Origin of the sequence: Mycobacterium sp. E1386 (assembly GCF_001672745.1) — a bacterium.
Taxonomy (GTDB): domain Bacteria; phylum Actinomycetota; class Actinomycetes; order Mycobacteriales; family Mycobacteriaceae; genus Mycobacterium.
The window spans coordinates 1-93,650 of sequence record NZ_LZKH01000078.1 but is presented as its reverse complement, the minus strand read 5'-3'; the positions used below and the strand labels follow the sequence as shown (position 1 = coordinate 93,650).

General features: G+C 67.5%; 82 protein-coding genes, 2 tRNA genes and 2 pseudogenes. 43 read left to right on the top strand and 43 right to left on the bottom strand.

What is annotated here, in order from left to right; genetic code table 11:
• A pseudogene (locus A5709_RS27955) lies at window positions 1-197 on the bottom strand (cell division protein FtsW); the annotation flags it as partial.
• On the opposite strand from A5709_RS27955, the pseudogene A5709_RS08715 reads away from it, so the two are divergent.
• From A5709_RS08715 to pknB, 4 genes and pseudogenes are all read left to right on the top strand, one after another.
• Window positions 198-1,454, top strand: a pseudogene (locus A5709_RS08715) (FtsW/RodA/SpoVE family cell cycle protein); the annotation flags it as partial.
• Window positions 1,451-2,929: a D,D-transpeptidase PbpA gene (gene pbpA, locus A5709_RS08710; RefSeq protein ID WP_067944723.1), complete on the top strand. Its 1,479-nt coding sequence runs from the start codon at window positions 1,451-1,453 to the stop codon at window positions 2,927-2,929. The pseudogene A5709_RS08715 and the gene pbpA, both read left to right, overlap by 4 nt.
• Window positions 2,926-4,242 (top strand): serine/threonine-protein kinase, encoded by a 1,317-nt coding sequence (locus A5709_RS08705; protein WP_067944724.1) that lies wholly within the window; start codon window positions 2,926-2,928, stop codon window positions 4,240-4,242. Before pbpA ends, A5709_RS08705 begins: the two co-directional genes overlap by 4 nt.
• On the top strand, window positions 4,239-6,113 hold the full coding sequence (pknB, locus tag A5709_RS08700; RefSeq protein WP_068119422.1) for a Stk1 family PASTA domain-containing Ser/Thr kinase: 1,875 nt from the start codon (window positions 4,239-4,241) through the stop codon (window positions 6,111-6,113). Before A5709_RS08705 ends, pknB begins: the two co-directional genes overlap by 4 nt.
• Here pknB and A5709_RS08695 read toward each other — a convergent pair.
• A complete protein-coding gene (locus A5709_RS08695; RefSeq protein ID WP_068119419.1) occupies window positions 6,091-6,777 on the bottom strand; it encodes an aminodeoxychorismate/anthranilate synthase component II in 687 nt (228 codons plus the stop codon). The two genes, pknB and A5709_RS08695, sit on opposite strands and share 23 nt — an antisense overlap.
• A gap of 26 nt (window positions 6,778-6,803) precedes the next feature.
• The gene (locus tag A5709_RS08690) at window positions 6,804-7,547 is read right to left on the bottom strand and encodes a DUF881 domain-containing protein (RefSeq protein WP_067944727.1); all 744 of its coding nucleotides are present in this window, start codon (window positions 7,545-7,547) and stop codon (window positions 6,804-6,806) included.
• 116 nt (window positions 7,548-7,663) lie between these two features.
• Here A5709_RS08690 and crgA point away from each other — a divergent pair, with 116 nt between their 5' ends.
• Window positions 7,664-7,945, top strand: a complete 282-nt coding sequence (gene crgA, locus A5709_RS08685) for a cell division protein CrgA (RefSeq protein WP_067208633.1) — start codon at window positions 7,664-7,666, stop codon at window positions 7,943-7,945.
• A gap of 155 nt (window positions 7,946-8,100) precedes the next feature.
• Entirely contained in the window at window positions 8,101-8,526 is a 426-nt protein-coding gene (locus tag A5709_RS08680; RefSeq protein WP_067944731.1) for a PH domain-containing protein, read from the top strand.
• Window positions 8,527-8,548: 22 nt separating this feature from the next.
• Here the strand turns inward: A5709_RS08680 and A5709_RS08675 are convergent, their stop codons facing one another.
• Window positions 8,549-9,097, bottom strand: coding sequence for a peptidylprolyl isomerase (locus tag A5709_RS08675; RefSeq protein WP_067208637.1), 549 nt, complete (start codon window positions 9,095-9,097; stop codon window positions 8,549-8,551).
• A 128-nt stretch (window positions 9,098-9,225) separates the two neighbouring features.
• On the opposite strand from A5709_RS08675, the gene cwsA reads away from it, so the two are divergent.
• The gene (cwsA, locus tag A5709_RS08670) at window positions 9,226-9,660 is read left to right on the top strand and encodes a cell wall synthesis protein CwsA (RefSeq protein ID WP_068119415.1); all 435 of its coding nucleotides are present in this window, start codon (window positions 9,226-9,228) and stop codon (window positions 9,658-9,660) included.
• A gap of 3 nt (window positions 9,661-9,663) precedes the next feature.
• On the opposite strand, the gene A5709_RS08665 is transcribed toward cwsA, so the two are convergent.
• The 11 genes from A5709_RS08665 to dnaA all read right to left on the bottom strand — a co-directional run bounded on the left by A5709_RS08665 (window position 9,664) and on the right by dnaA (window position 22,168).
• A complete protein-coding gene (locus A5709_RS08665; RefSeq protein WP_068119411.1) occupies window positions 9,664-10,053 on the bottom strand; it encodes a VOC family protein in 390 nt (129 codons plus the stop codon).
• Complete coding sequence (locus A5709_RS08660) at window positions 10,007-10,852, bottom strand: helix-turn-helix domain-containing protein (protein ID WP_068119434.1); 846 nt, start codon at window positions 10,850-10,852, stop codon at window positions 10,007-10,009. Before A5709_RS08660 ends, A5709_RS08665 begins: the two co-directional genes overlap by 47 nt.
• Window positions 10,853-10,974: 122 nt before the next feature.
• Window positions 10,975-11,047 (bottom strand) — tRNA-Ala (locus A5709_RS08655).
• A gap of 154 nt (window positions 11,048-11,201) precedes the next feature.
• A tRNA-Ile gene (locus tag A5709_RS08650) sits at window positions 11,202-11,275 on the bottom strand.
• Window positions 11,276-11,333: 58 nt separating this feature from the next.
• Window positions 11,334-12,227, bottom strand: coding sequence for a DUF3566 domain-containing protein (locus tag A5709_RS08645; RefSeq protein WP_068119408.1), 894 nt, complete (start codon window positions 12,225-12,227; stop codon window positions 11,334-11,336).
• A gap of 113 nt (window positions 12,228-12,340) precedes the next feature.
• A complete protein-coding gene (gyrA, locus tag A5709_RS08640; RefSeq protein WP_067948135.1) occupies window positions 12,341-14,857 on the bottom strand; it encodes a DNA gyrase subunit A in 2,517 nt (838 codons plus the stop codon).
• A gap of 47 nt (window positions 14,858-14,904) precedes the next feature.
• Window positions 14,905-16,938, bottom strand: coding sequence for a DNA topoisomerase (ATP-hydrolyzing) subunit B (gene gyrB, locus A5709_RS08635; protein ID WP_067948133.1), 2,034 nt, complete (start codon window positions 16,936-16,938; stop codon window positions 14,905-14,907).
• 254 nt (window positions 16,939-17,192) lie between these two features.
• The gene (locus A5709_RS08630) at window positions 17,193-17,750 is read right to left on the bottom strand and encodes a DUF721 family protein (RefSeq protein ID WP_067948131.1); all 558 of its coding nucleotides are present in this window, start codon (window positions 17,748-17,750) and stop codon (window positions 17,193-17,195) included.
• Window positions 17,747-18,898 (bottom strand): DNA replication/repair protein RecF, encoded by a 1,152-nt coding sequence (gene recF / locus A5709_RS08625; RefSeq protein WP_068008634.1) that lies wholly within the window; start codon window positions 18,896-18,898, stop codon window positions 17,747-17,749. The genes A5709_RS08630 and recF overlap by 4 nt, the downstream gene beginning before the upstream one ends.
• On the bottom strand, window positions 18,899-20,098 hold the full coding sequence (gene dnaN, locus A5709_RS08620; protein ID WP_067948127.1) for a DNA polymerase III subunit beta: 1,200 nt from the start codon (window positions 20,096-20,098) through the stop codon (window positions 18,899-18,901).
• Between the two features lie 537 nt (window positions 20,099-20,635).
• Entirely contained in the window at window positions 20,636-22,168 is a 1,533-nt protein-coding gene (gene dnaA, locus A5709_RS08615) for a chromosomal replication initiator protein DnaA (protein ID WP_067948139.1), read from the bottom strand.
• Window positions 22,169-22,718: 550 nt separating this feature from the next.
• Here dnaA and rpmH point away from each other — a divergent pair.
• The 9 genes from rpmH (at window position 22,719) to A5709_RS08580 (ending at window position 29,100) form a co-directional block, all read left to right on the top strand.
• Window positions 22,719-22,862 carry a 50S ribosomal protein L34 gene (gene rpmH / locus A5709_RS27325; protein WP_073880743.1) on the top strand — a complete coding sequence of 48 codons (144 nt, stop codon included), beginning with the start codon at window positions 22,719-22,721 and terminating at the stop codon, window positions 22,860-22,862.
• A 23-nt stretch (window positions 22,863-22,885) separates the two neighbouring features.
• The gene (rnpA, locus tag A5709_RS08610) at window positions 22,886-23,248 is read left to right on the top strand and encodes a ribonuclease P protein component (protein ID WP_067948125.1); all 363 of its coding nucleotides are present in this window, start codon (window positions 22,886-22,888) and stop codon (window positions 23,246-23,248) included.
• Window positions 23,245-23,586: a membrane protein insertion efficiency factor YidD gene (gene yidD / locus A5709_RS27320; RefSeq protein ID WP_082973822.1), complete on the top strand. Its 342-nt coding sequence runs from the start codon at window positions 23,245-23,247 to the stop codon at window positions 23,584-23,586. Before rnpA ends, yidD begins: the two co-directional genes overlap by 4 nt.
• Window positions 23,570-24,676, top strand: coding sequence for a membrane protein insertase YidC (yidC, locus tag A5709_RS08605; RefSeq protein WP_156673169.1), 1,107 nt, complete (start codon window positions 23,570-23,572; stop codon window positions 24,674-24,676). The genes yidD and yidC overlap by 17 nt, the downstream gene beginning before the upstream one ends.
• Before the next feature lie 81 nt (window positions 24,677-24,757).
• Entirely contained in the window at window positions 24,758-25,315 is a 558-nt protein-coding gene (locus A5709_RS08600; RefSeq protein ID WP_067948121.1) for a R3H domain-containing nucleic acid-binding protein, read from the top strand.
• A gap of 57 nt (window positions 25,316-25,372) precedes the next feature.
• Window positions 25,373-26,098 (top strand): 16S rRNA (guanine(527)-N(7))-methyltransferase RsmG, encoded by a 726-nt coding sequence (rsmG, locus tag A5709_RS08595; protein WP_068008636.1) that lies wholly within the window; start codon window positions 25,373-25,375, stop codon window positions 26,096-26,098.
• Window positions 26,095-27,075: a ParA family protein gene (locus A5709_RS08590; RefSeq protein WP_082953248.1), complete on the top strand. Its 981-nt coding sequence runs from the start codon at window positions 26,095-26,097 to the stop codon at window positions 27,073-27,075. Before rsmG ends, A5709_RS08590 begins: the two co-directional genes overlap by 4 nt.
• Before the next feature lie 23 nt (window positions 27,076-27,098).
• Complete coding sequence (locus A5709_RS08585) at window positions 27,099-28,082, top strand: ParB/RepB/Spo0J family partition protein (protein WP_067948117.1); 984 nt, start codon at window positions 27,099-27,101, stop codon at window positions 28,080-28,082.
• A gap of 265 nt (window positions 28,083-28,347) precedes the next feature.
• Window positions 28,348-29,100 carry an acetyltransferase gene (locus A5709_RS08580; RefSeq protein WP_067948115.1) on the top strand — a complete coding sequence of 251 codons (753 nt, stop codon included), beginning with the start codon at window positions 28,348-28,350 and terminating at the stop codon, window positions 29,098-29,100.
• On the opposite strand, the gene A5709_RS08575 is transcribed toward A5709_RS08580, so the two are convergent.
• The 10 genes from A5709_RS08575 to A5709_RS08530 all read right to left on the bottom strand — a co-directional run bounded on the left by A5709_RS08575 (window position 29,097) and on the right by A5709_RS08530 (window position 40,660).
• Window positions 29,097-30,317 (bottom strand): N-acetylmuramoyl-L-alanine amidase, encoded by a 1,221-nt coding sequence (locus A5709_RS08575; protein WP_068008639.1) that lies wholly within the window; start codon window positions 30,315-30,317, stop codon window positions 29,097-29,099. The two genes, A5709_RS08580 and A5709_RS08575, sit on opposite strands and share 4 nt — an antisense overlap.
• A gap of 135 nt (window positions 30,318-30,452) precedes the next feature.
• Window positions 30,453-30,806 (bottom strand): thioredoxin, encoded by a 354-nt coding sequence (trxA, locus tag A5709_RS08570; protein WP_067948111.1) that lies wholly within the window; start codon window positions 30,804-30,806, stop codon window positions 30,453-30,455.
• Complete coding sequence (gene trxB / locus A5709_RS08565; RefSeq protein ID WP_067948109.1) at window positions 30,803-31,810, bottom strand: thioredoxin-disulfide reductase; 1,008 nt, start codon at window positions 31,808-31,810, stop codon at window positions 30,803-30,805. Before trxB ends, trxA begins: the two co-directional genes overlap by 4 nt.
• A gap of 90 nt (window positions 31,811-31,900) precedes the next feature.
• A complete protein-coding gene (locus A5709_RS08560; protein WP_068119405.1) occupies window positions 31,901-32,629 on the bottom strand; it encodes a hypothetical protein in 729 nt (242 codons plus the stop codon).
• On the bottom strand, window positions 32,622-33,233 hold the full coding sequence (sigM, locus tag A5709_RS08555) for an RNA polymerase sigma factor SigM (RefSeq protein ID WP_067948106.1): 612 nt from the start codon (window positions 33,231-33,233) through the stop codon (window positions 32,622-32,624). Before sigM ends, A5709_RS08560 begins: the two co-directional genes overlap by 8 nt.
• Before the next feature lie 65 nt (window positions 33,234-33,298).
• Complete coding sequence (locus tag A5709_RS08550) at window positions 33,299-36,919, bottom strand: murein biosynthesis integral membrane protein MurJ (RefSeq protein ID WP_068119402.1); 3,621 nt, start codon at window positions 36,917-36,919, stop codon at window positions 33,299-33,301.
• On the bottom strand, window positions 36,916-39,297 hold the full coding sequence (locus tag A5709_RS08545) for a hypothetical protein (protein ID WP_068119398.1): 2,382 nt from the start codon (window positions 39,295-39,297) through the stop codon (window positions 36,916-36,918). Before A5709_RS08545 ends, A5709_RS08550 begins: the two co-directional genes overlap by 4 nt.
• On the bottom strand, window positions 39,294-40,028 hold the full coding sequence (locus A5709_RS08540; RefSeq protein ID WP_068119395.1) for an NUDIX hydrolase: 735 nt from the start codon (window positions 40,026-40,028) through the stop codon (window positions 39,294-39,296). Before A5709_RS08540 ends, A5709_RS08545 begins: the two co-directional genes overlap by 4 nt.
• 89 nt (window positions 40,029-40,117) lie before the next feature.
• A complete protein-coding gene (locus A5709_RS27315) occupies window positions 40,118-40,309 on the bottom strand; it encodes a hypothetical protein (protein WP_082973825.1) in 192 nt (63 codons plus the stop codon).
• A 123-nt stretch (window positions 40,310-40,432) separates the two neighbouring features.
• A complete protein-coding gene (locus tag A5709_RS08530) occupies window positions 40,433-40,660 on the bottom strand; it encodes a hypothetical protein (RefSeq protein WP_068008714.1) in 228 nt (75 codons plus the stop codon).
• 270 nt (window positions 40,661-40,930) lie between these two features.
• Between A5709_RS08530 and A5709_RS08525 the strand changes: the two genes are divergently transcribed.
• The 10 genes from A5709_RS08525 (at window position 40,931) to eccCa (ending at window position 54,879) form a co-directional block, all read left to right on the top strand.
• Window positions 40,931-42,367 carry a CCA tRNA nucleotidyltransferase gene (locus A5709_RS08525; RefSeq protein ID WP_068119390.1) on the top strand — a complete coding sequence of 479 codons (1,437 nt, stop codon included), beginning with the start codon at window positions 40,931-40,933 and terminating at the stop codon, window positions 42,365-42,367.
• 24 nt (window positions 42,368-42,391) lie between these two features.
• Window positions 42,392-42,901, top strand: coding sequence for a pullulanase (locus A5709_RS08520; RefSeq protein WP_067945036.1), 510 nt, complete (start codon window positions 42,392-42,394; stop codon window positions 42,899-42,901).
• Between the two features lie 111 nt (window positions 42,902-43,012).
• Window positions 43,013-43,342 carry a DUF2563 family protein gene (locus A5709_RS08515; RefSeq protein ID WP_068008659.1) on the top strand — a complete coding sequence of 110 codons (330 nt, stop codon included), beginning with the start codon at window positions 43,013-43,015 and terminating at the stop codon, window positions 43,340-43,342.
• A 136-nt stretch (window positions 43,343-43,478) separates the two neighbouring features.
• Entirely contained in the window at window positions 43,479-44,042 is a 564-nt protein-coding gene (locus A5709_RS08510; protein WP_068119387.1) for a hypothetical protein, read from the top strand.
• 319 nt (window positions 44,043-44,361) lie between these two features.
• Window positions 44,362-44,910 carry a hypothetical protein gene (locus tag A5709_RS28755; protein ID WP_082973820.1) on the top strand — a complete coding sequence of 183 codons (549 nt, stop codon included), beginning with the start codon at window positions 44,362-44,364 and terminating at the stop codon, window positions 44,908-44,910.
• Window positions 44,900-47,095 carry a DUF5631 domain-containing protein gene (locus A5709_RS27310; RefSeq protein WP_082973824.1) on the top strand — a complete coding sequence of 732 codons (2,196 nt, stop codon included), beginning with the start codon at window positions 44,900-44,902 and terminating at the stop codon, window positions 47,093-47,095. Before A5709_RS28755 ends, A5709_RS27310 begins: the two co-directional genes overlap by 11 nt.
• Window positions 47,096-47,220: 125 nt before the next feature.
• Entirely contained in the window at window positions 47,221-48,159 is a 939-nt protein-coding gene (locus A5709_RS08490) for a hypothetical protein (protein WP_369827288.1), read from the top strand.
• A 199-nt stretch (window positions 48,160-48,358) separates the two neighbouring features.
• Window positions 48,359-49,186 (top strand): transglycosylase, encoded by an 828-nt coding sequence (locus A5709_RS08485; protein ID WP_068008720.1) that lies wholly within the window; start codon window positions 48,359-48,361, stop codon window positions 49,184-49,186.
• Between the two features lie 2 nt (window positions 49,187-49,188).
• Window positions 49,189-50,673, top strand: coding sequence for a type VII secretion protein EccB (gene eccB, locus A5709_RS08480; protein ID WP_068008666.1), 1,485 nt, complete (start codon window positions 49,189-49,191; stop codon window positions 50,671-50,673).
• A gap of 3 nt (window positions 50,674-50,676) precedes the next feature.
• Complete coding sequence (gene eccCa, locus A5709_RS08475) at window positions 50,677-54,879, top strand: type VII secretion protein EccCa (RefSeq protein ID WP_068008669.1); 4,203 nt, start codon at window positions 50,677-50,679, stop codon at window positions 54,877-54,879.
• Here the strand turns inward: eccCa and A5709_RS08470 are convergent.
• Window positions 54,857-57,721: an RND family transporter gene (locus A5709_RS08470; protein ID WP_068119384.1), complete on the bottom strand. Its 2,865-nt coding sequence runs from the start codon at window positions 57,719-57,721 to the stop codon at window positions 54,857-54,859. The two genes, eccCa and A5709_RS08470, sit on opposite strands and share 23 nt — an antisense overlap.
• Window positions 57,714-58,094 carry a hypothetical protein gene (locus tag A5709_RS08465; protein ID WP_067945052.1) on the bottom strand — a complete coding sequence of 127 codons (381 nt, stop codon included), beginning with the start codon at window positions 58,092-58,094 and terminating at the stop codon, window positions 57,714-57,716. Before A5709_RS08465 ends, A5709_RS08470 begins: the two co-directional genes overlap by 8 nt.
• A 134-nt stretch (window positions 58,095-58,228) precedes the next feature.
• Between A5709_RS08465 and A5709_RS08460 the strand changes: the two genes are divergently transcribed.
• Together A5709_RS08460 and A5709_RS08455 are read left to right on the top strand one after the other, a co-directional pair.
• On the top strand, window positions 58,229-59,446 hold the full coding sequence (locus A5709_RS08460) for a sensor histidine kinase (RefSeq protein ID WP_067945054.1): 1,218 nt from the start codon (window positions 58,229-58,231) through the stop codon (window positions 59,444-59,446).
• Window positions 59,446-60,108 (top strand): response regulator transcription factor, encoded by a 663-nt coding sequence (locus A5709_RS08455; RefSeq protein WP_067945105.1) that lies wholly within the window; start codon window positions 59,446-59,448, stop codon window positions 60,106-60,108. The genes A5709_RS08460 and A5709_RS08455 overlap by 1 nt, the downstream gene beginning before the upstream one ends.
• 5 nt (window positions 60,109-60,113) lie before the next feature.
• Here the strand turns inward: A5709_RS08455 and A5709_RS08450 are convergent, their stop codons facing one another.
• The 7 genes from A5709_RS08450 to A5709_RS08420 all read right to left on the bottom strand — a co-directional run bounded on the left by A5709_RS08450 (window position 60,114) and on the right by A5709_RS08420 (window position 66,606).
• Window positions 60,114-60,395 (bottom strand): hypothetical protein, encoded by a 282-nt coding sequence (locus tag A5709_RS08450; protein ID WP_156673170.1) that lies wholly within the window; start codon window positions 60,393-60,395, stop codon window positions 60,114-60,116.
• A gap of 148 nt (window positions 60,396-60,543) precedes the next feature.
• The gene (locus tag A5709_RS08445; protein WP_067945056.1) at window positions 60,544-61,887 is read right to left on the bottom strand and encodes an SRPBCC family protein; all 1,344 of its coding nucleotides are present in this window, start codon (window positions 61,885-61,887) and stop codon (window positions 60,544-60,546) included.
• A 10-nt stretch (window positions 61,888-61,897) separates the two neighbouring features.
• On the bottom strand, window positions 61,898-63,658 hold the full coding sequence (locus tag A5709_RS08440; protein ID WP_068119380.1) for an amidohydrolase family protein: 1,761 nt from the start codon (window positions 63,656-63,658) through the stop codon (window positions 61,898-61,900).
• 116 nt (window positions 63,659-63,774) lie between these two features.
• A complete protein-coding gene (locus A5709_RS08435) occupies window positions 63,775-64,911 on the bottom strand; it encodes a phosphotransferase (RefSeq protein WP_068119378.1) in 1,137 nt (378 codons plus the stop codon).
• A gap of 110 nt (window positions 64,912-65,021) precedes the next feature.
• Entirely contained in the window at window positions 65,022-65,642 is a 621-nt protein-coding gene (locus A5709_RS08430) for a TetR/AcrR family transcriptional regulator (RefSeq protein ID WP_067945062.1), read from the bottom strand.
• An 86-nt stretch (window positions 65,643-65,728) separates the two neighbouring features.
• Complete coding sequence (locus A5709_RS08425) at window positions 65,729-66,169, bottom strand: ATP-binding protein (RefSeq protein ID WP_082953252.1); 441 nt, start codon at window positions 66,167-66,169, stop codon at window positions 65,729-65,731.
• Between the two features lie 59 nt (window positions 66,170-66,228).
• Window positions 66,229-66,606: an STAS domain-containing protein gene (locus A5709_RS08420; RefSeq protein WP_067945065.1), complete on the bottom strand. Its 378-nt coding sequence runs from the start codon at window positions 66,604-66,606 to the stop codon at window positions 66,229-66,231.
• A gap of 359 nt (window positions 66,607-66,965) precedes the next feature.
• On the opposite strand from A5709_RS08420, the gene A5709_RS08415 reads away from it, so the two are divergent.
• From A5709_RS08415 to A5709_RS08405, 3 genes are all read left to right on the top strand, one after another.
• Window positions 66,966-68,081 carry a catalase family peroxidase gene (locus tag A5709_RS08415; RefSeq protein ID WP_369827287.1) on the top strand — a complete coding sequence of 372 codons (1,116 nt, stop codon included), beginning with the start codon at window positions 66,966-66,968 and terminating at the stop codon, window positions 68,079-68,081.
• Window positions 68,078-68,656: a cytochrome b gene (locus A5709_RS08410; protein ID WP_082953253.1), complete on the top strand. Its 579-nt coding sequence runs from the start codon at window positions 68,078-68,080 to the stop codon at window positions 68,654-68,656. The genes A5709_RS08415 and A5709_RS08410 overlap by 4 nt, the downstream gene beginning before the upstream one ends.
• A gap of 115 nt (window positions 68,657-68,771) precedes the next feature.
• Window positions 68,772-69,665: a fructose bisphosphate aldolase gene (locus tag A5709_RS08405; RefSeq protein WP_067945067.1), complete on the top strand. Its 894-nt coding sequence runs from the start codon at window positions 68,772-68,774 to the stop codon at window positions 69,663-69,665.
• 56 nt (window positions 69,666-69,721) lie between these two features.
• Here A5709_RS08405 and A5709_RS08400 read toward each other — a convergent pair whose 3' ends face one another.
• From A5709_RS08400 to A5709_RS08390, 3 genes are all read right to left on the bottom strand, one after another.
• Window positions 69,722-70,798 carry a DUF190 domain-containing protein gene (locus tag A5709_RS08400; RefSeq protein ID WP_067945070.1) on the bottom strand — a complete coding sequence of 359 codons (1,077 nt, stop codon included), beginning with the start codon at window positions 70,796-70,798 and terminating at the stop codon, window positions 69,722-69,724.
• A 77-nt stretch (window positions 70,799-70,875) separates the two neighbouring features.
• Window positions 70,876-72,048, bottom strand: coding sequence for a sulfotransferase (locus A5709_RS08395; protein ID WP_067945072.1), 1,173 nt, complete (start codon window positions 72,046-72,048; stop codon window positions 70,876-70,878).
• On the bottom strand, window positions 72,045-73,133 hold the full coding sequence (locus tag A5709_RS08390) for a DUF1214 domain-containing protein (RefSeq protein WP_068119375.1): 1,089 nt from the start codon (window positions 73,131-73,133) through the stop codon (window positions 72,045-72,047). The genes A5709_RS08395 and A5709_RS08390 overlap by 4 nt, the downstream gene beginning before the upstream one ends.
• Before the next feature lie 60 nt (window positions 73,134-73,193).
• Here A5709_RS08390 and A5709_RS08385 point away from each other — a divergent pair, with 60 nt between their 5' ends.
• Window positions 73,194-73,778, top strand: a complete 585-nt coding sequence (locus A5709_RS08385) for a TetR family transcriptional regulator (RefSeq protein ID WP_068119372.1) — start codon at window positions 73,194-73,196, stop codon at window positions 73,776-73,778.
• Here A5709_RS08385 and A5709_RS08380 read toward each other — a convergent pair whose 3' ends face one another.
• Complete coding sequence (locus A5709_RS08380; RefSeq protein ID WP_068119371.1) at window positions 73,779-74,360, bottom strand: TetR/AcrR family transcriptional regulator; 582 nt, start codon at window positions 74,358-74,360, stop codon at window positions 73,779-73,781. It lies immediately after the preceding gene.
• A 143-nt stretch (window positions 74,361-74,503) separates the two neighbouring features.
• On the opposite strand from A5709_RS08380, the gene A5709_RS08375 reads away from it, so the two are divergent.
• The 9 genes from A5709_RS08375 (at window position 74,504) to A5709_RS08335 (ending at window position 84,846) form a co-directional block, all read left to right on the top strand.
• Complete coding sequence (locus A5709_RS08375) at window positions 74,504-76,729, top strand: acyl-CoA dehydrogenase (RefSeq protein ID WP_068119368.1); 2,226 nt, start codon at window positions 74,504-74,506, stop codon at window positions 76,727-76,729.
• 8 nt (window positions 76,730-76,737) lie between these two features.
• Window positions 76,738-77,946, top strand: coding sequence for a thiolase family protein (locus A5709_RS08370; protein WP_068119365.1), 1,209 nt, complete (start codon window positions 76,738-76,740; stop codon window positions 77,944-77,946).
• Between the two features lie 6 nt (window positions 77,947-77,952).
• Window positions 77,953-78,366, top strand: coding sequence for a Zn-ribbon domain-containing OB-fold protein (locus tag A5709_RS08365; protein ID WP_066951239.1), 414 nt, complete (start codon window positions 77,953-77,955; stop codon window positions 78,364-78,366).
• Between the two features lie 207 nt (window positions 78,367-78,573).
• Window positions 78,574-79,911 carry an amidohydrolase family protein gene (locus A5709_RS08360; protein ID WP_068119361.1) on the top strand — a complete coding sequence of 446 codons (1,338 nt, stop codon included), beginning with the start codon at window positions 78,574-78,576 and terminating at the stop codon, window positions 79,909-79,911.
• Between the two features lie 2 nt (window positions 79,912-79,913).
• Window positions 79,914-82,247: a CoA transferase gene (locus A5709_RS08355; protein ID WP_068119357.1), complete on the top strand. Its 2,334-nt coding sequence runs from the start codon at window positions 79,914-79,916 to the stop codon at window positions 82,245-82,247.
• Between the two features lies 1 nt (window position 82,248).
• A complete protein-coding gene (locus A5709_RS08350; protein ID WP_067945086.1) occupies window positions 82,249-82,578 on the top strand; it encodes a hypothetical protein in 330 nt (109 codons plus the stop codon).
• A gap of 18 nt (window positions 82,579-82,596) precedes the next feature.
• Window positions 82,597-83,766, top strand: a complete 1,170-nt coding sequence (locus A5709_RS08345; protein WP_067945090.1) for a thiolase family protein — start codon at window positions 82,597-82,599, stop codon at window positions 83,764-83,766.
• The gene (locus A5709_RS08340) at window positions 83,763-84,185 is read left to right on the top strand and encodes a Zn-ribbon domain-containing OB-fold protein (protein ID WP_067945091.1); all 423 of its coding nucleotides are present in this window, start codon (window positions 83,763-83,765) and stop codon (window positions 84,183-84,185) included. Before A5709_RS08345 ends, A5709_RS08340 begins: the two co-directional genes overlap by 4 nt.
• Window positions 84,186-84,192: 7 nt before the next feature.
• A complete protein-coding gene (locus A5709_RS08335; protein ID WP_067945094.1) occupies window positions 84,193-84,846 on the top strand; it encodes a PadR family transcriptional regulator in 654 nt (217 codons plus the stop codon).
• Here the strand turns inward: A5709_RS08335 and fadD1 are convergent.
• From fadD1 to A5709_RS08320, 3 genes are all read right to left on the bottom strand, one after another.
• The gene (gene fadD1, locus A5709_RS08330; RefSeq protein WP_068119352.1) at window positions 84,785-86,428 is read right to left on the bottom strand and encodes a fatty-acid--CoA ligase FadD1; all 1,644 of its coding nucleotides are present in this window, start codon (window positions 86,426-86,428) and stop codon (window positions 84,785-84,787) included. The genes A5709_RS08335 and fadD1 overlap by 62 nt on opposite strands.
• 82 nt (window positions 86,429-86,510) lie before the next feature.
• Entirely contained in the window at window positions 86,511-87,281 is a 771-nt protein-coding gene (locus A5709_RS08325) for an SDR family NAD(P)-dependent oxidoreductase (RefSeq protein WP_068119350.1), read from the bottom strand.
• Window positions 87,282-87,313: 32 nt separating this feature from the next.
• The gene (locus tag A5709_RS08320; RefSeq protein ID WP_068119347.1) at window positions 87,314-88,144 is read right to left on the bottom strand and encodes an alpha/beta fold hydrolase; all 831 of its coding nucleotides are present in this window, start codon (window positions 88,142-88,144) and stop codon (window positions 87,314-87,316) included.
• 66 nt (window positions 88,145-88,210) lie between these two features.
• Between A5709_RS08320 and A5709_RS08315 the strand changes: the two genes are divergently transcribed.
• Window positions 88,211-88,819, top strand: coding sequence for a TetR/AcrR family transcriptional regulator (locus A5709_RS08315; protein WP_067946982.1), 609 nt, complete (start codon window positions 88,211-88,213; stop codon window positions 88,817-88,819).
• Here A5709_RS08315 and A5709_RS08310 read toward each other — a convergent pair.
• Complete coding sequence (locus A5709_RS08310) at window positions 88,814-91,828, bottom strand: RND family transporter (protein WP_082973823.1); 3,015 nt, start codon at window positions 91,826-91,828, stop codon at window positions 88,814-88,816. The two genes, A5709_RS08315 and A5709_RS08310, sit on opposite strands and share 6 nt — an antisense overlap.
• A gap of 147 nt (window positions 91,829-91,975) precedes the next feature.
• Between A5709_RS08310 and A5709_RS08305 the strand changes: the two genes are divergently transcribed.
• A complete protein-coding gene (locus A5709_RS08305) occupies window positions 91,976-92,620 on the top strand; it encodes a TetR/AcrR family transcriptional regulator (protein WP_068119342.1) in 645 nt (214 codons plus the stop codon).
• A 14-nt stretch (window positions 92,621-92,634) separates the two neighbouring features.
• On the opposite strand, the gene A5709_RS08300 is transcribed toward A5709_RS08305, so the two are convergent.
• Complete coding sequence (locus A5709_RS08300; RefSeq protein ID WP_068119338.1) at window positions 92,635-93,579, bottom strand: PHB depolymerase family esterase; 945 nt, start codon at window positions 93,577-93,579, stop codon at window positions 92,635-92,637.
• Between the last annotated feature and the right edge of the window lie 71 nt (window positions 93,580-93,650).

The window sequence follows — 93,650 nt, the reverse complement described above, 5'->3', positions numbered from 1 at the left end:
ATCACCAGGTGCGCCGACCCGAACACGAGCATGAACACCAGCCCGTAACTGATGACATTCCAACGCAATTCGCGGTCTTGGTTCGCCTCCACAATCAGCAACGCGGCGACGGTGATCACTGCGGCGAAGCACAGCAGCAGCAGCTCGGCGTTGCGACGGGTGGGCAGCGGAGGTGTGACCGCGAATTGCGTTGGAATGTCATCAGTTACGGGCTGGTGTTCATGCTCGTGTTCGGGTCGGCGCACCTGGCCATCCGGCGTTTCGCCCCCTACACCGATCCGCTGCTGTTACCAATTGTGGCGCTGCTCAACGGACTTGGCCTGGTGATGATCCATCGGCTCGACCTGGTCGACAACCAGCTCAGCGGCCGCCATCATCCCAGCGCAACCCAGCAGATGATGTGGACCCTCGTTGGGGTGGTCACGTTCGCGCTGGTGGTCACATTCCTCAAAGACCATCGGCAGCTGGCGCGGTACGGCTACATCTGCGGGATCACCGGCCTGGTGCTGTTGGTGATTCCCGCACTGCTACCGGCATCGCTGTCCGAGCAGAACGGCGCGAAAATCTGGATTCGCTTCCCCGGCTTCTCGATTCAGCCCGCAGAATTCTCGAAGATCTTATTGCTGATCTTCTTCTCCGCCGTGCTGATCGCCAAGCGGGGCCTGTTCACCAGCGTCGGCAAGCATTTCATGGGGCTGACCCTGCCGCGCCCGCGCGACCTCGCACCCCTGCTGGCCGCCTGGGTCATCTCGATCGGCGTGATGGTCTTCGAAAAGGACCTCGGTACCTCGCTGCTGCTGTACGCGTCGTTCCTGGTGGTGGTTTACCTTGCGACACAACGGTTCAGCTGGGTGGTGATCGGCCTTGTGCTGTTCGCGGTCGGCAGCGTCATCGCATATTTCGTCTTCGCGCACGTGCGAGTCCGGGTGCAGATGTGGTGGGATCCGTTCTCCGACCCCGACGGCAGCGGCTACCAGATCGTCCAGTCCCTGTTCAGTTTCGCCACCGGCGGCATATTCGGCACCGGGCTGGGAAACGGGCAACCCGATACCGTGCCGGCCGCGTCGACCGACTTCATCATCGCCGCGTTCGGTGAGGAACTCGGGCTAGTCGGGCTCGCCAGCATCTTGATGCTCTACACGATCGTCATCGTCCGCGGCATGCGCACGGCGATCGCGACGCGCGACAGCTTCGGCAAGCTGCTGGCCGCGGGCCTGGCCTCCACCCTGGCCATCCAGCTGTTCATCGTCGTCGGCGGCGTTACGCAACTCATCCCGCTGACCGGTCTCACCACCCCGTGGATGTCCTACGGTGGATCGTCGTTGCTGGCGAACTATGTGTTGCTGGCCATCCTCGCTCGCATCTCCAACAGCGCTCGGCATCCCCTACGCGGCCGTGAGCGCAAGGATTCGCCGATCGCGGCGGCCAAGACCGAGGTAATCGAGAAGGTATGAACACCTCTCTGCGCCGCATCTCGATCACCGTCATGGCGCTGATCGTGCTGCTCCTGCTCAACGCCACTATGACGCAGGTGTTCGCCGCCGACTCACTGCGCGCCGATCCGCGCAATCAGCGCGTCCTGCTCGACGAGTATTCGCGCCAGCGCGGCCAGATCATCGCCGGCGGACAATTGCTGGCCTATTCGGTGGCCACCGACAGCCGCTTCCGCTTTCTGCGGGTCTACCCGAACCCGGCCGTCTACGCGCCGCTCACCGGCTTCTACTCGCTGCGCTATTCCAGCAGCGGCCTGGAGCGCGCCGAGGACCCCCTGTTGAACGGCTCCGACGAGCGGCTGTTCGGGCGCCGGCTGGCCGATTTCTTCACCGGCCGCGATCCGCGCGGCGGCAACGTCGACACCACCATCAGACCGCGGGTCCAGCAGGCCGGGTGGGACGCGATGCAGCAGGGGTGCGGTGGGCCGCCGTGCAAGGGCGCCGTCGTCGCCCTCGAGCCGTCCACCGGCAAGATCTTGGCCATGGTGTCATCGCCGTCCTATGACCCGAATCTGCTCGCGTCACACGATCCCCAGGTGCAGGCGCAAGCATGGCAGCGGCTTCGCGACGACCCCGACAATCCGCTGACCAACCGCGCCATCTCGGAGACCTACCCGCCCGGATCCACGTTCAAGGTGATCACCACCGCGGCCGCGCTGCAGGCGGGTGCGACCGACGCCGAGCAGTTGACCGCGGCGTCCTCCATCGTGCTGCCCGACAGCACCGCGAAGTTGGAGAACTACGGCGGCCAGCCCTGTGGCAACGAGCCCACGGTGTCGCTCAAGCAGGCGTTCGCCCTGTCCTGCAACACCGCATTCGTCCAGCTCGGCATGCACACCGGATCCGATGCGCTGCGCAGCATGGCACGCTCGTTCGGCCTGGACACCACCCCGAGCGTCATCCCGCTACAGGTCGCCGAATCAACGGTCGGGATCATCCCCGACGCCGCCGCGCTGGGCATGACCAGCATCGGCCAGAAGGACGTTGCGCTGACACCGCTGGAGAACGCCCAGGTCGCGGCGACCATCGCGAACGACGGCGTCACGATGCAGCCCTACCTGATCGACAGCCTCAAGGGCCCGGACCTGGCCAACATCAGCACCACCGTCCCCTATCAGCAGCGCCGCGCGGTGTCGCCCCAGGTCGCCGCTAAGCTAACAGAGCTGATGGTCGGCGCCGAGAAGGTCGCGCAGCAGAAAGGGGCCATTCCCGGCGTGCAGATCGCATCCAAGACGGGTACCGCAGAGCATGGCACCGATCCGCGTAATACGCCGCCGCACGCGTGGTACATCGCCTTCGCGCCCGCGCAGACGCCGAGAGTCGCCGTGGCAGTGTTGGTAGAGAATGGCGGCGACCGCCTGTCCGCGACGGGAGGTGCACTCGCCGCGCCGATCGGACGGGCTGTGATCCAAGCCGCGCTACAGGGAGGACCATGAGCCCGCGAGTTGGTGTGACGCTGTCTGGCAGATACCGCCTGCAGCGCCTGATCGCCACCGGCGGCATGGGCCAGGTCTGGGAGGCGGTGGACAGTCGGCTGGGCCGGCGCGTCGCGGTCAAGGTGCTCAAACAGGAGTTCTCCCAGGATCCGGAGTTCATTGAGCGGTTCCGCGCCGAGGCGCGCACCACCGCGATGCTCAATCACCCCGGCATCGCCCAGGTCCACGACTACGGCGAGAGCCAGCTGGACGGGGAAGGCCGCACCGCCTACCTGGTGATGGAGTTGGTGAACGGCGAGCCGCTGAACTCGGTCCTCAAGCGCACGGGCCGGCTGTCGCTGCGGCACGCCCTCGACATGCTCGAGCAGACCGGCCGGGCCCTGCAGGTCGCGCACGCCGCCGGCTTGGTGCACCGCGACGTCAAGCCGGGCAACATCCTGATCACCCCGACCGGCCAGGTGAAGATCACCGACTTCGGTATCGCCAAGGCCGTCGACGCCGCGCCCGTCACCCAGACGGGGATGGTGATGGGTACCGCCCAGTACATCGCCCCCGAACAGGCCCTCGGCCACGACGCAACGCCCTCCAGCGACGTGTACTCCCTGGGCGTGGTCGGCTACGAGGTGGTGTCGGGCAAGCGGCCGTTCACCGGTGACGGCGCCCTGACGGTCGCGATGAAGCACATCAAAGAGCCCCCGCCGCCGCTGCCCGCGGAGCTGCCGCCCAATGTGCGGGAGCTCATCGAGATCACGCTGGTCAAGAACCCCGCGATGCGCTACCGCAGCGGCGGGCCGTTCGCCGACGCCGTGGCGGCGGTACGGGCGGGCCGCCGTCCGCCCCGGCCCAGCCAGTCACCGCCTCCCGGGCGGGCATCGCCGGCGGCCATTCCGTCCAGCCCCACGACCAGGGCGGCCGCCGTGACCAGCACCCGCAGCGCGGCGCCGCGCCGATCCCGGCCGGCCACCGGCGGTCATCGCCCGCCCCCGGCGCGCCGGACCTTCTCGTCCGGTCAGCGCGCGCTGCTGTGGGCCGCCGGGGTGCTCGGAGCGCTGGCCATCATCATCGCGGTGCTGATCGTCATCAACTCCCGCGCAGACACCCAGCAGCAGTCCCCGCCCCCGACGGTCACCGACACCGGGAGCCCGCCCGCGCCGCCGCCGAGCAATACCCCGAGCGGCTCCGCGCCACGGCTCAATTGGACGAATCGCGGGACGATAAGTAATTCTGGACTGCAACGAGGGCCGGCCGAGCACGGGTGGGGTGAACCACTGACGCTCAGCGCATCACCGGCCCGACACGAGATGCCAAGATGACCACCCCTCAGCACCTGTCTGACCGTTATGAACTGGGCGAAATCCTCGGATTCGGGGGTATGTCCGAGGTTCACCTGGCCCGCGACGTCCGGCTGCACCGCGATGTCGCGGTCAAAGTGTTGCGCGCCGACCTGGCCCGCGATCCCAGCTTCTATCTGCGGTTCCGTCGCGAGGCGCAAAACGCGGCTGCGCTCAACCACCCGTCGATCGTCGCGGTCTACGACACCGGCGAGGCGGAGACACCGACGGGCCCGCTGCCGTACATCGTCATGGAGTACGTCGACGGCGTCACGCTGCGCGACATCGTGCACACCGACGGCCCGCTACCCCCGCGGCGGGCCATCGAGATCATTGCCGACGCGTGCCAGGCGCTGAACTTCAGTCACCAGAACGGCATCATCCACCGCGACGTCAAACCGGCGAACATCATGATCAGCAGCACCAACGCGGTCAAGGTGATGGACTTCGGCATCGCGCGCGCGATCGCCGACAGCGGCAACAGCGTCACCCAAACCGCGGCGGTGATCGGGACGGCCCAGTATCTGTCTCCCGAGCAGGCTCGCGGCGACACCGTGGACGCCCGGTCCGACGTCTACTCGCTGGGTTGTGTGCTCTACGAAATCCTCACGGGCGAGCCGCCTTTCACCGGCGACTCGCCGGTCGCCGTCGCCTACCAGCACGTGCGCGAGGACCCGATTCCGCCGTCGCACCGCCACGAGGGCATCTCCGCCGACCTCGACGCCGTCGTGCTCAAGGCGCTGGCCAAAAACCCGGACAACCGCTACCAGACCGCCGCGGAGATGCGCGCCGATCTGGTGCGGGTGCACAACGGCGAACCGCCCGAGGCGCCCAAGGTCCTCACCGACGCCGACCGCAGCTCGCTGCTCGCGGCGGGCGGGAATTCGCCCGGGCCGCGCACCGACGCGCTGCCCCGGCAACCCTTGCGCCGCATGGACGAAAGCAACGGCGGTTCGGTCGGTCGCTGGATCGTCGCGGTCGCCGCGTTGGCGGTGCTGACGATCGTCGTCGTCATCGCCTTCAACACCCTCGGCGGCACCACGCGCGATGTGCAGGTGCCTGACGTGCGGGGCCAAGTCTCCGCCGATGCCATTGCCGCGCTGCAGAACCGCGGCTTCAAGACGCGCACCCTGCAAAAGCCCGATTCGGCGATCCCGCCCGACCACGTCATCAGTACCGACCCCGGGGCCAACGCCTCGGTGAGCGCGGGCGATGAGGTCACCATCAACGTCTCGACCGGTCCCGAACAGCGCGAGGTGCCCGACGTTTCCTCGCTGGGGTACTCCGACGCGGTCAGCAAGCTCAAGGCCGCCGGCTTCAGCAAGTTCAAGCAGGCCAATTCGCCGTCGAGCCCAGAGTTGCTAGGCAAGGTGATCGGCACCAACCCGCCGGCCAACCAGACGTCGGCGATCACCAACGTCATCACCGTCATCGTCGGGTCGGGGCCGGAGACCAAGCAGGTGCCAGACGTAGCGGGCCAGACCGTCGACGTCGCGCAGAAGAATCTCACCGTCTACGGCTTCACCAAGGTCACCCAGGCACAGGTGGACAGCAACCGGCCGGCCGGTGAGGTGATCGGCACCAATCCGCCTAAGGGCCAGATGGTTCCGGTGGATTCGGTGATCGAGCTCCAGGTGTCGAAGGGCAACCAGTTCGTGATGCCCGACCTGAGCGGCATGTTCTGGACGGACGCCGAGCCGCGATTGCGGGCGCTGGGTTGGACCGGGGTGCTGGACAAGGGGCCCGACGTGGACGCGGGCGGCTCGCAATCCCACCGGGTGGTGTATCAGAACCCGCCGGCCGGCACCGGGTGCAACCGGGACGGGATCATCACGCTGAAGTTCGGCCAGTAGCCGCCGGTTCGGCCGGGATATAGGGCTGCACCGCGGCCCGCACCTCGTTTTCCAGCCGGCGGACCAGCGTGTCGTTGCGCGCCCACCCGCAATAGGTGAGCCAGTTCGCCAGCATCCGGTGCCCGCCCTCGGTCAGGATCGACTCCGGGTGGAACTGGACACCGTGAATCGGCAACTCGCTGTGCCGCACTCCCATGATGACGCCGCCGCGGGTGCGCGCCGTCACCTCCAGCACGGGGGGCAGCGACTCCGGCAGTATGGTCAGTGAGTGGTAGCGGGTCGCCGTGAACGGATCCGGAAGCCCTTGCAGCACACCGGTGTTGGTGTGGAAGACGTTGCTCGTCTTGCCGTGCAGCAGTTCGGGCGCGCGGTCCACGGTGGCGCCGAAGGCGACGCCGATGGCTTGGTGTCCGAGGCAGACCCCGAGCAGCGGGGTGCGCTCAGCGGCACACGCGCCGACCAGACCGATCGATGCGCCCGCACGTTCCGGGGTACCCGGACCGGGGCTGAGCAGCACACCGTCGAACCGCTTGGCGACGGCGGACGCGTCGGAAAGCCTGGCGTCGTCGTTGCGCCACACCTCGGCCTCGACGCCCAACTGGCCGAGGTACTGCACCAGGTTGAACACGAAGCTGTCGTAGTTGTCGACGACCAGGATCCGCACCGTGCCAGGTTACCGTCCGCCGGAAATCAGTAGCCGATGGTTCCCATGGGCTGCGCGAAATGCAGCCGGTCGGGCTCGGTGTGGCCGACGATCTGCACGTCGGGCTTGACCTCTTCGCGGTAGCCGAGCCCGAAGCGGACCACGTACTGGCGGTACAGGGTGACCAGGGGAGCGGCGGCCAGGGCGGCTTGCATGGCGGCTGCGTTGCCGACCGCAGTGATCGTGTAGGGCGGGCTGTAAGTGCGCCCGTTGAGTAGCAGCGTGTTGCCGACACAGCGGGGCACCGACGTGGCGATGATTCGCTGGTCCTGCATCTGAATCGCCTCCGCGCCGGCGCTCCACAACGCGTTGAGGACGGCCTCGATGTCCTGCTGGTGCACCACCAGGTCGTCGGGGGACGCATCCCGCGGGAAACGGCCATTGGCGTCGCGTGGCGCGTCGTCCAAGGTGACAGCGAGGCCCGGCCCGTGCACCGGGTTCATGTCCGCCTCGGTGGCCAGCTCGGCCGAGCGGCGCAGCATTGCCGCCAGCGCCAGATCCGAGGACCGTCCGTGCGCGGCGTCGATCTTGCCGGCCAGCGCGTCGCGTTGGGCGTTGAGGTGGTTCACCGACGCTTGGGCCTCGCGAACCAGATCGACCAGCCGCGGGGCGTCGCTGCGACGGATCTCCGCGCCGCCGGACACCCCGTGAGTGGCGGCAAGGAGCAAACCGGCCGACAGGCAAACCACCGGGACGCCGAAGCGCCATGGTGACCGGCGTCCGTCGCTCATTCGGCTCTCCAATTTCCTGGTGGGCGTGCCGGGTGAGTTAGTCTCGTAGCCAAGCTGTGCGTGCAGCTGCCTCTTATCGTTGCACCCGTCCCACTCACCGTCTTGCTGAGGTAATCATGCCCAAGTCCAAGGTCCGCAAGAAGAACGACTTCGCCGTCAGCGCGGTCAGCCGCACGCCGGTGAAGGTGAAGGTGGGACCGTCGAGCGTGTGGTTCGTTGCCTTGTTCGTCGGCCTCATGTTGATCGGGCTGGTCTGGCTGATGGTGTTTCAGCTGGCCGCCGTCGGCAGCCAGGCGCCGACCGCCCTCAACTGGATGGCGCAACTCGGGCCGTGGAACTATGCCATCGCCTTCGCTTTCATGATCACCGGATTGTTGCTGACGATGCGCTGGCACTGAGCGACGTCAGCTGCGGAATGAATTCATTTTTGGCTTGCTCCGTTACTGTGCCAGCAACATTCCCACCCCCCAATCACACGCGTGTGATTTATCCCCACTGTTGATAGCGTCTGTGGATAACTCCATAGGCAGTGGTGGGAGGGGCTGAGCGGCGCATGCAGCAAACACGTTGGGAGCCCAGCACGCCAGGAATCGCTGGTTGTGGGGTCGCCGGTGTTCTGATGGCTATCGTCAGTGTGACCGTGGTCACAGACGCGCCGGGGCGGATTCTCGCGGGGATTGCCGCGGTGGGTCTGCTCTTGTTTGCGGGCGCGACGTGGCGCGCGCGTCCAAAGCTGGCAATTACCGCCGACGGCTTGCTGCTCCGGGGATGGTTCCGGACGCAGGTATTACAACCCCCCGACATCAAGATCATCCGGATCATCGAGTTCCGCCGCTACGGACGCAAAGTCCGGCTCCTCGAGGTGGAGACGGCCGACGACGACCTGATTCTGTTCTCTCGCTGGGACCTCGGGACGGACCCGCTCGAGGTGCTCGACGCGCTGACCGCCAGCGGTTACGCGGGGCGTCACCCGCACTGATCGGGACGGCCGGCGGCCCGGCTTAGGAGATGGTGATCGACTCGATGACCACCGGCTCGGTCGGGCGGTCGTTGGCGTCGGTGGACGTCGTCGCGATCGCCTCGACCACTCGCTGCGATTCGGGGTCCGTCACTTCGCCGAAGATCGTGTGCCGCCGGTTCAGGTGGGGCGTCTTGCCGACCGTGATGAAGAATTGCGAACCGTTGGTGCCCGGGCCCGCGTTCGCCATCGCCAGCAGGTACGGCTTGTCGAATTGCAGTTCGGGGTGGAACTCGTCGGCGAACTTGTAACCCGGGCCGCCGCGACCGGTGCCGGTCGGGTCGCCGCCCTGGATCATGAAGCCCTGGATCACCCGGTGGAAGACCGCCCCATCGTAGAACGGACCGGAGGACCCGCCCGATGCGTTCTGGGTCGAGTACTCCTTGGTGCCCTGCGCCAGGCCAACGAAGTTGGCGACGGTCTTGGGCGCGTGGTTTCCGAACAGTGCGACTTTGATGTCGCCGCGGTTGGTGTGGAGCGTGGCAGTAGCAGTCTGATGGGGGCTGTTGGTCACGGCATGAGAGTCTGCCACTACCCGTGGGCATGCCCGCACCCGGTGTCGCTCAAGCCGAGCGGCGGCCGAAACTGCGTCGCGCGCATACCGGTTCCGCCGGCGTCCCTATGCTGGCAGTCTGTTCAGGACGCACAGAAAGGCGGCAGATGAGCGCTAAGGCGGAATCCCGGCTGACCCCGCGAGAGCGACTGGCTCGGGGGCTGACTTACTCGACACTGGGTCCGGTCGACGTCACCCGCGGAGTCGTCGGCCTCAGTGTCCAGTCGGCGCAGTCGACCGCATCGCAGATCCGTCGCAAATACCAAGAGGGGCGCCTGGCCAAGGAACTCGCCGCGGCACAAGAGGCGCTCGCCCAGGAGCTGGCCGCCGCGCAGGAAGTGGTCGCGGGCCTGCCTCAGGCGCTTCAGGACGCGCGACGGGCGCAGCGCCGGAATAGGCGTCCGTGGGTGATCGCCGGGGTCGCTGTCGTTGTCCTCGCCGGCGGCGCCGTCGCCTTCAGCATTGTGCGGCGCCAGGTGCGGGAGAAGCCTCAGGAGCCCCAGTCGCGGCCGCCGAGCGTCGACGTGCAGCCGCGCCCGTAGGCATCACTCCCCGGGGTAGTCACCGAAGGACCACAAGTTGCCCTCCGGGTCTCGAACAGAGAATTCCCTTGCGCCATAATCCGTTTCGGCTAACGGTCGAATGATGTCGCCCTCGCGCTCACGGATGCGCTCGTATAGCGCTGCGGGGTCGCTGGTGACGACATAGCCACCGGAGGTGCCCGGTTCACGACACCATTCGGCGCCGGGCTTGTGGCTGCCGAGCATGATGCCGCCGGTTCCCTCCGGCCAGTTCAGTTGGGCGTGGTCGACGCGCGAACCCTCGCCATAGCGCGCGGCGAGGACGAAGCCGAAGGTGTGCACGTAGTAGTCGATCAACGCGGGTGCGTCATGGGCCTGCAATGTCAACCACACGCTCGGATTGGAACCAGTCATAGTCGCAGTCTGGGGTGAGCTGATGGCCGCCGTCTTGAATGTTTCGGAACTCTTCAGCCAGCCAGCGCCGCGGGGACGTGCCCGCAAATCTGGTGAACTCGCGGCTCAGGTGCGCCTGATCGCTATACCCGGTCTCGACGGCGACGGCCGCCAGGTCGACCCGGCCGCCGCGGCGCCGCACCGATTCGGAAATCAGGCCGGTCGCGTGCTCGAAGCGCATCAACATCGCCACCGTCTTCGGCGACCGGCCGACTTCCCGCCGGAACAGCGTCGTCAGGTGCCGTGGGCTCAATCCGACGGCCTCGGCGGCCGCGGCCACTGAGGCCCGCCCGCCGCTGCGCTCCAACAGCTGCCAGGCGAAGACCACCTCGGGACGCACTCTCGCACGTTCATGTCGCCGCGACGCGTCGACCAGGTAGTTGGTGATCACGGTGAACGCTTCCCGCCAATTCCGGGCGTCGGCGACGCGCTCGTGCAATTCGACGCCACGCGGGCCCATGACAAGGGTGGCGTCGAGGTCGACCGATTCCAACTCCGCGGCGGGCATATCGAAGAGAGCTCGGGCGGCCAGCGGATGCACCGCCAACTGCACACCGGCCTGGCCGCGTTGCTGCCGGATATGCGCGGCGGTGACGTGCAAACCACCCACCAGCAGTGGCTTTGGCTGGGCAGCGGGAACGGCCTCCGGGGTTGCGGCCGCCGACACGCCATCGTCGCGACTGACGATGAGGGTCAGCTTTGCCGAAGGCATTCCGCGGTGCACGCCGGTGGGAGCCGCCAATGCGCGGTAGCCGACCATTGCCGCGACACCTGGCGCGCACCCGGCCGGCCCATTGACGAATTCCGAGACGCGCATCGGCTCGCCGGCGACCACAGTCCCACGTTAACCGTGCGGCCGCTCCCCACGCAGACTTCGACTTGTGGAGCCTAGGGGAATCGAACCCCTGACACCCGCCTTGCAAAGGCGGTGCTCTACCAACTGAGCTAAGGCCCCTCGACGTGATCGGGTGGCTGACCGGATGGGTCGTCCACCGCCACGTGCCAGACCTCGACCCCGCGTCGGGAGCGCACCACCACCGCCGCCACCACAGCGATCAGTGTGATTGGCAGGGCAAGTCTTACGCAACGTCTTGACGGGCACATGGTTGTGGGCCTAGGAGGACTCGAACCTCCGACCTCTTCGTTATCAGCGAAGCGCTCTAACCGCCTGAGCTATAGGCCCGTACACGGGTACGGCCGAGCGACGAGATTACCGCAATCGCCGCCCCACCCCCAAAACGCTAGTCGCGGTCGGCCAGCGTTACTTCGATACCGCCGATCAGATCGGTGGTCAGGTTGTAGACGAACGCGGCGATCGTGGCCATCGCGGTCAACAGGACGATGTTCACCAAGCCGATCAACACGGCGCCGCCGAAGATGGTGCCGCTGGAGACGAGCTCGCCGCTGCTGCCGCTGGTGTTGTTCAGCAGGTCGCCGACGTTGCTGTTCAGCTTCGACCACACGCCCATTCCGCCGAGCACCAGGTACAGGAATGCGACCGCGATCATCCAGACGAAGAACAGCGCGACCGAGAGCAGCAGGGAGACCTTGAGCGTGCTCCACGGATCGATCCGGCGAATCTGCATGCTGGCCCGCACCGGCCCGCGCGGTCGCCGCGTCACCTGGGTGTGGCTTTCGCGGCCCTCCCGGGTCTCGGACGCCGACGAACGGCCGGATCCCGGCGGGCTCGCCGGCTCCGCCGTGCGGTCGGGCGGAGTCTTGCGCTGCGGTCCACGCGGCGTCGGGCCGGACAGGTCCGGCAACTCGCTGGCGTAGGCCTCCGCCGGCGGCCCGTCAGCGCGCCCCTGCGGGGCATCACTCTCGTGCGGCGGGTTCTTCGCGTGCGGGGGCGCGCCGGCGCCCGGCGCCGCGGTGCCGGAGATGAACCGGTTCAGCCGGGCCTCGACGCCGGTGGGCGGGCCCGACGGCCGCGCCTCGGTCGGGGGCTCGTTCTGGCGCGGCGCCTGCGGGGGCCTGGGGCCGCCGCGCTGCCGCGGTGGCGACTCTCCGGCGTCGGGAGCACGTCCGGGATGTGCGGGCGGCGTCGCGCGGTGTACGCCGGCGCGCTCGGCCGAGCCGTCCCCATTGAGGCCATCGCCCATTTTGGGGGCGCCCGGCTCGTTCGGTGAGCTCACCCCGACTCCTTTGATCTCCTGCCACGCCCCGCGGGACGACGGCAGTCACATTTTGTCTGGTCGGGCCGAGTCTAATTGCCCGGCTGTTCGCCGGACCCCCGGGATTGCACCGACTAGCCGTCGGACTCCGCGGCGCCTTCCGCTTCCTCGACGACCTCATCCGCGTTTTCCTCGGCGTTGCGGGCGATGGCCAGCAGCGTGTTGTCGTCGCCCAGGTTCATCAGCCGAACGCCCTTGGTCTGTCGTCCAGCCTTGCGGACCTGCCGCGCCGCAGTGCGGATGACCCCGCCCCCGGAGGTGATCGCGTACAGCTCGCTGTCGTCGTCGACGATCAGCGCGCCCACCAGCTTGCCGCGCCGCCGGTCGAACATCACCGTCAGCACGCCCTTCCCGCCGCGACCCTGCACCGGGTACTCCTCGATCGCGGTGCGCTTGGCGTAACCGCCGGACGTCGCGACCAAGAGGTAGGTGCCCTCGCGAACCACGTTGAGCGACAACAGGTAATCGTCGGTGTTGAACCGCATGCCCTGCACGCCGGAGGTGGCGCGTCCCATCGGCCGCAGCGCCTCGTCGGTCGCCGAGAACCGGATGGACTGGCCGTTGGCCGACACCAGCAGCAGGTCGTCCTCCGACGAGCACAAGACCGCGCCCACCAACTCGTCGTTGTCGCGCAGGTTGATCGCCACGATCCCACCGGAGCGGTTGGAGTCGAAGTCGGTCAGCTTGGTCTTCTTCACCAGGCCGTTGCGGGTGGCCAGCACCAGGTATGGGGCGTCCTCATAGCCACGGATCTGAATGACCTGGGCGATGCGCTCCTCGGGCTGGAAGGCCAGCAGGTTGGCGACGTGCTGGCCGCGAGCGGTCCGGGACGCCTCGGGCAGTTCGTAGGCCTTGGCGCGATAGACCCGGCCCTGCGTGGTGAAGAACAGGATCCAGTCGTGCGTCGAGCTGACGAAGAAGTGCTTGACGATGTCGTCTTGCTTGAGGCCGGCGCCCTGCACGCCCTTGCCGCCGCGCTTCTGACTGCGGTACAGGTCGGTCTTGGTGCGTTTCGCGTAACCGGTCTCGGTGATGGTGACGACGACGTCCTCGCGGGCGATCAGGTCCTCGTCGCTGACCTCGCCGTCGGCCGCGACGATCCGGGTGCGGCGGTCGTCGCCGTGCTTCTCGACGATCTCGGCGAGCTCGTCGCGCACGATGCCGCGCTGGCGCTCCGGCTTGGCCAAAATGTCTTCCAGGTCGGCGATCTCGGCCTCGATCTTGGCCAGGTCGTCGATGATGCGCTGGCGCTCCAGGGCGGCGAGGCGACGCAGCTGCATGTCCAGGATCGCCTGGGCCTGGATCTCGTCGATGTCGAGCAACTCGATCAGCCCGGCCCGGGCGATGTCGACCGTTTCGGACGCCCGGATCAGCGCGATGACTTCGTCCAGGGCGTCGAGCGCCTTGACCAGACCGCGCAGGATGTGGGCGCGTTCGTTGGCCTTGCGCAGCCGGTAGGTGGTGCGGCGGACGATCACGTCGAGCTGGTGCGCCACGTAATGGCGGATCATCTGGTCGAGCCGCAGGGTGCGCGGGACCCCGTCGACGATGGACAACATGTTGGCGCCGAAGCTGGTCTGCAGCTGGGTGTGCTTGTAGAGGTTGTTCAGCACCACCTTGGCCACGGCGTCGCGCTTGATCTCGACGACGATGCGCACACCGACGCGGTCGCTGCCCTGGTCCTCGACGTTGGAGATGCCGGCCAGCCTGCCGTCGCGCACCTGTTCGGCGATCGAGGTGATGAAGTTGTCGTGGTTGACCTGATAGGGCAGCTCGGTGATCACCAAAGACGTTCGGCCTCTGGTCTCTTCGACCTCCACCACGCCGCGCATCCGGATCGAGCCGCGCCCGGTCTTGTAGGCATCGGCGATGCCCGTCGTGCCGACGATCAGGCCGGCGGTGGGGAAGTCGGGGCCCTTGACGCGCTCGCACACCGCGGCCAGGGTGGCCTCCTCGTCGGCCTCGTGGTTCTCCAGGCACCAGAAAACGGCCTCGGCGAGCTCGCGCAGGTTGTGCGGCGGGATGTTGGTCGCCATGCCGACCGCGATGCCGCCGGAGCCGTTGGCCAACAGGTTGGGGAACCGGCTGGGCAGCACCGTCGGTTCCTGCACGCGGCCGTCGTAGTTCGGGATGAAATCGACTGTCTCCTCGTCGATTTCACGCAGCATCTCCATGGCCAGCGGGGTGAGCCGCGCTTCGGTGTAACGCATCGCCGCAGGCGGGTCGTTGCCGGGTGAGCCGAAGTTGCCCTGCCCGTCGACGAGCGGGTACCGCAGCGACCAGGGCTGCGCCATGCGCACCAGGGTGTCGTAGATCGACGCGTCACCGTGGGGGTGGTAGTTACCCATCGTCTCGGCGACCGACCGCGCCGACTTGGCGTGGCTGCGGTCCGGGCGGAACCCCGAGTCGTACATCGCATACAGCACCCGGCGGTGCACCGGCTTGAGGCCGTCGCGCACCTCCGGCAGGGCGCGGCCCACGATCACGCTCATCGCGTAATCGATGTAGCTGCGCTGCATCTCCTGCTGAATGTCGACCGGTTCGATGCGGTCGCCGGCCTCGTCGCCCGGTGGCAGCGTGGTGTCAGTCATCTATTCCCCTTTGTGGGTTGGCGTGCCTGACTCGGCAGCTGGGAAGGTCAGACATCCAGGAAGCGAACGTCTTTGGCGTTGCGGGTGATAAAGCTGCGGCGCGCGTCGACGTCTTCGCCCATCAGGATCGAGAACAGCTCGTCGGCGGCCGCGGCGTCGTCCAGGGTGACCTGACGCAGCACCCGCACCGACGGGTCCATCGTGGTTTCCCACAACTCCTTCGCGTCCATTTCACCCAGACCCTTGTACCGCTGGATGCCGTCCTCTTTGTTGATCTTCTTGCCGGCCTTCAGTCCGGCCTCCAGCAGGCCGTCGCGCTCACGGTCGGAGTAGGCGAACTCGGGATCGGTGCGTTGCCACTTCAACTTGTACAGCGGTGGCTGCGCCAAGAACACGTGCCCGTTCTCGATGAGTGGTCGCATGAACCGGAACAACAGCGTCAGCAGCAGGGTCGAGATGTGCTGGCCATCCACGTCGGCGTCGGCCATCAGCACGATCTTGTGGTAACGCAGCTTGGTCAGGTCGAATTCGTCGTGAATCCCGGTACCCAGCGCGGTGATGATCGCCTGGACTTCGGTGTTCTTCAGCACCCGGTCGATGCGTGCCTTTTCGACGTTGATGATCTTGCCGCGCAACGGAAGGATCGCCTGGAACATCGAGTCGCGACCGCTCTTCGCCGAGCCGCCAGCCGAATCACCCTCCACCACATACAGTTCCGACTTGCGCGGGTCGGTGGAGCGGCAGTCGGCGAGCTTGCCGGGCAGCCCGCCGAGGTCGGTGGCGCTCTTGCGGCGCACCAGCTCTCGTGCCTTGCGTGCCGCGATACGGGCCTGCGCCGACGAAACCGCCTTGTTCACTACGGTTTTGGCTTCCGAGGGGTTGGCCTCGAACCAGTGGGTAAGCTGTTCGTTGCACACCCTCTGCACGAACGACTTGACCTCGGTGTTGCCCAGTTTCGTCTTGGTCTGGCCCTCGAACTGGGGCTCGGCCACCTTGACCGAGATGACCGCCGCCAGGCCTTCCCGGATGTCGTCGCCGGTGAGGTTGGGGTCCTTGTCCTTGAGCAGCTTCTTGTCTTTCGCGTACTTGTTCACCACCGAGGTCAACGCGCTGCGGAAGCCCTCTTCGTGCGTTCCGCCTTCGTGAGTGTTGATGGTGTTCGCGAAGGTGTGCACCGACTCCGAGTAACCACCGTTCCACTGCATGGCGATTTCGACCTCGTGACCGGGGCCTTTTCCGTCGAAGTCGATAACGCTCTGCTGGATCGGACTCTTGGTGCGGTTGATGTGCTTGACGAAGTCGACCAGGCCGCCGGGGTAATGGAACGTGCGGTGCTTGACCTTGTGCGGCGCAGTCGATTCCGCCGCCTTCTCCTCGGCGGACTTGGGCGCCTCGGCGGTGTCGCTTACCACCTCGTCGACGACCTCGTCCTGCTCGACTCGTTCGTCGGTGAGATTGATCGTGAGACCTTTGTTGAGGAAGGCCATCTCCTGGAGCCGCCGCGCGACCGTCTCGAAGTCGTACTGGGTGGTCTCGAAGATCTCGGGATCGGCCCAGAACCTGATCGTGGTGCCGGTCTTCTTGGTGGCCTCGCCTTGCTTGAGGGTGCCGGGCACGGCGCGGTCGTAGTACTGAAACCACTCGTGGCCATCGCGTTTGATGTTGACTTCCAGGCGGGTGGACAGCGCGTTGACCACCGAGACGCCGACACCGTGCAACCCACCGCTGACGGTGTAACCACTGTTCTCGCCACCGAACTTGCCGCCGGCGTGCAGCTGCGTCATCACCACGTCGACGGTGGGGGCTCCGGTGGCGTGCATGGCGACCGGAATGCCGCGCCCGTCGTCGGTGACCTCCACGCTGCCGTCATCGAGCAGCCGCACATCGACCTTGGTCGCGTAACCCGCCATCGCCTCGTCGACCGAGTTGTCGACCACCTCCCAGATGAGATGGTGCAGCCCGCGCTCACCGGTGGACCCGATGTACATGCCGGGGCGTTTGCGGACGGCCTCAAGCCCTTCGAGCACGGTGATCGCTGAAGCGCCGTATTCGTCTTGCGCCTTCTTCTTCTGGGCAGCCACGGTCGGAATGCTCTCCTTGGGGTTTCATGCGGGCGGTTCCAGTCACCGCAGCAGTCGCATGCCGCCAGTCTACCGTGATGAGCCGTCCGCACCGATTCTCTGGGCGCGTTTCTGCCCAGCTAACCGCGCCGTGCGGACGATTTCTCTATTCCCGCCGCGTCCCGACGTGCGTCAAGGCACTTCACGTCGTCCTGGCGGCTTTGAGCGGCCTGTTGATAAAGGGGTGTCTGGGGATCGTGGGCGCCGATCGAGGCCTAGCCGTAGGTGTCGCGCGGACCCCTCCCGGCGATGTGCCGCGGCCCCTTGCGCCACGACGGCGCGGCGGGGCCGGTGATTTTCAGCGACGTCACGACCCCGTTGCCAACCGCCGCCGCGATCTTCGCCAACAGCTGCGACTGGATCATCCGCAGCTGGGTGGCCCATGCGGTGGATTCGGCGGCCACGCTGAGCACCCCGTCATTCAACGCCGTCGCGGTGGCGTGGTCGGCGATCTGCTGGCCCACCACCGACGACCAGTTGCCGAGCACGGTGCCCTCGGCGACCTGCGTCGACCAACCGCGCTTCTTCGCCAGGTCGCGCGCCAACCGCCCCAGCGGTTGCGGGTCGCGGACGTCGGGTCCCGGTCCCGACCAGCTTCTTCGCTGCCCCGCGACGCGTCGGGTGGCCGGCGGCGTCGACCGTCCCCGCCCGGCGTCCTTGCCTTGCGCGCGAGCCGCGGCGCGGGCTTCCTCCAGGGTGCGCCTGACCAGGTCGATGCCCTGCAGCCGACCCGGTTGTGCGGCGGCGGAATCCTGTTGGTCGCCGCCGGTCATGACCGCACCACCGAGACCCGACCGAGGTCGTCGTCGCGCAAATCGATGTGCACCTGCGTGGCGTCCCAGTCCGCCGGAATATCTTCCAGCACCGCGGCCGTCACCAGTACCTGCTCCGCCGATTCCGCCACCGTCGCCAACGCTCGGCGGCGGGCCGCGTCGAGTTCGGCGAACACATCATCGAGCAGCAACACCGGTTCACTCCCGTCGGCTCGCAGCAGTTCGTACGACGCCAACCGCAGCGCCACCGCGAAAGACCACGATTCCCCATGACTGGCAAAGCCTTTCGCGGGTTGATCGCCCAGCCACAGCTCCAGATCGTCGCGATGCGGGCCCACCAAACACATACCGCGATCCAACTCCGCGTCGCGGCGTTCGGCCAACGCGGCCAACAGGGCGGCCTCCAGGAACTCGCGGTCGCCCCCGCCGTCCGCCGTATGTGCGCCGATGCTGGTCCGATACGCGATCGCCGCCGGCCGCGACGCCGGGGCCAGCAACTGATAGGCCTTCTCCACCTCCGGCGCCAACTCGTTGACCAGGTCGATGCGCGCCGCCATCAACTCGGCGCCGTGCTCCGCCAACCGGCTGTCCCAGACGTCGAGGGTGTCCAGCGCGCCGCGGTCGCCCCGGTGCCGAATTCCGGCGGCGGACTTCAACAACGCGGTGCGCTGGCGCAGCACCTTTTCGTAATCCGCGCGCACGCCGGCGACCGCCGGCCGCCGCACCGTCGCCAGATCATCCAGGTAGCGACGCCGCTCCGCGGGATCCCCACGCACCAACGCCAAGTCTTCGGGAGCAAAGAGCACGGCGCGCAGAACTCCGATCACCTCGCGTGTGCTGCGCACCGGTGACCTGTTCAATCGCGCCTTATTGGCCCGGCCCGCCGCGATCTCCAGGTCGATCGCGCATTCCCTGCCCTCGTTCACCACGATCGTCGACACCACTGCGCGGTCGGCCCCAGCCCGGATCAGCGGTGTATCGGTACCTACTCGATGTGAGCCCAAGGTTGTCGAAAACCACAGTGCTTCAATGAGATTCGTTTTACCGAAACCGTTGGAACCGATGAACACCGTCCGGCCCGGCTGCAGTTCGAGGTCGGCCTGCGCCCAGGACCGGAAATCGCGCAGTCCCAAATGCCGGACGTACACCTATCCGGGTAACCGAACTGGCATCAACAGGTAGACATAATCCGTCGGCAACGCCCCGAAGGGGCCGTTCCCGCTGGGCGGACTGTCGTCGGCCGAGGCCGGCCGCAGCAACGCCGGCTTACCCGGCGTCGTGAAGCCGAACGACACCCGCTCCGAATGGACCGCTGCCAAGCCGTCGGTGAGGTAAGTGGGGTTGAACGCAATCGTCAACGGCTCGCCCACGAAATCGACGGCGAGGTCCTCCTCGGCCCGGCCGACATCGTCGGCGCCCGCGGACAGCCGCAGCGAGCCCTCGGAGAATTCCATCCGCACCTGGGCACCCCGATCGGCGACCAACGCGACCAGCTTGATCGCCTCGGTCAGCTCGGCCACGTTGATGGTGGCGACCGCCGTGTGCTCGGCCGGCAACAGCTGGCGGAACTTCGGGAACTCCGCATCCAGCAGCCGCGTCGTACTGCGCTTGCCGTTCCCGCTGATGCCCAGCAGCCCGTCTTTGCCGACACCGCTGCCGGCGCCCAGCGACAAACGGACCTCGGAGCCGTCGGCTCCCGCCCTCGCCGCCTCGGCCAACGTCTTCGCGGGCACCAGCACGGCGGCCTCGATGTCGGGGGAGGACGCGGACCACGTCAGTTCGCGCACCGCGAGGCGGAACCGATCGGTGGCCGCCAAAACCACCGTGTTTCCTGAGATCTCGACCCTGATCCCGGTCAGCATCGGCAGCGTGTCGTCGCGGCCGGCCGCAATGGCCACCTGGCTGATCGCCTCCGCGAAGAGCTCAGCGGGCAGTGTCCCGGTCTCTTCGGGCAAGCCCGGCAGCGTCGGGTAATCCTCGACCGCCATCGTCGGCAGCGAGAATCGGGCGCTGCCGCAGTTCAGCGCGACGCGATTACCGTCGACGTAGAAGTCGACGGGCTTGTTCGGCAATGCCCGGGTGATGTCTGACAACAACCGTCCGGACACCAAAACGCTTCCGGGAGAAGCGATTTCCGCTGCAACCTGCGCTTCGGCGGAAACTTCGTAGTCGAATCCGGAGATGGTCAAGCCCTCATCGGAGCCGGATAACAACACTCCCGAGAGCACCGGCACCGCCGGCCGGGTCGGCAGGTTCTTCGCCACCCACGACACCGCGTCGGCGAAAGACTCCCGCACCAAACGAAACTTCAAGTCGCTGAGGCCAGCTCTCGTCGTCGCCGCGTCCATAGCGTCCCTTCACCTGCCGAGCGTTTAGAAGTCAGTGGCTAGCCTTACCCCGCTAGCGTGGGGCTCCGCCACGAACGCCACTGACATGTCATGCCACCGGCGACCGCAACGGCAGTCGAAGAACAACCGTAGATCGTCTGGGGCCATCTTGAAAGCTAATCGCGAAGCCCGACAAGCCGGGTTACCGGCGGATCCGCGACGGGCATTCCACCGCGCGTCCCCAACGCTGTATTTCAAAGAAGAAACGACGAAGAGATCTCAGTACTAGTAATAAGGCCTGTGCAGACTGGGGATAGCGACGGCTTGACGCAGCTGGGGCGGGGTGTCGGGCTGTGGATCACCGCGTGGGCAACTGTGGGTCGCGTGTTGGGCCGCTGGGGAGGAAGGACGCCTGTGCACGCGGCGCCGCTTAGTACACGGGTGTTTGATTGCGTTGTGCACAGTCCTGCGCACAACCTTTTGGTGTGGCTCGTGTGACAGACGTGCGAGAAGTTTTTTGGAATCAATTACGCGGCCGGGGCGCCGAGAGGCCCGGAGTCAGCGCTTCGAGCGTTGCCGGATGCGAGTGGTGAGCTCTTTGACGTGATCGAAGACCTCACGCCGCTCGGCCATCTCGGACAAGATCTTGCGCTGCGCGTACATCACCGTGGTGTGGTCACGGCCGAATGCCTGGCCGATCTTGGGCAGCGACAGGTCGGTCAGCTCGCGGCACAGGTACATCGCGATCTGGCGTGACTGCGCCAGCGCGCGGGTCTTGCCGGGGCCGCGTAGTTCTTCGACGGTGGTGTCGAAGTATTCGGCCGTCGCGGCCATGATGGTCGCCGCGCTGATCTGCATGGTGCTGGCATCGGCGATGAGGTCGCGCAGGACGATCTCGGCCAGCGCCTTATCGATGGGCGTCTTGTTCAACGAGGCGAACGCGGTGACGCGGATGAGGGCGCCCTCGAGTTCGCGGATGTTGCGCTCGATGCTGCTGGCGATCAGCTCCAGGACGTCGTCGGGCACCGCGAGCCGCTCCATCTGTGCCTTCTTACGCAAGATGGCGATGCGGGTCTCGAGTTCGGGCGGCTGGACGTCGGTGATCAAGCCCCACTCGAACCGGGTGCGGAGGCGGTCTTCGAGGGTGGCGAGCTGTTTGGGCGGCCGGTCCGAGGAGATGACGATCTGCTTGTTGGCGTTATGCAGCGTGTTGAAGGTGTGGAAGAACTCTTCCTGGATACCTTCCTTGCCTTCGATGAACTGAATGTCATCGACGAGCAGGACGTCGACGTCGCGGTAGCTGCGCTTGAACGCGACCTTGCGGTCGTCGCGGAGCGAGTTGATGAAGTCGTTGGTGAATTCCTCGGTGGAGACGTACTTGACGCGCATCCCGGGGAACAACCGCTGGGCGTAGTTGCCTGCGGCATGTAGTAGGTGGGTCTTACCCAGACCCGATTCACCCCAGATGAAGAGCGGGTTGTAAGCGCGCGCCGGTGCTTCGGCGATCGCCAGGGCCGCGGCGTGCGCAAAGCGATTGGAGGCGCCGATGACGAACGTGTCGAAGGTGTAGCGGCGGTTCAGGCTGGTACCGCCGGCTACCGCCGGATCGGCGGGGTGCGGACGCTCGGTGAAGTAGTTCGGCCAACTCTGCGGCGCACCGTCGGCCCCTTCGCCGTTCTCCTCGGCCTCATCGGTGTCGATGTCGTCGTCCTCGGCGAACGACGCTTCGGGTTGGGGAAAGGGTTCGCCTTGCGGGATCACAACGTCGTTGGCGTCGTCGTCGGGCGGCGCTATGCGCACCCCCAGCTGGATCTGCTGTCCGAGCCGGCGGCTGAGGGCGTCGGTGATGGGGGCGCGGAGATGACGTTCGATTTCGTTCTGGACGAAACTGCTCGGTACCGACAGCAGCGCGAATCCCTCGACAATGGTCAACGGCTGCACCAGATTCAGCCACGCCCGTTGCTGTGGCGTCAGGGGAGCGATGAGCGTGGTGCGGTTGGCGGCGACCCCGTCGGGGGTGGATTCGCCGTTCAGTTCGGAAACAACCGCGTTCCACACGGTCGTGAAACCTGAACCGGGGTCATCGGTCAACGACGCATCCCCCTGGTTCTCGAGCATCCCGGGTCGAGGTACAACCACGCTTGGTGACAAAGCGACTGTCCACATAGTTATACACAGGTGTGGACAGGATGGGCGTATGCGAACCAGAACCTGCCGGCGACGGCTCGCGATCTCCGTGCTGGAAGAAAACCGTTGAAGGCTGTCTAGGCAGCTAGTCGACCCACCATCCTCGCTTCGTTGTGGAGCGCCGTTGCAGTCTAAAACGACACTGGCAGAAGCTAACAGTTTTCCGTGCGGCTGCCAACCGTTCTGCTGCATTCCAATCGCGTTGTTTAGGGTTCCTTGGGCCCGGTTCGGCTCGAGACCGGGGTGTGCGTTGGGGCAGGCCAGGTTTGACCAGGCGAAGCGTGGTCAGTACCCTCAAACAGTCGCCCGAAAGTCGGCGATGCGGCTGCGACCCAGGTCTGCCTGGGGACCGCGCCGGCCAGCAGCAAGATTACCTCCGACCGACCCGCAGACGAACCTGAGCAAGACGTCTGGCCGGCCGGATGGAAATGCGAGATACAACGAGGAGAACGTCGTGGCCAAGGGCAAGCGGACCTTCCAGCCGAACAACCGGCGCCGAGCCCGCGTGCATGGCTTCCGGTTGCGCATGCGAACCCGCGCCGGACGCTCGATTGTGTCGAGCCGGCGCCGTAAGGGGCGCCGCGCGCTATCTGCCTGATCGCAACGTCGGGTTTTTCGGCGGTGCTTTCCGCACGCAACCGTATGAGGCGGTCCACGGAGTTTGACGCGACCGTGAAGCACGGCGTCCGCGTCTCGCAGCGCGACATCGTGGTCCACGTCCGGCGGGCGGGAGATCACGATACGGCGACGGCTCCGCGGGTCGGATTGATCGTCGGGAAATCGGTGGGCTCGGCCGTGGAACGGCACCGGGTCTCACGCCGGCTGCGACATGTGGCGCGCTCCGTTCTGGGCGACCTCCACGATTCCGATCAGCTGGTCATCCGGGCGCTGCCCGGCAGCCGGACCGCGTCGTCGGAGCGGTTGGCCCACGAGTTGCGCCGAGGGTTGCGCCGGGCGTTCGAGTCGGCGGGACGGCAAGGGTGACCGCGCCGGAGCGTGCCGCCGTCCATACGCTGGGTGCGGCGACCGCACGGGGCCTGATTTTTCTGATCCAGCTGTACCGGCACATGGTTTCGCCCCTGCGGCCGGCGACATGTCGCTTCGTGCCGACCTGCAGCCAGTACGCGGTCGACGCACTGAACGAGTACGGCTTGCTGCGGGGGAGTTGGTTGGCTGTGGTCAGGCTTGCCAAGTGCGGACCATGGCATCGGGGTGGATGGGATCCGATACCGGAGCGCCCGGGATGTCACGTGAACTTCGAAGATGCCAGCGACGTTTGGGCCCGCCCGGCGGCGCGAGGGGAGAGTGGAACTCTTGTTTGATTTCTTTAGCCTCGACTTCGTCTACTACCCGGTGTCGTGGATCATGTGGGCCTGGTACAAGCTGTTCGCCTCGATGCTGGGACCGTCGAACTTCTTCGCGTGGGCGCTGTCGGTGATGTTCCTGGTATTCACTCTGCGGGCGCTGCTGTACAAGCCCTTCGTGCGGCAGATCCGCACCACGCGTCAGATGCAGGAACTGCAGCCGCAGATCAAGGCGCTGCAGAAGAAGTACGGGAAAGACCGCCAGCGGATGGCGCTGGAGATGCAGAAGCTCCAACGCGAGCATGGGTTCAACCCCATCCTCGGGTGCTTGCCGATGCTCGCCCAGATCCCGGTGTTCATCGGCCTGTATCACGTGTTGCGGTCGTTCAACCGGACCACCGGGGGCTTCGGCCAGCCGCACCTGTCGGTGGCGCAGAACCGCCTCACCGGAAACTACGTCTTCACCCCGACGGACGTCGGGCACTTCCTGGATGCCAACTTGTTCGGCGCACCGATTGGCGCGTTCATGACGCAGCGGACGGGGTTGGACGCGTTCACCTTCTTCAGCCGGCCGGCGGTCATCGCGGTTGGCGCGCCGGTGATGATCCTGGCCGGCATCGCGACCTACTTCAACAGTCGGGCATCGGTGGCGCGGCAGAGCCCGGAAGCAGCGGCCAATCCGCAGACGGCGATGATGAACAAGCTTGCGCTGTACGTCTTTCCGCTCGGCGTGGTCGTCGGTGGTCCTTTCCTGCCGCTCGCGATCATCCTGTACTGGTTCGCGAACAACATCTGGACGTTCGGTCAGCAGCACTACGTGTTCGGCATGATCGAAAAAGAGGACGAGGCCAAGAAGCAAGAAGCGCTGCAACGCCGGGCGGCCAACGCGCCGGCGCCTGGGGCCAAACCGAAGCGCAACCCCAAGGCGGGACAGCCGGGGGGTAACGGGTCTTCGACCGCCGAATCGGCGGCGGACTCCGAGGCCGCCGATGGCGAAGCCCCGCCGGCGGAGCGCGGGGCGGACAAGCCGAATCCGAGTGCACAAAACGGTGGCACGCCCAACCGCACTCCGCGGCCGGGCGCGCGACCCAAAAAACGCAAACGCTGACAAGGGAGACATCGCCGTACCGGGCTGCCCTGGGAGGGTGACCCCGATTGGCAGGGACCCGTGGATGAGGGAGAGAAAGACATGACCGACGCAGACACCACCACCGAACGCGACGCGGATACCGAACTCGAAGCCGAGCGGCCGACTGAGGAAGGCGCCGAGGACTTCGACGACCAAGAGGAGCGGTTGGTCGCCGAGGGCGAGATAGCCGGCGACTACTTGGAGGAGTTGTTGGACCTGTTGGACTTCGACGGTGACATCGATCTGGACGTCGAAGGCAACCGGGCGGTCGTGAGCATCGACGGTAGCGATGACTTGAACAAGTTGGTGGGCCGCGGCGGCGAGGTGCTGGACGCGCTGCAGGAGCTCACCCGATTGGCCGTGCACCAGAAGACGGGCGTCCGCAGCCGGTTGATGCTCGACATCGCCAGTTGGCGCCGGCGGCGCCGCGAAGAGTTGGCGGCCCTTGGCGACAAGGTGGCGCGGCGCGTGCTGCAATCCGGTGAACGCGAGGAGCTGGCACCCATGACGCCGTTCGAGCGCAAGATCGTTCACGATGCTGTCGCGGCGGTGCCGGGCGTGCACAGCGAAAGCGAGGGCGTGGAGCCCGCGCGACGAGTTGTGGTCCTGCACGACTAGCGAGTTACAGCTGTGTAGTTCCGGCGGCCGCCCGGTCTCGCGCAGGCAAAGCAGAGGATGTTTCACGTGAAACATGTCGGCTCGGTCGAACCCGACGGGGACCAGCCCGCCTCGCCGGAGCCGGAAGCCGCGGCGTCGATCTTCGGTCCGCGCCTCGGCCTGGCGCGACGGTACGCGGAGCTGTTGGCTGGCCCCGGCGTGCAACGAGGACTACTCGGCCCGCGCGAAGTGGAGCGCATCTGGGACCGCCATCTGCTCAACAGCGCTGCGCTCGCGGAGTTGCTCGAGCCGGGGGAGCGGGTCATCGACATCGGCAGCGGCGCGGGACTGCCCGGCATCCCGCTGGCACTTGCACGTCCGGATCTCGACGTGGTGCTGCTCGAGCCGTTGTTGCGCCGCAGCGAATTTCTCAGCGAGGTCGTCGACCAACTAGGGTTAGCCGTCGAAGTAGTCCGCGGCCGTGCCGAGGAACTGTGGGTACGTCACCAGTTCGGGGAAAGGGATGCGGCGGTGTCACGAGCGGTTGCGTCTTTGGACAAGTTGGCGAAGTGGAGCACACCGTTGCTGCGGCCGGGCGGTCGGATGCTCGCGATCAAGGGCGAGCGCGGACGCGACGAACTTGAACAGTACCGGCGTGTGATGGCAGCATCGGGCGCCGTTGATGCCAGGGTGGTGACATGTGGCGCGACCTATTTGCGTCCCCCCGCGACCGTAGTGATCGCCCGACGCGGAAGGCAGCCGCGCCAGCAGCCGGCACGGATGGGGAAGGCCGGAAACCGATGAGCAATCCGGGAGAATCGCCGAGCGCCGCGCACGTCCAGGCACCCGCGACCGTTGCGCCGGAGCACCGGCCGACGGAGGCGATCGGGGACCCCGCGGCGAATGTTTCACGTGAAACAGCGGACGAATTCGATACGCCGATAGGCGCCGCCGCCGAGCGGGCGATGCGGATCCTGCACACCACTTATCCGCCGCTGCGCCGACCGAGTCATCGCCGAATCCTGACCGTCGCGAATCAGAAGGGCGGCGTCGGCAAGACCACCACAGCGGTCAACTTGGCCGCGGCCCTGGCGCTGCAGGGGCTCAAGACGTTGGTCATCGATCTCGACCCGCAGGGCAATGCGAGCACAGCCCTCGGTATCACCGATCGGCAGTCGGGCACGCCTTCGTCATACGAGGTACTCATCGGCGAGGTTGCCGTCAAGGACGCGCTGCGGCGCAGCCCGCACAATGAGCGACTCTTCTGCGTTCCCGCCACCATCGACTTGGCGGGCGCCGAGATCGAATTGGTCAGCATGGTGGCGCGAGAGAACCGGCTGCGGACCGCCCTGGCGGAACTGGACGACCTCGACTTCGACTACGTCTTCATCGATTGCCCACCGTCGCTGGGACTGCTGACCATCAATGCGCTCGTCGCCGCGCCCGAGGTGATGATCCCGATCCAGTGCGAGTACTACGCGCTCGAGGGTGTGTCACAGCTGATGCGCAACATCGAGATGGTGAAGGCCCACCTGAACCCGCAGCTCGACGTGAGCACCGTGGTGCTCACCATGTACGACGGCCGGACCAAGCTCGCCGACCAGGTCGCCGAAGAGGTGCGCCGGTACTTCGGAACCAAGGTGCTGCGCACGGTGATCCCGCGCAGCGTCAAAGTCTCCGAGGCGCCCGGCTACAGCATGACCATCATCGACTACGACCCCGGTTCGCGCGGGGCGATGAGCTATCTCGACGCGAGCCGCGAACTCGCCGAACGCGATTGACCACCATCCGTGAAGGGACGACCATGACGCAGCCGTTACGCAAGAAGGGTGGCCTCGGCCGGGGACTGGCTTCGCTGATCCCGACCGGTCCGGCCGAAGGCGACTCGGGCCCCGCGACCCTCGGTCCGCGGATGGGGGACGCGGCGGCGGACGTGTTGATCGGCGGACCGGGCCCGGAGCTGGCGCCGGCGGGCGCGGTGTATCGCGAAATCGCACCGGCCGACATCGAGCCCAATCCCCGCCAGCCGCGGCAGGTGTTCGACGACGAGGCGCTCTCCGAGCTGGTGCACTCCATCCGCGAGTTCGGTCTGCTGCAGCCGATCGTGGTGCGGGCCGTGCCCGGAGCGAAGACGGGCCCGCGGTATCAGATCGTGATGGGGGAGCGGCGCTGGCGGGCCGCCCAAGAGGCAGGGCTCGCCACCATCCCCACCATCGTGCGCGAGACGGGCGATGACAACCTGCTCCGCGACGCCCTCCTGGAGAACATCCACCGGGTGCAGCTCAACCCCTTGGAAGAGGCGGCGGCTTACCAGCAGCTGCTCGACGAATTCGGCGTCACCCACGATGAACTCGCCTCGCGCATCGGCCGTTCGCGCCCGTTGATCACCAACATGATTCGGTTGCTCAAGCTGCCGATTCCGGTGCAGCGGCGGGTGGCCGCAGGCGTGCTGTCGGCCGGTCACGCCCGCGCTCTGCTATCGCTGGAAGGCGGGCCCGAGGCGCAGGAGGAGCTGGCCAGCCGGATCGTCGCGGAGGGATTGTCGGTGCGGGCGACCGAGGAGGCCGTGACGCTGGCCAATCGCAGCGGCGCGAGCACGCCCGCCCCGCAGCGGCGGAAGCCGATCCAGATGCCGGGACTCCAGGAAGTGGCCGATCGGCTGTCGAACGCCTTCGACACCCGGGTGACGGTCAGCCTGGGCAAACGCAAGGGCAAGATCGTCGTGGAATTCGGCTCCGTGGACGATTTGCAGCGAATCATCGACATGATGACCACCGCCAAGGCGTGACCGGTCATACCCTGTAATTACGTCACTGTGACACCGGATCGGTTACGGATGAGCAACACCGGGCCGTCGGGCGCACCGAGTTACGAAAGCACATGCGTTTCAACGATTTTCGGTAACAAATCGGTCTGGACGGTAACGCACTGAGCGTTCCGGGGCCGTGATCGGTGCCTCGACGACAAAGCTGGCCGGATTGCGACCTCCTCTCTTATCCTGGAGGGGTTGCCGGTGCCATTGGCTGCAGTACCGCACAGGAGCCAGGAGGCTAGTGTCCGCTCGAATCACCCCGCTGCGCCTCGAGGCCTTCGAACAGCTTCCCAAGCATGCGCGCCGCTGCGTGTACTGGGAGGTCGACCCAGCGACCCTCGGTAATCAGGACCACCTCGCCGATCCGGAGTTCGAGAAGGAAGCTTGGCTGTCGATGGTCATGCTGGAGTGGGGGTCATGCGGTCAAGTCGCGACCGCGGCCGTCGACGACCGAAGCCAAAGCGAACCGCCGTGCTTGGGCTACGTCTTCTACGCGCCGCCGCGTGCGGTGCCGCGGGCGCAGCGGTTCCCCACCGCGCCGGTCTCCGCGGACGCGGTGCTGCTGACTTCGATGGGCATCGAGCCGGGGCAGGCCGCCGACGATGTGCTGCACGGGCTGCTCGCCCGGGTGATCGACGAATTGGTTCGGCGCGGAGTGCGGGCGCTGGAAGCCTTCGGCCGCACGCCGGCGGCGTCGGAGTTGCAGGACCCGCTGACGGCTGGCCCTGATGTGCGGCCGGTGCTGGAGGCCGTCGGTGACTGCTCGGTGGACCACTGCGTGATTGACGCGGAGTTTCTGCAGGACGCGGGTTTCGTTGTGGTGGCGCCGCACACCTACTTTCCGCGGCTGCGCCTCGAACTGGACAAGGGCCTCGGGTGGAAGGCCGAAGTCGAGGCGGCCCTGGAGCGCCTGCTGGAAAACGCACAACTGCAAGAGCCGGTAGGGGCCGGGTCCGCGTCGGGAAATGCGTTGCAGGGCGCCGAAATCGGCTAGGAGCCGCCGAGCCGGCTGGCGCGGTCCACGGACAGTTCGTGGGCCAGTAGTTCGGCGAAGGTGAAAGTGCCGGTGGGCCGGTCATTCTTGCCCAGGAGGTAGAGCCGTTTGACCGCGGCGAGGATGCCTTCGGCGATGGCGTCGCGGGTCTGCGTCGAGATCAGCATTGCGCGATCCTGTGGATTGGTGATGTAGCCGACGTCCACCTGCACCGTGGGCATCCGCGTCAGACGCAGCAGATCCCATGTCCGGCCGTGGGTTCGGCAATCCCGTAACCCGGTGCGGGCCACCACTTCTCGTTGAATGAAATCCGCCAGATTGCGCCCGATGGTGGACACCGAGCCGTGCGAGTTTCCGAAATGAAAGGAAGCCACGCCGTTGGCCGCGGGGCTGGGCTGGCTTTCACAGCGCAGGCTGATCATCAGGTCCGCCCCGACGTTGTTGGCCGTGGCGGCGCGTTCGGCGTCGGAGGGACTGCGGTTGACCGGCCGTGACAAGAAGGTTTCCATGCCGATGGCGGTCATCCGCCCCTCGAGGCGGCTTGACAAGTCCCACAACACATCCGCTTCGCTGACCGGGCCTGACGGACCCTGCATGAGCGCGCCGTGATCCGTGCCGCCGCGACCCGGATCGATGATGATCCGCTTGCCCGACAGCTTGGGTCCTGATCTCCGGACCAGCTCCTCCTCGCGAATGGCGTGCGGTGAACCGCCCGTGACGCGAGAACTCAGAAAGTACAAGGAGCGCAATGTTTCTGGACCGCAGATGCCGTCGGCGGCGAGCCCATACTCACGCTGGTAGGACATCAGCGCGTTGTGCGTCTGCAGCCCGAAGTGGCCGTCGACCAGGCCGGTGTAGAAACCGAGGTCCTGGAGCCGGGCCTGCAGGGTGGCGACGTCGTCGCCGTAGAGCGGGGCACCGAATTGGTGATAGAGCGTGCGCGCGCCGAGCCGGTAGGACGCCTCTTTCAGCGCCCGATAGGTGGCCTCGCCGACGATGCCGTCCACCAGCAGGCCGCGGTGCTGCTGAAAAGCGCGTACCGCCTGGTCGAGTTCGATATCGAAGAGCTCGGGGGGCACGTGCCGGCCGGTGGTGAGATCATCTTCGGCGCCGTCCAGCAGCCCTAGCGCTGCCAACGTAGCCCGGATCTCGGTCACAGCTGCGCTACGGTCACCACAGCGCAGCGCATCGCCGTATTCACGGCGCGGACTCGACATACCAAAGGCCCTCCGGGACACACTGACAGGCTCGGATCTGAGCAACAGCTAACAGCAATTGTCGCAGATGCTTCGCATATTCGGGAAAACCCCAGGCTGAACGTCGGGGTGTGGTGCGGCGAACTCAGATCAGGATCAGCTGAGGTTGGGAACCGCGTCCGCGAGCTCCCGCAGCAGCGCCGCCTTGCCTTTGGCGCCGACGATCCGCTTCACCGGCTGGCCGTCTTTGAACAGAATCATGGTGGGGATGGAGACGACTTGGAAGTCGCGCGCGGTCTCCGGATTGGCATCCACATCGAGCTTGGCGATCGTGAGCTGCTCGGCGCGTTCGCTCGCGATTTCCTCCAGCACCGGTGCGACCATCTTGCACGGCCCGCACCAGGTCGCCCAAAAGTCAACCAGCACAGGCTTATTGCTGGACAACACCTCCGTGGAGAATGACGCGTCAGAGACTTCGATTGTGGCCCCGGCTTTTTCGGAGTCGGTCATTGAGGTGCTCCAATCATCTCGGTACTGCCAGGAAATTCGGTTGCGTCGCTTTGAGCCGCAGAGCTCGATTCGACATGGTCGGCCAGCCAGCGTTCGGCGTCGATGGCCGCTGAGCAGCCGCTGCCGGCGGCGGTGATCGCCTGGCGGTATGTGCGATCCACCAAGTCCCCGGCGGCGAACACCCCCTCGATCGAGGTGGCCGTCGTGCGGCCTTGGACCAGCACGTAACCCTCTGGATCGGTGTCGAGGACATCGCGCACCAACTCCGAGCGCGGATCGTGACCGATCGCCACGAACACACCGGTCACGGGCAGGGTCGACTCCTCACCGGTCAGCGTGTCGCGCACCCGCAAACCCGTCACCGTCTGATCGCCTTCGACGCTCAGCACGGCCTTATTGGTCGCGAAGGTGATCTTGTCGTTGGCCCGGGCGCGTTCGAGCATGATGCGCGAGGCGCGGAATTCGTCGCGGCGGTGCACCAGGGTGACGCTGCGCGCGAACCGGGTCAAGAACGTGGCCTCCTCCATCGCGGAGTCCCCGCCACCGATCACCGCGATGTCTTGGTCTCTGAAGAAGAACCCGTCACAGGTCGCGCAGGAACTCACCCCGCGGCCCAGCAGCTCCTGCTCACCGGGGACCCCCAGATACCGCGCCGCCGCGCCCATGGCCAAGATGACCGCCCGCGCGCGGACGGTCTCGCCTTCGGCGGTCGTCACCGACTTGACCGGACCGTCCAGCGAAACCGATTCGACGTCTTCCATCCGCAGATCGGCCCCGAAACGGAGGGCCTGTTCGCGCATCTGGTCCATCAACTCGGGACCGGTGATGCCGTCACGAAAGCCCGGGAAATTCTCCACCTCGGTGGTGGTCATCAACGCGCCACCAAACGACGTCCCCTCGAACACCACCGGTGCCAACTGCGCCCGCGCCGTATACAACGCCGCGGTGTACCCAGCAGGACCCGAACCAATGATGATCACGTCGTGCACAGTGTCGGCGGTCATGGAACCCTTTCAAACGATCGTCCCTGGACTCGTACAAACGCCAGCGTAGGCACGGCTGTTCCCGGGTGTCGGACAACCCACCGCACCACACTAAGGGCGGGGAACTTCGGTGTTGGCCAACAAACCGGTGTCAGCGGCGCTGCAGTTCAGCGCGACCGCATAGACCGCCAGGCTGTGGGGAGTGTCGCCCGCTACCACCAGCACGACGCCGGGGCGGGCGTTGATCTCGACCCGGCGTGCGCCGAGCACCTGTGTGGACGCCGGATAGCCGAGGCCGGTGAGGCAGGAGGCGCGCCGGGCCGGGTCACCGAGGGGGCCGTAATCCGGGCTCTGGTCGAGCAGGGCCAGTATTTCCTCCCGCGACAGCGGCACCACCATCGGCGGGGTCGACACCGTGATGTGCTCGGCGGTGACCGGGGTGCTCGGCGCGGGCTCCGGCGCGGTGATCAGAGCCGCGGAGCCCACGCCGATCGCCGCGAGCAGCGCGCCCACGCCCGCCACCACGGCGACCACCCGCGCGGGCCGGATCCGGGGCCGCGCGGAGTGCGCGACCGGCTGGTCGGCCTCAGCCGAGGCCAGCGCCGCCGAGATCCGGGCGGTGACCTCGGGCGGAACATCGGGTGCCGGGTCGCCTCCCAGCGTCGCGACGTCACAGCGCGCCCGGTTGAGGGCGCGCAGAACCTGCTCGGCCTGCGGGTCATCGCGGACCCGTCGACGCACGCGGGCCGCGGCTTCGTCGTCCAGAAGACCGGCCTGCAGGTCGGCGAGAAGCTCGACCGTCAGGGGCGGCTCGTCGGCTTCGTCGTCGGCTTCACTCATCCGCCCCAGTGTCCGTCATGCGCTGCCTGACGGCCATGGGTGGGCCCAGGTCGGGCGCGGCTTTGAGATAGCCGAGAAGCTCGGCGAGGCGCATCCGCGCCCGTGCGCACCGGCTCTTGACGGTGCCCTCGGGGACGCCGAGCAGGGCGGCGGTGTCGGCCACCGAGTACCCCTGCATGTCGACGGCGACCACCGCGGCCCGCTGCTCGACGGGAAGCCGCATCAGGGCGCGCTGCACCACCATTGCGGTCTCGACCTGAGCCGTTCGATCGGCCACCGGGTAGGTGTCTTCGAGCGGGACGGTCGGGTGGGCCTTGGTGCGCCGCAGCCGGTCGAGGCATGCGTTGACGACGATGCGGTGCAGCCAGCTGCCGACAGCGGCGTCATGCCGAAACGCGCCGGCGCCGCGGTGCGCCGAGAGCATGGCCTCTTGCAGGGCGTCCTCGGCGTCCTCGGCAGTGCGCGTGGTCAGCCGGGCCAGCCGGTGCAGCTGTCGCTGGTGGCGCAGGAACAACTCGCCGAAGGCGTGCCGGTCGCCGGCGACGTGGGCTGCCAGCAGCTCGGCATCACTGCGGTCGCGCTGAATGTCTCCCCGGGAGCCCACGGCCGGACAGTAACCAATCGGTTGCGGGGCGGCACTTCACCACGGCAAGGCGTTGTGAGCGCGAATCAGGAAGCGGCCTGGACCGTGATCTCGAAGAAGCCGGCTTGACTCTTGCCGTTGGTGGTCCCCAGCGTGGAGATCCACACCAACAGGTTCGACGTCGGCGAACCCGCTCGGACCGGGATGACGTTGTGACCCGGCTTGAGCGTGAAGGCGGGCGCCAGCACGGTGGTGTCGTTCAGTGACGCCGGGGAGGCCGTCGCCGACGAGCGAATCTCGACCTTCGTCCCGCTGCTCGGCGTGTCGATGGTGACCTGCCCGACAACGGTGGCGCTGGGCAACTGCAGCATCAGGCCTTCACCCTGTTTGAAGCTGGGGAACGGAACCGCATCGGTGTAGACCTCGGTCGCCCAGGCGGTCGAGGGGTCGCCGTCGATCGCCTGCCCCGCCGTGCCGGCGTTGTCGGCATCGCCGTCGGGGGAGTAGACCGTCGCCTTGGTCGGCTTGACCACGCTGCCGGCGGCCGCGGAGCTGGGGGCCGACGACGAGGTGGATGAGGAGGGGTTGTTCAGCCCGAGCTCGTCCTTGTTGAGGCCGCCGCCGACGTTGCCGAAGATCTTGCTCACCACCGACGCCAGGACCAGCAGGGCCACCACGATGACGACGAGGCCCGCGCCCACGCCGATCAACAGATTGCGACGCCTACGTGCCAGGGTCGCGTCGTCCTGATCCGCGGACGCACGCGCGGCCGCGGGCGCCGGCGAATCATCGATCGGGCCCAGCACCTCGGTGCGGTCGGCTACCGCAGTTGCCTGTTGCAGCAGGTTCAAAAGCGTTGAGGCGCTGCGTATTCCGCCATCCTCCTGAACCGCGCGGACCGCGACGGCCGAAATTTGGAAGGGAATGCCGCGGTCGATCACCATGGGCTCCACGGGCTGGCCCGTCGAATCGCGTTCGGCAGGCGCGAGCCCGCTGCGCACGCTGGACTCCGCGAGCGGCCACCGATTGACGAGCAGGGCGTACAGCGCTGCGCCGATACCGCGGATGTCGCCCTGCGGGTTGGCGTCGGGCATGGTCGCCGGGTACGCCAGCACGACGTCGCCCTCGATGCTGACGCGCACCCGGCTCGGGTGGTCGATCGACAACGCGACACCGGCGCGGTGGGCCGCGTCGGCGGCCGCGGCCAGCGATTGCATGGCCCGGACGGCGCCGACGGGCGACGGCGCGGTGTCGGCCACCTCCTGCAGCGAACCGCCCCGCAGCCACTCCGAGACGACCAGGCCGCCGTGGCCGGTGTGGACCACGTCGAGCACCCGGGCGATGCCGGGCTTGTCGATGCGGCTGAGCCGAAGCGTGCGGGACAGGATTTCCTGCAGCACCTCGTCGGGCAACGCGCCGTCGGGGTCGACGAAGGTCAGCGCCACCTGCCGATCCAGCGCGGTGTCGAGCGCCTGCCAGAACTGCAGGGGCGGCGCGCCGCCGTGGAAGACCAGCAGGCGATAGCGGCCGCCGGCGATGCGAGCGCCGGGAACCAAATGGACGTCGTCTCCGGCCGGGTCCCCGCCACGGTCGCGGGGCGCGTCAAACGGGGCCGGGCCGCCACGCGACTCCGGCGCAACGTCGCCGTTGCGCTGGTCGGACGCGCGCGGCGGCGCTGGCTCGGACGGGCGGTCGGCGGGAATGTCGGGTTGGAAGTCGTCGGCAACCGGTCGTGGCAGCTCGGCACCCGACGCGGCACTCTCGACAGGGCGGTCGGTCACCTCCGGTCCTTTCGCTATCCGGGCTGGGATTGCCCGCTCCGGAGGTCTGCGCCGGATCGGCTCCTGGACCGCATTTACCCCAGGCGGGGACGAATTCCTCTGCTCAGGGTACGTGACCGGGGACCGGCCGGACGATCGATCCTGTGTCATCGGTTTGCGGGGAAGCGCCGCACGGCCCCCGAAGCGGCGTCTGACGGCGTCCAGCGCGGCCTGCGCCTCCGGGACGCGCGCGCGCAGCATCACCGTCGCCATGATCGGCAGCATGATGACGGCCAGGATGAGCAGGCGCAGCAACGAGCCCGCGGCGCCGCCGTGCGCGGTCAGCTGGTCCAGTCCCCCCAGCCGGTCGGCCACGTGGGCCACCAGACCGGCGAGCATAGAGGCCGTGATCGTGACCAGGATGGTGCGCAGCTCACCGCTGCCGATCAGGTGGCCGCCCGTCGGCAGCAGGGTGTGCCGGAGCAAGAGGTAACCGATGACGGCGCCGGCCAAAAACCCGATGCCGTTTGCCAGCCCCAGATAACCGGCCACCAGCTTGGGGTCGTCGGTCAGGTGGGGCGCCAGGACGGATCCGACGATCTTGACGGCCGTGATGACGAGGATGATGACGATCGGCGTCCAGGGCTGCTCGCGCGCGTAGAAGACGCGTAGCTGCAGCAGCACCAGGCCGTAGGGGATCAGGGTGAACGCCGAGAGGGCGATCGCGGCGCCCAGGTATCCGGCGTCGACTCCGCCGAAGTGGCCGTAGGCGAACAACGCGCTGCCGATCGCGGGACCGCCGACGGTCATGACCGCGACGATCGGGATCAGCGTGATTAGCGTCAGGCGGGTGGCCAGCGACAGGTCGGCGAGCACGGCCTTGGTGTCGTCGGCGGCGGCGTTGCGGCTCAGTCGTGGCATCACCACGGTCAGCACTGTCACGCCGATCATGCCGAACGGCAGCATCAAGACCAGCCAGGTGTAGTTGTAGATCGCGGGACCCGAGGCGGCCGCGGTGCTGGCGATCTGGTTGCCAACCACCAGCCCGAGCTGGCTGATCAGCACGTAGAGCACCATCGCCGCGGCCATCGTGCCGAAGCGCTTGAGGCGCTCGTCGATTCCCCACAGGGGCCGCAGATCGACCCGCTCGCGCCGCAGCGCCACCAGCAGCACCGCGGTCTGCGCGAAGACGCCCAGCGTGGTGCCGATGCCGAGGACCAACAGCTTGGTGTTGCCCATCCGGACGGGGTCGACCGACAGTTCGCCCGGGACGACCGCGTACACCGCCAGGGTCGCGAGGGCGACGATGTTGTTGACCACCGGCGCCCATGCGGTCGGCCCGAACACGTTGCGGGTGTTGAGGATCGCCATGAACACCGACGTCAGGCCGTAGGCGAGCACCTGGGGGAGCAGCAGGTAGGCGAACGCGGTGGTCAGCGGCTCATTGACCTGCGGTGCGCGGCCGAGCATGAGCCGCACCAGCAGCGGCGCGGCGAGCACCGACAGCGCGGTCGCGAATACCAGGAGCGCGGTCGTCAACGTGACCAGGCGCCGCACGAACGCGGCGCCGCCGTCGGGGTCGCTCTGTTCGGCGCGGGCCAGCACCGGCACGAAAATGGCGGTGAAGGTCGCCTCGAGCACCAGCGCGGCCACCAGGTTCGGTAGCTGGTTGGCCACCGAGAACGCGCTGGACAACGCGGCCCCCAGGATGGCCGCGAGAAGCACGATCCTGCCAAAGCCGGTCAGCCGGCTGACCAGCGTGGCGAAGGCCATCGCCCACGACCGCGATACCAGCGCCGCGTCGGACAGTTCGGGTCGCCGGCGATCGATCCCCGCCGGGACGGGCGGCAGCGGGCCCGTGGGCGGCGAGCCCGAGGTCCGGGGTCGCCGCGGCGGCTGTGGCGGGCGCGGGTGTTGCGGTGCGGCCTGCCGGTGAGCGGGTTTCATACTCGGTGCTCTTGCTCGACCCGATCGTCGGTCTGGTCGTCCGCGTGCGCGGACCTGGCCTCCGGCGGGTCCGGCCGGTCCAGGTCGGCGCGGTCGGGCTGGCCGCGGAAGCGGTGCCACAGGCGTCGGCCGGCCAGCAATATCAGCACGGCCGCAGCGGTCATGGTGATGGCGAACAGCACCTTGCCGTAGGCGTTGGAATGCACCGACAGGCGGACGGGCTCACCGAGCCGCAGGCCCTCCGGGGTCCGCAGCGTCACGTCGATGGCGACCCGTTGGGTGAAGTTCACTTCGATCGGCACCCGCAGCGGGAGGTATCCCGGCGGCAATTCGATCTGGCCCACGTCGGTGACCGTCATCCCCGGCGGGGCGTCCACCTGCAGCCGCACCCGGATGGGGACGGAGAGGCCGTTGTGCAGCGCCAGCGGCAAGGGGCTGTGCTCGGTGGCCAGGGTGTAGGAGCCGCCCGGGTTGACGATGGTGACCGCGCCGAACAGGTCGTTGATCGTCTTGCCGACGACGGCCAGGCGCTGCTGGGCCATTCCGTTGCGGGTGTCGGGCGGTTCGGATTGGCTCAGCGCGCGCAGCATGTCTTCGCGCAGCGGCGCCGTGTACTGGATGCCGGTCAGCCCGGTGCGCTCGTCGGTGCTCAGCGCCGAGGTCAGGCCCCACAGCCTGCCGACCTGGCCGGCCACCGCGGCGGTCACGTCGTCGCCGAATCGGCCGCGCGCCGAGGTGTAGGCCCCGGCCTGCTCGGACTGCTCGGCGCGGGTCGAGGCCTCGGCGATTACCGCCGGCAGCGGTCGCGGTACCGCAAGACCGGACCGAATGGTGGTGGTGAGCGCGGTCAAGATCACGTGTGCGTCGTCGGCCTGCAAGTTCCACGTCGCGGGCGGGACCAGGATCTGGGTGCGGGGCGCGTCGTCGTGGCGCAAGGCGTGCCAGAACATGGAGCCCAAGGCGTCCTGGCGGCGTGCGGTCACCGAGTCATGCGCGAGCCGGACCGTCAGCGACGAGTCCAGGTAGGTGGGGACGGCGGGGGAGCTTCCCGCCCCCGCCAGCGCGGCGCCCACCGCCGGGTCGAACGGCGCGACCACGACTTGTGGGGACAGCCGCCGCGGCGCGGTGTCGACGGTGGCCTCGGCGGAGCCCTGCGCGTCCGCGGCGGACAAGTCGGCGGCGGCGATGGCGACGGAGCTTTGGTTGGCGCCGATCAGGTTGACCGCGCGGTTGGTCAGCGGGCCATCGGGCAGCAGCGTGGCGCCGCGGACGGAGGCCACGTCCAGGATGCGGTCGACGATGCTGTTGACATCGGTGGTGGCGGTGGCGCTCAGGCCTCGGTCGTTGACGCGTTGCAGGGCGTCCAGGTCGGCTTGCGCGTAGGGAAGCGGCGCCACGCAGGTGCGGTGCGCGAGGGCGCGCAGCCGGTTGAGCCACTCGGCGGCGGCGGCCTGTCCGGCGCCCGGATGGGTCGGGGTGCCCGGGAGTTGGGCGGGGCCCTCGGGCGAATCGGACACCACGTAGCCCGCGGTCATCGCGTTGACGGTGACGAGCAGGTCGGGGTCGACGGCCAGGCATAAGGCCCGGCCGACCGCGCCGTCCGGGTCGACGTCGTGGCTGGTGGCGACCTCGGCCGCGGACAGCAAGATGTCGAGCCGGCCACCGCTGGCCAGGGAGGTGGCCAGGTCGTCGTCGACCAGGCGCACGGGAATGGTGCCGCCGGGCACGCCGGGGGCCAGCCGGGGCCGATCGGCCAGCGGCCACAACATGGTGATCCACACGGGTTTGGAGGTGTCGGGCGCGACGGCGGAGCCCAGGTCGCCGGCCTGGTCGGGGGGCACGCCGACCACGGGCAGTAGGAACCGCGCGTTGTCGAGGCGGGCGGGGGCGCCGTAGTCGGGTGTGCCGTTGACGTTGACCAGTACCGGGTAGATGCCGGGCTTGTCGATCCCCAAGGACTGTTTGGTCAACGAGCGCAGCGGCGCCGACAGGGTGAAGCCGGCTTCTTGGCCGCGTTGCAGTTCGGGAGCGACCGTGAGGAAATCGGCGGCCGGTTGGTATCCGTCGGTGTCGCCGTCCAGCGTGGTCCGCAAGCCCGTGGACGCGGTGATCGCGCCCGCGTGTTCGAGGCGGACCATGACGTCGCGGACGGGGCGGTCGCCGATGTTGGTCACCATGCCGCTGACGGTGACGACGGGTTGGCTGGACGTGGTGACCACGTCTGGGGTGACTTGGTCGATGCGGACGCGCACGAACGGCGTCACGCCCGGCTCGCCGGCAGCCGCGCGCGGCATGACGGGTGCGGCGAGCATCGCGAACCCGGCCACGATGCCGATCACCGCCGCGAGGCGTAACAAGCAGAGTCGCGGCGCCGTCACGGCCCTGGCCCGTGGCCGTTCTTCCGGCTGGTCGCCGGCTTGTCGGCATGCCGGGTGCGCGAGTGCGTCTGCGGGCGGCGCCGGGGCGAGGTGGGTGGCAGCGGTGGCAGGGCGGCGGGGCCGTGGTTCTGCAGTTTGTCGATCAGCTCGTGGGCCACTCGGGCCAGCCGACGCTCGTCGGCGTAGGCCAGCTTCGACGGCAGCTCGTGCATCGGCACCCAGGCCACTTCGGCCACTTCGAGGTCCTCGTCGGACAACTCGCCGCCGGAGAAGCGCATCAAATAGTGGTGCACGGTCTTATGGACCCGGCGGCCGTCGGTGACGAACCAGTAGTCGATGCGCCCGAGCGCGGCCAGCACGCTGCCGCGGATGCCGGTCTCCTCGGCGACTTCTCTTATAGCGGTCTGCTCTGCGGTCTCACCGAGCTCGATGTGCCCCTTGGGCAACGACCAGAGCATCCGCCCCCGGCGATCGACGCGGCCGATGAGCGCCGCGACCTGAGAGTCACGGGGCCCGTCGAGGCCGTCGATGACCAGTCCTCCGGCGGAGGTTTCGTGCACGGTCCGCAGCCGGTCCGGTCCGCGGCGAGGCGACCGGGATCGGCGCGATTTCGTCGGCGTCGAGTCGGCGGGGGCTTGGCCGTTAGTCTGGTTCTCGGTCGAACTCGCAGCGCCACGACCGCGCCGCCGCCCCCGGCGCCTGCGTGGCTTGCCTTGTTCGCCGTCCGACACCCAAGCGATAGTAGCTGGCACGGCATCCGCTCCCAGGACATACTCGCCGCTAGCGGGGCGCGCGATGGCTCAGGACCGAGTGTGTGTGGTCAGAGTGGGCCGATTGCGTGGGCGATAACAAAAGCGGCACCAAAGATAAGCAGTGAAAGTGGTCCGGACAGGCTGCCGATTAGCATGCCACGTCCGACCTGACCGCATCTGCCCGATGCCCGTGCGATGAGGGCGCTGACGCCGATGTATGCCAGCGTCACCGGCAGAACGATAATCACCAAGGGCCACATGGGCAGAACGAACAGCCACGTGACCAGGTCCACGACGAAGATGTGGGCTATGGCTACCGCGAAAGTCAACGGCCCATAGTGAGTGGATGCGCCGACTCGACGTTGCTCTGTCATCGGCGGCCTTCAGCGCAGGACCAAGTATGCGAAAACCGTTCCGCCGGCAAGCACGACGGCCGAACAGCTCAGAACGCTGATGCCGAGGCCGCGACTACGAGGTGAAGTCGACCTCAGCAACGCGGCGCCAATCAGCAGCGACGCCAACGTCGTCAGGACGGTGGCGGTCAGCATCCATGCGCGCTCACCGGCGTATGCGCTGTGGGTTTCGAACGGCCACTTACCCAGCAGCCACATCGCGATGAGCAGCGCGGCCAGAATCAGTTGAACGACGAGTGGCGCCGACCATGTCGCCGTCCGCCAAGCGCGGGCATCGAAGAAATTCACTTGCTCAGGACTCGACATACTGTTCGCCGACCGCTTTGCAATGTGCCGCATTGCCCCAACGTTCCACCCTTCCCGTGGCGCGTAACGCTACTAGCGCCGGCCGGCCGGTCAATTCACCTCGGATGCGTGCGAGGCTCCTCACACGGGCTTTGGGGCCCCGGCCGACTACGCTGATCGAACGTGTCCGAAGCCGATGTCGAGCTGCTTGCCGCCGCCGCGGTCGCCCTGAACCAACACGCGCCCATGCTGCGCGAGCTGGGCTCGGCATTCGAGGCCGCGGGCCACGAGTTGTACCTCGTCGGCGGCTCCGTGCGAGATGCCGTGCTGGGCAGGCTCAGTCCCGACCTGGACTTCACCACCAACGCCCGCCCCGAGCAGATTCAGCAGATCCTGCGGCGCTGGGCCGACAACTTGTGGGACACCGGCATCGACTTCGGCACCGTCGGTGTGGGCAAGGGCGACCACCGCCTGGAAATCACCACATTCCGCGCCGACGCCTACGACCAGGTCTCGCGCAAACCCGCGGTGCAGTACGGCGAACGCCTTGAAGACGATTTGGTGCGCCGCGATTTCACGGCCAACGCGATGGCCGTGCGCATCACGCCCGACGGGCCGGGTGAATTCCTCGATCCCCTCGGCGGTTTGGCGGCGCTGCGCGACCGGGTGCTCGATACCCCGGCGGCGCCGTCGGTGTCCTTCGGCGATGACCCGCTGCGGATGCTGCGCGCGGCGCGGTTCGTCTCGCAGCTCGGCTTCGCCGTCGCCCCGCGGGTGCACGACGCGATCGAGGAGATGGCCCCCGAGCTGGCCCGGATCAGCGCCGAGCGGGTGGCCGCCGAGTTGGACAAGCTGCTTCTCGGCGACGACCCGGTGTCCGGCATCGACCTGCTGGTGCAGACCGGCATGGGCGACGTGGTGTTGCCCGAGGTCGGTGGCATGCAGATGGCCATCGACGAACACCACCAGCACAAGGACGTCTACCAGCATTCGCTGACCGTGCTGCGGCAGGCGATCGCCCTGGAGGATGACGGCCCGGATCTGGTGCTGCGCTGGGCCGCGCTGCTCCACGACATCGGCAAGCCGGCCACTAGGCGGCACGAAGCCAACGGCGGCGTGAGTTTCCACCACCACGAAGTGGTCGGCGCCAAGATGGCCCGAAAGCGGTTGCGGGCGTTGAAGTATTCCAAGCAGATGGTCGACGACGTCTCCCAGTTGGTGTATCTGCACCTGCGGTTCCACGGGTACGGCGAGGGGAAGTGGACCGATTCCGCGGTGCGCCGCTACGTCACCGATGCCGGGCCGCTGCTGCCGCGGCTGCACAAGCTGGTGCGCGCCGACTGCACGACCCGCAACAAGCGCCGGGCCGCGCGGCTACAGGCCAGCTATGACCGGCTGGAGGCGCGGATCGTCGAGCTGGCGGCCCAAGAAGATCTGGCCCGCGTGCGTCCCGACCTCGACGGCAACCAGATCATGAAGCTGCTCGACATCCCGGCCGGCCCGCAGGTCGGCGAGGCGTGGCGCTTTCTCAAAGAGCTGCGCCTGGAGCGCGGGCCGTTGACCGCCGACGAGGCGACCGCGGAACTGCTGAGCTGGTGGCAATCACGGGGGAACCCGTAGCGGCGGTCTCGCGTCCCATCTTTCGTGGACTACTGCATGAGTGGTGACGACGGCACGGCGGACATGTGGCACCGCGACCTCGACCTTGACCTGGACGGCGATGGTCGGCTGGATGCCTTCGGGCTGGACCTCGACGGCGATGGATTGCGCGACGATGCGCTCGCGGATCTCGATGGCGACGGCATCGCCGATCACGCGGTGCTCGACCTCGACAACGACGGCACCCCCGAGGCGTACTTCACCGACGACGGGTCCGGGACGTGGGGGATACCCACGGACCAGGGACGCCAGCTCCGGTGGTTCGGGCTCGATGGCGTCGAGCACACCGGCGGACCATTGGTCGATTTCGACGGCCATGGCCGCGCCGACGACCAGCTCTTCGACATCGACGGCGACGGACTGGCCGACCGGGTGTTGTGCGCCGACGAAGGCGGCGTCACCGGATACGTCGACACCGACGGCGACGGCAAGTGGAATGTGCGGCTGAGTGACAGCGATGGGGACGGCTTGGCCGACGGTGCTAGCGCGCTTTAAGGGCGACCGGGCCAGCGGTGAATTGACCAGTTCCGCTGGGCTATTTAGCCTGGTCAATAGCGGCGTGACATGCGATTGCGTGTCGCCGAATCGGATTCGAGAGGGGTGGCAATGTTCGTCGACACAGCGCTATTGCACTCCGGAGGCAACGATTCGCATCGTGCGGGCGGACACGCGCAAGAGGGAGCCGACCAGCTCGCGCGGGGACCGCTGGGGGCGGGGATGTTCGGCGACTTCGCCGCGGCCGATTCGTTCCATTCGGCGGTCAGCGCCGCGCACACGCAGCACGTGCAGACCCTGCAGGGGCACAAGCAGACGCTGACCGATGTCGGCGCGAAGGCCCATCACGCGGCCAAGGGGTTCACGAGCATGGACGAGCAGAATGCCGACGAAATGCAGGCGGTGCGCCCGGGGGCCGGTACTTCAGCACCGCGCATTTGATTGCTTCAGCCTCGTCGCTCCGGTTGCGGGGTACAGCGCGCTACCACATGGAGATCGTGTTAGAGCGGCTTCTTTTTGAGTTGATGCGCAGTGCACGTGGATAATTCAACGGGACGACTCGTACAGGGAGGGCTGCATGGCGGATCTGCCTCCGAACTTCGGCGGGGAACCGCCAATTGCCCCGCCGCCGGGTCAGTGGCAGCCGCCCTATCCGCCTCAACCTTCGAAGCGTCCACGTATATGGCCGGCGATTGCATTGGCATCTGTCGCCGTTCTGCTTAGTGTCGGCGCGTCGATCGTCGTCATGACACGGCCCACAAGCGGCTCATCCGCCGCACCCTCCACCACGACAACGACATCCGCATACACCGCGGAGCAAACTGCCACTGCACACCAGAAGTTGTGTGACGCCTACAGGCTGGCAGGTCGCGCTGTCCAAGTCGACACGAACGGCAAAAATCCGGAGCGCGCGGGTATATCGACTGTGAACGGGGCGGTGATGCTCGAAGAGGCGGTGAACGCCAACCCTGCGATCGGATCCGCCGATCGCAGTGCTGCCCTTGCGTTGGCTGAGTCGTACAGCAATGTTGCCGCAGTATCGAGTTTGGCGACGGGAAGCGACGACCCGGCTTGGCAAGCAGCGCTCAGCGACGCCAACGCGAAGGACGCCGCGATGCAGAAGCTTTGCGGTGGCCAATGAGTACCAGGCAAAATATGTGCAGTGGCACCATCACTCTGCGATTGCGGTCCAACGGGTCCGGCACTTGATCCTTAAGCAAACGGTTGAGGGTTGGTGCTGAAAAGCGCTCAACACTCGCTGTGGAGAAGTGCACAGCTTTCGAGGGCCACCATCAATCGATGTCCGGAAGTACGACTGGGCGGCCAGGTACTGCAACTAGGTCATGAACGACTACTGAATTGCCGCCAGGCAGTTGCCTGCCCCACTATGGAGCGGGGATGTGTGGGCAAATCTTGACCGATTGTCTCGCCAGACTCGTTGACTGTGAGGAGGACGCAGGGTGGGGAACCAGCAGCCTTGGGGGCATGGCGTGGGGCCAGCCGCCCAGCCGCCTGTCGGAAATTGGTTACCAAATTATCCCGGACACCAAGCACCACGGCCACGTCCTTGGCAGGCGATCGCTCTGGCAGTCACGGCTGCGATCGCTATCGCCGCTCTGATCACTGCGCTGGTAGAGCCGACGGAATCGCGTTCCTCGGTCACCAGTTCTCCACCAGCTCACACAGGTGCGGAGGTTGCGGCTGCTCAGCAACAACTCTGTGACACATACAAACTGGCCGCGCGGGCGGTACAGGTCGACACCAACGGGAGCGACAAAGCATTCGCGCGGATTGCACTGACTAATTCTGCTGTCATGCTTAGCAACGCGGCCTCTGATCCGGCTCTCGACGCCGAGCACCGTGATGCTGCGCGAGCTCTCGCGATGGCATATTTGGCGGACACCGCAAAGAGCAGCGAGGGCGCCGCCACAGAGGCCGAGTTTCGGGCAGCGGTCGACGACGTGAACGCTAAGGACGCCCAGATGAAAAAGGTATGTGGTGGGGGTTGACCTTCCACCTGGTAAGTGGACGGCGGCGCTGATTGGGCCCTGGTGGCCAGGACCGTCGACGACTCTCAGAGCCGGCGCTCAACATTGGAGCCAAGCCTGTGCGGAGCAGCAGCTATTTTCGGAAGATCTACGCAATCAGTGGGCAACGATTGCGGCCCATAACCAGGGACACACGGCGGATGACCTGATCTCCAGGTACCAGCAGGGCGAGAAGTTTCATCTAGATCTAGCTGAGAAGTACCAGGCTAAGGCGTCGGCTTTTAATTCAGGCGCTGATGCCATCGACTATCTGCGAAGCCGGTTATCAGAGATAGCGAATGCGGGCAATCAAGAAATCGATCAAATCCTCGCATCAAAAAGACCGCTTCCGGAAAAAGTGGCAGAAGTACAGGCTGTTCAGTTGCGTTGCAACGGTGATGCGGCTAACGCAAGTTTGACAGCGATTGACAAGCTCATGGCCGCGACCCAAAAAATTCTTGATGCTGAAGGTGTTGGCGGTGATGCTCGGACTTGGGCGCGTCAGAACGGCTTGAATCCGGATAATCCTCTGTCGCCACGTCCGCTCACCACAGAGGACCTCAACCAGTCGTCCCCTGGTGCGGGTGGCTCGAATTGGAGTGGCAGCGGCGGAGGTGCCGGCGGGAGTGCTAGTGGACATGGCGCGGGAGCGCAGGCATCACCGCCAGCGACGGCAGGTACTTCGAATTGGGCAGGTGGGGGAAACGGGTCAGCGACCGTCCATGGCGGCCCACAGGTAACCACCCCGGCCGCCGGTAACGCAAGTTGGAGCGGTAGCGGTGGGCCATTGCCCACTACACCACCCGGTGCGCCATCGCCTGGAATCCACGTACCCGGCGGGGGTGGATCGATCTCACCCGGGGTCTCGGGCGCACCAGGCAGCCCCATGACGATGTCGCCCGCAGGACTTGGGCAAGGCGGCTCACCCAACCTGGCGCAATCGTTCGCATCCGGAATGGCCTCGGGGCAGCCGGCCGGGGCCGGCGCGCAAGGGATTTCGTCGGGCGCAATAAACGCGATGGAATCCGGAGCGGGTACGCCTCCACAGACCGGACCACCGGCAGGGACGCCGCCGGTGGCGCCGACCGCACCTAGCGCCGGTGTCTTCGTTCCGACGGGCACTCCGGTTGACGCCCCCCCGCCAGCCGCTCCCGCACCGCCGACCACTGGGGGTGCCACCCCGGTAACCCCAGTAATGACGGGGGGATCTTGGTCGGGATCGGCAGCGCCGGTCGCTGGCGGCCCAAGCGTCCCCGCTGGACCGCTGCCCGCCTACGGCTCCGATTTGCGCCCATCAGTCGCGGCCCCCTCTGCAATGCCGTCAGCCCCGACGGGACCCGTCTCGGGCGCGCCGGTCGCACCGTCCCCGGCGTCGTCCCCGTCCGCGGGCGGACCGGTGGTTTCACCGGTGGAACGCGCGGCTTCAGGAGCCGCCGCCGGGCAGGCGGGCGCGAACTCGTCGGGCATGGTCAGCGCGTCAGCAATGTCCGCGGCAACCGGCGCGACCGCCGGCGCGGTATCCAGTAGAGCGGCCGAGCAGCAGCGGCTGCAGCGGATCGTCGATGCGGTGGCCCGCCAGGAGCCGCGACTTTCGTGGGGGGCCGGACTGCGTGACGACGGCACCACCAGCCTGTTGGTGACTGACCTCGCCGGCGGGTGGATCCCGCCTCACGTCCGGCTTCCCGCCCACGTGACCCTGCTCGAGCCGGCCGCGCGCCGCCGCGATGCGACCGTGGTGGACTTATTGGGGGCCGTAGTCGTCGCTGCCGCTCACGAGCACAACACCTACGTCGCCGAATCGGACCCCGAGGCTCCCACGCTCAGCGGTGATCGACCGGCCCGATCAGCCGCCCCGCGGGTAGACGAACTCGGACCAGCCCTGGTGGAAGCCGTGCGTCGTCGTGATGGCCTACCGCGAATTGCGCAAGCCATTGCCGCGCCGGCCGTACGGAAGACCGGCGTACTTGAAAAGGAAACCGAACTCCTGCGCAACTGCATGGTCGAGATTCAGAATTCGGTGCTCACGGCGTACCCGGATTACGCCCCGGCCGCTGTCGGGGATTGGATGCTGCTTGCGGCAATCGAGGCTCTGATCGACGGGCATGAATACCTCGCGAATTACCACATGGCGTGGTTCGAGGTAATCAGCCATCAGGCTGGCGCATAGGGCACCGAGGGGCATCCGGCCTCCGACGTGAATACCGATCCGAGCGCGGTGTGCCAAAATGGTGCAATAGCCAAGGTGCGGCAGTTGGCACCAGGCGGTTCTACACGGGGCGGAGGTGACAGGCAATGACCGGCGATGGCACCGTCAAAAATGCTCCAGCCGTAGTGGGGGGCTTAGTCGGCATGCCTGAAGCGCCAACGCCGATGCCGTTTCCCCAGTCAGTCGGTGGAACCAGCCCGACCGATGGTTGGCGGGGAATCGTTGAATCCGCCGCGAACGCCGGTGTTCCGAAAGACGCGGCAGACGCCGCGGCCGCGGACGCTGATCGCCGCGCCCACGCCGCCGATGCGGCCGCGAAATTCCCTGCGAACGAAGCTGAATCACAGCAGCAGATGCAGAACATCGGTCAGCAAGCCCCGCAGATGATGCAGCAGATGCTGCAGAGCATCACGGGTGCCCTCGGCGGCGCGGTCGGTGGCATCATGCAGCCGCTGACCCAGCTGCCCCAGCAGGCGATGCAGGCCGGCCAGAGCGCCATCCAGCCGCTAATGAGCGCCGTGCAGGGCGGCGCTCACGGAGCCGGGCTCGCGAGCGACGCGCATCTCGTCGACAGCGTCGGCCCGGGCTCCGGGGCCGGCGGCGGCGCAGGCCTGGGCGGTGGTGGCGGAGGCCTCGGCGGTGGTGGCACCACCCCCGCCAGCTCTCTGGGTCCGCCACCCGTACCGACGTCGTCCCCGCCGACGACCCCCGCAGGGGCGGCCAAGCCGGTCATGACCCCGCCGGTCAGCGGCGCCCCGACCGCTGGGGGCCCGACCGGCATGGGCGGCATGGGAATGATGCCGCCCGGCGCGATGGGTGCCCACGGCGAAGGCAGCAAAGAGAAGCCGCCGGAGAAGCGGATCTCCGCGCCGGGCGTGCCCAACGGCCAGCCCGTCAAGGGTCGCCTGACGATGCCGCCGACCCCGCCCGGCCCCAAACCCGGTGAGGACAAACCCACCGTCGTCACCAACCGGCCGAATCGCCGAATCGTGATCATGCCAAGCGAGGACGAGGCAAAGGAATAGGCGGCACCACAAGCCATTCCCACTCGGGCGAAAGGTGAGTGGTCGGCCTACGCGCCCGGCAGTAGGGTCGCTACGTAATCGCTCGTTATTGACAGCGCGACTGCCTATTCGTGCATGCTATTGAGTACGGATTTCGCCGGGCAGAGGGTGTGGGAAAAAGGGGACCAGGGTGGGGCAGTCGTCGACTGATCCGCTGACGATGCACGCGGTGGCGGTCTTGGCCCGTGGCCATGGCCTGTTCGCCGGTGACACCATCGCCGCTCCGGTCCACCCCCCGCGGGAGCACGCCCGGGTCAGAACCGAGGGCCTCCCGAGACCTGCGGCGACGAGGTCGGCGAACACCCTGGACGAAGCCCGCCGCTCCGGCGACACCGACCGGGAGCTGGCACAGATCCTGGCGACCGCGCGGGCCGACCACGCGCAGGCAAGCACGGCGACCCGCGCGGTCTTGGAAGACGCGAAGGCCGACGCCACGCCCGCCGATACCCCGATGGCCCGCCGCGAGGCGATGGCGCGGATGGCCGCGAGGTTGCGGACCCAGCACCGGCACATCGCCGGCTCGCGCCGGCGGGCACGACTCCTGGCGCTGCGGCTAAGGCGGCTGCGCTACCGACAAAGGCGGGCGGCGATGCGAGGGGACCAGGGCAGCGGGCGGGCGGCGGTCCTGGCGGCGATCCGTAAAGCCTTGGATATCAAGGGCATTCACGACCCAGCGGCGCGTGCCCGGTGGGAACGCGGCATGGATCTGGTGGCGCGCCGCGAGTCTAACTACAACGCCGACGCTGTCAACGACTGGGACTCCAACGCGGCGCGCGGGACGCCGAGCAAGGGCGCCTGGCAGTTCATCGGCCCCACCTTCGCGGCGTATCACCAGCCGGGAACGTCCCGCGACATCCACAATCTGGTGGCGCAGGCGTGCGCGTTCATCAACTATGCGATGGGCCGCTATCACGTCGCCGCGGACGCGTCGAACTTGGCCGATCGGATTCAGCAGGCCGATCCACGCCGATCACCTAAGGGGTATTGAGCATGCCGCTGAGTTTGTCGAACCGCGACCAGAACTCCGGTCACCTGTTCTACAACCGACGGCTGCGCGCGGCGACCACCCGGTTCTCGGTGCGGATGAAACATGACGACCGCAAGCAGACCGCCGCGCTGGTGTTGTCGATCTTGTTGGTGGCGATCGGCGCCGGTTGGATGATGCTGCTGAACGTGCTCAAACCGACTGGCGCAGTGGGTGAATCGGCGATCATCGGGGACCGCGATTCCGGCGCGATCTACGCCCGCATCGACGGCCGGCTCTATCCCGCCCTGAACCTGACGTCGGCCCGGCTGGCCACTGGAACGGCGAACCCGCCGACGTGGGTCAAGCGCAGCGAGATCGCCAAGTATCCGACCGGCCCGCTGATCGGCATCCCGGGTGCGCCGGCGGCGATGCCGGTGAATCGCGGCGGGATTTCGGCGTGGGCCGTCTGCGATACGGCGGGGCGCCCGCGCAGCGGTGACAAGCCGGTCGTCACGTCAATCGCGGGCACACTCGACGGCGGCGGCCGCGCGGCCCCGCTGGCCGACGATGCCGGCGTGCTCGTGACGTTCGAGGGCAACACGTATGTGATCTGGGGCGGCAAACGCTCGCAGGTCGATCCGGCCAGCCGGGCGATCACCCTCAGCCTGGGCCTGGACCCCGGAGTGACGTCGCCAGTGGAGATTTCGCGCGCGCTCTACGACGGACTCCCCGCGACCGAGCCGCTGCGTGTCCCGGATGTGCCGCAGGCGGGCGCACCGTCGACGTGGGTCTCGGGGTCGCAGGTGGGCGCGGTGTTGCAGGCTCAGACCGCCGGCGGCGGCAAGCAGTTCTACGTACTCCTGCCCGACGGGGTGCAGAAGATCACGAGCTTTGTCGCCGATCTGCTTCGCAGCGCGAACTCCTACGGGTCGACGGCGCCCCGCGTGGTAACCCCCGACGTCTTGGTCAACATCCCCCAGGTCAATTCGCTGGCCGTGGACTACTACCCAACAAAGCGGCTGAATTTCGTTGACACGGCGGCGAATCCGACCACCTGCGTCGGGTGGGAGAAGGGCTCCACGGATCCACAGGCCCGCGTCGTGATCTATAACGGGCGGGGTCTTCCGGTGTACTCGTATCTGGATGACCGGATCGTGCACCTGGTGCGCGACGACCGCGACCCGGCATCGGTGGTCGCCAACCAGGTGCTGGTGCTGCCGGGGGCGGCCAACTTCGTCACCTCGACCAGCGGGGTCGTCACGTCCGATTCCCGCGAATCGTTGTTCTGGGTCTCCGATAACGGCGTGCGGTTCGGCATCGCCGCCAACGACGACACGATGCGGGCGCTCGGGCTCGATCCGGCTTCCGCGGTGCAGGCGCCGTGGCCATTGCTGCGGACTTTCGCTGCGGGCCCGGCCTTGTCGCGCGAAGCGGCGCTCGTGGCGCGTGACACGGTGCCGGCGCTGGGCAAGGCGGCCGTGGTGACGACATCGAAGGCGGGAGGCTAGGGGATGTCCAAGAAAGCGTTTCCCATCAACCGGGTCAAGCTCGAGCCGCCGAAACCCGTTCGGGTAGCACCGAATGCGCCGATCGCTCTGCCCGAGCGCGAGCCCCGCAACATCTGGGTGATGATCGGGGTGCCGGCGCTCATCGTGGCACTCATCGGCACCATCGTCATGCTCTACGTGTCAGGCGTCCGCAGCCTTTCCACGGGGTTCTTTCCCTTGATGGGTATCGGCGCGTTCAGCATGCTGGCGTTCTCCGGCCGCTTCGGACGCGCGCGCAAGATCACTTGGGGCGAAATGGAAAAGGGCCGCCGCCGCTACTTGCGCGACCTCGACACGAACCGCGACGAGATCCAGACCGCGGTGTGCGCGCAGCGGGAATGGCAGAACGCGCTGCACTCCGATCCGCGCGGGCTCGGGGCCATCATCGGTGGGCCGCGGATGTGGGAGCGCGGCCGCGGTGACGTGGATTTCTTGGAGGTGCGGCTGGGCACCGGGGTGCAGCACGCGCCGGACTCGGTGTTGTCGGTGACGTGGCCCGACATCGCCTCCGACGAAGAGCTCGAACCCGTCACCGGACAGGCCCTGCGCGATTTCATCTTGGAGCAGCGCAAGATTCGCGACATCGCCAAGGTAGTCAACCTGCGCTCGGCGCCGGGTTTCAGCTTTGTCGGCGACGACCTGGACCGGCTGCGGTCGCTGATGCGTTCGGTGTTGTGCTCCCTGGCGGTGTTCCACAACCCGCGCGACCTCAAATTGATGGTGGTCACCCGCAATCCCGAGGTGTGGTCGTGGATGGTGTGGCTCCCGCACAATCTGCACGACGAGCTGTTCGACGCGTGCGGCTGGCGGCGCCTGGTGTTCACCACACCTGAGGAGCTGGAGGAGACCCTGGGGGCCGAGCTGCACATGAAGGGAAAGCGGGGCGCGTGGACGCCCCCGGCGCCGGCGAGCCCGACCGCGATGGGATCGGCGCTCGAAACGGGCGTCGACACGGTGGATCTGGGACCGCACCTGGTGATCGTCGACGACAACACCGGCAGCCCCGACGCGTGGGAGAGCGTGGTCGGCCAGGTAGGCAAGGCCGGAATCACATTGCTACGCATCGCATCCCGAGTCGGCACCGGCGTGGGTTTCGCGCAGGATCAGGTGTTCGAGATGGGCGAGCGGCACAGTGCGCCCGTCAACGGCGAAGTCAAACTCGGCCGCAACGGCTTCGACGCGGACGGTGAGGACGGCCGCCCGGCGCCCCTGCTGCGGGTGCGCGACAAGTTCTTCGCCCACGCCGACCAGCTGTCGATCCACCGGGCCTACCGGTATGCGCGCGCGATGGCGCGGTGGTCGCCGACCACGCGTAGCGAGATCGCCGATTCGACCGGCGGCGCCACCGAGCTCCTGCGGGCGCTGGGCATCGTCGATCCCCGCCAATTGGACGTCGACCGGTTGTGGGCCGAGCGGCGTGGCCGCGGTGACGAGAGATGGTGTGAGATCCCCGTCGGTGCGAAACCCACCGGCGAGCTGCAGAACATCATCATCCGCGCGAAAGACTTCGGCGGCTTCGGATTTCACTCCGTGGTCATCGGCACCAGCGGCTCGGGAAAGTCGGAGTTCTTCCTGTCGCTGGTCTACGGCATCGCGCTGACACACTCGCCGGAGACGTTCAACGTGATCTTCGTCGACATGAAGTTCGAATCGGCGGCCCAGGACATCCTGGGCCTCCCGCATGTGGTGGCCGCCCTGTCGAACCTCGGCAAGGACGAGCGGCATCTGGCCGAGCGGATGCGCCGGGTCATCGACGGCGAGATCAAACAACGCTACGAACTGTTCACCTCGGTGGGCGCGCGCGACGCCAACGACTACGAAGAGATCCGGCTGGCAGGACGGGACCTGCCGCCGGTGCCGGTCCTGCTCGTCATCGTCGACGAGTATCTGGAACTCTTTGCCAATCACGAGAAGTGGATCAACCTGATCATCCACATCGGTCAGGAAGGCCGTGGCGCCAACGTCTTCTTCATGCTGGGCGGGCAGCGGCTGGATCTGTCCTCGCTGCAGAAGGTGAAGTCGAACATCGCATTCCGGATCGCCCTGCGCGCGGAGTCCGGTGACGACAGCCGCGAGGTGATCGGATCGGACGCCGCCTACCACTTGCCGTCGAAGGAGAACGGCTTCGCCCTGCTGAAGGTGGGGCCGCGCGATCTCGAACCGTTCCGCTGCTTCTATCTCTCGGCTCCCTTCGTGGTGCCGAAAGGCAAGGAGGTAGCGACGACCGTAGACATGACCCTGACCAAGCCGCGGCTGTACAACTGGCAGTTCCAACCGCTGGAGGAATCCGACGCCGCGGCCCTGGAAGCGGCTGCCGCCGCGGACACCGAGCCTGACGAATTCCTCTACCACGATGACGGTTTCAAGCGGAAGAAAATCGTCGACGTCCTGCGCGAGTCGTTGCACGACGTTCCACACCGGTCGCCGCGCCGGCCATGGCTGGAGCCGCTGGAGGACCCCGAGCCCGTCGACGTTCTGGTGTCGGCCTACCGCGGCAAGCCTTGGCATGTCGACTACGGCCAGAACGCGGGCCTGATGTTCCCGGTGGGCGTCATGGACATCCCCGAGGAGTCCAAGCAGATCGTGCACGCCGTCGATGCGCTGCGGAGCAACGTCATCGTGGTGGGTGCCAAGCAACGCGGCAAGACGACCACCCTAATGACGCTGATGTGTTCGGCCGCAACGATGTACAGCCCGGCACGCGTGACGTTCTTCTGCATCGGCGGCGCGACCCTGGCGCAGGTGGCGTCACTGCCGCACGTCACCGACATCGTGTCGCCGAAGGACGCGGAGGGCATCGAGCGGATCTTGAGCAGCATGGACGCGCTGATCGACGCGCGTGAGGACTCGTTCCGGCGGCTGAAGATCGACCTCGACGGCTTCCGCGAGCGCCGGTTCGCGCCGGGCAGCGACGGGCTGGGCGGGACTGATCCCAACGATCCCTTCGGCGATGTGTTCGTGGTGGTGGACGACTACGACGACGTGTACTCGAAAGACACCGTCTTGGGCGACCGCATCATCTCGTTGAGCAGCCGCGGTCCCGAGTACGGGGTCCACGTGATGTGCAGCGCCGGCGGCTGGATCCACGGGCAGCGGCAGAGCCTGCTGCAAAACGCCACGGCGCGAATCCAATTGCGCCTGGCCGACCCGAGCGAAAGCCAGATGGGGCATTCGTCGCTCGAGTCGCGCGACGCGGCCCGGCGGACGCTGAACCGTCCGGGCTTCGGTCTGACCGACAGCCTGCACGAGCTGCGGGTTGGGGTCCCGGCGCTCGCCGATCCGGCCACCGGCGCGCTGGTGAGCATCGTCGATGTCGGCGCGCGGATCGCCGACGTCGCGGGCGTGACCAAACATGCCACCTTGCAACGGCTTCCGCAGCGGGTCGAGTTGCGGGCGATTCTGGAGTACGACGCCGCGCATCGCAGCGCTGACGACCTGTCGATCGCATTCGCGATCGGTGAGCGCCACGAACTGGGCCCGGTCCCGCTCAAGCTGCAGGAAAGCCCGGGCTTGATGATTCTGGGCCGCCAGGGCTGTGGGAAGACGCTGTCGCTCGTGTCCATCGGTGAGGCGATCATGAGCAGGTTCGGCCCCGAGGAAGCCCAGCTGACGCTCATCGACCCGAAGACGGCCCCGCACGGTCTGCGTGATCTCAGCGGACCTGGCTATGTGCGCGCGTACGCCTATGACCAAGACGAGATCGACGAGGTGATCACCCAACTCGCACAACAGATCCTGCTGCCCCGGCTGCCACCCAAGGGTTTGAGCCAGGAGGAGCTGCGCGCGCTCAAGCCGTGGGAAGGTCCGCGGCATTTCGTGCTCATCGACGATGTCCAGGACCTGCGCCCGGATCAGAGCTACCCGCCCAAACCTCCGGTGGGGGCGGCGTTGTGGAAGCTGATGGAACGGGCGCGGCAGATCGGCCTGCACGTGTTCACCACCCGCAACAGTGCGAACTGGGCGACGCTGCAGATGGATCCGTGGATGCGGTTCCAGAACTCGGCGAAGGTGGCGCAGCTCTACATGGACAACGACCCGCAAAACCGGATCAACCGGATGGTCCGCGCCCAGGCGCTCCCACCGGGACGGGGCCTGATGGTGGGCGCCGATGGCGACGTCGAAGGCGTGCTGGTCGGGCTTCCATCTACGGTGATCCAACAGCAGTAGCCAGCGGAACCGGCTGGCGTTCAACCACTTCCGCGTCGGAGTCGGCACGAGGACGGGGCGAACGCGGCCACCAGAACCAGCGGCCCAGCAGCGCCACGATGGACGGCACGATGAACGCCCGCACGACCAGGGTGTCCAGCAACAGCCCCACGGCAATAGTCGTGCCGATCTGGGCGATGCTGAGCACGCTGCTGCTGAGCAACGCCAGCATGGTGAGGCCGAAGACGATGCCGGCAACGGTGACCACACCGCCGGTGCCGCCGAAGGCGCGAATGATGCCGGTCTTCAAGCCCGCTGCCGCTTCCTGTTTGATGCGCAAAGCCAGCAGCAGGTTGTAGTCGGCGCCGACCGCGATCAGGGCGATGAACGCGATCGGGGCGACGGCCCAGTGCAGATCCTGATGCAGCAGGTGCTGCCAAATCAGCACGCTGGCACCGATAGCTGAAGCGAACGAGGTGACGACGGTCCCCACGACAACCAGGCCCGCGACCGGGCTGCGCAGCATCGCCGTGACGATCAGAAAGATGAGCACCAACGCGGCGCCCACGAGCAACTTGGTGTCACCGGCGACGAAGCGCTGCAGGTCAGCCGTCACGGGGCCGACGCCGGCAAGGTCGACCTCCACCGGCGTGAGGGTGCCTTCCTTGGTGGCCTCCTTGATGGCGGTGCGTACCTGGTCCGCCCGCTTGGCTCCGTCGCCGCCCCACTCCGACCCGTCTCCGTAGACCAGCAGGTAAGCGGCGCGGCCGTTCTCGGAGATCAGGTGACCCAACGCGGCGGTGTATCGCGGATCGGTCAACGCGCGCTGCGGCATGTAGAAATCCGCCGCCGCACTGCCCTGAAATTGCGTCGCTATCTCGTTCAGGTAGTCGGTCAGCTGACGCATCTGCGGTCCGAGAGTGTCGGTCAGGCCCAAAAGGTCGTGTGTCGCCGAACGGGCTTGGCCCAGCGCGTCTTTCATCGAGCTCACGCTCCGCGGCAGGCCGGCCATCGCGGCGGCGGCCGTGCTGGAGCCGCTGGTCAGTTTCGCGGCGCCGGCATCGAGGCGCGACGACGTCTCGACCAGGCTGTCGACCGGCTCGAGCACGCGGTCCACCGTCGAGCAGATCGGATTGGCGGCGCAGTCGGGCGTCCGTCCGACGAAGTCCCGTAGCGGGTCGAGGTAACCCGACACCGTTGTGACGTTGCGCCGCAGCCCGTCCATGCCGGAACGCATGTCGTCGGCGGCGCCCGACATGTCCGTCAACCCCGCACTGCCACCGCGCAATCCATTCCCGAGGCCGTCGACAGCGAGCTGTGTCTGAGCCAGGGCGGCGTCCAGCTCGGAGACCCGCTTCAGGCGCTGTGTCAGCGAGTCCATGGTGTCGTCGAACTGATGGCCGAGGACACCGGCCTGATAGCTCAACGTCGCCTGTTCGGGGACCTTGCCGTCGGGGCGGCTGGCGGACTGCACCGCACGTACGCCCGGTACGGCCATGATGTGGCGCGTGATTCGTTCGATGGCGATCAGGCCGGCCGGGTTACGCAGGTCGTGGTCGGCCTGGACCGCGACAACGTCGGGCAACAGGGAGTTGGCGGCGAAATGCCGGTCCGCGCTGAGATAGCCGCGGTTGGAGTCGGTGGCGGACGGCGTGGCGGCGGGTTCGTTGAAGCCGACCCGCATGCCGGTCAGCGGTAACGCGATCAGCAGGGACAACCCGCCGGCGGCGACCAGGATCGGCCCGGGCCAGCGCGCCACCGCCGTCCCCACGCGGCGCCAGCGCCGTGCCGTCTTCGACGGGCGCGGTTCGAGATAGCCCCGGCGGATGGCCAGGCTCATGAGTGCGGGCGTCAAGGTCAGCGCCGCGACCATGGTCGCCAAAATGCCGATGGCACAGGGCAACCCGGCGCTCCGGAACGAGCCCACCTGGGCGAAAACCAGACAGGCCAGTGCCACTGACACGGTCAGCGCCGACCCGATCACCACAGGCGCGGTTGACCGGTAAGCCTCGGCTAACGCCCGGGTCGTCGCGACGCCGCGGCGGCGGCTCTCGTGGTAGCGGCCGACCAGGAAGATCGCGTAGTCGGTGCCGGCACCCAGGGTCATGGCGGCCATCAACGCCACCGAAAACAGCGACACCTCAACCACATTGGACTGGCCGAGCGCGGCGACGACGGCGCGGGCCAGCGCCAGGGCGAGCCCGACCGACACCAGGGGAATCGCGGCCGCGATCGGCGACCGGTACACGGCGAGTAGCAAAAGCAGGATGAGACCGATGGTCGCGGCGGTGATGCCGAGCATCTGTCGATCGATCGCGGAGAACTCGTCGACGATCGTGGCGCCGGGCCCGGTGACATGGACTTCGAGGCCGGCCGGGGGTGAGAGCTGGTGGACGGTGGCGCGGACGGCATTCACCGAATCGCGCGCCTGGGCGGTCCCGAGCATTCCGGCCAGCCGCACCATGACGCTGACGGCGCGCCCATCGGAACTCTGCGCGCCGGCGGCGGTGGCGGGCTGCGACCACAGGTCGGTCACCGCGTACACGTGTCGGTGATCGGAGCCAAGCGCCGTCGTCAGCGCGTCATAGAACTGACGGTCGCCGGGTGTCAGCTTCTGATTGCGTTCCAGCACAACATAAACGAAGTTGTTGCTGGGTGTCTGATCGAACAGCTGGGCGGCTCGCGAGGCGGCGACCGCGCTCGGCGCGTCCGTCGGCATGAATGACCTGGCGTGTGAATCGACGACTCGCTCCAGTTGCGGGAACGCCAGGTTGGCGGCCGCGGCCGCCAGGACCCACAGGCCGACGATCAGAACCGCGTAGCGGCCGGTGAGCCGGCTCAGTAATCCCCGTCCGTCATGCAACGGTCTGCCGATCGCCGGTCGGTCCGCCGAAAAGGCCCACGGCGACGTGCTCGCCCCGGGTCAGGGAGCGTACCCGCAGCGACCTGCGGGAGCCGACCCGTAGCAGCGCGTGCAGACCAGGCTCGGCGGCCTCGAGATCGGCCCGCACCTGTTCGGCCGCCAAACCCTCGTGCGCCGCCTGATCGAGCTTGGCCACCAGCATGGTGATCCAGCGCTGTCCCAGCGAAAGGAGCAGCCCCTCCTCGTCACCGAATAGCCGGGCCACCTCGGATGAGTTGGCGACCAACGCAAGTGCCCCCTCGGGGTCGGCCTCCGCGGCCTTGATCACTTCGGCCATGAAGGCCATCCGGTCGTGCAGCAGTGTCCATGTCATGACTGAAACGCTAGGAAAGCGGTCGCCCGCTGCGCGTCGTGCCGAAGTGCAGTCTTCGCCTCCTACCACGGGCGGAGGCGATTGCCGCCCACGGCATGATGTGGTCGGGCGGCGCGCTCTCTTAGGATTGGACAATGTTGCGTACCGCAACGGGGTACTTGCGCGAACAGCTTCGCCGGCGAGGCGAGCTCATTCCCGTCGGTCTCACCTGGACGTCGTTCATCGCCGTCGATGTCAGCCATATCGGCGGCGCGGTGATCGCGATCCTGCAGCGCCCGTCCGGCGACCTCCCCGTCGGACTGGCCGCGTTCGCCGTGTCGATCGCACCGACGCTGGTGTTCTTCTTCCTGAACACCAAGCTCAGCCCGGTCTTGATGTGGGCGACCTGGATGACCGCCACCGCCATGATGCTGTTCGCTACGTCGACACCGATTCACGCCGATTTCGCCCCGGCTCTCCTGGTGCTGCTGGTGTTGTCTATTGCCACATTGAGCTCCATAGCGGTCGGCTTGTTGTCCGCCGCGTCGGCGGTGGCGTTGCTGCTCGCCGCCTCTGGACTGCACCGCCTGGACGCGGTGGGGCTGTACCTGGCTTTCGTCGGGGCCGGGTGGCTGCTCGGTTACGTGATGCGCAGTCAACGGTTGCTGCTGGCCGAACAGATCGAGGCGCAGAAGATGCTGGCCGAGCACGCCGCCGCCGACGAGCGCCGGCGCATCGCCCGCGAAGTGCACGACGTCATCGCCCACTCGCTCAGCATCACCTTGCTCCACGTGACGGGTGCGCGACGTGGACTGCAGGAGGACCGTGACGTCGACGACGCGGTCGAGGCGCTCGAGCAGGCCGAGCGCCTGGGCCGGCAGGCGATGGCCGACATCCGGCGCACCGTCGGACTGCTGGACGGCTCGCCCACGAAACCCGCGCAGACCACCCCCGAACCCGGCATCGACGACGTCGGCGTCCTCGTCGCGGATTTTCAGCGCGCCGGCCTGGACGTCGCGCTGCGCGTCGAGGGTTCCGCCGAACGCGTCTCGCCGGCGGTCGGTCTCGCGCTGTACCGCATCACCCAAGAATCGCTGACGAACATCGCCAAACACGCGCCGGACTCGAAATCCACAGTGGCGCTGAGTGTCTCGGTAGCGTCGGCGAGTCTCGCGGTCGACAACCGGTTACCGGTGGCGATCGCCGCCCCGCGTTCCGCCGAGGGGCGCGGGTTGCGCGGCATGCGCCAGCGCGTCGAGCTGCTCGGCGGGGCCATCGATGCCGGCCCGACCCACGACGGGTGGTCGGTGCGCGCCGACATACCGCTGCACGAAGGTGACACCGGCTGGCACCCGTGGTGGTGCAAGGCGTGATCCCACATACCCCGGAGACCCCTGAGGTCAGCGTCCTGCTCGTCGACGACCAGGACCTGGTGCGCTCCGGGCTGCGCCGGATCCTGCGTCGCAAGGACGGTTTCGTCATCGTCGCGGAATGCTCCGACGGTGACGAGGTGCCTGCCGCGGTGGCCGAGCACCGGCCCGACGTGGTGGTGATGGATCTGCGCATGCGCCGGGTCGACGGCATCGAGGCGACACGCAGGCTCGGGGGCGCGCCGCCGGTGCTGGCGCTGACCACATTCAACGAGGACGAGCTGCTGTCCGAGGCGCTGCGCGCAGGGGCGGCCGGCTTCGTGCTCAAGGACTCGTCTGCCGAGGAACTGATCCGCGCGGTGCGTGCGGTCGCCAAAGGCGACAGCTACCTGGATCCCGCGGTCACCGCTCGCGTGCTCACCACGTACCGCAAAGCCGCCCCGGGTCCGCGTGGCACCGCGATCGGGGAGTTGACCACCCGCGAGCTCGACGTCCTGACCTTGATAGGCCGGGGCCATTCCAACGCCGAGATCGCCGACCAACTTTGCATCTCCGGCGTCACGGTCAAAAGCCATATCGGCCGGATCTTCGGGAAACTCGACCTGCGCGACCGCGCCGCGGCGATCGTCTACGCCTACGACAACGGCATCGTCGTCCCGCGCTGAGGGATCTAGAGCGGCGCGCCCTGCTCGGCCAGGTTCAGCAGGCCGTAGGCCATGCACATCAGGAAGTTCAACACCACGAGGACCAACCCGGCGAACATCAGCGAGCGGGTGCCCTGCCGCTTCAGCCGCTTGTACCGCGCGGTGCGTGTTTCACGCTCGAGCCGCAGCGCGATCAGCGCGAAATGGATGTCCATCGCTTCGTGAGCCGCCAGGGGCGCACCCGCCAGCATCTCCCGCACGCGGTCGGGCGCGGCTCGGACGCCGACGCGCTCCAAGTTCTGGCACATTCGCCGCGCGCGTCTTCGCGCGAGCGGTTGATATCGCATCTGTAGCTGATGCGCGAGTTGCCCTCGGTCGTCCCCCCACGGGTTTGACGGGGTCATCACGAAACGGATTCTAAATCGCATCGGACCGATTACGGCGTGTCTACACGAATTATGTTGGCGGCGGTTGATCCGTCGGGCCGCCGGTCATTCGCTCCGACGCGGGTAGGTCCAAATAACGCTCAAGGTTGCGGTGCATGTTGATCACGCGCCGTTCCTCGCTGGACAGCACCAGATGGGTGAAACCCGGCTGATGCATGCCGCGCTGCAGGCCCGCGAGCACCTGGATGTCCTGGGTGAGCACCACGCCGGGCTCGGCCTCACCGGCGGTCACCCGGACATCGGTCGGCTTGGCGCGTGCGGCGCCGGGCGGCATCCGCGTCATCAAGAACATGACCAGCTCGCCGTGATCGGGGTCAGGTCCGGGCCGGGAGCACATCACTGTCAGGTGGTCCGCGTTGGCGAGCAGCGTCATGTTGGGGAAGACGTTGTACTGGTGCAGGCGGGTGATCCGGTCCGTGTCCGCCCAGTCGAGGTCCACCCCGCGGGTGGCCGCGAACGCCCGGGTGTGTGCGGCGATCAGATCCTGCACGGTCTCACCCGCTTGGTGTCCGGGGAAGGGGGTGCCTTCGGCGGCCCCCATGAGCGCGCCCTGCGTGTAAACGTAAGCGTCCCAAACCTCTTCGTCGCTCAGCGCGCCGTCGAAGCGTGGGCTCTGCACCCCGTAGGGCTGGTCTGATTTTCCGGTGTGACCCCAGATTTGTTGTGGCGCATGGATGTCGTCGACGCAGCGCAGCAATTCCGGGTGCAGCGTCTGAATGTGGTAGGTCTCGCTGTAACCGTCGGCGATCGTCTTCCAGTTCGCGTCGACCTCCACGGTCAGCGTGGCATAGCAGCGGAAGTCGCTCAGCCGGCACCACGCGATGTCGTCGGGCACCGCCTCGAGGTACTCGAGCAGCGGCATCGCGTCGAGGTCGGGATTGACGAAAACCAGTCCCTCCCAGGTGTCCACCCGGACCGGCACCAGCGGGAAGTCGGACATCTTCAGCGACCCGAAGCCCTTGCGGTTGGGCACCCGCCTGAGCGTGCCGGCCAGGTCCCAGGTCCACCCGTGATAGCCGCACTTGAGCTCGCGCAGCCCCGAGCCCGATCCCACGCACACGGAGTTGCCACGGTGGCGGCAGGCGTTCTGGAAGGCCCGCAGCGCCCCGTCATCACCGCGTACGATCAGCACACCGTATGGGCCGCAACGGTATTCGAAATAATCACCCGGCTCGGCGACGTGGTCGACCATGCACGCCAGCTGCCAGACCTTCGGCCACATCCGCTCGAACTCCAGAGCGGCGAACGCGGGGGAGTAATACCGGTGCGCGGGCACCCGGGCCGGGCTTTCCGGCGGGGTGCCGATGGCGTCCTCGTCGCGGGCGCGGGTTGGATTGCCGGCGGACGCGTTCATGCGTGCAGCCTTAACGCGCTCCGCGCACCAAGCGGCCGGGACGCGCACCGGTGTCGACGTCGTGGCGCCGGGTCACGGTCCCGCTGACGATGGTGGCCGCGTAGCCGCTCGCCCCCTGCAGGATTCGGTTGCCGCCGGCGGGCAGGTCGAAGGCCATGGCCGCGGGATGCAGAGTCAGGGCATCCATGTCGATGACGTTGATGTCGGCCTTCTTGCCCGGCTCGATGGTGCCGCGATCGGTGAGGCCGAACAGGTGGGCGGTGTCGCGGGCCTGCTTGCGGATCACGTACTCCAGCGACAGCTTTTCGCCGCGGCGCCGGTCCCGCGCCCAGTGCGTGAGCAGGAACGTGGGATACGAAGCGTCACAGATCATCCCGCAGTGGGCGCCGCCGTCGGAGAGACCGAGCACGCCGGCCGGGTGTAGCAGCATCTCCCGGATCGCGTCGCAGTTGCCGTCGGCATAGTTGTACAGCGGCAGCATCAGCATGGCGGTTGCGTCCTGCTCGAGCATGAGGTCGTACAGGGTGGACAGCGGGTCCTCGCCGCGCGCCTTCGCGATGGCCGCGACGGTACGGTCCGGGGTGGGCTCGTAGTCGGGCGGGTTGCCGAGTGCGTAGAGGCGGTGCAGGGAGTGCTGCACCAGGGCGAACATCCCGTCGAACAACAGGGTCGGGTCGGCGGGCAGGTCGTCGTCGGCCAGGATGGCGGCCTTGACCGCGGGATCGGCCAGGCGTCGCGCGAGTTCCTCGCGGCTGCATTCGGCGGCCAGACGGCGATAGGTGGGCCGGTGGCTGAAGCCGTGATGGCCCTGGAATCCGATCATCATGCCGAACGGCCGGGCCGCGACCTGCGGGTACAGCCGGGCACCGCCGGCGTGCGCGTCGGCGGAGAGGTCGAGCATCTCGCGCCACAGGTTGGGGTCGGCGTCCACTTGAATAAGAGCGAAGGAGACCGGCCGGTCGATCTCGGCGCTCAGTCGGCGCATCCAGTCCAGTTCCTTCTTGGGGGCGACGATGTCCTCGCCCGCGGCGCCTTGCGGTGCCAGCTCGAAGACGGCCTGACCGCCGGTGGCCATGGCGCGCCCGAGGCCGAACAGCTCGTCCTCGGCGGCGTAGGTGCCGGGGACCGGTTCGCCGTCCATCGCGCGGTGCCCCATCGTGCGGGAGGTGGAAAATCCGAGCGCGCCGGCCTCGATCGCTTCCCGAACCAGCCGGCCCATGGCCTCGATGTCCTCTGGGGTGGCCGGCTCGTTGCGCGCCCCCCGCTCGCCCATCGCGTAGGCGCGAACGGCGCCGTGGGCGACCTGGCTGCCGACGTCGACGGCGAACTTGTGCTTGTCGATCGCGTCCAGGTATTCGGGATAGGTTTCCCAGCCCCAGGTGATGCCCTCGGTGAGCGCTGTGCCGGGAATGTCCTCCACGCCCTCCATCAACTCGATCAGCCACTTCTCGGTGCCGGGGCGCACCGGCGCGAAGCCGACGCCGCAGTTTCCGGTCACGATCGTGGTGACGCCATGGCCGCTGGACGGCTCGAGCAGGCTGTCCCAACTCACCTGGCCGTCGTAGTGGGTGTGGATGTCGACAAAGCCCGGGGCCACCACCAGGCCCGTGGCATCGATGGTTTCGGCGGCCTCACCGCCCATTTCGGGTTGATCGGTGCCGCGGCGGACCACATCGACGATCTTGCCGTCCTTGATGCCGACGTCGGCGCGATAGCGCTCCGCGCCGGTGCCGTCGACGACGGTGCCACCAACGATCTTCAGGTCGAACATGAGACTCTCCTTGCCGCCAGCGGCTGAAGACGCAAAAGACCCGCAGCATTACGCTACTGGAAGTAGCGTAACTCTTGGCGCGGTCACCGCAATAGGTTCGGCGAAACTCGCTTGCCCTAAAGCGAACTCTTTAGCGCCGCGACCGTTTCCAGATCGTCGAGCGCTTCTACACCGCGCCGCAGCCCTTCCATGGCAACCTCTTCGGCCTGCAGGCCGCCCAGGCCCGCGGTGATCAGCGGCGCGACGTACGCGTACAGCGCGGCCTGGCGAAAGCGCAGCCAGAGTTCGTCGCGGTCCAGTTCGGGCCCACCCGCCGCGGCGAGCGAGCGGCGGTAGTCGTCGAGCAGTTCGCGCTGGGTCGTCCGGCGGTCTTCGGGCGTCAGGCTGGTGATCAGCGTGTAGGCCAGTTCGCGTGACGGGTGCCCGCGCCGCACCGCCTGCCAATCCAGCAATCCGGCCTTACCGCCGTGGAAGTACATGTTGCCCGGGTGCGCATCGCCATGCATGACGGCGTGTGGGGGAGTGTCGATGAGGGTGGCGACGGCCCGGTAGTTGTCGGCGATGAAGCGGCCGCTTTCGAGGGGGATCTCGGTGCGCTCGGCAAGGCGCTTGATCGAGGCGCGCATCAGCGATCCGGTCAGCAGGGAGGTGACGTCGCCGGACGGCGTGTAGAGCCAGCCCAACGGGCCGCGCCCGTCGCGCGGGAGTCGGTTCCAGAACGTGGCGTGCAGGTCGGCGAGCAGCTCGACGATCAGGCTGGCCTGCTCGGGCGAAAGCGGGTGCAGGGTGTCGGGGAACTCGCACGAATCGGCGGGAAGGTCCTCCAGCACCAGCAGGTAGCGCCCCGTCCACGGGTCGAACGCCGTGCCATAGGCATACGGGGTCCCGACCACCTGCGGCGCGAGCTGGCGGTAGAACCGCACCTCGGTGTGTCCGAGCCGGCCCAATTCACCCATCAACCGGGTGGCCGCCGTCTTCGCCGCGAGCTTGACGAACACCGAGTCCGGGACGTTCTTTCCGGTCAGCACCAGCCGCGCCCGCGACGACGTCCCCGCGTCGCTGTCCAGGACGCGGACCGTCCTGACGGCGGTGCCCATCACCTTGGAGAGCACTGCAGCGTCGAGGTCCCGCACTCGCCGGGGCAACCCCAATCGGCCGCCGACCACCGCGTCGGTGGCGACCCGGCCCACGCCGCGGCCCAGGTGAGCGGCCAAGCCGGCAGCCGAAATCGCCCGCGTCACGGGGTTATTCATATTTTTCGTTTCTTGGTGCGGACGTGTCACCCGCACCGCGAGTCGTTCGGACATCGCGGCACGGGGTCAGACAAAAATACCCGAACGTCTGGGCATCAGACAATAAGGCGTTATTGTCTGATCTCCGGTACCAGGGCGCGCACCACGAATTGGTCGACGAACTCGCGTTGGTCGGCGACCGGGCGGTACCGCCAAGAGGGCGCCAGGAGAAACATGGTCGCCGTGTGCAGCCATTGGACAACCGACCGTGGGTCGAGATCGGCGTGCAGACGGCCGGCCGACTTCCAGCGATCCAGCAGCGGTTGGTAGTGCCGCAACAGCGTCTCCACGATGGGCTCCGAACCCTTCTGGAGCGCCGTCGCCACGGCCGTGCTCTCGGCGGCGAACAGCGCTTCATTCAGTGGATCGCCGTCCACCGACTCGACGCGGGCCAGCACCATCTCGGGCACCGACCGCACTGGATCGTCGGGGGCGGCCAGCGAGCGGACCAATTCGCCGAGCGCATGGTCGACCCGTTTCAGGATCAGGGCCAGCAAGACGTCGTCGCGGCCGGGGAAATACCGGTAGACCGTGGATCGCGACACGCCCGCCTCGTCGGCCACCTCACCCATCCGGAACTGAGTGTTGCCGCGCCGCGCGATGCAGCGGCCCACGGCATCCAGGATGCGCCTGCGGGCCTCCTCGTCATCGAGGATCGCGCGGTCGTCGCCCCACCGGCGACTCGGTTCCATGGCGCAGATGTTACGGGGTCAGTTCCCCATGACAACGAATTCCATTGCGGACCAAGCACATCGGATGCAAGTCGGGGACCGCGGGGTCAAGCGTTCCGGCGTTGCGTCAGATCGGTCCAGGTCAAGGTGACGCGGGTGCCGCGCGGGGTGCGGTCGATGGCCACGTCGTCGGCGAGTGTCTCCATCAACGGGATGCCGCGTCCGCGGCGTTGCTGCTGGTAATGGGCCGGAAGTTGCTGACGCCAACGGCCGCGATCGTCGACAGTGACGGACAAGGTGTCGGACTGCCGGTCATAGGCCGCGCTCACGTCCAGCGTCCCGCGCCGGGAAGCCTCGCAATAGGCGAATTCCGCGGCGTTGGCGATGGCTTCGTTCACCGCCAGCAGGACGTCGCTGAACCGGTCGGAACTGAGCGTGAAATGCGTTTCGAGCCAGATCCCGAACTCGGCTCGGGCGCGAGCAGCGCTGCGCGGGTCAGCGGCGACGCGATTCCGCGCGAAGCGGGATCGGTCATCGATATTCGACACGTCATGCGGTTGAGGATCAGAGCGCCCCATCGTTCCCAGTTGTGCCCCCATCTCGAGGTTCACCCACCAGCAATGCCGCTCAGTGCGTCGTCTAGCGAGCTGTAGAGCGCGAGCACGCTGTCGATTCCCATCAGTTTGATCGGTCTGCTCGTCGCCGAGCCGTTGGCGACGACCGCGAATTGTGTCGGCGGCTCGGTCTCCGCCTGCGCGGTCACCAGAACGGTCATCCCGGCTGACGCCAAGAAGTCCACTTTCGACAGGTCAACGATCAGCGCGGCGGGTTTGGTCGCCAGCGCGGTCTGGATGGCCTCGGCCAGATGCGGCGAGCTGAGCATGTCCACTTCACCCGAGACGGTCAGCACGACCGCCTGATCTACCTGCTGTTTTCCCACTGAGAAAGCGGTCGGATCGATTGGATCACCAGTAAATTCGCCCATGGTCTATCACTCACATTCGGTCCCTGGTGGGACACCGTTAGCTCTTAAAACAGCCACTGCCAACACCGGGGGCTGCTTGTTCAACCCCACGGAAAGCGCTTGCCCTTCGGAGGAGACACACTCCGTTGATTCGCGCTCTAGCTACAGATGCAGCCGCAGATTGTTTATTCGATGGTATGACACGCGGGGAACGACACCCAAAACGAGTGAACGAATCGCGTCGGCGCGCCGTCCTGTGAGTGTGTGCGACGCCTCCCGCAGAAGTTGCGCATGGCATTGGCCCATGCGTGAATTGCCTGTACCGGATTCGTGTCCAGCTCGGGCCCACTGGCCTGCCCAAACGCGGAAGGACGGTCGGCGTGGAGCCCGGTGATCGCGGTGGGGAGCCAGACGACCTCGAGCCGGCCGGCGCCCGTCCCGACGCGGTGACACGCCGGCGCGCACTGCTGGGCATGGGGGCGGTGGCCGGCATCGCCGCGGTCGATGTCGGTGGCTTCGCCTACGCAGGCGGTTGGCTGCGACCCGGCGCTCTGACACCGCCCCGGTTCGCCGACCGCTTCGAAAACGTCTACGGGCGCCACGACGGTTTTCGCCGGAATCACGCCAAGGGGCTCAGCGCGGTCGGAACATTTACGAGCACCGGGGCGGCGGCGGCGATCTGCCGGGCCGCGGTCTTCCGGCCGGGAACCGTGCCGGTGATCGGCCGGTTCTCGCTGTCGGGTGGCCTTCCGGATCAGGCGGACGCGCCGACCACGGTGCGCGGACTGGGCTTGCTCTTCCAGGGCCCCGATGGCCAGCAATGGCGCACCGCGATGGTCAACATCCCCGTCTTCCCGGACAGCACGCCGCAGGGCTTCTACGACCGGTTGCTCGCGTCCAAACCCGTGGCGGCGACGGGCAAGGCCGACCCGGAGAAGATGGCCGCCTTCCTCGATCGTCATCCCGAGACGGTCGCGGCGATGAAGGTCATCAAGCAGGCCCCGCCGAGCGCGGGGTTCGCCGACAGCGCGTTCCACGGCCTGAACGCGTTTCATTTCACCAACGGCGCCGGGGCGACCGTTCCGGTGCGCTGGGCCGCCGTTCCGCAGCAAGCGCCGGCCGCGCCGGCGTCACCGGCCGGCAAGGACTACCTGTTCGACGACCTCATTCGCGCGCTTGCGCAGCGACCACTGAATTGGCGCCTGGTGCTCACCGTCGGCGAACCCGGTGATCCGACCCACGACGCCACGAAACCCTGGCCGCGATCGCGCCGCACCATCGACGCCGGCACCATCACCGTCACGGCGGTGCAGACCGAGGTGCCCGGCAACGCCCGCGACATCAACTTCGACCCGCTGGTGCTGCCGGACGGCATCACCGCCTCCGACGACCCGCTGCTGGCCGCGAGGTCGGCCGTCTACGCCCGCTCGTTCACCCGCCGCGCGGAGGAACCCAAGACGCCCAGCGCGGTCGACGTTTCCCGGGTGCTCCGGTGACGGCCGGGGCCGCCGCGGCACGGTTCGCGCTCCCGTCCCGCCTGCTGCACTGGCTGATGGCGCCCATGGTCATCGCGCAACTGCTCATCGGCGTCACCATGGTCGCGGCGCTGAGCTACTACCCGCTGCTGCTGGCCATCCATCGGCCGCTGGGCGTGCTGATCCTGGCGTTCGCCGTGGTGCGGCTGGCGAATCGGCTCAGGCACCGGCCCCCACCGTTTCTGGCCACGATGAGTCGCGCCGAACGGCGCATCGCGACGTGGTCGGAATACCTGCTCTATGCCCTGCTGCTGGTGCAGCCCCTCACCGGGTGGGCCATGTTGTCGGCGGCGCGGTTCCCGGTCACGCTGGTGGGGCCGCTGCGGCTGCCCGGCATCGCGCCGCACAGCATCGACGTGTTCGCGGTGCTGCGCGAGTGCCACGGCGCTCTGGCATTACTGCTGTTTCTGACGTTCACCGCCCACATGTGCGCGGTGCTCTTTCACACGCTCGTGCTGCGCGACGGGCTGCTTGACCGCATGGCGCTGTGGCGCGCCAGGCCCGCCCCGGCGCGGCCAGAGCAAGCCGAGCTGTAACGACCTGCCTCCCCGGGCTGCGATCGGCCGAATATGATCGGCACGATTAGCGCAGGGTGCTGGGCACCGCGGGCGCCGTGACCATATGCCGACCACGAAGGAGTGGGGAACTTCCATGCCGAACGAGAAGCAAGCGGAGCGGATGACGTCGGGCAAGGGGTTCATCGCCGCGCTCGACCAGAGCGGCGGCTCGACGCCCAAGGCGCTGCGGCTCTACGGCATCCAGGACGACGCGTATTCCTCCGAAGAGGAGATGTTCGACCTCATCCATCAGATGCGCTCGCGGATCATCACCTCCCCGGCGTTCACAGGGGACCGGGTCCTGGCCGCGATCCTGTTCGAGCAGACCATGGACCGCGAGATCGAGGGCACCCCGTCCACCACCTATCTGTGGGAGACCAAGGGCGTGGTGCCCATCCTCAAGATCGACAAGGGCCTGGCCGAGGCGTCAGACGACGTGCAGCTGATGAAGCCGATCCCGGGACTGGACGAGCTCCTGCAGCGCGCCGTGAGCAAGGGTGTCTTCGGTACCAAGGAACGGTCGGTGATCGGCGGCGCCAACGCCAAGGGCATCGCCGCCGTCGTCGCCCAGCAGTTCGAGCTCGCCCACCAGGTGCTCTCGCACGGTCTGGTGCCCATCATCGAGCCCGAGGTCACCATCTCGATCGCGGACAAGGCCGACGCCGAGCGCATCCTGCGTGACGAGATCACCAAGCAACTCGAGAACGTGCCCGACGGGCAGCGCGTGATGCTCAAGCTGAGCCTGCCGACCGAGGCCAACTTCTACCGCCCCCTGATCGACCACCCGAAGGTGATGCGAGTGGTCGCCCTTTCCGGCGGCTACTCGCGCGAGGAGGCCAACGAGCTGCTGGCGAAGAACCACGGGCTGATCGCCAGCTTTAGCCGCGCGCTGACCGAAGGGCTCACCGTCGACCAGTCCGACGAGCAGTTCAACGCCACGCTGGACAAGGCGATCCAATCGATCTACGACGCGTCGGTCGCCGGCTGAGCCCACCGATGGCGGCGACCCGCGTTCGCCCGGCTTCGCCGCGCTCGCGATCGCCGCTAGTAGCGGTGGTCGGCCATCCGGGGCGGGCCGTCGCCGGCGTCACGTTCGTCCGACACCACGGCGGGCACCATCTCGCTCGTCACCAGCCCGTCGTCGCGAGTCAATTCGTCGATCACGTCAAAGGATTCGGCGATGTTGGCCGGGGTGTCGACGACGATGGTCACCACCGGGACGCGTCGGCGTAGCGAGAGGAACTTGTCCCCGTGCGGTCGATGATCACCGTGGTAGCCCCAGATGCCCCGCACCACCGTCGCGCCGTCGGGCGCGTTTCGTTGACGAAGCCGCTGCACGATCGCGCGGTGAATCGGCACCCCGTCGCGTAGGGCCGACTCGGACGTGTAGACCGTCAACTTTTGGAACAGTGGTAGACCCCGTTCGTCGACCCCCGGGAGCGCGTGCGGCCGTTCCAGAAGTTCGCCGTCGCGTTTGCACACGCGGATCCGCTCGAGCGTGACCATGGGTTGCCGAAGCAGCCCCATCAGCTCCGGCAACACCTCGCCGATGCGCTCGCCGGATCCGACCGCGACGATCATCATCGGGACGTTGGCGTTGCGCCCGAAGAAGCGCGCACGGTGCCGCTGCCCATCGGTGACGCCGTCGACGCCCAGCAGCACCGATGCCCCGGCTATCCGGCGCCGGTGCAGCACATCGCAGATCGCGACGTAGGCGGGGGCGCCGTTGACGCGCTCCTTGCGGCCGACGTAGACGGTCAGCTTGACGGCTTCCCGCAATTCGCCGGGAAGCCGCAGCGCCCCGTCGTCGCGTAGCAGCCGCGCCCGCTCCAAGGTGACCAGGCCCCGCTGCTTGATGGCGAGCACCGGGTCGAGCAGGGCCTCGATCTTCGTCCTGGTATCGACAGCGACGATCGCGACGGGTGGGTCCTCGGACAATGTCAGCGACTCGTCGGTTCTCAAGTGGCGCCCGGAACCGAAGCCTCCGATGCCCCGCAACACCACGCCACAGGCGATGCGTTGCCGGGCATAGAGATCGAGCAGCACATCGGACACGAAGCCCTCGTCGGTCCGCCGCCGCTCGGCCAGGTAGGTGGTGAGCTTCAGGCAGTCTTCGTCCATGTCCGCTCCAGTCGCTTTGCGGCGATCCTACTAGGTTGGGACCTCAAGCGCCGCAACGGTGTTCGACGCTGTTCGGCTCACCGCAGGGTTTCGGTCGGCACCGCGTAGCGGTCCTGGTAGGCGCGCACCCGCTCGCGGACCTCGTCGGCCTGCAGGCCGGTGTCCGACCAGGTGTAGCGGCCGCGCCCGCCGTCCCCGGGGTGGGCGGCAAGGAACTCGCGCATCTTCTGCTCGGCGTCGGGTCGCAGCTCGCGGTCGAGCCGCTGGTAGATGTCTTTGATCGTGGTCCACGGGTCGTTGATGAAGTCGGCGTACTGCACGTCGATCACGCGGTCCGCCGGCACCGCCCCGCAGTCGCGCAGGGCCATCTCGCGCTCCAGCCCGACGACGATCTCCTCGTAGGACTGGGCCGCGCACTCGGCGATGCTGGACTCGTCGCTGCACATCCGGCGCAGGTGGTGGGTCAGTGCGGCGATCGACGAGATGACGTTGAGCGGGTCGCGATGGGTCTGCACGATCAACGCGTCAGGGTATTCGCCCAGCAGCGTGTCGAGCTGCCACAAATGCGCCGGGGACTTCAGCAACCACTGCCCGGGAACGCCGGATTGCAAGTGCTGCAGGAAGATTCGGTGAAATCGGTAGGCGCCCGTGTGGTCGGCCTCGTAGAGCAGCCAGCGGTAGTAACCGGGCAGGCGGTATTGCACCGAAAAGATCATGCTGACGAACTCTGCGGCCGTGATGCGCACGCACTCCTGGCCGACGAGGGCGCCCATCGGATGAAAGGCCAGAAACCCCGGCATGATCTGCTCGGACATCTCGATGGCGGCCTGCGCCTGCGCGATGCGCGGATCGTCGTGATAGGTCTCCGGCTGCGGAACGGGGCAGGGCTCGTCGACCTCCCAGGTCAACGGGGCGCGCAGCGCAGGGTCCTGGGCGAGCAGGTCGTAGAGGATCGTGGTCCCGGTGCGCGGCTGACCGACGATGAATATCGGTGCCGCAACCGGTTTCGTCGCGACCTCGGGATGCTGCTTGCGCCAGGCGATCACGCCCAGGCGATTCTTGAGGGCCCGCATGATGTCGAGGTAGGCGATTTCCACACCGATGTCCGACAGCCGCGCGTCGTTGATCAGCCCGTCGGTCAGGCGGTGCAGGCCTGGCCGCCACCCCTCGGCGCCGAAGTCGTCGCTTCCGACTTCCTCGCAGGCGGTGGCGATCAGCCGTTCGGGGGCGAATCGGTCCTTCAGTGTCATACCGGCTCCTCACATCGGCGCACCGCCACTGCCACGTCGGGAGGGCTTGGGTTGTCCAGCCAGCGCAGGACGACGAAGCCGCGGTGGCGGCCACCGGTGTCGAGCCAGTGGCCCACTGCGAAGTCCTTCGCGGAGATCGCGATTCGCACCCGGCCGTCCCCATCGGGTGCGACGCCGCGGTTCGTCACCGAGCTGTGCCGTGCACGCGGTTCCAGGCACTCGTGCCAGATGCTTTCCAGCGTGACGTTCCAATAGCGGGTGTCGGGGGGAGCGATGTCGAGGACCAGGGCCTCGTCCGGTTCGAGCCGGTAGGTCCCGATCATGTACAGGTTGTCCGGGGTGGTGTCGGCGGCGCCGAGGTTGGCGGCCTCGGCGGTCAGCAACGTGTTCGGCAAGTCGAGCAGTTCCGGCTTGATGGTGCGGTGCAGCGTCGCGAGCTTCATCAATGACCACGCCATCGCGGTGAACTGGTCGGCGAGCTCGCCGTCCGTCAGCGGCGCGAGTGGGCGGGGGTTCAACGCCTCGATCCGCAGCGTGGCCAGCTCTTCACGCGCGCGATCACCGATGTACTCCCGCACCACCACCGACGAGGCGTCCTCGGGAATCTTCACCCATTGCGCACCGGCGAGATCGTCCGGTTCGTCCGCGGACAGCACGAGCGCGAATTCGCCTGCGTCAAGGGCCAAGTCGACGTCGCTGACGTATGCCGCCATGCGGCGCGGCGTCAGCCCCGTCCCGGCCAGGATTTGCAGCCCGAGGTAGGCGCTGGTGCCCCGGGATCCGGTGATCCGGTAGCTCCGGTCCCCACGAATCATCGCCAGGTAGTAGTTGCCATCGGGGTTGGGACCGCCGACCATGCGGTTGTCCGAACACATATCGAAGAATGAGGGCCGCTCGGCATCCGACTCGACCGACATCTGCGCGCACAGGGAAGCGACGCGGGCGATCAGCCGGAGCCCTTCGAGCAGTTCCCGCTCGGACTCGGCGTCCTCGGTCACGACCTTGGTGACGTCAGCAAGCATCTGCTGGACGAACTGCCAAGCGGCGCGCGCCCGCTGACTGGACGAATCCGCCTCGTGAGACATCGTCTCATGCTAAGACTATGTCTTACAATTTTGGGGTTGATTCACGGGAAAAGGTGGGGAATGGCTGCGACGGCCTCGCTGGCCGAACGGAAACGGATGGCGATGCGTCAGCGCATTGCCGCCGCCGCCGCTCAGCTGGTCGCCGACCGCGGTTTGGCGGGCACGACGGTGGACCGCGTCGCCGACGAGGCCGACATCGGGCGGGCGACCTTCTTCCGCTACTTCAACTCGAAGGAAGACGCCGTCGCCGAGGGCATGACGGTCCATTGGCTCGACCGGATCACCGCCGCCCTGGCGGCCCAGCCCGAGCGCCTGAGCGCCACCGATGCGGTGATCGGCGCCTTCTCGGAGCTCGCCGACGGGTTCGCCGACATCGAGGGCCAGGTTCGCGAATTGGCGATCCTGACAAGGTCTTCCGACACACTGGACGCGTGGACACTGCACATCTACGTGCGGTACGAGCGTGCGATCGCCGACCTGATCGCGCCGCGGCTGACGCGACTTGCCCCGCAGGACCCAAGACCCCGGTTGATCGGCGCGGCGGCGATGGCCACCGTGCGGATCGCCCTCGATGACTGGCTCAGCCACGGGGGCTCTCTTCCGGACCGCGTGAGTCAGGGGCTAAGAGCGATCACGATCGGGTGATCAGCCATTGAGGGCTTCCACGATGAGCCGCGTCGTGCGCTCGGCTCGGCGCCGCGAGTAGTGCTGGGCGCCGGAAAGGATCGGGTACACCACGCCGCCGACGATCGCGTCCGCGGCCGATTCGGCCAGGGCGGCGGCGCACCCGTCGGCGAGCAGCCGGGCCCGCACGCTCTCGTGCAGCGGCGCGCTGAATCCGGCACGCAGTCTGACGGCGGTGTCCTCGTGTTCCATGCAGGCGACGGTCAGGGTCCGCAACATCGCGGAGCCGCGGGCGGTCGTCAGGCTGGTCACCAGCCTGCCCACCCAGCCCACCAGGTCGGCGGCCAGGTCGCCGGTATGGGACACCGACGCCAGCAACTGATCGGCGTCCTCGAGCATGACGTCGGCGACCAGCGCCGGGCGGCTGGGCCACCACCGGTAGATGGTCTGCTTGCCCACCCCGGCCCTGGCGGCGACGGCCTCGATGGTCAGACCGTCGAAGCCGCGCTCGAGAAGCAGCTCGCGCGTGGCGGTGACGATCGCCGTGCGCGACTTCTCGCTGCGCCGCCTCGGCGTGCCCACCTGGGTGAGATCGCTTGGCATATGGTGATCCTCACTGCCGCGGTGGCCCGCTTTACATAGCCTGACTACCCCCGGTAGTCTGCCACAAGACGAGACGGTCCGTCTTGTAAGTCCCGGAAGGATCAGTCGGTGCGGCCAACCATAGTCACCTCTCGGCCGCCATCGTGACCCTGGGACTGAGTCCGGAGCAGCAGGAGCTCAGCGACGCCGTCGGGCAGTTCGCCGACCGGCACGCCCCGATCGCCGCCACCCGCGACAGCTTCGAGGACCTCGCGGCGGGGCGGCGCCCCGGATGGTGGGATGCCCTCGTCGCCAACGGCTTTCACGCGGTGCATTTGCCCGAAAGCCTGGGCGGCCAGGGCGGCCGGCTGATCGACGCGGCCTGCGTTCTGGAGGCGGCGGGCAAGGCGCTGTTGCCCGGGCCGCTGTTGCCGACGGTTGCCGCGGGGGCGGTCGCGTTGCTTGCCGATGCCACGCCGGCCGCCGAAGCATTGGTGCGCGACCTGGCCGCCGGCGTCATCGCGGCCGTAGTGCTTCCCGACGACGGCGACTTCAGGGCACGGTCGGACGGCGGGGGATGGCGGATCACCGGGGTGTCGGAGGTAACCGTCGGGGTCTGCGCGGCGGGAACGGTCCTCGTCGGCGCCCGAGCGGAAGACGACGACGTGGTCTGGGTGGTTGTCGACACCGAAAACCCTACGGCGACAGCGGAGCCCGTCAACGGCACCGACCTGGTCGCGGACGCCGGCATCCTGCGACTCGACGACTATCGTGCGGCCGAGTCGGAAGTGCTCAGTGGGATCGACCCCGACCGCGCGCGGTGCGTCACCGTGAGTCTGGTGGCCAGCGCGATGGCCGGCATCGCGCAGTGGTGTGTCGAGGCGGTCACCGCGCATCTGCGCATCCGCGAGCAGTTCGGCAAGGTGATCGGAACCTTCCAGGCGCTGCAGCACAGTGCGGCGATGCTTTTGGTCAACAGCGAGTTGGCCACCGCGGCGGCCTGGGACGCGGTGCGCGCGGTCGATGAATCGCTCGACCAGCATCGAATGGCGGCCGGTGGTGCGGCGACGATCGCGGTCTCGCCGATCCCGGACCTGGTGCTCGACGCGCTGACGATGCTCGGCGCCATCGGTTTCACCTGGGAACACGACGTGCACCTGTACTGGCGGCGGGCCATCAGCCTGGCGGGATCGATAGGTCCGGCGAATCGCTGGGCGCGCCGGCTGGGCGAGCTTACGTGCGCCCAGACGCGCGACATGTCGGTGAATCTCGGCGACGCCGAACCCGCCTTCCGGTCCTGGGTCGCCGAGACGCTGGATGCGGCAATGCAGTTGCGCAACGACAAACCGGCACCGCACGGCGACTACCCGGACCAGGCCTCCGGGCCCCAGCGCACGTTGATCGCCGATGCCGGCCTGATGGCACCGCACTGGCCGGCGCCCTGGGGCGTCGATGCGGGTCCGCTCAAACAGCTCATCATCGACGAAGAGTTCGCCAAGCGACCCGGGCTGGTCCGGCCGTCGCTGAACATCGCCGAGTGGATCCTGCCCTCGGTGCTGGCCGCGGCACCGAAAGACCTGCAAGAGAGGCTGATTCCGCCGACCCAACGCGGCGAGATCCATTGGTGTCAGCTGTTCAGTGAACCCGGTGCCGGCTCCGATCTCGCGTCGCTGGCCACCCGGGCGACCAAGGTCGACGGCGGTTGGCGGATCAACGGCCACAAGATCTGGACGTCGCTGGCGCAGTACGCCGACCTTGGCGCCCTGCTGGCGCGCACCGACCCCGAAGCCAGCAAGCACCGCGGCATCGGTTACTTCATCCTCGACATGCGGTCGCCCGGCATCGAAATCCAGCCGATCAAAACCGCAACCGGGCAGGCGCACTTCAACGAGGTGTTTCTCAACGACGTCTTCGTTCCCGACGAGATGTTGCTGGGCGCCCCCACCGACGGCTGGAGCCTCGCGATCGCCACCATGGCCGAGGAGCGTTCGGCCATCGGCGGATACGTCAAGTTCGACCGCGCCGTCGCGCTCCGCCGGCTCGCGGCGCAGCCCGGACCCGACCGTGATGACGCGTTGCGCGCGCTCGGCGAGCTCGATGCCTACGCCAACGCGATCAGGGCGCTCGGGGTGCGGGAGACCATCCGGCTGCTCGACGGCCAGGCGTCGGGTCCGGCGTCCAGCATCGCCAAGGTCGCGATGAACGTGCTGCTGCGGCGTACCTTTCAAGCCACGTTGCAGTTGACCGGGCAGGTCGCGATGGTCGATGATCCCGACGCAGCGGTCGTGGAACCCTATTTGCATCTCCCCGCCGAATTGCTCGGCGGGGGAACCCGCGAGATTCAGCTCAACATCATCGCGCAGATGATCCTCGGACTCCCCCGAAAGTAGGACAGCCCATGGGATTACGCGGAGAAGCGGCGATCGTCGGTTACGTCGAGTTGCCGCCCGAGCGGCTCAACAAGGCCTCCCTTGCGCCGTTCGCGATCGAACAATGGGCGGAACTGTCGGCGGCCGCGCTCGAGGACGCCGGGCTGCCCGGCGATGTCGTCGACGGGATCGTGGCGTCGCACCTGGCGGAGTCGGAGATCTTCGTGCCCTCCACCATCGCCGAATATCTCGGCGTCGGAGCGCGATTCGCCGAGCACGTGGACCTCGGTGGAGCCAGCGCGGCGGCCATGGTCTGGCGGGCGGCCGCGGCGATCGAATTGGGCATCTGTGACGCGGTCCTATGTGCGCTGCCGGCGCGGTACATCACCCCGTCGTCGAAGAAGAAGCCCAGGCCCATGGTCGACGCGATGTTCTTCGGTTCATCGAGCAACCAATATGGCTCTCCCCAAGCCGAATTCGAGATTCCCTACGGCAACCTCGGCCAGAACGGGCCCTACGGGCAGGTGGCCCAGCGCTATGCGGCCGTCTACGGGTACGACGAGCGGGCGATGGCCAAGATCGTCGTCGATCAGCGGTTCAACGCCAACCACACCGAGGGCGCGATCTGGAAGGACAAGCCGCTTACGGTCGACGACGTCTTGGCCAGCCCGGTGATCGCCGACCCGCTGCACATGCTGGAGATCGTCATGCCCTGCGTCGGGGGCGCCGCGGTGGTGGTGGCCAACGCGGATCTCGCCAAACGCGCGCGCCATCGGCCGGTGTGGGTCAAGGGATTCGGCGAGCACGTGCCCTTCAAGACCCCGACCTATGCCAAGGACCTGCTACACACCCCGATCGCGGAGGCCGCCGACACCGCGTTCGCCATGACGGACCTGAGCCGCGAGCAGATGGACATGGTCTCGATCTACGACTGTTACACCATTACCGTGCTGCTGTCGCTGGAGGACGCGGGCTTTTGCGAGAAGGGCAAGGGCATGGAGTTCGTCGCCAACCATGACCTCACCTTCCGCGGTGACTTCCCGCTCAACACCGCGGGCGGGCAACTGGGCTTCGGTCAGGCCGGGCTGGCCGGCGGCATGCACCACGTCTGCGACGCCACGCGCCAGATCATGGGTCGCGCGGGGGCGGCTCAGGTCGCCGACTGTCACCGCGCCTTCGTGTCCGGCAACGGCGGAATCCTGTCGGAACAGACCACGCTGATTCTCGAGGGGGACTGATCGCCGATGGCCACCTTCGAGCGCCCGATGCCCGTCAAAACCCCTACCAGCACGCCGTTTTGGGACGCGTTGGCGCAGCATCGGATCGTCATCCAGTACTCGCCCTCGCTGGGGAGCTACGTGTTCTACCCGCGGGTGCGGGCGCCGCGCACGCTCGCCGATGATCTGGAATGGCGAGAGATCTCCGGCATGGGAACGTTGTATTCCTTCACCGTGGCCCGCCGGCCGGTGAGCCCGCACTTCGCCGATGCCGTGCCGCAGCTGCTGGCTATCGTCGAATGGGACGAGGGGCCAAGGTTTTCCACCGAGATGGTCAACGTCGACCCAGCCGACCTGCGGGTGGGCATGCGGGTGAAGCCGGTGTTCTTCGACTACCCGGAGCACGACGTCACGATGCTGCGGTACGCGCCCGCCGACTGACGCCGACCAATGTGCGGCCAGCCGCGCAGGCGCAGCGGGACTATTAGTCCCTGTAGTGCCTGCGCTCTGGCCACAAAATACGGGTGCGGCCGGCGCACTCTGTCATTGCAGTGCAATCGTTTAGCCGCGGCCGCGAACCGGCGGACGCGGTTGACACTGTGATCGGCGCCATTGTCTACTAGTCACTATATCGGCGAGGAGTGCGGCATGAACAAGGAAGATCTGATCCTGATCAGCGTGGACGATCACATCGCCGAGCCGGCCGACATGTTCGACGCGCACGTTCCCGCGAAGTACAAGGACCGCGCCCCCCGGGTGGTCGTCGAACCCGACGGCATCCAGCAGTGGTATTACGGTGAGGTCCGCGGGCGGAACATGGGCCTGAACGCCGTGGCGGGAAAGCCGCGGGAGATGTACAACATCGACGCCTCCCGCTACGACGAGATGAGGCCCGGGTGCTTCAACGTCGACGAGCGGGTCCGCGACATGAATGCCGGCGGCCAGCTGGCCGGCCTGAACTTCCCCAACTTCACCGGCTTCTCCGGGCAGGTCCTCAACCAGGGCCCCGACCGCGACGTCAACCTGGTGATGATCAAGGCCTACAACGACTGGCACATCGACGAGTGGTGCGCGGCCTACCCGGGCCGCTTCATTCCCTGCGGCATCCTGCCGCTGTTCGACGTGGCCGAGGCGGCCAAGGAAGTCAACCGCCTCGCCGGGAAAGGCTGCCACGCGGTGACGTTCTCGGAGAATCCAGAGGCGTTGCAAATGCCCAGCATTCACACCAAGTATTGGTATCCGCTGTTCGAGGCGGTCTGTGAGAACAAGACGGTGCTGTGCACGCATGTCGGCTCCGCGTCGCGCTCTCCCCAGGTGTCGACGGACGCCCCACCCAGTGTGCAGATGACGGCGTCGTCCATGATGAGCATGTTCACGTTCACCGAGCTGATCTGGGCCGAGTTCTGGGCCGACTTCCCGGAACTGAAGTTCTCGCTCACCGAGGGTGACGTCGGCTGGATACCGTACTTCCTGTGGCGGGCCGAGCACGTCTACAACCGCCACTCGGGGTGGACGCTGGCCAAGTTCCCGCCCGGTTACAGTGGACCGGCCGACGTGTTCAAGCGGCACTTCTACACCTGCTTCATCAGCGACAAGGTCGGCGTGCGCAACATGGACTGGTTCAACGAGGACATGCTGTGCTGGGAGTCCGACTTTCCCCATTCCGACAGCAACTGGCCGTTCGCGCCCGAGGACGTCATCGCGACCATGGGGCATCTCGACGACGCGGTGATCGACAAGATCACACACGAAAACGCCATGGCCGCCTACTCATTCGATCCGTTCCGGCACATCCCCAAGGAGCACGCCCGCGCCGGGTATCTGCGCGCCCAGGCCACCGACGTCGACGTGGTGACGCACGTGGGGCGCCAGGCGAGCCAGCGTGACCGCGACGCGTGGACCCGGATGACCCAGTTCGCCCTGCAGGCGCAGGTGACGGCGGAAGCCGGGGGCATTGCGGGCCGCGCCACCACCCTGGGCAACTGAACGTGTCACCCCGAGCACCGTTCGAGGACTGGCGTGTGCTGGAGTTGTCCAACGGAATCGCGGTGTCCTACTGCGGGAAGATGTTCGCCGACGCCGGTGCCGATGTGGTGAAAATCGAATCGCCGGATGGTGATTCCATACGCCGGCGGTCGGCCGGGGGGCCACCCGGGGCGCTGTTCGGCTATCTTGCCGCGGGCAAGAAGTCGGTGACCGACAGCGGCGGTGCGGAGGTGGCCGCGCTGCTGGCCGGCGCCGATATCGTCCTCACCGACTTGACCGACGGGTGGACCCTCGACGAAATAGGTTCGCATACCGGCCCTTCCGCCGTCGTGGTCGCCGTGACGCCATTCGGCACGACGGGCCCCTACGTCGACGATCGGGTGGTCGCCAACGAGTTCATCCTGCAGGCCCTGTGCGGCTCCACCGCCGGCCGCGGCTGGCCGGAGGACGAACCGGTGCAGGCCGGCGGCCAGCTCGGTGAGTGGCTGGCGGGGACCTTCGCCGCCGCGGTCGCCGCGGCGACCACCCGGCACGGGCGCCGTAGCGGGCGAGGCGAAGTCATCGACGTGTCGACGTACGAGGCGATGGTGATCGCCATGGGCGGCCTGTCTTCCATGTCGGCCAGCGTGCTGGGCGCGGATTCCCTGCTGGGACAGCGCAGTTTGGAGCTGCCGTCGATCGTTCCCACGGCCGACGGCATGGTCGGCTTCTGCACCATTACCGCGCAGCAGTTCCAGGACTTCCTGGTGCTGATCGACCGCGCCGACCTACTCGACGACGCCGAGCTGGCCTCGTTCGACGGCCGCGTTGCCCGCCGCGACGAGTTCGTCGGCATGGTCACGCAGTGGACCCAGTCCCGCACCACGCAGGAGATCGTCGACCTCGCGGTCGCCTTCCGAATCCCGGTCGCCCCCATCGCCACACCCGAGATGTTGCCCGCCATCGACCATTTCGTGGACCGCGGCGTGTTTGTGGAGTCCGGCGCCGGCGTGCTGCAGCCCCGGGTGCCGTATCGCAGCGATGCGATGGACACCAGGCCGCCCGGGCGGGCCCCGCGGCCCGGCGCAGACAACGGCCGCGTCTCCTGGTCGCCACGACCCTCCCCGCCGCCGGCCGCCGACACCGGCGCGCTTCCGCTGGCCGACACCCGGGTCACCGATTTCACCGCCTTCTGGGCGGGCCCGGTCGCCACCCAACTGCTGGGCACGCTGGGTGCCGACGTCATCAAAGTCGAGGGCGTCCGCCGGCCGGACGGCATGCGCTTCTCCGCCGGCCGCCCGCCCAGCTGGGACCAGTGGTGGGAATGGGGCCCGGTCTTCCTGTGCAGCAACAACAACAAGCGCGGCGTCAGCGTCGAGCTCAGCACCGACGCGGGACGGGCCATCGCGCTGGAGCTCATCGCCGCAAGCGATCTCGTCATCGAGAACTTCTCGCCCCGGGTGATGACGAACTTCGGTCTGGGCTGGGACGCCGTACACGCGGCCAACCCTCGGGCCGTCATGGTGCGGATGCCCGCCTTCGGCCTCGACGGGCCGTGGCGCGACCGGGTCGGTTTCGCCCAGACGATGGAGCAGGCCACGGGCATGGCGTGGATGACCGGACATGCCGACGGCCCTCCGGTGATCCCCCGCGGCGTGTGCGACCCGATCGCGGGCCTGCATGCGGCCTTCGCCGCCGTGGCGGCGTTGGTGGTGCGCGACCGCGACGGAACCGGGATGCACGTGGAATCGACGATGGTGGAGGCGGCACTGAACGTGGCCGCCGAAATGCTGGTGGAGTACTCGCGCAACGGAATCGAGATGCGCCGCAACGGGAATCGAGGCCCCGGTGCGAGCCCCCAAGGGGTTTACCGCTGCCGGGGCGAGGACGATTGGGTGGCGCTGGCCGCGACGGACGACGACGCCCGCGCGGCACTGGCCAGGCTGCTGGCCCAACCGGATCTTCGCACCGGTGACTGGCTGGAGCACCCGGACGAAATCGACAAGCTCATCTCGGATTGGACCGCACGGCGGACGGTGGCCGAAGCGGTCGAAGCGCTGCGCGGCGCCGGGGTTCCCGCGGCGCGCGTCACGCCGGCCCCGGAACTCCTGCGTGACCCGCACCTACACGCGCGGGGCTTCTGGGAAACCGTCGACCACCCCGTCGCCGGTTCCTTCCTCTGCACCGGCATGCCGTTCGCATTCCTCGGCAGGCCGCGGCGCTGGATCCGCCGGGTACCGCCGCTGTACGGGCAGCACACCGGCGAGGTCCTGACGGACCTGCTTGGGCGCAGCGAAGAAGAGTTGTCCGCGTTGCGGCAGTCGGGGACCATCAGTGCCCGGCCGACGGGCCTGTGACATGGCGGTCACCCTCTGTGTTCCGCCCCGGGACGGCGAATTGTGCGCACCGGTGCGATTTTTGGTGCGCGAGGACTCGGTGGTGATGGAACTGACCGCTCGGCACCGCATCACCAGCGTCGAATGGGACGAGCGCGAGCACGCGGTGGCGATGGTCGTCGAGATCACCGACCCGCAGACGGCCCGGCCCGTGGACGTGCGGATCGATGTGGTCGATGCCGGCGCGGCGCCCGCCGACGCCCGAACCACCAGGATCGGGGCGATCACCCGCGACGGTCGACCGTACGACGTCGTCGGCACCTATCTCGGTGTCGTGGCGGACGAGAACTAGACGCGAAGGATCACGAAAGTGGCAGGGACGAAACGCAGCGCCGCGATCGTCGGGGTGCACAACACCCGGCAGGGCCGCCGCCTGGACGGCGAGACCTCACGCAGCCTGGCGCTGGCGGCCATCCGCGGCGCACTCGATGACGCGGGGCTGCGCCTCGAAGACGTCGACGGGGTCAGCGCGGGGCCGCTGTCCACCGCCCTCATCTACGACCTGCGGCTGGGCCCGGCCTGGCAGGGCCTCGCCTTCGGCGTGGGCATGATCACCGAGGCGGTCACCGCCATCGAACACGGCATGGCGGACGTGGTGGTGCTGGTGGCCGCCCAGGCCGGCGAGTACCGCGACCACGAGGCCACGGCGCCGTGGACTCGCCCCGAGAACGAATTCGTCGCGCCGTGGGGCATGTTCACCACCGCCGAGTTCGCACTCATCGCGCGCCGGCACATGCACACCTACGGCACGACGCGCGAACAACTTTCGATCGTGGCCGCGACCATCCGCAACAACGGATCGCGCAACCCCGAAGCCGTCTACTACCAACGCGGGCCCTTCGCGCCCGACGACATTACCGCATCCCGGCCCATCGCCGACCCTTTTCACCTCCTCGACTGCGCCACCACCTCCGAAGGCGGATGCGCACTGGTCATCGCCAACGTCGAAAAGATCGACCGCGCAAGCCAACCCATCTACGTGCTGGGCAGCGGCGCCGACTTCCACGGGCCGTCCTACCAGCACCCGCCGGCGTGGGATCTCGCCGGCCGGCGGGACCGAAAAGGCGGATATGTCAATGGTGTGGTCGGCAGGCGCGCGGCCGAGCGTGCGTTCGCCCACGCGGGGCTGCGGCCCGACGACGTCGACGTGCTGGAACTCTACGACCCCTTCTCGTTCGAAATCATCCGCCAGCTTGAGGCTTTCGGGTTCTGCGGCGAAGGGGAGGGCGGACCGTTCGTCGCCGACGGCCACATCGCCATCGACGGCAGCCATCCCATCACGACCGACGGAGGAACCATGTCGTTCAGCCACGCGGGCTCCAATCCGCAGATGATGCAGCGCGCCGTCCGCGCGGTCCAGCAGCTACGCGGCCAGGCGGGCGAGCTTCAGGTTCCCGACGCGCACATCGCGTTGTGCAGCAACGGGGGAGCGGGGGCCTTGTTCACCACACTGCTGATCCTGGGGGACGAACCGCGGTGACGTCTGATGCCCTGCGCCCGCAAACCGGCCCCGTGCCCCACGCGAGTAGCCACCTCAGCGTCCCCTTCTGGGAGGGTTGCCGGTCCGGAGAATTGCGGTATCAACGCTGCGAGGCTTGCGGCCTGGCGAACTTCCCGCCGACCGAGCATTGCCGCCAATGCCTTTCGGCGCATGTGCGTTGGGAGCGCAGCGCCGGGCTGGGCGAAATCTACAGCTGGACGGTGGTCCACCGGCCGGTGACTGCGGAATTCGAACCGCCCTACGCACCCGCGATCGTCACGCTGGACGAGGGCTACCAGATGCTGACCAACGTCGTCGGGATGGCGCCGGAGGAGCTGCGGATCGGCATGCGCGTGCGCGTGCGGTTCCACGCCGTCGGCCCCGATGTCACGCTGCCGTACTTCACCGGCCAGAAGTAGGCCGGTCATGAGCCCCCGGCGCACCAGCAACGGCCTCCCGGTGACCGCCTATCTCGTGCTGGGTGTGCTGGCCGCCAACGACGAGCAGCTCACCGCCGGCGAGATCAAGATGCGCGCCGAGCTGTCGGTGGGCCACTTCTACTGGTCTCCGTCGGTCAGTCACGTACGGCGCGAGCTGAACCGCTTGTTGGCCCGCGGCATGGTGAGCGAAATCGGCGCCCAATCCGGCAAGCGGGCGATCACGCTCTACGAGACCACCGATGCCGGGCTCGACGCGCTGCGCCGGTGGGTGCAGCACTTCCCGGGCGACGACCAGGTCGTCATCAAGCACCCCGTCATCCTCAGAACCTGGCTGGCCCGCGGCGAGGACCCCGAACGCATCGTCGACACGTTGGACCGTCATCTCGAGGCGACCCGGGCGCGGCTGGACGAGGCGTTGTGGTCGCGGCAGCGGTCGCGCGAACTCGGCATCAGCGACGACCCGGACCAGCGCTTCTCGTTGGCGGTGCTGGACTACGCGATCCGCGGTTTGTATGCGGAGATCTCCAACATCGCGCAGTTGCGCGACGAGATCTCCTCCGGCACAACGCGGGATCCGGTCAGGCGGGTCCGACGGACGAAGGGCCAGATCCGACGGCGGGTGTCCGGGAGTCAGAGCTAGGCGTCGCGACGGCATAGGCGGTGCCGCGCGGTTCGCGTTCCCACAGCACTTCCCCCGCGGCGATATCCGTTCCCTCGGCGATCAATTGTCGCTTGAGCACCTTGTGGGTGGCGGTGCTGGGCAGGTCGGTGGCGATGCGAACGTAGCGCGGGCGGGCCTTGGGCGACAGGTCCGGCTGAGCGCCGAGGAACGCTTCGAAGGAATCGGGGTCGAGGGTGTGCCCTTCGTTGAGTACGAGCGCGGCCATCACCTGGTCGCCGACGCGCTCGTCCGGGACGGCGTACACCGCGACGCGGTTGATTGAGCTGTGACGCAACAGGATCCGCTCGATCGGCGCCGCGGCAAGGTTCTCCCCGTCCACCCGCATCCAGTCGGCGGTGCGGCCGGCCAGGTATATCCAGCCCTCGGAGTCGCGGTAGGCGAGGTCACCGGACCAGTACATGCCGTGGCGCATGCGCTCGGCGTTGGCGTCCGGGTCGTTGTAGTAGCCGGTGAAAAAGCCCGAGCCGGCGGTATTGACCAACTCGCCCACCGCCTCGTCGGCGTTGACCAGAGCGCCGTCGGCGTCGAAGCGCGCGACCGCGCACTCGGTGACGGTGTCGCTGTTGTAGATCGCCACCCCGTCGATCCCTTTGCCGATCGAGCCCTTCGGCGTGCCGGGTTCGCGGATCACGATGACCGCGTTCTCGGTGGAGCCGAAGCCGTCTTCGACTTGCACGTCGAAGCGCCGCGCGAACTCCTCGATGTCCTTGTCGTTGGCCTCGTTGCCGAACGCGACCCGCAGTGGATTGTCGGCGTCGTCGTCGCGTTCGGGCGTGGCCAGGATGTAGGCGAGCGGCTTGCCGACGTAGTTCATGTACGTCGCGCCGTAGTGGCGGACGTCGTCGAGGAAGCTGCTGGCCGAGAATTTGGCCGGCACGATCGCGGCGCCGGAGACCACCGCGGGCGCCCAGCCCGCGACGACCGCGTTGGAGTGGAACAGCGGCATCGACACGTAGCAGGTGTCCTGCCCGGAAAGCGCAAAGCGCTCAACCAGGTTGACGCCGGCGAACGTCGCCATCAGGTGTGACACCTGCACCGCCTTCGGGTTCCCGCTCGTTCCCGACGTGAAGATCATCATGAACGGGTCCATCGCGGTCACCTGCCGGTGCGGCACCAGTTCCCCGGCATCCTTGACGAATTCGGTCCACTGCGGCGTCGAGCTGTCGAGGATCTGCGTTCCCTCGAGGTCCAGCCCGTCCAGCAGCGACCGGTGTTCGGCGTCGGTGACGAGGAACTGGCAGTGGGCGCGCCGGACGTCGGCCGCGAGTGCGTCGCCGCGCCGGGTGGTGTTCAGTCCGCAGAGGACGTAGCCGCCGAGGCCGGCCGCCGCCATCTGGCTCAGCATCTCGGGGTTGTTTCCCAGCAGGGCGCCCACGTGCATCGGCCGGTCTCGATCGGCCGCCGATATCAGGGCGGCCGCCCGTGCCGCCGCACCCGCCAGGTACTTACTCCAACTCCACTGCAGGGCACGGTGTTTGACCGCGACCCCCGGATCGGACAAGCGCTTGCGCAGTAGCGCCTGAATCGTGTCCTCAGTCATCGGTCTCAAATCACCTTCACTATGCCTGGCCTGCGAGACGAGACGGTCCGTCTTATGGTAGCGGCGGCGGGTCGCCGTCCCGTTATCCGCCCACCATCATCAGGCCGCCATCGACCGCCAGCAGCTGACCGGTGATGAATCCCGAACCGGGACCGGCCAGAAAGACCAGCATCGGGCCGAGATCCCGCGCGGGATCGCCCAACTTTCCACCCATCGGAATCATCATCTGCATCTGCTGGTCGATGAATGCGCTGGCGTCGGGGCCGAGGAACTCGCGCAGCCGGTCGGCGCCGGCCGTCTGCACAGCCGGCGCCAGCGCGTTGACCGTGATCTTGTCGGGCGCCCAGGCCTTGGCGGCCGACCGTGTCCACGCCTGGACCGCACCCTTGGTGGCGGCGTAGACCGCCGAGATCGGGCTGCCCATCACGGCTTCCGACGATCCGAAGTTGATGATCCTGCCGCCCTTGGGGTCCTGGTCCTTCATCACGGCGTAGGCGGCCTGATTGGTGAGGATGGTCGCCTTGACGTTGGTGTCCAAGAGGAACGAGATCTCGTCGACGCCGATGTAGCCGGGAATGCCGGCCTGCCACAGCCCCGCGGCGTTCACCAACACGTCGAGTCCGCCCAAGCCCTCGGCGGCATGCCGCACCATTGCCGAGACGGCGTCGGCGTCGCGCACGTCGCACTGCAGCCAGCTGGCCGCGAGGCCGTCCGGCGGCGGCGCCTGATGATAGGTGGCGGCGACCTCGGCCCCGGCCGCGCCGAGGGCTCCGACGGCGGCCGCGCCGATTCCGGTCGCTCCGCCGGTGACCAGGATGCGCCTGCCCCGCAGCGGTGGCGTCGTAGCTGACATGCGCAAGACGCTACCGCCGGCGGGGCGGGTGGTTACGTGCGCACCGCGATCGTCGACAACAGGTCGGCGAGCCGGTCCGGCTGGTCGATCATCGAGAAGGTCCTGGCACCGGTGATGACCTCGAGGCGGGCGTTCGGGATGGTGGCGGCCAGCCGGACCCCGTCCTCCTGCTCGAAGAACACGTCATCGGCCGACCACGCGATGAGGGTGGGCTTGTCGAACTCGGGCAAGCGGGCGGCCACGCCCGCCGTCACCTCCGTGCGCATCGAGAGGGTGAACTGGCGCAGGTCTTCGGCGATGCGGGGGTCGGATAGCCCCGGCCGCACCCACGCCGCGGTGAGGTCGTCGATGTTGCGGTGCGCCAATCCGTCGAACGCGCGCTTGCGAGCCGCCGGGACTCGCATGGCCTGGGAAACGGCCCGGAACGTCGTCTTCGACTTGGCCGCCAGGATCACCGGCTTGAGGATCGGCGGCGGAAAGTGTTCGAACGCATCGCAACTCGTGAGCACCAGCGCGCCGAGCCGCTCGGGGTGGTGCACGGCCACGAGTTGCGTGACGACCCCTCCCGTGTCGTTGCCCACCAGCACCACGTCCTCGAGGTCGAGCGCGGTCAGCACCTCGGCGACCATCCCCGCGACTCCGGTGATGGTCCGATCGGCGCCGCGGCGCAACGGCTCCGGATGCGCGCCCAGCGGCCACGTCGGGGCGATGCACCGCAGCCCGCGGTCGGCCAGGCGTTCGCTGACCTGGCGCCACAGCTGGCCGCCCATCATGTATCCGTGCACGAAAACGACGGGCCTGCCGCTTTCGGGTCCGATTGCTTCGTAATGGATGGTTCCGGCACTAATGTCGATCGTCGACATAGAGAACTCCTACCTCGAAATACATTTACAAACAGGCTGTCTGTTCGTAAGTTACCAACAGGTTGTATGGAAAGCAAGAGACGGACTCAGGAAGAGCGCTCCGCGGCGACCCGCGACGCGCTGATCGCGGCCGCCCGCAAGCTGTGGGGGCTACGGGGTTACGCGGAGGTCGGAACGCCGGAGATCGCGGCCGTCGCGGGCGTGACGCGCGGCGCCATGTACCACCAATTCGCCGACAAGGCGGCGCTTTTCCGCGAGGTCGTCGAGGCGGTTGAACAGGACGTGATGGCGCGGATGGGCACCCTGGTGGCCGAGTCCGGTGCGACGACACCGGCGGACGCGATCCGTGCGGCGGTCGACGCGTGGCTGGAGGTTTCCGGGGATCCGGAGGTGCGTCAGCTGATGTTGCTGGACGCCCCGAGTGTGCTGGGATGGGCGGGTTTTCGCGACGTCGCGCAGCGGTACAGCCTGGGCATGACCGAACAGTTGATCACCGAGGCGATCCGGGCCGGCCAGTTGGCCAAGCAGCCCGTGCGGCCGTTGGCGCACGTGCTGATCGGTGCGCTCGACGAGGCGGCCATGCTCATCGCGACCGCCGAGGATCCCAAACGCACGCGCCGCGAAACGCGGCAGGTGCTGCACCGGCTGATCGACGGCATGCTTACGGGGTCATGAGGCGCCGAACCGATGGGGCCACCAGCTTCGCTCCCGTAAGAGCGTCGCGATGGCGGGAACGGTGAGCGTGCGAACGACGAACGTGTCCAGCAGCAGCCCGCAACCGATCACGAACCCGGCCTGAACCATCATGTCGAGCGATCCGATCATGAGCCCGAACATGCTGGCGGCGAAGATCAGGCCCGCTGAGGTGATGACGGAGCCGGTACTGGTGACGGTGCGGAGCACGCCGACGCGCATGTTGCCGCTGGACTCCTCGCGCAGGCGCGAGATCACCAGCATGTTGTAGTCGGCGCCTACCGCGATCAACAGGATGAAGGCCAGGAGCGGGACGGGCCAGGCGATGGCGTGGCCGAAACCGTACTGGAACAACAGCACTCCCAGGCCCAGCGCACCGAAGTAGTTCAGTATGACGGTGCCCAGCAGGTAGAGCGGGGCGACGACGGAACGCAGCAGCAGGATCAGGACGACGCCGACTACCAGCAGGGTGGCGGTGGCCAGCCGGGTGAAGTCCGCGGACAGCAGTTGTTGGAGGTCGGAGTTGACGGCGGTGAAGCCGGCCACGGAGATGGCGGCGCCGGCCAGCGAGGTGTTGGGCAGGGCGGCGTCGGCCGTGTCGGTGATCTTGCGGTTCAGGGCCATCGCGTCGGCGGAGTAGGGGTCGTATGAGGATGTGACGGCGAACCGGGCGGCGCGCCCGTCGGGGGAGATGAAGTGCCTTGCCAGGTCGCTGAATTGGCGATTCTCAAATGTCGTCGGCGGCAGGTAGAACCCGGAGGCGGCGTCCGATCCCGAGGTGGCGTGCGCGGCGTTTCGCAGCTGCGCGGCGATCTGGCCCATGCCTTCGAGTAGCCGAATGTTGTTGTCGGCAAGAGTATGTACCCCGCCAGCCAGTGCCTGGGCGCCCCAGGCGAGTCGGCTGACGCCGCCTTGCAGACGGTGGATGTCGCCGATCAGGTCTGCCGGGTCGCCGGTCGCGCCGAGCGCCTGCTGCATGGTGGCGGCGGCGTTTTGGATATCGGTGAGCGTGCCGGAGAGGGTGGTGGTTTGGCTGAACTGATCGCTGAGTCCGCCCACCTGGTCGAAGAATCCACCGTTGCGCAGCGTTACGAGCACTCGGGTTTCGTCGCGCAGCTGAGCACACTGCGGCGTGGTGGCGCACCAGGGTGAGGCATTGAGGCCTTCGACGAGTGGTTCGATCGCCGCGATGGCGCCGGCGGCTTGTTGGGCCAGGGGCCGCAGTCCCGCACCGGTGTGCACGGCTTGATCCACGGCCGGTGCGGTGGCGTTGAGTTGTTGCAGCAGGGGCCGCGCGCCCTGCAGGCGCTGACCTTTGCTTCCGGCCTGGTCCAAGAGATCGGTCAGCGGTGTGAGCGCACGCCGCAGCATGGTGTCGAGTTGGCCCAAGCCGGCCGCGAGTTGGTCGGCGCCGTTGGTGAGCTTGGCGAGGTCGTCCCTGTGGGCTTCGCCATCGGCGACGGCACCGGCCATCTTGTCGCCGATTTGCCCGTTCTGCCAAGACAATTGCGCTTGGTCGAGCCGGTTACCGGTTGGGCGGGTGACACCGGAAACCCGGGTGACCCCGGGTAGCTGGGCCACCCGCGAGGCCAGCGCGTCGAGGTCGGCGAGGCCTTTGGCGGTCCGCATGTCGGTGCGGGCTTGCACAAGCAGGAATTGGTTGATGACGGTGTCCTTGGGAAAGTGCCGATCCAACAGCCGATAGCCGTGGTTGCTGGCGGTGCCCGCGGGTTGTCCCTTGCGGTCGTCGTAGCTGATCGTCATGGTGGCCACCACGCCGGCCAGGGCCAGCAAGACCACCAAGCTTGCGGCCAGCACGGGCGCCGGCCGTCGTACCACCATGACGGCGATCCGGTTCCAGTACTGGCGAGATAAGTCGGCGCGGGGCTCGGCGATGCCGCGTTTGGCCGCCAGCGCCAATAGCGGCGGGAGCAGCGTGATGGTGGCCAGGAATCCGATCAGCACGGCAACGGCACATGCGGGGCCGACACCCTCGAAGACGCTCAGGCGAGCGAACACCATGGAGGCCAGCGCCAAAGCAACCGTGGCCGCCGACGCCAAGATGACGCGCCCGATGCTGCCGCAGGCGCGAACGATGGCCTGTTCGGGGGCGTTTCCATGCCGTCGTTGTTCGTGATAGCGGCTGATCAGGAACACGCTGTAGTCGGTGCCGGCGCCCAACAGAACCGCGGTCATGAACGCGATGGTGAATTGCGATACGGGAACACCGAATTCACCGAGCGCCGACAGCACGCCTCGGCCGACGGCCACGCTCGCGCCGATGACCAATAGCGGCAACAGTGCGGTGGCCACCGACCGATAGACCAACAGCAGGATGAGCCCGATGAGGGCGGCGGTCGCGATCGAGATGAGGAGCAGCTCATGTTCGCCGGAGCCGATTTGATCACGGAACGTCGCGGCCGGACCGGTGACGTACGCGGTGGTCGACGACCCGCTCACGACCGAGGAGACGTGCGCGCGCACGGCGTCGACCGACTCGGCCGCCTTGGGGTCACCGAGGGTGCCGGCGATCCCGATCGGCAGGAACCACGCCTTGCCGTCTTGGCTTACCGCCCGGCTTCTGGTGGCGGGCTCGGCGAGTAGATCCTGCACCAGCAGAACGTGAGTCTTGTCGGCACGCAGCGCGGCCACGAGGGCGTCGTAGCGTTGCCGGGCCGGTGGGGTCAGCCCGGCGGCATCTTCCATCGCAATGACGATCGAGGTCTTCGCGCCCCGCTCGTCGAACGCCGCCGCCATGCGATCGAGCGCTTGAAACGACGGCACGTCACCGGGCAAGAGCTGGACCGACTGCTGGCGCACGACCGTCTCCAGCTGTGGGAAGGCGATTGCGAGAATCGCCGCCACGCCGATCCATGTGCCGATCACCCATGCCTTCCGTCGGACGGCAAGCCCGCCCAATGCGGCAAGGCGCGCACTGTATTCACCGGTGCGCTCGAGATGGGCCTCGGCCCGTCGGGGCGCGCCAACCAAACCCGTTCCCGGAAAGATCCCCTGTCGCACCGCTCCCCCTATGATTGGTTGGTGAAGCAGTTCACCAAACCATGTTGGTGAGATCCTTCACCAAAGTGGGCGGCGGGCGCAAGTCCGCGAGTCAAACGAAAAGGAGCTGGTTGTCGGATGGCAGTGCATCGCGGCCTAACCGCTGATCAGCGGCGTGAACAGCGTCGGGGGCAGCTCCTCGAGGCTGCGTTCGACATGATCGCCGAGCACGGGGTCAACAATCTCCGGGTGCGCGCCGTCAGCGCAAGCGCGGGGCTGAACGACCGCTACTTCTACGAGAGCTTCCGCGACTGCCACGAGTTACTGATCGCGACTTTCGAAGACCAATTCAGCCGGGCATTGACCGGGATCATGGCGACGGTCGCGGAGTCGCCGCACGAACTCGAGGCCCGCGCCCGCGCCGTCATCGAGTTCGCATTCGGCTTCATCGATGAAGATCCTCGGCGCCCGCGGCTGCTGATCGAGCTGCAGACGGCCGAAGCGCTCGCCGGCCGTCGGGACGAAGTGATCGACGTTCTCACCCAGGTCATGGTCGGGCAGGTGCGGGCACTGCTCGGCGAGGCCGCCGGCACCGACGACAACGTCATGCTGACCGCGTTGACGGTGGTGGGCGGTCTTCTGGAGCTGATCAGCCAGTGGTACCGACACCACATCGCGGTCAGTCGACCTCAGCTCATCGAGTTCATGACGGCGCTCGTGGTCACGACGACGGACATCACCGGCGCGCTCGAACGCCGTCTTACCGCGGAAGATCACTCCTGAAGCGGGACGCGCACCTAGCGGTGGTTCTGGGCGAAGAACTGCCAGATGGTGCTGGTGGCGTCCAGCGCCGCCGAGGGTGGTGGGATGCCCGCGACCTTCTCGGCGAGGGGGCTGGGTTCACCGCCCGGCCATTGGTGGCCGGCGCCGGCCACTGAGATCAACTCGACGGTGCGTCCGTCCGCGCAGCCCGCGATTTGTGTCGTCACGTCACCGGTGGTGCTCGAGTTCGGCGCTCCGCACGCGTCAATGGCGCGCCAGGTCGCATTCACCGACTGCGCCGACGGGCCGTCGACGCGGGCAGTTCCGTTGAGCGCGAACGCCTTTCCGGGTCCGCCGTCGTAGGGCACCCTGTCGTCGGCCGTGCCGTGGATTTGCAGCACCGACGTTCGCCGCGCCTGTGAGCAGTCGGTCAGTAGCGTGCCCGCCACCGGGGCGATCGCGGCGAACATGTCCGACTGGCAGCCGAGCCGGAGCGCCATCATGGCCCCGTTCGACATGCCGGTGACATAGACGCGCGCCCGGTCGATGGGGATCCCTTGCTCGATGGCGCCGACCATGGTCGTGATGAAGCCGACGTCGTCCGCGCCGACCCGCTGGGGTTCGCCGCAGCACGTCCCGGCATTCCAGGCACGGTTGATGCCGTCGGGGTAGGCGACCAGGAAGTGCCCGGCGTCGGCCTCGGCGTCCCAGTGGTACGCGCGCTCGGCCTGCTGACCCGTTCCGAAGCCGCCATGCAGCATCACCACCAGAGGGGTCGCATCCGCGATTCCCTGGGGCCGGTACAGGTGAAAGGTGCGGCTGACACCGCCCGACGCGACGCTCTGGGTGGACTGCCCGACCGGAATCGGTTGCGAGCCGGGCGTTCCCAGCGCATGGCCGCCGCCCAGGCACCCGCCGAGCACGACGGCCAGGACGGCGACGAGGCAAACGCTGATGGCCCGGGCGCGGCGCGATCGCATGGGACGAGTGTGCCACCCGCAGCACGATTGACAAGTAACTTGTCAAAATCCTCGCCGGCTGCCACGATGGC

What these genes read in the sequence shown, in the direction of transcription:
- pbpA (WP_067944723.1), top strand. Translation starts at nt 1,451, where the DNA reads ATGAACACCTCTCTGCGCCGCATCTCGATCACCGTCATGGCGCTGATC.
- A5709_RS08705 (WP_067944724.1), top strand. Translation starts at nt 2,926, where the DNA reads ATGAGCCCGCGAGTTGGTGTGACGCTGTCTGGCAGATACCGCCTGCAG.
- pknB (WP_068119422.1), top strand. Translation starts at nt 4,239, where the DNA reads ATGACCACCCCTCAGCACCTGTCTGACCGTTATGAACTGGGCGAAATC.
- A5709_RS08690 (WP_067944727.1), bottom strand. Translation starts at nt 7,547, where the DNA reads ATGAGCGACGGACGCCGGTCACCATGGCGCTTCGGCGTCCCGGTGGTT.
- crgA (WP_067208633.1), top strand. Translation starts at nt 7,664, where the DNA reads ATGCCCAAGTCCAAGGTCCGCAAGAAGAACGACTTCGCCGTCAGCGCG.
- A5709_RS08680 (WP_067944731.1), top strand. Translation starts at nt 8,101, where the DNA reads ATGCAGCAAACACGTTGGGAGCCCAGCACGCCAGGAATCGCTGGTTGT.
- cwsA (WP_068119415.1), top strand. Translation starts at nt 9,226, where the DNA reads ATGAGCGCTAAGGCGGAATCCCGGCTGACCCCGCGAGAGCGACTGGCT.
- A5709_RS08665 (WP_068119411.1), bottom strand. Translation starts at nt 10,053, where the DNA reads ATGACTGGTTCCAATCCGAGCGTGTGGTTGACATTGCAGGCCCATGAC.
- A5709_RS08660 (WP_068119434.1), bottom strand. Translation starts at nt 10,852, where the DNA reads ATGGTCGGCTACCGCGCATTGGCGGCTCCCACCGGCGTGCACCGCGGA.
- gyrA (WP_067948135.1), bottom strand. Translation starts at nt 14,857, where the DNA reads ATGACTGACACCACGCTGCCACCGGGCGACGAGGCCGGCGACCGCATC.
- A5709_RS08630 (WP_067948131.1), bottom strand. Translation starts at nt 17,750, where the DNA reads ATGACCGGCGGCGACCAACAGGATTCCGCCGCCGCACAACCGGGTCGG.
- dnaN (WP_067948127.1), bottom strand. Translation starts at nt 20,098, where the DNA reads ATGGACGCGGCGACGACGAGAGCTGGCCTCAGCGACTTGAAGTTTCGT.
- A5709_RS08600 (WP_067948121.1), top strand. Translation starts at nt 24,758, where the DNA reads ATGACCGACGCAGACACCACCACCGAACGCGACGCGGATACCGAACTC.
- rsmG (WP_068008636.1), top strand. Translation starts at nt 25,373, where the DNA reads ATGTTTCACGTGAAACATGTCGGCTCGGTCGAACCCGACGGGGACCAG.
- A5709_RS08590 (WP_082953248.1), top strand. Translation starts at nt 26,095, where the DNA reads ATGAGCAATCCGGGAGAATCGCCGAGCGCCGCGCACGTCCAGGCACCC.
- A5709_RS08585 (WP_067948117.1), top strand. Translation starts at nt 27,099, where the DNA reads ATGACGCAGCCGTTACGCAAGAAGGGTGGCCTCGGCCGGGGACTGGCT.
- A5709_RS08575 (WP_068008639.1), bottom strand. Translation starts at nt 30,317, where the DNA reads ATGTCGAGTCCGCGCCGTGAATACGGCGATGCGCTGCGCTGTGGTGAC.
- trxA (WP_067948111.1), bottom strand. Translation starts at nt 30,806, where the DNA reads ATGACCGACTCCGAAAAAGCCGGGGCCACAATCGAAGTCTCTGACGCG.
- trxB (WP_067948109.1), bottom strand. Translation starts at nt 31,810, where the DNA reads ATGACCGCCGACACTGTGCACGACGTGATCATCATTGGTTCGGGTCCT.
- A5709_RS08560 (WP_068119405.1), bottom strand. Translation starts at nt 32,629, where the DNA reads ATGAGTGAAGCCGACGACGAAGCCGACGAGCCGCCCCTGACGGTCGAG.
- A5709_RS08550 (WP_068119402.1), bottom strand. Translation starts at nt 36,919, where the DNA reads ATGAAACCCGCTCACCGGCAGGCCGCACCGCAACACCCGCGCCCGCCA.
- A5709_RS27315 (WP_082973825.1), bottom strand. Translation starts at nt 40,309, where the DNA reads ATGTGGCCCTTGGTGATTATCGTTCTGCCGGTGACGCTGGCATACATC.
- A5709_RS08530 (WP_068008714.1), bottom strand. Translation starts at nt 40,660, where the DNA reads ATGTGGCTGCTGGGTAAGTGGCCGTTCGAAACCCACAGCGCATACGCC.
- A5709_RS08515 (WP_068008659.1), top strand. Translation starts at nt 43,013, where the DNA reads ATGTTCGTCGACACAGCGCTATTGCACTCCGGAGGCAACGATTCGCAT.
- A5709_RS08510 (WP_068119387.1), top strand. Translation starts at nt 43,479, where the DNA reads ATGGCGGATCTGCCTCCGAACTTCGGCGGGGAACCGCCAATTGCCCCG.
- A5709_RS08490 (WP_369827288.1), top strand. Translation starts at nt 47,221, where the DNA reads ATGACCGGCGATGGCACCGTCAAAAATGCTCCAGCCGTAGTGGGGGGC.
- A5709_RS08485 (WP_068008720.1), top strand. Translation starts at nt 48,359, where the DNA reads ATGCACGCGGTGGCGGTCTTGGCCCGTGGCCATGGCCTGTTCGCCGGT.
- eccB (WP_068008666.1), top strand. Translation starts at nt 49,189, where the DNA reads ATGCCGCTGAGTTTGTCGAACCGCGACCAGAACTCCGGTCACCTGTTC.
- eccCa (WP_068008669.1), top strand. Translation starts at nt 50,677, where the DNA reads ATGTCCAAGAAAGCGTTTCCCATCAACCGGGTCAAGCTCGAGCCGCCG.
- A5709_RS08465 (WP_067945052.1), bottom strand. Translation starts at nt 58,094, where the DNA reads ATGACATGGACACTGCTGCACGACCGGATGGCCTTCATGGCCGAAGTG.
- A5709_RS08460 (WP_067945054.1), top strand. Translation starts at nt 58,229, where the DNA reads ATGTTGCGTACCGCAACGGGGTACTTGCGCGAACAGCTTCGCCGGCGA.
- A5709_RS08450 (WP_156673170.1), bottom strand. Translation starts at nt 60,395, where the DNA reads ATGTGCCAGAACTTGGAGCGCGTCGGCGTCCGAGCCGCGCCCGACCGC.
- A5709_RS08445 (WP_067945056.1), bottom strand. Translation starts at nt 61,887, where the DNA reads ATGAACGCGTCCGCCGGCAATCCAACCCGCGCCCGCGACGAGGACGCC.
- A5709_RS08440 (WP_068119380.1), bottom strand. Translation starts at nt 63,658, where the DNA reads ATGTTCGACCTGAAGATCGTTGGTGGCACCGTCGTCGACGGCACCGGC.
- A5709_RS08435 (WP_068119378.1), bottom strand. Translation starts at nt 64,911, where the DNA reads ATGAATAACCCCGTGACGCGGGCGATTTCGGCTGCCGGCTTGGCCGCT.
- A5709_RS08430 (WP_067945062.1), bottom strand. Translation starts at nt 65,642, where the DNA reads ATGGAACCGAGTCGCCGGTGGGGCGACGACCGCGCGATCCTCGATGAC.
- A5709_RS08420 (WP_067945065.1), bottom strand. Translation starts at nt 66,606, where the DNA reads ATGGGCGAATTTACTGGTGATCCAATCGATCCGACCGCTTTCTCAGTG.
- A5709_RS08405 (WP_067945067.1), top strand. Translation starts at nt 68,772, where the DNA reads ATGCCGAACGAGAAGCAAGCGGAGCGGATGACGTCGGGCAAGGGGTTC.
- A5709_RS08400 (WP_067945070.1), bottom strand. Translation starts at nt 70,798, where the DNA reads ATGGACGAAGACTGCCTGAAGCTCACCACCTACCTGGCCGAGCGGCGG.
- A5709_RS08395 (WP_067945072.1), bottom strand. Translation starts at nt 72,048, where the DNA reads ATGACACTGAAGGACCGATTCGCCCCCGAACGGCTGATCGCCACCGCC.
- A5709_RS08390 (WP_068119375.1), bottom strand. Translation starts at nt 73,133, where the DNA reads ATGTCTCACGAGGCGGATTCGTCCAGTCAGCGGGCGCGCGCCGCTTGG.
- A5709_RS08385 (WP_068119372.1), top strand. Translation starts at nt 73,194, where the DNA reads ATGGCTGCGACGGCCTCGCTGGCCGAACGGAAACGGATGGCGATGCGT.
- A5709_RS08380 (WP_068119371.1), bottom strand. Translation starts at nt 74,360, where the DNA reads ATGCCAAGCGATCTCACCCAGGTGGGCACGCCGAGGCGGCGCAGCGAG.
- A5709_RS08370 (WP_068119365.1), top strand. Translation starts at nt 76,738, where the DNA reads ATGGGATTACGCGGAGAAGCGGCGATCGTCGGTTACGTCGAGTTGCCG.
- A5709_RS08365 (WP_066951239.1), top strand. Translation starts at nt 77,953, where the DNA reads ATGGCCACCTTCGAGCGCCCGATGCCCGTCAAAACCCCTACCAGCACG.
- A5709_RS08360 (WP_068119361.1), top strand. Translation starts at nt 78,574, where the DNA reads ATGAACAAGGAAGATCTGATCCTGATCAGCGTGGACGATCACATCGCC.
- A5709_RS08350 (WP_067945086.1), top strand. Translation starts at nt 82,249, where the DNA reads ATGGCGGTCACCCTCTGTGTTCCGCCCCGGGACGGCGAATTGTGCGCA.
- A5709_RS08335 (WP_067945094.1), top strand. Translation starts at nt 84,193, where the DNA reads ATGAGCCCCCGGCGCACCAGCAACGGCCTCCCGGTGACCGCCTATCTC.
- fadD1 (WP_068119352.1), bottom strand. Translation starts at nt 86,428, where the DNA reads ATGACTGAGGACACGATTCAGGCGCTACTGCGCAAGCGCTTGTCCGAT.
- A5709_RS08325 (WP_068119350.1), bottom strand. Translation starts at nt 87,281, where the DNA reads ATGTCAGCTACGACGCCACCGCTGCGGGGCAGGCGCATCCTGGTCACC.
- A5709_RS08320 (WP_068119347.1), bottom strand. Translation starts at nt 88,144, where the DNA reads ATGTCGACGATCGACATTAGTGCCGGAACCATCCATTACGAAGCAATC.
- A5709_RS08315 (WP_067946982.1), top strand. Translation starts at nt 88,211, where the DNA reads ATGGAAAGCAAGAGACGGACTCAGGAAGAGCGCTCCGCGGCGACCCGC.
- A5709_RS08305 (WP_068119342.1), top strand. Translation starts at nt 91,976, where the DNA reads ATGGCAGTGCATCGCGGCCTAACCGCTGATCAGCGGCGTGAACAGCGT.
- A5709_RS08300 (WP_068119338.1), bottom strand. Translation starts at nt 93,579, where the DNA reads ATGCGATCGCGCCGCGCCCGGGCCATCAGCGTTTGCCTCGTCGCCGTC.